The organism is Actinotalea subterranea, from assembly GCF_008364845.1.
Lineage (GTDB): Bacteria > Actinomycetota > Actinomycetes > Actinomycetales > Cellulomonadaceae > Actinotalea > Actinotalea subterranea.
In genome coordinates this window covers 572,514-684,601 of the sequence record NZ_VTTP01000001.1, presented here as the reverse complement: position 1 = coordinate 684,601, position 112,088 = coordinate 572,514, and the positions used below count along the sequence as shown (strand labels likewise).

At 73.6% G+C, this 112,088-nt stretch carries 101 protein-coding genes and 1 pseudogene (1 of these 102 only partly in view); 56 read left to right on the top strand and 46 right to left on the bottom strand.

Features of this window, described 5'->3' with window-relative positions:
- The 8 genes from FZ988_RS03070 to FZ988_RS03035 form a co-directional block, all read right to left on the bottom strand.
- Window positions 1-560: helix-turn-helix domain-containing protein (locus tag FZ988_RS03070; RefSeq protein ID WP_149202491.1), on the bottom strand; the 560-nt coding region annotated here is incomplete at its 3' end.
- Between the two features lie 189 nt (window positions 561-749).
- Window positions 750-1,298 (bottom strand): TetR/AcrR family transcriptional regulator, encoded by a 549-nt coding sequence (locus FZ988_RS03065; RefSeq protein WP_149202490.1) that lies wholly within the window; start codon window positions 1,296-1,298, stop codon window positions 750-752.
- 123 nt (window positions 1,299-1,421) lie between these two features.
- Entirely contained in the window at window positions 1,422-2,414 is a 993-nt protein-coding gene (locus tag FZ988_RS03060) for an NAD-dependent epimerase/dehydratase family protein (protein WP_149202489.1), read from the bottom strand.
- A gap of 161 nt (window positions 2,415-2,575) precedes the next feature.
- Window positions 2,576-3,310, bottom strand: coding sequence for a DinB family protein (locus FZ988_RS03055; protein WP_149202488.1), 735 nt, complete (start codon window positions 3,308-3,310; stop codon window positions 2,576-2,578).
- Between the two features lie 88 nt (window positions 3,311-3,398).
- A complete protein-coding gene (locus tag FZ988_RS03050) occupies window positions 3,399-3,704 on the bottom strand; it encodes a hypothetical protein (RefSeq protein WP_149202487.1) in 306 nt (101 codons plus the stop codon).
- A gap of 185 nt (window positions 3,705-3,889) precedes the next feature.
- On the bottom strand, window positions 3,890-4,564 hold the full coding sequence (locus tag FZ988_RS03045) for a response regulator (protein WP_188078946.1): 675 nt from the start codon (window positions 4,562-4,564) through the stop codon (window positions 3,890-3,892).
- 5 nt (window positions 4,565-4,569) lie between these two features.
- Window positions 4,570-5,847, bottom strand: a complete 1,278-nt coding sequence (locus FZ988_RS03040; RefSeq protein ID WP_149202486.1) for a sensor histidine kinase — start codon at window positions 5,845-5,847, stop codon at window positions 4,570-4,572.
- Between the two features lie 137 nt (window positions 5,848-5,984).
- Window positions 5,985-6,386, bottom strand: a complete 402-nt coding sequence (locus tag FZ988_RS03035; protein ID WP_149202485.1) for a hypothetical protein — start codon at window positions 6,384-6,386, stop codon at window positions 5,985-5,987.
- 297 nt (window positions 6,387-6,683) lie between these two features.
- On the opposite strand from FZ988_RS03035, the gene FZ988_RS03030 reads away from it, so the two are divergent.
- The gene (locus FZ988_RS03030) at window positions 6,684-7,400 is read left to right on the top strand and encodes a GTP pyrophosphokinase (protein WP_149202484.1); all 717 of its coding nucleotides are present in this window, start codon (window positions 6,684-6,686) and stop codon (window positions 7,398-7,400) included.
- Between the two features lie 65 nt (window positions 7,401-7,465).
- On the opposite strand, the gene FZ988_RS03025 is transcribed toward FZ988_RS03030, so the two are convergent.
- Entirely contained in the window at window positions 7,466-7,876 is a 411-nt protein-coding gene (locus FZ988_RS03025) for a cupin domain-containing protein (RefSeq protein WP_342781112.1), read from the bottom strand.
- Between the two features lie 6 nt (window positions 7,877-7,882).
- On the opposite strand from FZ988_RS03025, the gene FZ988_RS18890 reads away from it, so the two are divergent.
- Complete coding sequence (locus FZ988_RS18890) at window positions 7,883-8,182, top strand: hypothetical protein (RefSeq protein WP_246169137.1); 300 nt, start codon at window positions 7,883-7,885, stop codon at window positions 8,180-8,182.
- A 152-nt stretch (window positions 8,183-8,334) separates the two neighbouring features.
- Here FZ988_RS18890 and FZ988_RS03015 read toward each other — a convergent pair whose 3' ends face one another.
- From FZ988_RS03015 to FZ988_RS03005, 3 genes are read right to left on the bottom strand one after another with little or no spacing between them, the layout of a single operon-like run.
- On the bottom strand, window positions 8,335-8,853 hold the full coding sequence (locus FZ988_RS03015; RefSeq protein ID WP_246169133.1) for an HIT family protein: 519 nt from the start codon (window positions 8,851-8,853) through the stop codon (window positions 8,335-8,337).
- A 59-nt stretch (window positions 8,854-8,912) separates the two neighbouring features.
- Window positions 8,913-9,761, bottom strand: a complete 849-nt coding sequence (locus FZ988_RS03010) for a hypothetical protein (protein ID WP_149202483.1) — start codon at window positions 9,759-9,761, stop codon at window positions 8,913-8,915.
- Window positions 9,758-10,276 carry an RNA polymerase sigma factor gene (locus FZ988_RS03005; protein WP_149202482.1) on the bottom strand — a complete coding sequence of 173 codons (519 nt, stop codon included), beginning with the start codon at window positions 10,274-10,276 and terminating at the stop codon, window positions 9,758-9,760. Before FZ988_RS03005 ends, FZ988_RS03010 begins: the two co-directional genes overlap by 4 nt.
- Window positions 10,277-10,378: 102 nt before the next feature.
- On the opposite strand from FZ988_RS03005, the gene FZ988_RS03000 reads away from it, so the two are divergent.
- The 5 genes from FZ988_RS03000 to FZ988_RS02980 all read left to right on the top strand — a co-directional run bounded on the left by FZ988_RS03000 (window position 10,379) and on the right by FZ988_RS02980 (window position 15,315).
- Window positions 10,379-11,188, top strand: a complete 810-nt coding sequence (locus tag FZ988_RS03000; RefSeq protein WP_149202481.1) for a M15 family metallopeptidase — start codon at window positions 10,379-10,381, stop codon at window positions 11,186-11,188.
- A 145-nt stretch (window positions 11,189-11,333) separates the two neighbouring features.
- Window positions 11,334-12,497: an endo-1,4-beta-xylanase gene (locus tag FZ988_RS02995; RefSeq protein WP_149202480.1), complete on the top strand. Its 1,164-nt coding sequence runs from the start codon at window positions 11,334-11,336 to the stop codon at window positions 12,495-12,497.
- Between the two features lie 138 nt (window positions 12,498-12,635).
- Window positions 12,636-13,466: a CPBP family intramembrane glutamic endopeptidase gene (locus FZ988_RS02990; RefSeq protein ID WP_149202479.1), complete on the top strand. Its 831-nt coding sequence runs from the start codon at window positions 12,636-12,638 to the stop codon at window positions 13,464-13,466.
- Window positions 13,467-13,468: 2 nt separating this feature from the next.
- Window positions 13,469-14,656, top strand: a complete 1,188-nt coding sequence (locus tag FZ988_RS02985; protein WP_223145013.1) for a sensor histidine kinase — start codon at window positions 13,469-13,471, stop codon at window positions 14,654-14,656.
- Complete coding sequence (locus tag FZ988_RS02980) at window positions 14,653-15,315, top strand: response regulator (protein ID WP_149202478.1); 663 nt, start codon at window positions 14,653-14,655, stop codon at window positions 15,313-15,315. Before FZ988_RS02985 ends, FZ988_RS02980 begins: the two co-directional genes overlap by 4 nt.
- 4 nt (window positions 15,316-15,319) lie before the next feature.
- On the opposite strand, the gene FZ988_RS02975 is transcribed toward FZ988_RS02980, so the two are convergent.
- A complete protein-coding gene (locus FZ988_RS02975) occupies window positions 15,320-16,033 on the bottom strand; it encodes an HAD family hydrolase (protein ID WP_223145012.1) in 714 nt (237 codons plus the stop codon).
- 108 nt (window positions 16,034-16,141) lie between these two features.
- Between FZ988_RS02975 and FZ988_RS02970 the strand changes: the two genes are divergently transcribed.
- From FZ988_RS02970 to FZ988_RS02960, 3 genes are all read left to right on the top strand, one after another.
- A complete protein-coding gene (locus FZ988_RS02970) occupies window positions 16,142-16,987 on the top strand; it encodes a hypothetical protein (RefSeq protein WP_149202477.1) in 846 nt (281 codons plus the stop codon).
- 151 nt (window positions 16,988-17,138) lie between these two features.
- Entirely contained in the window at window positions 17,139-17,921 is a 783-nt protein-coding gene (heR, locus tag FZ988_RS02965) for a heliorhodopsin HeR (RefSeq protein WP_149202476.1), read from the top strand.
- 126 nt (window positions 17,922-18,047) lie between these two features.
- Window positions 18,048-19,298, top strand: a complete 1,251-nt coding sequence (locus tag FZ988_RS02960) for an acyltransferase family protein (RefSeq protein WP_149202475.1) — start codon at window positions 18,048-18,050, stop codon at window positions 19,296-19,298.
- A 41-nt stretch (window positions 19,299-19,339) separates the two neighbouring features.
- Here the strand turns inward: FZ988_RS02960 and FZ988_RS02955 are convergent, their stop codons facing one another.
- Genes FZ988_RS02955 through FZ988_RS02945 form a run of 3 tightly spaced genes read right to left on the bottom strand, consistent with a single transcriptional unit; the run spans window position 19,340 to window position 21,938 of the window.
- Entirely contained in the window at window positions 19,340-19,843 is a 504-nt protein-coding gene (locus FZ988_RS02955; RefSeq protein WP_223145011.1) for a hypothetical protein, read from the bottom strand.
- Window positions 19,840-21,267, bottom strand: a complete 1,428-nt coding sequence (locus FZ988_RS02950; protein ID WP_223145010.1) for a sensor histidine kinase — start codon at window positions 21,265-21,267, stop codon at window positions 19,840-19,842. The genes FZ988_RS02955 and FZ988_RS02950 overlap by 4 nt, the downstream gene beginning before the upstream one ends.
- Window positions 21,264-21,938, bottom strand: coding sequence for a response regulator transcription factor (locus FZ988_RS02945; RefSeq protein ID WP_149202474.1), 675 nt, complete (start codon window positions 21,936-21,938; stop codon window positions 21,264-21,266). Before FZ988_RS02945 ends, FZ988_RS02950 begins: the two co-directional genes overlap by 4 nt.
- A gap of 112 nt (window positions 21,939-22,050) precedes the next feature.
- Between FZ988_RS02945 and FZ988_RS02940 the strand changes: the two genes are divergently transcribed.
- Genes FZ988_RS02940 through FZ988_RS02930 form a run of 3 tightly spaced genes read left to right on the top strand, consistent with a single transcriptional unit; the run spans window position 22,051 to window position 24,463 of the window.
- Window positions 22,051-22,854 carry an SGNH/GDSL hydrolase family protein gene (locus FZ988_RS02940; RefSeq protein WP_149202473.1) on the top strand — a complete coding sequence of 268 codons (804 nt, stop codon included), beginning with the start codon at window positions 22,051-22,053 and terminating at the stop codon, window positions 22,852-22,854.
- Window positions 22,855-22,877: 23 nt separating this feature from the next.
- Window positions 22,878-24,110, top strand: coding sequence for an SMI1/KNR4 family protein (locus FZ988_RS18410; RefSeq protein ID WP_188078945.1), 1,233 nt, complete (start codon window positions 22,878-22,880; stop codon window positions 24,108-24,110).
- Window positions 24,107-24,463, top strand: coding sequence for a hypothetical protein (locus tag FZ988_RS02930; RefSeq protein ID WP_149202472.1), 357 nt, complete (start codon window positions 24,107-24,109; stop codon window positions 24,461-24,463). Before FZ988_RS18410 ends, FZ988_RS02930 begins: the two co-directional genes overlap by 4 nt.
- A 29-nt stretch (window positions 24,464-24,492) precedes the next feature.
- On the opposite strand, the gene FZ988_RS02925 is transcribed toward FZ988_RS02930, so the two are convergent.
- Window positions 24,493-24,837: an HNH endonuclease gene (locus FZ988_RS02925; protein ID WP_149202471.1), complete on the bottom strand. Its 345-nt coding sequence runs from the start codon at window positions 24,835-24,837 to the stop codon at window positions 24,493-24,495.
- 107 nt (window positions 24,838-24,944) lie between these two features.
- Entirely contained in the window at window positions 24,945-25,985 is a 1,041-nt protein-coding gene (locus FZ988_RS02920; protein WP_149202470.1) for a LacI family DNA-binding transcriptional regulator, read from the bottom strand.
- Window positions 25,986-26,178: 193 nt separating this feature from the next.
- Here FZ988_RS02920 and FZ988_RS02915 point away from each other — a divergent pair, with 193 nt between their 5' ends.
- The 6 genes from FZ988_RS02915 to FZ988_RS02890 all read left to right on the top strand — a co-directional run bounded on the left by FZ988_RS02915 (window position 26,179) and on the right by FZ988_RS02890 (window position 34,760).
- The gene (locus tag FZ988_RS02915; RefSeq protein WP_149202469.1) at window positions 26,179-27,816 is read left to right on the top strand and encodes a GH39 family glycosyl hydrolase; all 1,638 of its coding nucleotides are present in this window, start codon (window positions 26,179-26,181) and stop codon (window positions 27,814-27,816) included.
- Window positions 27,817-27,880: 64 nt separating this feature from the next.
- Window positions 27,881-29,197, top strand: a complete 1,317-nt coding sequence (locus FZ988_RS02910; protein WP_149202468.1) for an ABC transporter substrate-binding protein — start codon at window positions 27,881-27,883, stop codon at window positions 29,195-29,197.
- A gap of 126 nt (window positions 29,198-29,323) precedes the next feature.
- Entirely contained in the window at window positions 29,324-30,544 is a 1,221-nt protein-coding gene (locus FZ988_RS02905; RefSeq protein ID WP_149202467.1) for a carbohydrate ABC transporter permease, read from the top strand.
- Window positions 30,541-31,470, top strand: coding sequence for a carbohydrate ABC transporter permease (locus FZ988_RS02900; protein ID WP_149202466.1), 930 nt, complete (start codon window positions 30,541-30,543; stop codon window positions 31,468-31,470). Before FZ988_RS02905 ends, FZ988_RS02900 begins: the two co-directional genes overlap by 4 nt.
- Before the next feature lie 658 nt (window positions 31,471-32,128).
- Window positions 32,129-34,174 (top strand): DEAD/DEAH box helicase, encoded by a 2,046-nt coding sequence (locus tag FZ988_RS02895; protein WP_246169132.1) that lies wholly within the window; start codon window positions 32,129-32,131, stop codon window positions 34,172-34,174.
- A gap of 208 nt (window positions 34,175-34,382) precedes the next feature.
- Entirely contained in the window at window positions 34,383-34,760 is a 378-nt protein-coding gene (locus FZ988_RS02890; protein WP_149202464.1) for a glyoxalase superfamily protein, read from the top strand.
- A 31-nt stretch (window positions 34,761-34,791) separates the two neighbouring features.
- Here the strand turns inward: FZ988_RS02890 and FZ988_RS02885 are convergent, their stop codons facing one another.
- Entirely contained in the window at window positions 34,792-35,379 is a 588-nt protein-coding gene (locus FZ988_RS02885) for a TetR/AcrR family transcriptional regulator (RefSeq protein WP_149202463.1), read from the bottom strand.
- A gap of 71 nt (window positions 35,380-35,450) precedes the next feature.
- Between FZ988_RS02885 and FZ988_RS02880 the strand changes: the two genes are divergently transcribed.
- Window positions 35,451-36,677: an alpha/beta hydrolase gene (locus tag FZ988_RS02880; RefSeq protein WP_246169129.1), complete on the top strand. Its 1,227-nt coding sequence runs from the start codon at window positions 35,451-35,453 to the stop codon at window positions 36,675-36,677.
- Between the two features lie 46 nt (window positions 36,678-36,723).
- Here the strand turns inward: FZ988_RS02880 and FZ988_RS02875 are convergent, their stop codons facing one another.
- Together FZ988_RS02875 and FZ988_RS02870 are read right to left on the bottom strand one after the other, a co-directional pair.
- Window positions 36,724-37,869, bottom strand: a complete 1,146-nt coding sequence (locus tag FZ988_RS02875; protein WP_149202555.1) for an RNA polymerase sigma factor — start codon at window positions 37,867-37,869, stop codon at window positions 36,724-36,726.
- 68 nt (window positions 37,870-37,937) lie between these two features.
- Window positions 37,938-38,345: a YciI family protein gene (locus FZ988_RS02870; RefSeq protein WP_149202462.1), complete on the bottom strand. Its 408-nt coding sequence runs from the start codon at window positions 38,343-38,345 to the stop codon at window positions 37,938-37,940.
- Between the two features lie 212 nt (window positions 38,346-38,557).
- Here FZ988_RS02870 and FZ988_RS02865 point away from each other — a divergent pair, with 212 nt between their 5' ends.
- A complete protein-coding gene (locus tag FZ988_RS02865) occupies window positions 38,558-38,917 on the top strand; it encodes a hypothetical protein (protein WP_149202461.1) in 360 nt (119 codons plus the stop codon).
- A 172-nt stretch (window positions 38,918-39,089) separates the two neighbouring features.
- Here FZ988_RS02865 and FZ988_RS02860 read toward each other — a convergent pair whose 3' ends face one another.
- The 5 genes from FZ988_RS02860 to FZ988_RS02840 all read right to left on the bottom strand — a co-directional run bounded on the left by FZ988_RS02860 (window position 39,090) and on the right by FZ988_RS02840 (window position 44,227).
- A complete protein-coding gene (locus tag FZ988_RS02860; protein WP_149202460.1) occupies window positions 39,090-40,547 on the bottom strand; it encodes an FAD-dependent oxidoreductase in 1,458 nt (485 codons plus the stop codon).
- A 34-nt stretch (window positions 40,548-40,581) separates the two neighbouring features.
- Entirely contained in the window at window positions 40,582-41,511 is a 930-nt protein-coding gene (locus FZ988_RS02855; RefSeq protein ID WP_149202459.1) for an electron transfer flavoprotein subunit alpha/FixB family protein, read from the bottom strand.
- On the bottom strand, window positions 41,511-42,242 hold the full coding sequence (locus tag FZ988_RS02850; protein WP_149202458.1) for an electron transfer flavoprotein subunit alpha: 732 nt from the start codon (window positions 42,240-42,242) through the stop codon (window positions 41,511-41,513). Before FZ988_RS02850 ends, FZ988_RS02855 begins: the two co-directional genes overlap by 1 nt.
- A 133-nt stretch (window positions 42,243-42,375) precedes the next feature.
- Window positions 42,376-43,038 (bottom strand): response regulator, encoded by a 663-nt coding sequence (locus FZ988_RS02845; RefSeq protein WP_149202457.1) that lies wholly within the window; start codon window positions 43,036-43,038, stop codon window positions 42,376-42,378.
- Between the two features lies 1 nt (window position 43,039).
- Window positions 43,040-44,227, bottom strand: a complete 1,188-nt coding sequence (locus FZ988_RS02840) for a sensor histidine kinase (RefSeq protein WP_149202456.1) — start codon at window positions 44,225-44,227, stop codon at window positions 43,040-43,042.
- A gap of 261 nt (window positions 44,228-44,488) precedes the next feature.
- On the opposite strand from FZ988_RS02840, the gene FZ988_RS02835 reads away from it, so the two are divergent.
- Genes FZ988_RS02835 through FZ988_RS02820 form a run of 4 tightly spaced genes read left to right on the top strand, consistent with a single transcriptional unit; the run spans window position 44,489 to window position 47,813 of the window.
- Window positions 44,489-45,571 carry a cupin domain-containing protein gene (locus tag FZ988_RS02835; protein ID WP_149202554.1) on the top strand — a complete coding sequence of 361 codons (1,083 nt, stop codon included), beginning with the start codon at window positions 44,489-44,491 and terminating at the stop codon, window positions 45,569-45,571.
- Window positions 45,568-46,440: a fumarylacetoacetate hydrolase family protein gene (locus FZ988_RS02830; protein ID WP_149202455.1), complete on the top strand. Its 873-nt coding sequence runs from the start codon at window positions 45,568-45,570 to the stop codon at window positions 46,438-46,440. The genes FZ988_RS02835 and FZ988_RS02830 overlap by 4 nt, the downstream gene beginning before the upstream one ends.
- Before the next feature lies 1 nt (window position 46,441).
- Window positions 46,442-47,203, top strand: coding sequence for a maleylpyruvate isomerase family mycothiol-dependent enzyme (locus FZ988_RS02825; RefSeq protein ID WP_149202454.1), 762 nt, complete (start codon window positions 46,442-46,444; stop codon window positions 47,201-47,203).
- A 40-nt stretch (window positions 47,204-47,243) separates the two neighbouring features.
- Window positions 47,244-47,813 (top strand): MarR family winged helix-turn-helix transcriptional regulator, encoded by a 570-nt coding sequence (locus FZ988_RS02820; protein WP_149202453.1) that lies wholly within the window; start codon window positions 47,244-47,246, stop codon window positions 47,811-47,813.
- Here the strand turns inward: FZ988_RS02820 and FZ988_RS02815 are convergent.
- Genes FZ988_RS02815 through FZ988_RS02800 form a run of 4 tightly spaced genes read right to left on the bottom strand, consistent with a single transcriptional unit; the run spans window position 47,806 to window position 51,365 of the window.
- Entirely contained in the window at window positions 47,806-48,612 is an 807-nt protein-coding gene (locus FZ988_RS02815) for an ABC transporter ATP-binding protein (RefSeq protein WP_149202452.1), read from the bottom strand. The two genes, FZ988_RS02820 and FZ988_RS02815, sit on opposite strands and share 8 nt — an antisense overlap.
- On the bottom strand, window positions 48,605-49,393 hold the full coding sequence (locus FZ988_RS02810; protein ID WP_149202451.1) for an ABC transporter permease: 789 nt from the start codon (window positions 49,391-49,393) through the stop codon (window positions 48,605-48,607). Before FZ988_RS02810 ends, FZ988_RS02815 begins: the two co-directional genes overlap by 8 nt.
- Complete coding sequence (locus FZ988_RS02805; protein WP_246169127.1) at window positions 49,390-50,382, bottom strand: ABC transporter permease; 993 nt, start codon at window positions 50,380-50,382, stop codon at window positions 49,390-49,392. The genes FZ988_RS02810 and FZ988_RS02805 overlap by 4 nt, the downstream gene beginning before the upstream one ends.
- A complete protein-coding gene (locus FZ988_RS02800) occupies window positions 50,379-51,365 on the bottom strand; it encodes an ABC transporter substrate-binding protein (RefSeq protein WP_149202450.1) in 987 nt (328 codons plus the stop codon). The genes FZ988_RS02805 and FZ988_RS02800 overlap by 4 nt, the downstream gene beginning before the upstream one ends.
- A 180-nt stretch (window positions 51,366-51,545) precedes the next feature.
- On the opposite strand from FZ988_RS02800, the gene FZ988_RS02795 reads away from it, so the two are divergent.
- The 6 genes from FZ988_RS02795 (at window position 51,546) to FZ988_RS02765 (ending at window position 57,476) form a co-directional block, all read left to right on the top strand.
- On the top strand, window positions 51,546-52,433 hold the full coding sequence (locus FZ988_RS02795) for a PaaX family transcriptional regulator (RefSeq protein WP_149202449.1): 888 nt from the start codon (window positions 51,546-51,548) through the stop codon (window positions 52,431-52,433).
- A gap of 148 nt (window positions 52,434-52,581) precedes the next feature.
- On the top strand, window positions 52,582-54,408 hold the full coding sequence (locus FZ988_RS02785; protein WP_188078944.1) for an AMP-binding protein: 1,827 nt from the start codon (window positions 52,582-52,584) through the stop codon (window positions 54,406-54,408).
- Window positions 54,405-55,595, top strand: a complete 1,191-nt coding sequence (locus FZ988_RS02780; RefSeq protein ID WP_149202446.1) for a thiolase family protein — start codon at window positions 54,405-54,407, stop codon at window positions 55,593-55,595. Before FZ988_RS02785 ends, FZ988_RS02780 begins: the two co-directional genes overlap by 4 nt.
- Before the next feature lie 67 nt (window positions 55,596-55,662).
- Complete coding sequence (locus FZ988_RS02775) at window positions 55,663-56,160, top strand: MaoC family dehydratase (RefSeq protein ID WP_149202445.1); 498 nt, start codon at window positions 55,663-55,665, stop codon at window positions 56,158-56,160.
- On the top strand, window positions 56,157-57,074 hold the full coding sequence (locus FZ988_RS02770) for an SDR family NAD(P)-dependent oxidoreductase (protein WP_149202444.1): 918 nt from the start codon (window positions 56,157-56,159) through the stop codon (window positions 57,072-57,074). Before FZ988_RS02775 ends, FZ988_RS02770 begins: the two co-directional genes overlap by 4 nt.
- A complete protein-coding gene (locus tag FZ988_RS02765) occupies window positions 57,075-57,476 on the top strand; it encodes an acyl-CoA thioesterase (protein WP_149202443.1) in 402 nt (133 codons plus the stop codon).
- Here FZ988_RS02765 and FZ988_RS02760 read toward each other — a convergent pair.
- Entirely contained in the window at window positions 57,451-58,419 is a 969-nt protein-coding gene (locus FZ988_RS02760; protein WP_246169125.1) for a PaaX family transcriptional regulator, read from the bottom strand. The genes FZ988_RS02765 and FZ988_RS02760 overlap by 26 nt on opposite strands.
- Before the next feature lie 107 nt (window positions 58,420-58,526).
- Between FZ988_RS02760 and FZ988_RS02755 the strand changes: the two genes are divergently transcribed.
- The 3 genes and pseudogenes from FZ988_RS02755 to FZ988_RS02745 all read left to right on the top strand — a co-directional run.
- The gene (locus FZ988_RS02755; RefSeq protein ID WP_149202441.1) at window positions 58,527-59,384 is read left to right on the top strand and encodes a fumarylacetoacetate hydrolase family protein; all 858 of its coding nucleotides are present in this window, start codon (window positions 58,527-58,529) and stop codon (window positions 59,382-59,384) included.
- Window positions 59,381-61,522 (top strand): acetate--CoA ligase family protein, encoded by a 2,142-nt coding sequence (locus FZ988_RS02750; RefSeq protein ID WP_246169124.1) that lies wholly within the window; start codon window positions 59,381-59,383, stop codon window positions 61,520-61,522. Before FZ988_RS02755 ends, FZ988_RS02750 begins: the two co-directional genes overlap by 4 nt.
- A pseudogene (locus tag FZ988_RS02745) lies at window positions 61,504-62,751 on the top strand (FAD-dependent monooxygenase); the annotation flags it as partial. The gene FZ988_RS02750 and the pseudogene FZ988_RS02745, both read left to right, overlap by 19 nt.
- 86 nt (window positions 62,752-62,837) lie before the next feature.
- On the opposite strand, the gene FZ988_RS02740 reads toward FZ988_RS02745, so the two are convergent.
- Window positions 62,838-63,413, bottom strand: coding sequence for a CGNR zinc finger domain-containing protein (locus FZ988_RS02740; RefSeq protein ID WP_149202439.1), 576 nt, complete (start codon window positions 63,411-63,413; stop codon window positions 62,838-62,840).
- A 31-nt stretch (window positions 63,414-63,444) separates the two neighbouring features.
- Between FZ988_RS02740 and FZ988_RS02735 the strand changes: the two genes are divergently transcribed.
- Window positions 63,445-63,846, top strand: coding sequence for a RidA family protein (locus FZ988_RS02735; protein WP_149202438.1), 402 nt, complete (start codon window positions 63,445-63,447; stop codon window positions 63,844-63,846).
- Between the two features lie 62 nt (window positions 63,847-63,908).
- Here FZ988_RS02735 and FZ988_RS02730 read toward each other — a convergent pair whose 3' ends face one another.
- Window positions 63,909-64,376 carry a GNAT family N-acetyltransferase gene (locus FZ988_RS02730; RefSeq protein ID WP_149202437.1) on the bottom strand — a complete coding sequence of 156 codons (468 nt, stop codon included), beginning with the start codon at window positions 64,374-64,376 and terminating at the stop codon, window positions 63,909-63,911.
- Between the two features lie 54 nt (window positions 64,377-64,430).
- Between FZ988_RS02730 and FZ988_RS02725 the strand changes: the two genes are divergently transcribed.
- Both FZ988_RS02725 and FZ988_RS02720 read left to right on the top strand, forming a co-directional pair.
- A complete protein-coding gene (locus FZ988_RS02725; protein WP_149202436.1) occupies window positions 64,431-64,772 on the top strand; it encodes a DUF2200 domain-containing protein in 342 nt (113 codons plus the stop codon).
- Between the two features lie 67 nt (window positions 64,773-64,839).
- Window positions 64,840-65,148 carry a hypothetical protein gene (locus tag FZ988_RS02720; RefSeq protein WP_149202435.1) on the top strand — a complete coding sequence of 103 codons (309 nt, stop codon included), beginning with the start codon at window positions 64,840-64,842 and terminating at the stop codon, window positions 65,146-65,148.
- 69 nt (window positions 65,149-65,217) lie between these two features.
- On the opposite strand, the gene FZ988_RS02715 is transcribed toward FZ988_RS02720, so the two are convergent.
- Window positions 65,218-65,919: a phosphatase PAP2 family protein gene (locus tag FZ988_RS02715; RefSeq protein WP_149202434.1), complete on the bottom strand. Its 702-nt coding sequence runs from the start codon at window positions 65,917-65,919 to the stop codon at window positions 65,218-65,220.
- Between the two features lie 142 nt (window positions 65,920-66,061).
- Here FZ988_RS02715 and FZ988_RS02710 point away from each other — a divergent pair, with 142 nt between their 5' ends.
- From FZ988_RS02710 to FZ988_RS02700, 3 genes are all read left to right on the top strand, one after another.
- On the top strand, window positions 66,062-67,303 hold the full coding sequence (locus tag FZ988_RS02710) for a sensor histidine kinase (RefSeq protein ID WP_149202433.1): 1,242 nt from the start codon (window positions 66,062-66,064) through the stop codon (window positions 67,301-67,303).
- A complete protein-coding gene (locus FZ988_RS02705; RefSeq protein WP_149202551.1) occupies window positions 67,300-67,965 on the top strand; it encodes a response regulator in 666 nt (221 codons plus the stop codon). Before FZ988_RS02710 ends, FZ988_RS02705 begins: the two co-directional genes overlap by 4 nt.
- Before the next feature lie 217 nt (window positions 67,966-68,182).
- On the top strand, window positions 68,183-71,545 hold the full coding sequence (locus tag FZ988_RS02700) for a carbohydrate-binding protein (protein ID WP_149202432.1): 3,363 nt from the start codon (window positions 68,183-68,185) through the stop codon (window positions 71,543-71,545).
- Between the two features lie 129 nt (window positions 71,546-71,674).
- Here FZ988_RS02700 and FZ988_RS02695 read toward each other — a convergent pair whose 3' ends face one another.
- Together FZ988_RS02695 and FZ988_RS02690 are read right to left on the bottom strand one after the other, a co-directional pair.
- The gene (locus tag FZ988_RS02695; RefSeq protein WP_246169120.1) at window positions 71,675-72,649 is read right to left on the bottom strand and encodes a LacI family DNA-binding transcriptional regulator; all 975 of its coding nucleotides are present in this window, start codon (window positions 72,647-72,649) and stop codon (window positions 71,675-71,677) included.
- A gap of 89 nt (window positions 72,650-72,738) precedes the next feature.
- Window positions 72,739-73,635 carry a hypothetical protein gene (locus FZ988_RS02690; RefSeq protein ID WP_149202430.1) on the bottom strand — a complete coding sequence of 299 codons (897 nt, stop codon included), beginning with the start codon at window positions 73,633-73,635 and terminating at the stop codon, window positions 72,739-72,741.
- Between the two features lie 257 nt (window positions 73,636-73,892).
- Here FZ988_RS02690 and FZ988_RS02685 point away from each other — a divergent pair, with 257 nt between their 5' ends.
- A complete protein-coding gene (locus FZ988_RS02685) occupies window positions 73,893-74,453 on the top strand; it encodes a cysteine hydrolase family protein (RefSeq protein ID WP_149202429.1) in 561 nt (186 codons plus the stop codon).
- 65 nt (window positions 74,454-74,518) lie between these two features.
- Window positions 74,519-74,770 carry a hypothetical protein gene (locus FZ988_RS02680; protein ID WP_149202428.1) on the top strand — a complete coding sequence of 84 codons (252 nt, stop codon included), beginning with the start codon at window positions 74,519-74,521 and terminating at the stop codon, window positions 74,768-74,770.
- 64 nt (window positions 74,771-74,834) lie between these two features.
- Here the strand turns inward: FZ988_RS02680 and FZ988_RS02675 are convergent, their stop codons facing one another.
- Window positions 74,835-75,785, bottom strand: a complete 951-nt coding sequence (locus FZ988_RS02675) for a DMT family transporter (RefSeq protein ID WP_149202427.1) — start codon at window positions 75,783-75,785, stop codon at window positions 74,835-74,837.
- Between the two features lie 40 nt (window positions 75,786-75,825).
- Here FZ988_RS02675 and FZ988_RS02670 point away from each other — a divergent pair, with 40 nt between their 5' ends.
- On the top strand, window positions 75,826-76,320 hold the full coding sequence (locus FZ988_RS02670) for a MarR family winged helix-turn-helix transcriptional regulator (RefSeq protein WP_149202426.1): 495 nt from the start codon (window positions 75,826-75,828) through the stop codon (window positions 76,318-76,320).
- 23 nt (window positions 76,321-76,343) lie between these two features.
- Here FZ988_RS02670 and FZ988_RS02665 read toward each other — a convergent pair whose 3' ends face one another.
- The gene (locus tag FZ988_RS02665; protein WP_149202425.1) at window positions 76,344-76,883 is read right to left on the bottom strand and encodes a putative immunity protein; all 540 of its coding nucleotides are present in this window, start codon (window positions 76,881-76,883) and stop codon (window positions 76,344-76,346) included.
- Window positions 76,884-77,019: 136 nt separating this feature from the next.
- On the opposite strand from FZ988_RS02665, the gene FZ988_RS02660 reads away from it, so the two are divergent.
- On the top strand, window positions 77,020-78,162 hold the full coding sequence (locus FZ988_RS02660; RefSeq protein ID WP_149202424.1) for a hypothetical protein: 1,143 nt from the start codon (window positions 77,020-77,022) through the stop codon (window positions 78,160-78,162).
- Here the strand turns inward: FZ988_RS02660 and FZ988_RS18885 are convergent.
- Together FZ988_RS18885 and FZ988_RS18880 are read right to left on the bottom strand one after the other, a co-directional pair.
- A complete protein-coding gene (locus tag FZ988_RS18885; RefSeq protein WP_149202423.1) occupies window positions 78,119-78,346 on the bottom strand; it encodes a helix-turn-helix domain-containing protein in 228 nt (75 codons plus the stop codon). The genes FZ988_RS02660 and FZ988_RS18885 overlap by 44 nt on opposite strands.
- The gene (locus tag FZ988_RS18880; RefSeq protein WP_149202422.1) at window positions 78,343-79,059 is read right to left on the bottom strand and encodes a hypothetical protein; all 717 of its coding nucleotides are present in this window, start codon (window positions 79,057-79,059) and stop codon (window positions 78,343-78,345) included. Before FZ988_RS18880 ends, FZ988_RS18885 begins: the two co-directional genes overlap by 4 nt.
- A 266-nt stretch (window positions 79,060-79,325) precedes the next feature.
- Here FZ988_RS18880 and FZ988_RS02645 point away from each other — a divergent pair, with 266 nt between their 5' ends.
- From FZ988_RS02645 to FZ988_RS02635, 3 genes are all read left to right on the top strand, one after another.
- Window positions 79,326-85,535 carry an Ig-like domain-containing protein gene (locus tag FZ988_RS02645; protein ID WP_149202421.1) on the top strand — a complete coding sequence of 2,070 codons (6,210 nt, stop codon included), beginning with the start codon at window positions 79,326-79,328 and terminating at the stop codon, window positions 85,533-85,535.
- A gap of 2 nt (window positions 85,536-85,537) precedes the next feature.
- Window positions 85,538-89,176 carry a family 43 glycosylhydrolase gene (locus FZ988_RS02640; RefSeq protein ID WP_149202420.1) on the top strand — a complete coding sequence of 1,213 codons (3,639 nt, stop codon included), beginning with the start codon at window positions 85,538-85,540 and terminating at the stop codon, window positions 89,174-89,176.
- A gap of 257 nt (window positions 89,177-89,433) precedes the next feature.
- Window positions 89,434-89,904, top strand: a complete 471-nt coding sequence (locus tag FZ988_RS02635) for a Dps family protein (RefSeq protein ID WP_149202419.1) — start codon at window positions 89,434-89,436, stop codon at window positions 89,902-89,904.
- A 42-nt stretch (window positions 89,905-89,946) separates the two neighbouring features.
- On the opposite strand, the gene FZ988_RS02630 is transcribed toward FZ988_RS02635, so the two are convergent.
- Window positions 89,947-90,339, bottom strand: coding sequence for a hypothetical protein (locus FZ988_RS02630; RefSeq protein WP_149202418.1), 393 nt, complete (start codon window positions 90,337-90,339; stop codon window positions 89,947-89,949).
- Between the two features lie 436 nt (window positions 90,340-90,775).
- Between FZ988_RS02630 and FZ988_RS02625 the strand changes: the two genes are divergently transcribed.
- Window positions 90,776-91,933 carry a PQQ-dependent sugar dehydrogenase gene (locus FZ988_RS02625; protein ID WP_246169118.1) on the top strand — a complete coding sequence of 386 codons (1,158 nt, stop codon included), beginning with the start codon at window positions 90,776-90,778 and terminating at the stop codon, window positions 91,931-91,933.
- A gap of 26 nt (window positions 91,934-91,959) precedes the next feature.
- On the opposite strand, the gene FZ988_RS02620 is transcribed toward FZ988_RS02625, so the two are convergent.
- Window positions 91,960-92,847 carry an alpha/beta fold hydrolase gene (locus tag FZ988_RS02620; RefSeq protein ID WP_149202417.1) on the bottom strand — a complete coding sequence of 296 codons (888 nt, stop codon included), beginning with the start codon at window positions 92,845-92,847 and terminating at the stop codon, window positions 91,960-91,962.
- Between the two features lie 308 nt (window positions 92,848-93,155).
- On the opposite strand from FZ988_RS02620, the gene FZ988_RS18875 reads away from it, so the two are divergent.
- A complete protein-coding gene (locus tag FZ988_RS18875; RefSeq protein WP_246169116.1) occupies window positions 93,156-95,309 on the top strand; it encodes an AfsR/SARP family transcriptional regulator in 2,154 nt (717 codons plus the stop codon).
- Between the two features lie 313 nt (window positions 95,310-95,622).
- On the opposite strand, the gene FZ988_RS02610 is transcribed toward FZ988_RS18875, so the two are convergent.
- Window positions 95,623-96,003, bottom strand: a complete 381-nt coding sequence (locus FZ988_RS02610) for a hypothetical protein (RefSeq protein ID WP_149202415.1) — start codon at window positions 96,001-96,003, stop codon at window positions 95,623-95,625.
- Between the two features lie 574 nt (window positions 96,004-96,577).
- On the opposite strand from FZ988_RS02610, the gene nhaA reads away from it, so the two are divergent.
- Window positions 96,578-98,617 (top strand): Na+/H+ antiporter NhaA, encoded by a 2,040-nt coding sequence (gene nhaA, locus FZ988_RS02605; RefSeq protein WP_149202414.1) that lies wholly within the window; start codon window positions 96,578-96,580, stop codon window positions 98,615-98,617.
- On the opposite strand, the gene FZ988_RS02600 is transcribed toward nhaA, so the two are convergent.
- Window positions 98,614-100,692: a glycogen debranching N-terminal domain-containing protein gene (locus tag FZ988_RS02600; protein ID WP_149202413.1), complete on the bottom strand. Its 2,079-nt coding sequence runs from the start codon at window positions 100,690-100,692 to the stop codon at window positions 98,614-98,616. The genes nhaA and FZ988_RS02600 overlap by 4 nt on opposite strands.
- Window positions 100,693-100,886: 194 nt before the next feature.
- On the opposite strand from FZ988_RS02600, the gene FZ988_RS02595 reads away from it, so the two are divergent.
- The 5 genes from FZ988_RS02595 to FZ988_RS02575 are packed head-to-tail and all read left to right on the top strand — an operon-like array spanning window position 100,887 to window position 109,089.
- Complete coding sequence (locus FZ988_RS02595; protein WP_246169114.1) at window positions 100,887-102,152, top strand: ABC transporter substrate-binding protein; 1,266 nt, start codon at window positions 100,887-100,889, stop codon at window positions 102,150-102,152.
- Between the two features lie 56 nt (window positions 102,153-102,208).
- On the top strand, window positions 102,209-103,171 hold the full coding sequence (locus FZ988_RS02590) for a carbohydrate ABC transporter permease (RefSeq protein WP_149202548.1): 963 nt from the start codon (window positions 102,209-102,211) through the stop codon (window positions 103,169-103,171).
- Entirely contained in the window at window positions 103,168-104,019 is an 852-nt protein-coding gene (locus tag FZ988_RS02585; RefSeq protein ID WP_149202412.1) for a carbohydrate ABC transporter permease, read from the top strand. Before FZ988_RS02590 ends, FZ988_RS02585 begins: the two co-directional genes overlap by 4 nt.
- On the top strand, window positions 104,016-105,068 hold the full coding sequence (locus FZ988_RS02580) for a LacI family DNA-binding transcriptional regulator (protein ID WP_149202411.1): 1,053 nt from the start codon (window positions 104,016-104,018) through the stop codon (window positions 105,066-105,068). Before FZ988_RS02585 ends, FZ988_RS02580 begins: the two co-directional genes overlap by 4 nt.
- Before the next feature lie 43 nt (window positions 105,069-105,111).
- Entirely contained in the window at window positions 105,112-109,089 is a 3,978-nt protein-coding gene (locus FZ988_RS02575; RefSeq protein WP_149202410.1) for a sugar-binding protein, read from the top strand.
- Between the two features lie 99 nt (window positions 109,090-109,188).
- Here FZ988_RS02575 and FZ988_RS02570 read toward each other — a convergent pair whose 3' ends face one another.
- A complete protein-coding gene (locus tag FZ988_RS02570) occupies window positions 109,189-110,496 on the bottom strand; it encodes an endo-1,4-beta-xylanase (protein ID WP_246169111.1) in 1,308 nt (435 codons plus the stop codon).
- A 179-nt stretch (window positions 110,497-110,675) separates the two neighbouring features.
- Complete coding sequence (gene gap, locus FZ988_RS02565; protein ID WP_149202408.1) at window positions 110,676-111,704, bottom strand: type I glyceraldehyde-3-phosphate dehydrogenase; 1,029 nt, start codon at window positions 111,702-111,704, stop codon at window positions 110,676-110,678.
- Between the two features lie 102 nt (window positions 111,705-111,806).
- Here gap and FZ988_RS02560 point away from each other — a divergent pair, with 102 nt between their 5' ends.
- Window positions 111,807-112,088 carry the beginning of a TetR/AcrR family transcriptional regulator gene (locus FZ988_RS02560; protein WP_149202407.1) on the top strand. 291 nt of this gene lie beyond the right edge of the window, so 282 of the gene's 573 nt are visible here — the first part of the coding sequence; the start codon lies at window positions 111,807-111,809; its stop codon lies off the right edge, out of view.

Sequence of the window (112,088 nt, the reverse complement as noted above, 5' to 3'; positions counted from 1 at the left end):
GTGTGCACGAACGCGTAGCCCATCTTCGGGTTGCGGTGGACGTTCTTGGGCTTGTCCGGGGTGGCCGCCCGGTTCCGCTCGCCCTGGGCTCGACCGACGAAGCGCCATCCGCCGCCATCCGGGATGTTGCCGAACTTCTTCACGTCCACGTGCAGCATCGCCCCGGGCCGGTCGTGCTCGTAGCGGCGCACCGGCTCCCCGGTGGCCCGGTCGGCATGGGTCAGCCGGCTCAGCCCGCAGCGGGTCAACACGCGGTGCGCGGTGGAGGGCGCGACCCCGGTCAGCGCGGCCAGCTGCACCGGGCCCAGCCGCTTGCGCAGACGCAGAGACACGATCCGACGCGTCGTCGGTTGGTCGGTCTTGCCCGGCATCCGCCGCGGCCGCGAGGACCGGTCCTGCATCGACTGGCCCGACGCATAGCGATCGGCCCACCGCTTCACCGTCGGCCACGAGCACTGAAACCGAGCCGCGACCTCGGCGATCGGGACCTTCTGATCGACGACCAGACGGGCAACGGTCAGCCGGGCTCGGGGCGTCAGGGCGGCGTTAGCGTGGACCACGAGGGCCTCCTGTGAGCGAAGCGGAAACCTAGGCAGTTCCACTCCACCGCGGGAGGCCCTCCTCGCGCCAGCACTCAGATCAGCGCGTCACACCCACTCGACCAACGTCCCGGGTCAGTACATCTAGCGGGGGTTCAGGCACCCGCGGCAGCGGCCACGGTCCACGGCACGCCGCCGCCCACCGACGCGTCAGTCCGGGAGCCCCAGCAGCCGCCGCCCCGCGCCCGCGACCGCGCGCTCGAGCGTGACGTCGTCGAGCCGCGCGACGTCGGCGTCGACGGCAGGGCCCATGAGGCCCGACAGGAAGATGGCTGCGCGGGTGCGGGAGATGTCGTCGGGCAGCGGACCGGCGAGCGTCTCGCGGAGCCGGCGGAACGTGTCCACGTCACCGGGGGACTGGCGGCGCAGCTCGGCGGCCGTGACGTCCTGCAGGACGACGGCGTACAGGTTCCGGTGGGTGACGGCCTGACGGGCGAGGCCGTCGACGAGCAGGGCGGCGCGCTCGGGCTCGGGGTGGGCGGCGACGTCGTCGAGCAGGGTCGCGAACGTCGCGAACGCCGGCGCGAGGACCGCGCGGACGATCTCGTCCTTGGTGCGGAAGTGGTAGTAGACGGCGGCCTTCGTGACACCGAGAGCGTCGGCGATCATCTGCAGCGACGTGCCTGCCACTCCATGGCGGGAGAACAGGTCGAGCGCGGCGGCGCGGATGCGTTCGGCTGACGCGTCACCTCGGGGCATGCGGACATCCTTCCGTGCCGCCGCGGCAGACGCGCCGGCCGGTGGCGGACGGCGGCAGACGGCGTCATGGCCGGCCCGCGCGGTGTGTGCGGGCCGGCCATGGCCGGGAGGGCGTCGCGGCGGTCAGGGCTGCGGCGTCGCCTCACGCGGGTGCTCGATGCACCAGCGCAGCGTCTCGCGGAGCGCGGCGGGGACGTCGTCCGGCTCGATGCCCAGGACCGCGCTCGCGGCGGGGTCGCTCACGGCGTCGCGCGCCTGGAAGCGGGCGGTGTCGGGCAGGTGGATGCCGTGCTCGACCCCGGACGCGGCCACCTGTGCCTGGGCGGCCTCGTAGCCGGGCAGCACGGCCTCGAGCGGGAGGACGAGGACGTCGCCCGTGTCGCGGCCGACAGCCTCGCAGCACGCCCGGAAGAGCTCGGCGTAGGTGAGGTCGTAGCCGTTGATCGGGTAGCGGCCGCCGTGCTCACCGTGCTCCATGGCCCCGACGGCGGCCTGCGCGACCTGCCGGACGGTGACCGACGACGTCGAGCCGGGCAGCACCGTGACGGGCCCGTCGGCGCCGACCATGTCGAGGAACATCTCCCACAGGGGCCGCTGCCCGGCCACCAGGCCGAAGATGTACGGCAGGCGCAGCACCATCACGTCCATCGCGCCCTCGCCCTCGAGGTGGGCGACCTCCTCCTGCGCCAGACGGGTGCGCGGGTAGCCGTTGCGGGTGCGGTAGCCCAGGTCAGGCCACTGCTCGGCCCACTCGGCCGTGTAGGAGCCGTAGAGCACGAACTTCGCGACGCCGGCCTCGCGGGCCAGGCGTGCCAGGCGCTGGGTCGGCAGCACGTTGGCCTCGTAGAAGAAGCGCGCGGCGGGGGCGGGCGGGACGGTGCGCTCGTCGGCGCCGATGGCGTAGAACACGGCGTGCTTGCCGGCCAGGAGCGCGCGCAGCTCGTCGTCGGACATCGTGGTGACGTCGCCGAAGCGGGCGTCGGCCTGCTCGGGCAGGTGGGCGGTCTCGGTGGTGGGCAGGGAGAGCGTGGTGACGTCGCACCCGTGGGCCAGGAGCTCGAGGGTGGTGTGGAAGCCCAGGAGGCCCGTGCCTCCGAGGACCAGGGTGTCGGTCATGGCTGTCCTTGTGGGTGTCGTGGTGGGTGGCGCCGGGGGAGGGCTGGCGGTGCCTTCGACGCTATGACCGGGCCGGTCCGGGCGGAGGGGTTGAAGGTCCTAGCCGATCGGCTAGGAGGCTGGGCCCCCTCGACCAAGGGAGGCGCCCGCCTCCCCGCGGCTCAGCGCAGCAGCGCGAGGTCCCGCCGCACGTACCGCAGGTGCGCCCACTCCTCCTCGAGGATCACGCGGATGCAGTCGCCGACCGTCGGGTGCCAGTCGTCGCCGCTGCCCCACGGGTTGTCGCGCTCCTGCGCGAGCAGCTCCGGCGTGGCCGTCGCGAGGAAGTCGGTGACGAGCTGCTGCCGCTCGGCGCGCACCTCGAGGATCTCCTCGTACGTCGGCTCGTCCGTGCGGAACATCGACGTGTCGAAGCCCATCTCGGCCGCGCCCGTGAAGATCTGGCCGATCTCGTGGAACGGCTGCTCGATCCGCAGGATGCCGCGGCGGAGCCACGCGTCGGTCGTGAGGACCAGGTGCCGCAGGGTCTGGGTCAGGGACCACTCGTCCTCGACGTGGGCGTCCACGAGCTCGCGCGGGGTGTCCGCGACCGTCGTCGCCCACGCGGCCTGAACGGCGACCCAGCCCTCACGCAGGCCCTCGGGCGTCTGGGACTTCTGCAGCTCGCGCCCCGGGAACTGACGGTTGAGCTCGGCGTCCACGAACGGCACCACGTCCACCCCGTTGACGTAGAGGTGACCGAAGAACAGGTCGTGGCTGTCGATGTCGAGCCCGTCCACGTCGACGGCGCGCATCGTCACGCCGCTGACGTCGGAGAAGCGCAGGGTCGCTCCCTTGAAGCTCGCCTTGACGAAGGTCGCGCCCTCGAACTCGCTGGTGCGGGAGTAGGTCGTCATCGGCCCATCATGACGCCGGGCGCGCCCGATGTGACCGCTTGGGCCGTGATCGGTTCGCGCCGCGGGCGGAACGCTCGTCGTGACCGGCTCAGGCCCCCGGGCCGGCCTGGCCGCACGTCGCGCACCGACCGCGCGACCGGTGCTCGGCCGAGAGGAGGTGCGCGGTCTTGCGCACGACGCCGACCGTCACGTACGTCGCGATGTACAGGCACCCGAGCGTGATGGAGAGGACGCCGACGGCGACCCTGCCCGCCCACGTGCCGGCCGTGGGGGCCGGTGCCCAGGGGCCCGTGCCGGTGCCGGCGTCCTGGTGGTCACGTGCCGCCGCGTCCCCGCGTGGGGTCGGCTCGATGCTCGTCGTGGTCGGTCCGGGGCGGGTCATCGTCGTGGTCATGGGTCTGCCTTCCTACGAGGCGGACGGAGCCTGTGCCACGGTTCGATCGATCCATCCGAGCCCGTGAGCCCTGCTCCGGCTGACCCCTCAAGCGTGCGGGGCCGCCGTCCGAGGGCGGAACCAACCACAGGGGCGTTCTTGGTGAACCCGAGGCGCCACGCGTCCCCCTACCGGGGTACTACGTCTCACTCAGGGGTGCCGGGGCGGACCAGGCCCGTCTCGTACCCGAGGACGACGGCGTGCACGCGGTCGCGCAGCTGAAGCTTGCCCATGACCCGGCTCACGTGGGTCTTCGCGGTCTGCTCCGCGATGAAGAGCTCCCGCCCGATCTCGGAGTTCGAGTAGCCGCGCGCGACGAGCATGAACACCTCGCGCTCGCGCTCGGTCAGGTCGTTGAAGACGGTCGTTGACCCGAGCCTGCTCGGGGCGTTGTCGACGAACGTCTCGATGAGTCGCCTGGTCACGCTCGGTGCCAGCAGTGCGTCACCGGCGGCGACGGTCCGCACCGCACCCGCGATCTCCTCGGGGCCGGAGTCCTTGAGCAGGAACCCGCTCGCGCCCGCGCGCAACGCGTCGTAGATGTAGTCGTCGATGTCGAAGGTCGTGAGCATGATGACCTTCGGCACGGCCCCGCCGCCCGTGGGCTGGGTGAGCTGCTTGGTCGCCTCGATGCCGTTGAGGTTCGGCATCCGCACGTCCATCAGCACGACGTCCGGCTGGAGCGCACGGCACCGCGCGAGGGCGTCCAGGCCGTCCGCGGCCTCGCCGACGACGGTGATGTCGGCCTGGGCGTTCAGGATCGCGCTCACGCCCAGGCGGTACATCGGCTGGTCGTCCACGACGAGGACTCGGATGCTCACGGTCGTCACCTCTCGATCATGCCTGGGCCGGTGGGGGCGACCGCGACCACGGGGATCCGCGCCTCGACGACGAACCCGCCGTCCGGCGTCGGGCCGTACGTCACGGAGCCGCCCAGCAGCTCCACGCGCTCCCGCATGCCGCGCAGGCCCTGGCCGCCGGGGTCGACAGGGGCCTTCGCGGCCGGGCCGGCGAGCCGCGCGGTGGTGTTCTCGACGACGACGAGTGCGTGGTCCGGTCCGGACGTGAGCGTGACCCGCGCCGAGGCGCCCGGGGCGTGGCGGACCACGTTGCTCAGGGCCTCCTGGACCACCCGGTACATCGTCAGCTGGGCCACGGGACTGGCCGCGTGGATGCCCGCGTCGACGTGGACGCCGACCGTCGTCCCTGCCCGCTCGAGGAGCTCGGCGAGGCCGGCGACGTCCGCGACCTGCGGCTGCGGTGCGAGCTCCGCGGTGGCGTCGTCCGGGCGCAGCGCCCCGAGGAGCTGCCGCATCTCACCCAGCGCGCTCCGCGCCGAGCGGGCGATCTCGGTGAACTCCTGCGTCGCCTCCTCGCTGAGGCCCTCGAGCCGGAAGGGCGCCGAGAGCGCCTGCATGTGGACGATCGACATGCTGTGGGCCACCACGTCGTGCAGGTCACGGGCGAGCCGCGCGCGCTCCTCGACGTAGCGGCGCTGCGCCTGCTCGAGCTCCCAGTCCCGACGGGCGGCCAGCAGGTCCGCGCGGATCGCGCGACGTTGGCCGAAGAAGACGGCGGCCGCGAGGACGAGGAGCGTGTAGCTGAAGGTCAGGGTCATGCCCAGGCTCCAGCTCTCGCTGTCCCGCAGCTTGTCCGGCGAGGCCGCGATCACCACGACGAGCGAGAAGATGCTGGTCCACCACGCCGCGAGCGCCATGCCCCAGCGCTCCCGGACGCCGAGCACGGCGAGCAGGGCACCGAGCGCGAGCAGCCCGGGGACGGACAGCGGCCACGGCTCCGCACCGGCGTCCTGGGAGGCGAGCCCGACGACGACCACGGCGAGCAGGTGCAGGCCCGTGGCCGTCGTCGGGAACCGCAGGGCGAGGACGACGGTCGCGCACTGCACGGTGACCGCCGGGAACGCGATCGGCAGCGCGACGTCGTACAAGGCCATGGTCACCGGGACGGACACCCAGAACAGGGCGACGCAGAAGACGGTGACGACCACCCAGACGCGCTTCGCGACCGGTGCCCTCTCGATGCTCTGCGTGATGCCTCCGTCCCGACCCCGTGCCGACGCCGCCAGGACCGCCCGCGCTCTCATGCCACCACCGGCTCCGGACCGGCCGGCCACCACCTCGCGGCGCGGGCCGGCGGGGCCACGATCACAGTGGAGTATGCCGCGCACGGCGCGATCGGCGAGGTCTGCGCCTGCGGGAGGACGTCCACGGGTTCGCGGCGTCACTTCTGGGCGCGGCGCGCCCACCGGCGCAGGCCGCGTCCGACGACCACAGCGAGGGTCATCGCGGCGTAGGCCAGGACGAAGAACACCGCCAGGGCGAGCGTCGCGACCCCGACGGCGACCCCCGTGATCCGGCCACCGACGGTCCGCACGGGTGACCGCGGGACCCTGCCGTCACGAGCGCCGTCGTCCCGGGCGGTGTGACGGTCGTCGTACGCGGAGTCGTGCGTGGTGCCGTACGTGGTGCCCTGACGGTTGCCGTTGCCGGGGTCCTGAGGGGCGTCCTTGCGAGCGTCCTGGCGCAGGTGGTCACGGGCGTCGTAACCGACGTCGTGCGCCGTACCCGGCATGTGCTCGTCCGGCGTGGGAGCGGCGAGGGTGGGAAGCGTGGTGTTCGACATGGTCGTCTCCTTCATCCAGCGGTGAGGCGTGGTACCGAGCTGCTGACCCTCCGTGGTCCGGAGCGGCTGACCTGCTCGATCTGATGCCCCAAGCCTGCGGAGCCGGCACGTGCCTGCGGAACGGACCGGCGTCGCGTTCGGGCTGCACCGCTGGCGGCGGTTGACCCCGTACCGCGGTAGGGGGTCCGGCCGGCCGGATCGAGCACTGAGGGGGACGACGGCGTCTCGCCGGCAGGTCACGGTGGACGGACACGACAGCGCCCGCCGGAACGCGGGCAGGAGGACGGAGGGCACGCGATGTACCTGGACGAGACGGAGACGGCGCTGGCCGGTCTCACGGCCCGGCACCAGACGCGAGGGGTGGTGCTCGACGACGCGTCGGCCGGCGAGGCGGTCACCCGGCTCATGCACGAGTACAGCTTCGGCATCACCGAGATCCGCACGAAGCTCGACATCCTGCGCGCGGAGTTCCTGATGCTCCACGACTACAACCCGATCGAGCACATCTCCTCACGGCTCAAGTCCATGCCGTCGGTCCTGGAGAAGCTCGACCGCAAGGGTCTGCCCGTCGACGAGGAGCACATCCGGGCCGCGGTGACCGACGTCGCGGGCCTGCGCGTGGTGTGCAGCTTCCGCTCGGACGTCTACGCCGTGGCGCAGATGCTCTCGGACCAGGCGGACGTGACCGTGCTCCGGGTGCGCGACTACATCGAGCGGCCGAAGCCGATCGGGTACCGCAGCCTGCACCTGCTGGTCGAGGTCCCCGTCTTCCTGTCCCGCGGTGTGGTCCCGGTGACGGCGGAGATCCAGCTGCGGACCGCCGCGATGGACTTCTGGGCGAGCCTCGAGCACAAGATCATGTACAAGTACCGCGGCGACATCCCCGCCGACGTGCTCGCCGACCTCCATGCGTCGGCGCTCGCGGTCGACCGCCTGGACCGGCAGATGCACGACCTGCACCAGCGGGTCCACGCCGACGGCGAGGTCGGCGTCGCCGCGAGCGCCACAGCCTGACCCGGGCGTGGACGGCCCCGGCCCTGCCGTCGAACGCCGCCCTGCGGCCCTGCCCGGGCGCACCGTCACGGGTGGTGGAGGTGACTCTGCTCGCCGGCGTGCTCGAGGATCGTGAGGATCTCGACCGGGCCGCCGTGCGCGCCGACGACGTGCGGGGTCATGGTCGAGAACTCCGCCGCCTCGCCCTCGGCGACCAGCATCGTCCGGTCGCCCAGGCGCAGCATGGCCGTGCCCGACAGGACGAAGAACCAGTCGCGCCCGGGGTGGACCACCATGTCGTCCACGCTCGTCGGGCGATCCGGGCTGATGCGCATCTTCGCGACCGTCACGCCGTTCGCGGCGCGCTCGCGGGACAGCAGCCACACGGTCAGCGGGCCGTCCGGCGACGCCTGCGGGCGGATCACCACGTCCTCCTCGTCCGCCGACTCGATGAGCTGGTCGAGCGTGGTGCCCAGCGCCTTGAGGACCGCTGCCACGACGCCATGGCGCGCGGCGGGTGGAATGCCCACCCCGACTGGGCGCCGTACCTCGAGGCCGCGGGGCTCACGCTGATCGAGCGGCGGACGTTCACTTACCGCCTGGACCCGGCGCCCGCCGCCGCGCACCGCTACGCCCAGGTGGTGCTCGGCAACGTCCGCGCCGGCCTCGCCGACCTGCTCACCCCCGCGGACCTGACGGCCCTCGACCACCTGCTCGATGCCGACGCACCCAGGTCCCTGCTGCGGCGCGACGACCTCGTCGTCCGCAGCGCACGCACCGTCTGGGCCGCCCGACGCGCGTGACGCGGCCCCCGCCACGCACGTCGCCGTCGACCCGCCCCGCCGGCTCGCTGAACCACACACTGCCCAAGGGCGCGGCGGACTGCGGCGGCAGGACCAGCCGGCCGCTGGACGGACGACGAGCACTCGCCGTCCGTCCAGCAGCCGTGCACCGCTCAGTCGCTCGACGCGATGGCCGCCCTGATCGCCTGCGCCTCCGCGTCCAGGAGCGACCGGTCGCGGGCCACCTCGGGGGGAAGGATCGTCCAGCCGTCGCCCGCGTAGCGCGGGATGACGTGGAGGTGGAAGTGGAAGACCGTCTGGAACGCGACCGCGCCGTCGGACACGAACATGTTGATCCCCTCGGACCGGATGCTCGAGCGGCGCAGGGCCCGCGCCATCTCGTGACCCACCGACCACACGTGGGCGCTCGTCGCGGCATCGATGTCCTCGAGGCCCACCACGTGGCGGCGCGGCACGACGAGGAGATGGCCCGGCACGATGGGGTGCAGGGCCATGAACACCACGGCGGTCTCGTCCTCGTGGACGAGGCTCACCCCGGCGAGGCCGGCGACGATGCCGCAGAAGATGCACCCCTGCTCGGGCGTCGCCATGGTGCCCGGGGCAGGCCCCGGCACCGTGGCCTCCGGACCCTCGACGGACTGGCCTACGACCTGCTCGTTCTCTTCTGACACGGGACCTCCACGGTCTGCCGGCGTTGCCGGTCTGGATGGGTGTGGGCGTGGGTGCAGGGTCACGGGGACGGCGGGCCGTCGGTGCCGTCGGGCGGGACGGTGGCCGTGGGCGAGCCGTCGTCGGACCCGGTGCACGCGAGCCAGCTGATGTCGAAGGTGCCCGCGGGGTCGGCGGTGCTCACGCGTGCCGGCAGGTCGGTCCGGGCATCCATGGCGACGACGACGGACGTGCCGCCGACGTCGACCACGAGCGTGTCGGGTGCGTCGTCGTCGGCCGCTCGCCACGTGCCCGTGCCGTCGACGAGCAGCCGCAGCGCGGCGATGGCCACCTGAAGGTCCGGTCGGTCGGCGACGAGATCCGCAGGCGACTCGAGGTTCCACGCGGTGCCGGTCGTGCTGTCGACCGTGACCCGCCCGCCGTCCTGGGTCCAGGCCCGCTTCCCGTCGGCGTCGTCGAGCACGGTCGGCTCGAGCCTCGCGTCGAGCCCGAGCGCCGTGCGCGGGTCGGCCGCCTGGAGGGTGGCCCGGCACCACGCCGCGGTGCGGAGGGCGTCGCGCGCGCGGTCGACCGCCACCTGCGCGGAGTCGGTCGACGACGTGGCGTCACCGTTCAGGGGATCCGGTGTGGCAACGGCCCCGCCGGCCGGCGGCGTCGAGTCGATGCGGCCCGCCAGGACCTGCGCGCCGGTGGTGAGGCCGAGCGCCAGCGTGGCGACGAGCCCCGCCGCGGCGGCCACGCGCCGGACCCTCGCCGGCCTGGGCGGTCGCGGACCGGTGAGCGGCAGCACCGGGACGTACTCGTGAGCCTTCGCCCGCGCGAGCACGTCGTCCCAGGTCACGTCGAGCTCACCCGACACCGAACCCAGGGCACGCCGAGCGCGCGCCATCTCGTCCTCCATGCCCGTCACCGCCCCTCCACCGCCTCGTACGCACGCGCCAGCCGCTGACGCGCGCGGTGCACCCTGGTCGCCGCAGCCGCCGCCGTGCAGCCGAGGACCGCAGCGACCTCGGCAGTCGTCAGCTCGGCGGCGGCCAGCAGCTCGACGACCTCCCGGTCGGCAGGCCGCAGCCGCGCGAGGGCACGACGCAGCAGGTCGAGCTCGTGGGTCAGCTCGGTCTCGTCGTCGTCCGCCGCGGGGCGACGCCCGGCCAGTCGCCCGACGAGCGCGAGCTGGCGGTCCCGGGCGCGGAACTGGTTGGCCATCACCCGCCGGGCCACGGCCAGCAGCCACGCCGCCGGATGGTCGACCTGCTCCTCGCGTCGACGCCAGGCGATCACGAACACCTCGGCGACCACGTCCTGCGCGTCCGCCTCCGACAGCCGGGCCCGGGCGTACCGGTAGACCACGGGCGCGTACGCGTCGAACAGCTCAGCCACCACGTCGGGGGTCGCCGCCACCGCATCCGTCCCCGTCGGCGCCATCCACCACCCCTCACGTCGTGCCCGTCCATCCCACCCGTCACTGTGAATGGTGTCCGGGACCGCACGTGTCATGACACCCCAGAGCTCGACACTCACCGTCGTGTGAACCACCGATACCCCACGCTGCCCACGGCCGCCCTTGCCACCGCGATCGCCCTGCTCACCGGGTGCGCGTCGCCCGCACTGCCGCCGACCACCCTGCCGACCCCGGCCGCGGAGCCCGTCACGGCCGACGGCTCACCCCCAGCGCCGACGAGCGTGCTGCCGGAGCCGGAGCCGGAGCCGGAGCCGGAGCCGGAGCCGGAGCCGGAGCCGGACCTCGACCTGTCCGCCTTCTCCACCACCGACCCCGCGAGCCCCTGGGTGGTCGTCAACAAGGTCCAGCCGCTCGATCCCATGGACTACGCACCCGACGACCTCGTCGTCGTGCGCGGCTACTACGTCAGCTCGGTCGCCGCCGACGACCTCACGGCGCTGCTCGACGCGGCCGAGGCTGACGGCGTGACCCTCACCGTGCGCAGCGCCTACCGCTCCTACGCCAAGCAGCGCAGCGTCTACGACGGAGTCGTGGCCCGGAACGGACAGCCCTACGCCGACGGCGTGTCCGCCCGGCCCGGGTACAGCGAGCACCAGACCGGGCTGGCCGTCGACGTGGGCAGCTCGACCGACAGCGCGTGCGACTTCGACGCCTGCTTCGCGAGCACCGCGGAAGGCGCCTGGGTGGCCGCCCACGCGCAGCAGTTCGGGTTCCTCGTGCGGTACACCGCTGGCGACGAGGCCGTCACCGGGTACGCACCCGAGCCCTGGCACCTGCGCCACGTCGGCCGGCCCCTGGCGGACGCGATGGCCGCCGCGGGCGTCACCACCCTGGAGGAGATGTTCGACGTCGACGGCGGACCGGACTACCGATGAACGCCCTCGAGCGCGGGGAGTCCGACCGCCTCCGGTTGCCGGTCGGGAGACGGTGAGAAATCGTTATCGACGTCCGTCGCGCGTCGTCGCGGCGTGGCCCGGTGCGCCGTCCGTGGCCGCCGGACCTCAACGGAGAGGAACGACGATGTCCCATCCCACGACCATGAGGCGGGTCGCCGCGATCGCCGCGGCCTCGCTCGTCGCCGTCGCGCTGTCGCTGCCCGCGGCGCAGGCGGGCTCACGCCACCACACCCTGCGCTCGGAGGCCCCGCGGGACCTCGAGGTCGGCAGCGCCGTGTGGGGCCAGCGCGACCTGCTCGGCTACGACCGCAGGCCCCCTACGCAGTTCCAGCGCATCCTCGGGGCCGAGTTCAGCTCGCTGACCCCCGAGAACGACATGAAGTGGGCCGAGGTCCACCCGGAGCCCGACGTCTACGACTTCTCGGGCGCCGACGCCGTCATGGCGTTCGCCAAGGCCAACCGGCAGGAGGTCCGCGGGCACACCCTGCTCTGGCACAGCCAGAACCCGCAGTGGGTGATCGACGCGAGCGCCACCTGGACCTGCGAGGACGCCCGCGACGTCCTCGAGGAGCACATCCGCACCGTCGTCGGGCGTTACGCCGGTGAGATCTACGAGTGGGACGTCGCGAACGAGATCTTCCAGGACGAGTGGGACACCGGCGGGGTGATGCTGCGCACCGAGGCCAACCCGTTCCTCAAGGCGTGCGCCGAAGATCCCGTCGCGCTCATCGGTGACGCCTTCCGGTGGACCCACGAGGCCGACCCGGAGGCCGTGCTCTTCCTCAACGACTACAACGCCGAGGGCATCAACACCAAGACCGACGCGTACTACGCGCTCGCCCAGGAGCTGCTGGCCGACGGCGTCCCGCTGAGCGGCTTCGGTGCGCAGGGCCACCTGAGCCTGCAGTACGGCTTCGACGAGTCGATGCAGGCGAACTTCGAGCGGTTCGCGGCCCTGGGCCTCAAGGTCGCGGTCACCGAGGCCGACGTCCGCATGCCCCTCGACGCGAACGGCGAGCCGACCGCCGAGCAGATCGCCCTCCAGGCCGAGCGGTACGACGCGATGCTCCAGGCTTGCGTGAACGTCGCGGCCTGCACGAGCTTCACGGTGTGGGGCTTCGACGACGCGCGCTCCTGGGTGCCCGGCGTCTTCCCCGAGGGCTACGCGACGATCATGACCGAGGACTTCGTGAAGAAGCCCGCGTACGACGCGCTGCTCGAGACCCTCACCGACGCCACGCCGGGCCGGGCCCCGCGCACCCCGCCGGGGCACCACCACCACCACTGAGCGGGCATGGGCGCTCGCGGGTCCCCCGTGCGAGGGACCCGCGAGTGTCCACCCCGCGGTGACGACTCCCGGGCGCCACCTTCCTAGCGTTCAAGGCAGCCGCAGCACCCATGCCGCGGACCCTCGGAAGGACTCGTCGTGCGTCTCGTGAAGCAGCTCGGAGCAGTACTCGTGGTGGCCGTCCCCAGCAGCATCGCCGTCCAGGCGGTGAAGGGGAGCTGGCCCCTCACTCTCGTCGTCGGCGCCGTCGCTGCCGTCCTGATGGTGCTCATGTACGCGTGGGTGGTGCGCCGCACCGAGCACCGGCCGGCGACGGAGGTGGGCCTCGAGGGCGCCGCCCCGGTCCTGGCGCGCGGCGTCGGGTTCGGTGCCCTCCTGTTCGCGACCGTCATCGGGACCATCGCGCTCGCGGGCGGGTACCGGGTCGAGGGGTGGGGCTCGCCGGCCGTCGCGGTCGGACTCCTGGGCTTCACGGCTGCGGCCGTCGCCGCGGAGGAGCTGGTCTTCCGCGGCGTCGTGCAGCGGATCCTCGAGGAGCGCGTCGGGACCTGGGTCGCGCTCACGGTCACGGCGGCGCTCTTCGGCGCCATGCACCTGGTGAACCCCGAGGCGACCGTCTGGGGCGCGGTCGCAGTCGCCGTCGAGGGGGGCGGGATGCTCGGCGCCGCCTACGTCCTCACGCGCCGGCTGTGGCTGCCGCTCGGGCTGCACTTCGGCTGGAACATCGCCGTCGCCGGCATCTTCGGCACCGACGTGTCCGGCAACGACACCCCGCAGGGCCTGCTCGACGGCGCGACCTCGGGTGCCACCCTGCTGACCGGCGGCGCGTTCGGCCCCGAGGCCAGCATCGTGGCCGTCATCGCTTGCTCGATCGTCACCGCGGCGCTCCTGCGGCTCGCGCACCAGCGGGGCCGCATCGTTCCCCGCCGCCACCGTGAGGCCAGCTCGAGCGTCCCGGTTACGGTGTGACCGTGATCGACCTGCGGGGGGCCACGGCCGCGTGGCAGCGGGCCGACGTCATGGTCCGTGACCTGCCCCTCGCGGTGCTCCTCGCCGCGGCGCCGTGGATCGCGCCCCTCCAGGGGCAGGGGACCCAGCTCGGTGACGTGCCCCACCGACCCCTCGACGCGCTCGCGCTCCTGCCGGTCGCCCTGCAGGCACTGCCGCTCGCGGTTCGACGCCGGTGGCCCGCCGCAGCCCTCGCGCTCGTCGCGGCGGGGTTCGCGATCGACCAGCTCAGCGGGTTCCAGACCGCGGCGGGCATCGCGCTTCCGATCGTGCTCGTGAGCGCCGGCGCGCACCTGTCCCATCACCGGCGCGCGGTCGCCGTCGTCGCCTCGGCCGGCTTCGTCGCACTCGCGGTTGCGCTCGACCTGGAGGGTGCGGGGGACGCGCCGTCGGACTACGCCGTCTTCTACCTGGCGCTCGTCGCGGCGTGGGGCGTCGGCGTGTGGCTGCGGCAGTCACGGGCCGCCGAGGCGGAGCGGCGCCACCACCTCGCCCAGACCACCCGGCTCACGGAGCGCACCCGCATCGCCCGCGACCTGCACGATGTCGTGACGCACCACGTCACCGCGATGGTCGTGCAGGCCGAGGCGGCCCGGTACCTGACCGCGCAGCCCGACCGCCTCGACCAGGCCCTCGCGGCTGTGAGCGACACCGGGCGTCGCGCGATCTCCGACCTGCGGCACGTGCTCGACCTCCTCGACCCGGAGACGCTCGGGCCCGAGCGGTCTCCCGCGGGCCGCGACCTGCGCGAGCTCGTGGAGCAGACCCGGCGCTCGGGGCAGGCGGTCGAGCACGTCGAGGAGGGCACGCCCCGCGAGACCCCGGGGAGCGCCGAGCTGGCCGCCTACCGCGTCGTCCAGGAGGGGCTGACCAATGCGCTCAAGCACGCCCGCGGGAGCCGGACCACGGTGCACGTGAGGTACGGGACCGACGCCGTCGTCGTCGAGGTCGGCACCGACGGCACCGACGCCAGCGGCGGCAGCGGCGGCCACGCACCGGGTGCGGCGGCGTCGCCGCCTGGCGACGGACGCGGCCTCGCCGGGCTGAAGGAGCGCGTCGGCGTGCTGGGCGGCGAGGTCAGCGCCGGGCACGACGAGGACGGCGGCGCGTTCGTCCTGCGGGCGCGGATCCCCCTCGACGGCGCGACGTGAGCGCGCCTGTCCGCGTGCTGGTCTGCGACGACCAGGCGCTCATCCGCGCGGGCTTCGCGACGATCATCGACGCCCAGCCCGACCTCGAGGTCGTGGGGGAGTGCGGCGACGGGCGCGCCGCCGTCGACCTGGCCCGCAGGCTCGAGCCCGACGTCGTCGTCATGGACGTCCGGATGCCCGTGCTCGACGGCATCGAGGCGACCCGGCAGCTCGCCGGCGCCGGCGTCGTGCATCCCGTCAAGGTGCTCGTGGTCACCACGTTCAACCTCGACGCGTACGTGTACGAGGCGCTGCGCGCCGGTGCCAGCGGGTTTCTGCTCAAGGACGCACCGCCCGCGCAGCTCCTGGCGGGCATCCGGACGGTCGCGAGCGGGGCGGCCCTGCTCGCCCCGGAGGTCACCCGTCAGCTCGTCGGTCGGTACGCCGACCGCATACGCCCCCAGCGCGGCGCCGGTGCCGACGACCTGCCGCTGACCCCGCGCGAGCTCGAGGTGCTGCTGCTCATCGCGAGCGGCCTGTCGAACGCCGAGATCGCCGCGACGCTCGTCCTCAGCCACGAGACGGTCAAGACCTACGTGTCCCGGATCCTGGCCAAGCTCGACCTGCGCGACCGCGTGCAGGCCGTCGTCTTCGCCTACCAGCGGGGGCTCGCGACCTGACGGGTCAGGCGCCTTCGCCGCGCGAGCGGCCGGGCAGGACAAGGTCCAGCACCCGGTGCAGCCGCGCGTCATCGACGCTCGTGAGGGGTGGGAGAACCAGCGTGGTGATCCCGAGCGCGGCCGCGCCGCCGTCCCACGCACCCCGGTCGCCCACCATCAGGACCTCCTCCGGGCCCAGCCCCAGGCGGTCGAGTGCGAAACGGAAGATCGCCGGGTCGGGCTTGGCGACGCCGAGCTCGTACGACAGCGCCCACACGTCGACCATGTCCGCCCACGTCCTGCCGTCGTCGGCTGAGTGCTGTGCGAAGGCGGGCCGCAGATCGACGTGGATGTCGCTGACGACGCCGACCAGCACGCCCGACGACGTCAGGGCGAGCAAGAGGTCGCCCACGTCGACGGCGAAGGGGTTGAGGCCCGGCTCGGACTCCACGGCGTACAGCGACTCGGCCAGCTCGTCGTCCACGCCGGCCGACGCGAACCACTCCATGTAGGCGGCCCGGTGCTCGACGACGTCGGTGTCGATCTGCGGGGAGTCCACGCGTGAGGTGTCTGCTCCGCGCAACCGACCGAGCACGCCCTCGATCGCCTCCGGCGACGCGTCCCGGCCCAGCCTTCCGAGCGCGATCTCCACCAGCCACGGGTACGTGGGCGCCACGACCAAGGTGCCTCGCCAGTCGAGGAGCACCCCACGGAAGCTGGGCGCGGTCCGTGCGTGCACACCGCGAGGTTAACGGTCCACGGCGTGCCGGTGATCGTGTCGGCTCCGCACCTGGCCCGCACCAGTACGCTCCCCACGGAGCGCACCCACCAGGAGACGAGGCCCCCTGTGGATGGTCAGAGCAGCCGCCGGTGGGCGTGGGTGCGGGAGACGGACGGAAGCCCCAGCTCGAAGCTCTTCGAAGCGATCGTCGCGGGTGTCGCCGTCGTCGGGCTCGTGCTCTCGATCATCTCGCTCGTGCTGGTACGGGGGACCCCGGAGTCAGAGGGCCCACCGGTCACCAGCGTGACCAACAACTACTACACGCAGGACGGCGCCCCTGGTGAGGCGAGCCCGGCCGCCAGTCGCAGCTGTGGCGATCCGGACAGCGGCGTCGTGGGCGGGTGGGGGCCGGACCGGCCGGTCTTCCTCATGGCCTACCCGCCGACGTACACGACCTTCAACTCGATCCGGGACAACCCGAACCTCGGCGACGAGCGGGGCTTCATGCGGGTCCGCGACGTCTCCGATGGTGTGACCAGCACGTTCGACTACCAGGTCGAGGTGGAGGACGGGCACACCTACCGCGTCAGCATCTACGTGGAGAACTCCGCGCTGGACGACGTGGGGGGCCTGGCGGCGACTGACACCGTCCTGAAAATCAACCTCCCGACCTGCGACGGTCATCGGATCGCCGCCAACGCCTTCCTCTCGTCTCCCACCGCATTCCCCGGTGAGGTCTGGGGCGGCATCACCTTCACGTCCGAGCGCGAGTTCACGCTGGCCTACGTGGCCGGATCCGCGAAGATCGAGAGCAATGCCTGGCCCGGGCCTGACGGGTATGCGATAGGCGCGGAGGACGACCTGTTCACGTCCACGGGTGTGCCCTTGGGGTACACCGAGATGGACGGTGTCGTGCCGACCGGCTACGAGTACGCGATGTACATCTCGTTCGAGGTGAAGCCTCAGTTCTGAGCGCCGGACCGAGAGCTCCCGGGCCCGAGGCCGACGAGATCCCGTCCTACCCGTCCCGGGCACCCCCGTCTGCGAGGATGGGAGCAGGGAGCACCGGTGCTCCCCGGGCGCCGCCGCCCACCCCGTGCCGACGGCGCATGGAGGGGTCCACATGGCTGCGAGCACCAGGCTGGAGATACCCGTCGAGCGGCTGCGGTCGCTGCGGCGCTACAACATCGGGGCCGGGGTGCTGCACCTCGTGCAGGCGATCGCCGTCGTCGCCCTGGCCAGCACCTTCGCCCTGCCCGTGACCGCGTCGTACATCCAGGGCCCGCCCGGCTCGACGAGCTACGAGACCGTGACGCTCTTCGAGGTCCCGCTCGCCTGGGGCGTGGCGCTGTTCTTCGCGCTCAGCGCCCTGGCCCACGCGTGGGTCGCCTCGCCGGTGGGCTTCGCCCGCTACGCCGACGACCTGGCCCAGCAGCGCAACTACGCGCGGTGGGTCGAGTACTCGCTGTCGTCGTCGGTGATGATCTGGCTCATCGCGCAGATCTGCTCGGTCACGGACCTGTTCACCCTGGTCGCGCTGTTCGCCGTCAACGCCTCGATGATCCTGTTCGGCTGGCTCCAGGAGAAGTACGAGGTGCCCGGCTCGGGCGGCATGCTGCCGTTCTGGTTCGGCTGCTTCGCCGGCGCGATCCCGTGGCTGGTGATCGTGCTCCTGCTCATCCAGCCCGGCTCGACCACCGACGTCGCGACGCCCGGCTTCGTCTACGGGATCGTGATCTCCCTGTTCGTGTTCTTCAACGTCTTCGCGCTCGTCCAGTACGTGCAGTACAAGCAGGTGGGCCGGTGGAAGGACTACCTGAACGGCGAACGCACCTACATCACCCTCAGCCTGGTCGCGAAGTCGCTGCTCGCCTGGCAGGTGTTCGCGGGGACGCTCGCCGGGTAGGCGACGCGCCTGGCCGCGCCGCGGTGACTCGGGACACCGTCATCGCCACACCGCCGGCGCCCGCTGCGACACATCTGCGACGTCACCCGGACGGGACCCCGACCTGCGGGCGGCACCGTCGAGGCCATGACGGGACCCGCGCTGGACGCCGAGCAGCTTCACACCTCGCGCGGGCGGGCGCACGTGCCCGCGCTCGACGGGTTGCGCGGCGTCGCGATCCTCGGGGTGCTCTTGTTCCACACCGGGCACCTGCCCGGCGGGTTCCTCGGCGTCGACCTGTTCTTCGTTCTCTCGGGATACCTGATCACCGACCTCCTGGTCCGCGAGGTGCGGACCACCGGCCGGGTCGCGCTGATCGCCTTCTGGGGGAAGCGGGTGCGGCGGCTGGCGCCCGCACTGCTGACGATGGTCACGGCCGTCACGCTTCTTGCCTGGGCCGCGGCGCCCCCGGACCTCGTGCGTACGACGCTCGCGGACGGTCCGTGGGTGCAGGCGGACCTCGTGAACTGGCACCTCGTCGCCGAGTCCGCGGGCTACTGGGACCGGTTCGGCCAGCGCCGGGTGTTCGAGCACCTGTGGAGCATCGCGGTCGAGGAGCAGTTCTACGCCGTGTGGCCGGTGGTCGTGGTGCTCGTCGCGACGGCCGCCCGCCGCCCCGGCCGCCGCCCGGACCGGTCGGTCGCCGTCGTTGCCGCCCTGCTCGCCGCGGCGTCGCTCGTCGCGATGATCGTGCTGGTCACCCCTGGAGACCCGACGCGGGTCTACATCGGCACGGACACCCGCGCGTTCTCGCTCCTCCTCGGCGCCCTGGTCACGACCCTGCCGCTCCGGGCGGCCTGCGCGTGGCTCGCCCGCCGCTCACCCGGTCGGGTGGCGACGGTCATGGCGTGCACGACGGTGCTGCTCGCCGCGGCGATGGGTGTCACGTGGGCGGTGGTCGACGGGCTCGACGCGCCCTGGCTGTTCAAGGGAGGGCTCTTCGCCCACTCCCTGCTCTCCGCGGCGCTCATCGGGCTCTGCGTCCACGCGCCGTCGAACCCGGTCGCCCGCGCCCTCACCTGGCAGCCGCTGCGCCGGCTCGGCCGCATCTCCTACAGCCTGTACCTGTGGCACTGGCCGGTGATCGTCCTGCTGCCGACGCTCGTGCCCTGGGCGGCGGCAGGGTGGGCGAGCACAGCGCTCGTGTGCGTGGTGTCCGTCGGCCTGGCGGTCCTCTCCACGCGCCTGGTCGAGGACCCGGTCCGGTTCCGGGCGGTGTGGGCGCGGGGGCGCGTCGGGGCCGTCGTGCTCCTCGTCGTCATGCTCGCGCTCGCGGCGATGTGGGTCGCGCTCCCCGGTCCGGAGGCACCCGTGATCGACGTCAGCCACCTGCGCTGACGGGCACGCCCGGCGCGGAGACCGGGCGCCGCCTCGCGGTGTCAGCCGATCAGCGGGCAGGTCCGGTCCACGTCGGACTCCGGGGTGAGCTGGACGAACTCGATCCGGACCGTGGTGCGGGTCGACCCGCCGCCCTGCACGTGCACGCCGAGGGCCGTGCACACCACCTGGTCGATCCCCGCCGGGGTCACGTCGTCGACGGTCAGGGGCATGCGCAGAGCGATGGAGCTGTCGGTCGTGGTCACCTCGACCCGCGTGACCTCGGTCTCACGGATCTCGGTGTGGACGTCCCCGCTCCCGGGACCGGGGCCGATCAGCAGCAACGTCAACGCCTCGGGGATCGTCCCCAGCCGGCCCGTCTCGCGCACCTCGGGTCGCAGCGCGCCGTCGGCGTCCACGAAGTAGAGGGTCGGACCGGGCGCGACGCCCGTCGGTGCGTCCGCCGCGTCCACGACGCCCGAGGGCTGGACGCCGCATCCCACCGCCAGCACGGCCGGGAGCACCAGCGCGGGCAGTGCTCGCAGGGGTGAGGGCATCCGGCTCATGAGCGCTCCAGGTCTCGACGGGCCGTGCCGCGGGGCAGACGCAGGACGAACCGTGCGCCACCTCCGGCGACGTCGTCGGCGGTCAGGTCACCGCCGTGCAACCGGGCGTTCTCCCGGGCGATCGCCAGGCCGAGCCCGCTCCCCGGTGTGCGGACGCGGGCCGCGTCGGCCTTGAAGAAGCGGTCGAAGACGTGGGGGAGGACCTCCGGCGGCAGGCCCGGACCGTGGTCGGTCACCTCGACGGTGACCTCGGCGTCGGTGGCCGAGACCTCGACCAGCACGGGCGGGGCGCCGTGGCGCAGCGCGTTGGCGACGAGGTTCGCGACGACGACGTCGAGGCGACGCGGGTCCACGAGCGCGCCCACGTCCTCGCCCGTCACGAGGTCGACCTCGTCGAGCCACCCGCGCGCGGCCAGGGAGTCCCGGACGGCCCGCGGGACGTCGGTCTGCTCCAGGCGCAGCGGGGCGCTGCCGGCGTCGAACCGCGAGACCTCCATGAGGTCCTCCACGAGCCGGACGAGCCGGCGGGTCTCGGTGATCGCCAGCTCGGCGGACTCGCGCGCGTCGGGCTCCATGTCTGCGCTCGTGTCGGCCAGCACCTCCATGACCGCGGTCAGCGTGCTCAGGGGCGTGCGCAGCTCGTGGGACACGTCGGCGACGAACCTCCTCGCGTCGGACTGCATCCCGTGCATCGCCGTCATCGACGTCTGCACCGCCTGCGCCATCTCGTTGATCGTGACCGTCAGCTGGGCCAGTTCGTCCACGCCGCGCGGAGGTGTGCGGGCGCCGAGGTCGCCGGCCGCCAGGCGACGTGCCGTGTCACGCAGGTCCCGTACGGGACGCAGCACCGTCCTGGCGGCAAGGAGGGCCAGCACGATCGCCAGCGGCAGCGCGAAGGCCGCGGTCGCGAGCGCGGACCGGGCGAGGCGGTCGACCTGCTCCTGCACGACCGTGAGGTCCCGGACCGTGTAGACCTCCACGCCCGACGGCGTCCGGGTACCGTCGGGCGCCGTGAGCACGACCGGCGTGCCGATCACGAGCCAGGGTGTCCCCGCGTCGAGGACGCGCTGGGTCACGAGCCGGTCACCCTCACGTACCGCGCCACGGAGCTCGGCGGAGACCAGGTCCGGACCCGGGCCCGCTGCGGACCGTGCGCTGCCGTAGGTGACGACCGTGCCGGCGCCCAGCGCCGTCCGCAGCCGATCGAGCGTCGCCTGGTCGGGTGGGTAGCTCAGGGTCGGCGCGACGGCCCTGACCTGGTCGGCGAACGACGTCGTCACCTGGTGCTCGTGCGCCTCGACCAGCGCCGCGCGGGCCGAACCCGCGCCGGACCACGCGGCCGCGCCCGCGCCCGCCATGGTGACGAGCGCGAAGGCGGCCAGCAGGCGGGCGCGCAGGCCACGTGACCAGGACCACCGGGTCACAACGGCCCGAACCTGTAGCCGAAGCCTCGGACGGTCTGGACGTGCTCGGGGGCCGCCGGGTCGGTCTCGATCTTGGTACGCAGCCGCTGCACGCAGTTGTCGACGAGTCGCGAGTCGCCGAGGTACCCGTGCTCCCACACCTCCTCGAGCAGCTGCTGCCGGCCGAAGACGCGGTTCGGGGCGCGGGAGATCGTCAACAGCAGCCGGAGCTCGGTCGGGGTGAGGGCCACGGGCTCGCCCCGGACCGACACCGTCAGCGCACCCGTGTCGATGCGTAGGTCCCCGTGGACCCGGATGCCCTCGGTCTCGCCCGCGGTGCGCCGCAGCACGGCGCGGACGCGCGCGTCGAGCACGCTCGGCCGCGCCGGCTTGACCACGTAGTCGTCCGCGCCCGCCTCGAGGCCGGCGACGACGTCGAAGTCGTCGCCCCTCGCGGTGAGCATGATCACCGGGACCTCGCCCGTCGCGCGGACGCGTCGGCACACCTCGAACCCGTCGATGCCGGGAAGCATGAGGTCCAGGATCACGAGATCGGGCGGCGCTGCGGCGAGCTGGCGCAGACCGTCCTCGCCCGTCCCGGCGGTGCGGACCTGGTGGCCGTGCCTGGTCAGGGCGAGCTCGAGCCCTCGGCGGACGAGCGGGTCGTCCTCGATGAGCAGCAGGGACGCCATCGGCCCAGTATGGCGACGGTTGACCGGCGTTCCCGGGCGCCCGGACCGGCTGCGACACAACCGCGACACAGCGCCGGCCGTCCGGCGACACGCGGTGACCAGGCTCGGTGCCATGACAACGACACGAGTTCTCGCCCCGGCGCTGGCCGGGCTCCTGCTGCTCCTCACCTCCGCGTGCTCCGGCACGCCTGGCGGGCCCGAGGGCCCCGATGCCTCCGCCGTGTCCTCGGACCGGACCGCTCCGACGGAGCTGCCCGAGCCCGGGCCGGGCCTGTCCCGGATGATCCTCGTCGGTGACTCCGTGGCCGCGGGCCAGGCGCTCCCGCTCGGCGCCGCCCTCGGGGCCAGCGACGTCGAGTTCCACTCCATGGCGTCCGACGGCGGCGGCACCGTCGTCGGCCCCGTGTCCGAGGAGCTGTGGGACGTCCTGCCGGACCGCATCGCGACCGCCAAGCCGAGCACGGTCGTCTATCAGCTCACCACCTACGACTGGGGCAGCGAGCAGGAGCAGCAGGCTGCCTATGAGCGGCTGCTCAGCACAGTGACCTCGGCTGGCGCCACGCTCGTCTTCGTCACCATGCCGCCGATCGAGCCCGACGACTTCTACGCCCCGCACATGGACGAGCTGGCCCACGCCGCGAGCGCCGCCCGGACCGTCGCGGATGCGTCCGGCGGCGCCGCTGTGCTGCTCGACGCGAGCGAGGTATGGGGTGACACCTACGAGCAGACCCGTGACGGCGTGGCCGACCGCAGCTCGGACGGGATCCACACCTGCCCGCAGGGCGCGGCGCGCTTCACCACCTGGCTCCTGGACGAGCTCAGCACGATCTACCCCGACTACACGCCCCCGGCGCCGCAGGAGTGGGCCAACACCGGCTGGGCCGCGGATGACCGGTTCGTCGGCTGCGCGGAGTGAGGCTCGGCTGCCAGACTCGCCGGATGGGTGACATGCCGATGGCTGAGCTCGCGCACCGGTGGAGCGAGCTCCTGCTCAGGGACGTGGGGGTGGCCGGGTCCTGGCAACCGACCCAGGCGGTGGCGAGCTCCGGCAGCCTGCTGCGGCCGCCCGCGTCGCAGGAGCAGGTCGCGGCGGTCGAGCGCCGCCTGGGCCGCGAGCTGCCCCCGTCCTACCGGGAGTTCCTCCTCGTCAGCGACGGGGCGTTCGGAGATCTCTACGGCGTGACGATGCGGGACCTCGACGGGGGCGTGGAGCCGGCCGGGCCTCAGTCGGACGTGGCTGGAGTGGCCTTCCTCCCCGCGGCCGACCTGCGGTGGCTGCGCGACGATATGCCATGGTTCGCCGAGCTGTGCGAGGAGGAAGCGGAGGACGACGGCGACGGCCGCGCGACGCGGGACGGGCAGGAGGTGTGGCCCTGGGCGCCGTTCGCCCGGGGCCTGGTGATCGCGACGGACAAGGGCCCGGGCACGACGTGCCTGGTGCCGTTCGACGACGCCGGCGAGTGGCAGGTCTGGAACATCCACAAGGAGACCTCCGAGGCATACCTGTCCTTCCGTTCGTTGTTGGAGCACATGGTCGCGGCGCGGGAGCCCGTCGAGACCGTCGACGTCGCGGAGCGGGTGATCGCCCACGCCCTCGCCGGGGAGTCGTGGGCGTGGCAACGGATGTCCCGGATCGCCGCCCCTGACGCGGCCCCGCTGCTCGTCGCGCTCGTGGAGCAGGGCACGCTGGTGGCGCAAGCCGCTCAGGGCCTCGGCCGGATCGGCACCGACGAGGCCGTGGGAGCCCTCGAGCGGTTGCGGCCGGTCGGGGCCGAGCAGGCTCTCGTCCGCGCCGGCACCGATCGCGCTCGCGACGTCCTCGCCGCCTGGGAGCTCTTCACCGGGCTCGACCTCCTGGGCGACCCGCGCGCGCCCGAGATCGCGGCGCGCCGCCTCGCCCACCCGGCCGAGGAACCGCCGACCTTGGTGGCGGCCGCCGCCGGCGTGCTGGGCAGGTCCGGTGACGCCTCCTACGTGCCGCTCCTGCGCACCCTGACCGACGCTGCTGATCCCTTCGTCGTCGTGAGTACCGCCTACGCACTCGTTCAGCTGGGGGAGCAGGAGGGACGGCAGATCCTTGCCGACCACGCTGCTCGCGAGGAGGGCGCGTTCCGGTACGCGCGAGGACTCCTCGAACGCATCGACGCAGCGGCGCGGGGAGGGCTCGCGTGAGCCGTCGGCACGGGCACCGCCTCGAGCGGCGCTGGCTTGCGGAGGTCCTGGTGCCTCGCGGCTGGGTGGAGGCGACGCTCGGCGACTTCGGGGTGGAGGGCGGCCTCTGGTACTGGTGGCCGTCCGCGGTCGATGTGCAGGCCCTTGACCATCTCGGGAACGACGCCGAGCAGGTGACGCAGCTCGGTGTGAGGGCTGACCCGAGCGGGGAGGTCGCGTTCTTTCACCTCTGCCTGGCAGGCCAGCGAGAGGGCGACGGTGACGTCCTCGGCCGCGAGGCGCTGCTCGCGCGGCTCGACGAGATCGAGGCGTACCGCCTCGGTCACTCGCAGAGGACCACGGGACACGGCTGATCGGGACCGCCGAGCTCCCGCCGTCGCCGTCAGCCGGCTGAGAGCAGGTCCCGGACCTCGAGGAGCCGGCCGAGGAACGCGCGCTCGTCGAGGCGCTTGCGGCGCAGCCAGGCGGTGACCTCGTCGTTGCACTTGCTGGCGTTGCACGGGCCGCACGCGGGCACCACGTTGTCGACCGTGTAGCGGCCGCCGCGGGAGATGGGCAGGACGCAGTCGCGCTGAAGGGGCCTGCCGGTGGCCCCGCAGTAGGCGCACCCGCCCCATGCGGCCTTGATCGCCGTCCACTGCTCGTCGGTCAGGTCGTTCACGACGCGCGACATGCGGCGCTTGCGCTTGCGGGCGGCCCTCGCCCTGATGCTCCGACTGACCGGCACGGCGCCAGACTACGGCGCCGCGCCAGCGTCACGGCGTCTACTCGGCCGTCCGGCGTGCGCGCGTCGGGCCGCCCTGCGGACCCCGTCCGGGCGGCGGGCGCGGTCGCTCAGCGTGGGACCGGGCCGCTGCTCTCGCGCACGCTCAGCGACGTCGCCAGCTCGACGTGCCGGGACGCCGGGCGGCGCCCCTCCGCCATCGCGAGGACCGTCTCGACCGCCATCCGGCCCATGCCGCCCAGGTGCTGATGGACCGTCGTCAGGGGCGGCGTCGTCCACGCGGCCTGGGGCGTGTCGTCGAAGCCGACGACGCTGAGCTGGTCCGGCACCCGGATGCCGAGCGCGTACGCCGTGGTCAGCACACCCAGTGCGATCTCGTCGTCGGCGGCCATGATCGCGGTGGGCGGGCTCGGCAGGGTCAGGAGCTCGCGTGCGTGGCGCGCGCCCTGGGCGACGTCGAACTGGTCGGACCGGACGAGCGCCGGGTCCACGTCGAGGCCCGCGGCGTCGAGCGCCGCCTGGTACCCGTAGAGGCGGTCGCGGGCGGCATCCGACGCCTCCGGCCCGCCGATCCACGCGATGCGCGTGTGCCCGAGCCCGATGAGGTGCTCCGCCGCGGTCCGTGCGCCGGCCCAGTTGCTCGACCCGACGCTCACCATGCGCCGGTGGCGCGTGTCCACCGGGTCGACCATGACGAAGGGGAGGGCGGCGTCGCTCGCGGCGTGGATGAGCGCGTCCGGCGCGGACAGCGTGAGCCCGATGATGCCGACGACGCCGACTGCGCGTTGGTCCGTGACCCACTCGCGCGCGACGGCCCGTTGCGTCCGTGAGGCGCGCTCGGGTGCGAGCCGTGTGAGCAGGTCGACGTGCGCGTCCGTCGCCGAGGCCAGCACGCCCTCGAGCACCCCGAGGATGTACGGCGACGCGGGGATGTCGAAGACGACGGCCAGGGCCCGGCGGGAGGCGGAGGGTGCGCGGGCCGTGGTGGGCCGGTATCCGAGCTCCGCGACTGTGGCGAGCACGCGTTCGCGGGTCTCCGGCGCGACGTCCTCGCGGCCGTTGAGGGCCTTCGAGACGGTCGCCCGGGAGACGTTGGCCGCGGCGGCGACGTCCGCCAGGGTGGCGCGTCGTCGGGCCGGCTCCTGTGCCATCGCGACTCCTTCATCGACGAAACAGTTTCGAGTTTACGCAGGAATGGTGCTGGTTCGGACGGTAGATCACGTGATCCCGTAGCCAGCAAGTGTGCCCGCGCCCTACGATCGGCTCCACGATACACGCTCCGAAACAATTTCGGAATATGCGGGCGGCGCTGGTGCCGCCCACGCTGACCAACGGAGGTCATGGATGACTGTCGACGCGCCGCCGTCAACGCTGCTGATCGACGGCCGGCCCTCGGCCGACCGGGCGCTGCGGCACGTCTGGAACGAGTGCCTCGGCGCCGGCCGGGCCAACGAGGCGCTGCGCGTCGACTGGCAGAACCACTTCCGTGAGGCCGTCCAGGTGCTCGGGGCCCGCTACGTGCGGTTCCACGGCGTGTTCCACGACGACATGTTCGTCTACCGCGCGTCCAACGGCGGCGGGTTCGGCCCGCCCACCCCGCTCGAGACGCCCGTCCACACCTACGCCTACGTCGACAAGGTGTTCGACGCGATCCTGGACGCCGGCGCCCGCCCCTTCGTCGAGCTCGGGTTCATGCCCCGCGAGCTCGCGACGCAGACGGAGACCCTGTTCTGGTGGAAGGCGCACTGCAGCCCGCCCACGGACATGGCCGCCTGGGTCGAGCTCGTCACCACGACGGTGCGCCACTGGATCGAGCGCTACGGCCTCGACGAGGTCCTCACCTGGCCGTTCGAGGTCTGGAACGAGCCCAACCTCGTGCCCCACTTCTGGACCGGCACCAGGACCGAGTACTTCGAGCTCTACGAGGCCACCGCGCGAGCCATCAAGGGGATCGACCCGCGCCTCAAGGTCGGCGGGCCCTCGTCGTCCGTGTTCGTGCCCGACGCGCGCTACGACGGCGAGCAGCACGACAGGTCCGTCGAGGCCGCGACGGCCGAGGCGCCGGACCCCGACGCGCTGCCGTGGAAGCCCGTGTGGATCAACGAGCTCATCGAGTACTGCGCCGAGCGCGACCTGCCGATCGACTTCCTCTCCACGCACCTCTACCCGACGGACTACGCGTTCGACACCCAGGGCGTCGGCCGCCCCATCAGCCGCGGCCGCGACGCGACCCGGAACGACCTCCTCGCCCTGCGCGCGATCATCGCCGAGAGCCCGTACCCGGACGCCGAGGTCCACATCACCGAGTGGTCGACGTCGCCCTCGAGCCGCGACCACATGCACGACACGGTGTTCGCCGCCACGTACATCGCCCGCGCGCTGCTCCAGTGCCACGACCTGGCCGAGTCGATCTCCTACTGGACGTTCACCGACGTCTTCGAGGAGGGCGGCGGCGGGATCGGCCCGTTCCACGGCGGGTTCGGCTTCGTCAACGAGCAGGGCATCCACAAGCCCACGTTCCACGCGATGGCGATGCTCAACCGCCTGGGCCCCACGCTCGCGCTGCAGACCGAGCACGGCGTCCTCACCCGGACCGCGGAGGGCGGTGTCGCGGCCGTGCTCTTCAACTACCCGGACTCGATGGGCACGGCGTCGGTCGGAGGCGCGACGAGCTACGCCGACGCGCGGCGCCACGCCGACCAGGGGCCCGCCCGCCGCCTCACGCACACCGTCGAGGGGCTGACCGCAGGGGACGTGTACGACGTCGAGATCCTCGACCAGGAGCACGGCAACGTCGCGGAGGCGTGGCACCGGATGGGCGAGCCGCTCAACCTCTCCCGGCAGGACGTCGCCACCCTCACCCGGGTCGCCGACGACCTCGACCGCCGCACCCTCACGGTCGACGCCGCGGGCGTCCTGACCATCGACCTCGAGCTGGCCCCCTGGGCGGTCGCCTCGATCGCACGCCGCACCACGCACTGAACCCCACCACGCACCAAAGCCCCACCACGCACGGAACCCTCCAAGGAAACCCGAAAGGACCTCGATGATGAGGATCACCAAGAAGTTCGCCGGAGCAGCAGCCTTCTGCGCCGTGGCGTCCCTGACCCTCGCCGCCTGCGGGGGCGGCGGCGACGGTGGCACCGCGCAGGAGCCCAGCGAGGACAACAAGCCCGAGCAGCTCACCGTCGCCGCGTGGATGGACTTCCCGCAGGAGCTGCTCGACGCGTTCGAGGAGGAGCACGGCATCGAGGTCGTCGTGAACTCGTTCCCCGACGGCGCAGCGGCGCAGACCGTCCTGCGCAACGGGCTCTCCGCCGACGGCGCCGGGCTGTCCGACGTCCACCTCGTCGAGCTCGACTGGTGGACCGAGATGATGGCCATCCCCGAGGACTGGGTCGAGCTCCCCGAGATCCCCGACCGCTGGGTCGACTGGAAGGTCACCCAGGGCTCGGTCGACGGGCGCATCACGGGCTACGGGACGGACATCGGCCCGCTCGGCATCGCCTTCAACCAGAACATGACCACGGCTGCCGGCGTCGCCACGGACCCCGAGTCCCTCGGCGAGTTCGTCGGCGGCGACGACGCGACCTGGCAGTCGTTCCTCGACGCGGGCCGCGAGTACGTCGCCGCCAACGACAACTACTTCATCGACTCCCTGACCAACGCGTTCCAGGCTGCGATCAACCTGCTCCCCGCGGCCTTCGAGGACCCGGAGTCCGGCCTGCCCTACGACCTGGCGGAGAACGCCGAGGTCAAGGAGCTCTTCATGATGTTCGCGGACGCGGCCGAGGACGGCGTCTCCGCGGGCATCGCCATCGGCCACGCCGACTGGGGCGCCGGGTTCCAGAACGAGCAGTGGGCCACCGTCGTGACCCCCGCGTGGATGACCGGGATCATCGCCGAGAACGCCGACGGCATCGACGGCTGGCGCATCGCGAGCACGTTCCCCGACGGCGGCGGCAACTGGGGCGGGTCCTTCTTCGCCGTCCCCGCCACCGGCGAGAACACCGAGTGGGCCGTCACGCTCGCGGACTACCTGACCTCGCCCGACGCGGCGATCGACTGGTTCAACACGACCGGCCAGTTCCCGTCGCAGCTCGACGCGATGGAGAGCCCGGAGATCTCCGAGGCGGAGAACGAGTTCTACGGCGGCCAGCGTGTCGGCCAGATCTACGGCGAGCTCGCCGCGGCCGCCGGCGACTCCGCCGCGGGTGGGTTCCGTGGCGAGAACTTCGCGGGCATCCAGACGCTCGTCACCGACGGCATCCGTCTGGTCGAGTCGGGCGGCGCGACGCCCGAGGAGGCCTGGGCGTCCGTGGTCGCCGACTTCGAGGCGCTGGGCTTCGAGACCGCCGGCTGACCCCGACGCGGCCGGCCCACGGAACGAGTCCGAGGGCCGGCCGCCACCGGGCCCACGAGCGGCGGACCACGCCGGTCGCCGGCCCGGTACGCGTCAACCCGACCGACCTCACGGAAGGCGCCTCACATGGCATCCAACTCAGCGGCACCGCGTGGAGCGCGCCGCGTGGGGTGGGGGCAGCGGCTGTCCCGGTGGGACATCAAGGTCTCGCCCTACCTGTACATCTCCCCGTTCTTCATCCTGTTCGCGATCTTCGGGGCGTTCCCGCTCCTGTTCAACGTCGTCGTCGCGCTGCACGACTGGCACCGCCGCGCCGGCATGGGCGACTACGTGGGCCTCGACAACTTCACGTGGGTGCTCCAGCAGCCGCTGTTCTGGCGCTCGCTCGAGAACACCTTCTCGATCTTCCTGTGGGGCGGGATCCCGCAGCTCGTCCTCGCGCTGCTCATCGCCGCGGTCCTCGACCAGAACCTGCGGGCCAGGACGTTCTGGCGCATGAGCGTGCTCGTGCCGTTCGTCGTCATGCCGGTCGCCACGTCGATGATCTTCGGCCAGGTGTTCGGCCAGTTCGGGCTCCTGGTGCCCAACCTCCAGGACCTCGGGCTGCTGACCCACGTCGAGTCGCCGTTCTTCCAGGACCGCCTGCTGTCGCACGCCGCGATCGGCTCGATGGTCGTGTTCCGCTGGACGGGCTACAACTCCCTGATCCTCCTGGCCGCCATGCAGGCGGTGCCGCGTGAGCTCTACGAGGCGTCCACGGTCGACGGCGCGAGCCGCGTCCGCCAGTTCTTCTCCGTGACGATCCCGAGCATCCGCCCGACCATGATCTTCGTCATCCTGACCATGACCATCGGCGGCCTCCAGATCTTCGACGAGGTCCGCATGTTCGACGGCGGCGGGACCGGCGGCGGCAAGGGTGGCGCCGACAACCAGTGGACCACCGTGGTCCTGTACCTCTACAACCTCGGCTTCGGCGACTGGCAGGACCGCCTCGGCCAGGCCGCGGCCGTCGGGTGGATCTTCGCTGCCGTCATCGCCGTGTTCTCCCTGGTCAACTTCCTGCTCACGCGCTCGATCTCCTCGTCGTCGGCCAGGACCACGCGTGTGTCGAAGGCCCAGCGCGCCGCCGCCATCGCGAAGGCCCGCGCCGTGGCGGCGGACTCCGAGCGCCGGGCGCGCGAGGCCGGCGTCGCCACGCTCCTGGGCCGCACCACGCCGTACGACGACCAGCGCGCGCCCGACGACGGAGGACCGTCCGACGACGGAGGACCGTCCGACGACCGAGGACCGTCCGACGACGGCGACGTCGCGCAACCCGACGCACCCAAGGAAGGAGCGCACCGATGAGCACCGGATTCATCGAGAACACCGCCGGCCCGGGCGCAGCCAGGTACGCGCAGAAGCGTGCCGCGAAGGGCCGGCCCGTCCAGGCGCACAACCCGTCGACCCGCAGGCCCGGGTGGCTCACGTACGCGCTGCTCGTCGTCGTGTTCGTGGTGTCCGTCTTCCCCCTGTACGCGTCGGCGATGTACGGCTCGTCGACCACGCAGGAGATCTCCCGCTCCGTCGGGAGCCTGCCGACGTGGTTCCCGACGCTCACGCTCCTCGACAACTTCGGCGAGGTGCTCTCGGCGTCCCAGTTCAACTTCTGGATGGCGTTCGCCAACTCGGTCCTCGTGGCCGTTGCGGTCAGCGCGTCGACGGTGTTCTTCTCGACGCTCGCCGGTTTCAGCTTCGCCAAGCTCACCTTCCGGGGCCGCCAGGCGCTCTACCTCACGGTCATCGCGACCCTGGCGATCCCCGCCCAGGTCGGCACCATCCCGATGTTCGTGATGATGAACGACTTCGGTTGGATCGACTCGCTCCTGGCCCTGACGGTCCCGGGCCTGGTCGGCGCCTTCGGCGTGTTCTGGATGACGCAGTACCTCCAGGAGGCGCTGCCGTTCGAGCTCGTCGAGGCCGCACGCGTCGACGGGGCGTCGATGTTCCGCACCTTCTGGTCGATCGCGCTGCCCGCCGCGCGCCCCGCCGCCGCGACGCTCGCCCTGTTCACCTTCGTCGGCTCGTGGAACAGCTTCTTCTGGCCCGCGGTCGTCATGCGGTCCCAGCTGACGATGCCGCTGGTCATCCCGCAGCTCCGGGGCGCGTTCACGACGGACACCGGACTGGTCATGTCCGGGGTGTTCCTCGTCGCCGCACCCCTGCTCATCGTGTTCGCCTTCGCGGGCAAGCAGCTGGTCTCCGGTGTCATGGCGGGCGCGGTCAAGGGCTGACGGGGGCGCGGCGGGGGCCCGGTGCGCAGGCCTGTGCGGCAGGATCGGGCGATGCCAGCCGTCCCGGCCGTGATCCGCCCCGCCGCACCCGACGCCGCACGGCACGTCGACGAGGGGCTGGGCCTCGTGGAGGTCCGCCACGTCCGCTGAGCCTCATCTCACCCGATCGGGCGCGGGTGTCCGCTTGGCGCACGGCCCGCGGAACGGGAGACTGGGTCGACGTACCCGGCTGTAGGCTCCAGGTGCTCCGGCGAACACGCAGGGTCACGGTCGTGCCCCCGCGGTGGTTCGTGACGACGCCCGACGGCGTCGTCACGTCGTCGTGAGCGCAGGCCCACGGGCGGCGCAGGTGGGGCAGCGCGCCGGTGACCCGGACGCCCGACATGGGCGTCAGGCGCACCTGCCGGCAGCGCCGACCTGACGGCCGACGTGCCGGACGGCCCGTCATGAGGCCGTGCGCCGTACCCGCGGCGTGCACGGCCCTGAAGGAGGAGATGTGGCTCGAGCAGGCCAGCGCGGGTCAGGTCGCGCCCGCACCGACTCCGGTGCTCAGCGCACCGGCTCCGGGGGCCAGCGCTCCGCCTCGGGGGGGCAGCGCTCCGGCTCCGGGGGGCAGCGTCGCCGAGCGACGCGTCCGTCCGAGCAGGGGATCATCCCCGTGCTCGCCGACGTCGCCCGCGAGGTCGAGAACGCGGTCCAGAAGCAGCCGACGCGGCCGGGCACCCGTGCGAAGTTCCAGGTGGTGGCCCTCCTCGTGCGTGAGGAGCGGACCCGCGTGCGGGCCGACGCCGGGCTGAGCGAGTCGCGCCGCACCCAGGAGCTCAAGCGGCTCGACGGCGTCGCGACGCTGCTCGCCAAGATCGCCGCCCGGGACACGTCCCTGCTCGCGCTGCTCGCCGAGGACGCCCGCGTGTCCGACGCGGCACGCGCCCTCAAGGCGGACCTCATGCGCGCCGGCGGGCTGGAGCCGCCCGAGGAGCCCGAGCCCGAGCCGCCCGTCGCGGCCACGCCCGCGCCCGAGAACCGCGTGGTGCCCCGCTCGGTGATCTCACGCCAGCTCGCCAACCCGTTCCTCGCCCCCGACTTCGAGGCCGCTGCCGAGCGGACCGCGGCGCGCGCCCGCCGGCTCGCGGGTTGGGAGCTCCTCGAGCCGCTCTTCCGGTCCTTCGAGTACGCCGCGACCGGTGCGCCCGCGTGCATGACGCTGCCCGACGGGCGCCTCGTCTCCGCGCCTCCCGGTCGCCAGCTCATGCCCCACCAGGCGCAGGTCGTCGCTGCCGCAGCCCGCGGTCACCGCACGTTCCTCCTGGCGGACGAGCCGGGCCTCGGCAAGACGGCGCAGGCCCTGCTCGCCGCGCAGGCGGCCGACGCGTTCCCGCTGCTCGTCGTCGTGCCCAACGTCGTCAAGACGAACTGGGCGCACGAGGTCGGCCTGTGGACGCCGCAGCGCCGGTCCACCGTCGTCCACGGGGACGGCGACAAGGTCGACGCGTTCGCGGACGTCGTGATCGTGAACTACGAGCTCCTGGACCGGCACATCGGCTGGCTCGGCGACCTCGGGTTCCGCGGCATGGTCGTCGACGAGGCCCACTTCATCAAGAACAAGACCTCGCAGCGCTCGCAGCACGTCCTGACCGTCTCCGACCGGATCCGCGAGCGCACCGCCAAGCCGCTCATGATGGCCCTCACCGGGACACCGCTGATCAACGACATCGAGGACTTCCGGGCCATCTGGCAGTTCCTCGGCTGGATCGACGACGAGAAGCCGCTCGGCGCGCTCATGACCGCGCTCGAGGACACGGGCCTCACGCCCGCCGACCCGGGCTTCTACGCGGCGGCGCGCGCCAGCGTGATCGACATGGGCATCGTGCGTCGGCGCAAGGTCGACGTCGCCGCGGACATCCCGGCGCGCCGGGTCGCGGACCTCCCGGTCGAGCTCGACGGCGCCGTCGGGCGCTCCATCCGCGCCGCGGAGGCCACGCTCGCGCGTCGGCTCGTCGGCCGTTACAGGGCGGCGCTCGAGGCGCGTGGTGAGGGCGCTGTGGTCGACGCGATCGACCTCGACCTCGCCCGTCGGGTCGCCGCCGGGGAGCTCAAGGACTCGAGCGACCGCTCGGGTGGCGAGAACGTGTTCACGATGGTCAGGCGGATCGGCCAGGCCAAGGCCGGCCTGGCCGCCGACTACGCCGCTCAGCTCGCCCGCAACGTCGGCAAGGTCGTGTTCTTCGCGAAGCACGTGGACGTCATGGACCAGGCCGAGCAGACCTTCGCCGACCGGGGCATCCGCTACGCGTCCATCCGCGGCGACCAGACGCCCAAGGCCCGTGAAAAGGCCATCGCAGCGTTCACGAACGACCCCGACGTGTCGATCGTCGTCTGCTCCCTCATGGCGGCGGGCGTGGGGCTCAACCTCCAGGTGGCGTCCAACCTTGTGCTCGCGGAGCTGTCCTGGACCGACGCCGAGCAGACGCAGGCCATCGACCGCATCCACCGCATCGGCCAGGCCGAGCCCGTGACCGCGTGGCGCATCATCGCCGCGCAGACCATCGACTCGAAGATCGCCGAGCTCATCGACGCGAAGTCGGGGCTCGCCGCGCGCGCGCTCGACGGGGCGGGCGAGGTCGACGCGTCGTCCACGGACGTGCAGCTCGAGGCGCTCGTCGCGCTGCTCACCGACGCGCTCGCCGCGGAGGGCGTGGCCTGACGGCGGGGGCCCGACCCCAACCGATCCGCGAGGTCGCACATCGCCACCGAGACCGCACATGCGCGAGTGCGAACTCGCTGGGGATGTGCGACCTCGACCGACGGTGCGGCGTGGACCGGCCAGATGGCCGGGGCAGGTGCAGCTCTGTCGGAGGCCGCGTCTACGTTGGGGTGACCCGTCAGGCATCCCGTCGTGCGAAGGAGCAGACATGGTCGACTACCGGATCGAGCTGGTGAGCGTGCCCGTCGCGGACGCCGAGCGGTCGAGGGAGTTCTACGGCGACACGCTCGGGTGGCCCGTCGACCACGACGTCCGGGTCCACGAGGGCCTGCGGTTCATCCAGGTCACGCCGCCCGGCTCGGCGTGCTCGATCGCCTTCGGTGAGGGCATCAGCGACATGGAGGCGGGGTCGTTGCGGGCGTTGCAGGTCGTGGTGTCGTCCGCCGACGAGGCATACGAGGACCTCGTGAGCCGTGGCGTCGAGGTCACGCCCGTCGAGGACCTGGCGTGGGGCAGGTTCGTCCACTTCGCCGACCCGGACGGCAACACGTGGGCCGTGCAGGAGCTGCCCCAGCGCTCGGGGTAGCCGGCTCCGGCTGCTGCCGGGTGCGCGACGGTCACCCGGTGTGCGGTCCCTGTGCACCGACGCCGGCGAGGACCATCCCTGCGAGCCCGCTGACGTCCGGGTCCGAGCCGTCGTCGGACAGGCCGCGGGTCACCGCTGCGAACAGGACACCGTCGAGCAGGACGAGGACGTCGCGGGCTGCCGCGAGCGGGTCCGGCGCCCCCAGGCGCTCGGTGAGGGCGGCGAACCTGGTCCGCAGAGCCTGCTCGCCGCGATCGAGTGCCGGTCGCAGCTCCGGCCGCCACGTCGCCTCGAGTGCCAGCGCGTAGCGGGCGAGCAGCCGGTCCCGCCCGGGCCCGAGCGCCGCTCGGATGGCCTCCTCGAGACCGGCGACCGCGTCCGCGAACCCGTCACCCGGCCCGCTCGGCGCCGCCGGGATGAGCCGCGCGTCCAGCTCGGCCAGCCGCTCCACCGCGGCCATCACGAGGGCGTCCCGCGTCCGGAAGTAGTACGAGGTCGACCCCTGCGCCAAGCCTGCCTGCCGGTCGACAGCCCGATGGGTGAGGCCCCGGCTGCCCTCCCGCGCCAGGGTCGTGATCGCCGCGTCCGCGATGGCCTCACGCCTGCTGGTGGCCGTCACTGCTCTCCCTTGACTCGATCCTCTACTGACGTAGAGTAGCGGGCCTATACAGATGTAGAGGGAGTGGTGACGTGTCGCTCAACTACCTGATCACGATGGCTCTCATCGCGGTGTGCACCGCCCTCGCGCTCCGGCCGATCACCCGGACGCGAGGCCTGGGGATCGCGAGCTTCGCCCTCGGCCAGCTGGTGAACGAACTGCCCCAGCTCGCGGCCGTCCTGCTGCTGGGCTCGACCGCGATCGTCGCCGTCGAGGGCGAGCTCGACCTCAGCAGCACGGGCGGGCTGCTGCTCGCGGCAGCCGTCGCGATGATCCTCGTCGGTCTCGTCGAGGTCGCGCGACGCGCTCTGGGTGCGGCCCCCGTCCTGCGCCACGCGCTCGACGTCGGGCTCGGCCTCGGCCCCGACGGGCGTGCGCGCGCAGGGGTGCGGCCCCGGGTGCACCCGGTACGAGGCCTGGTCGGCTTCCTGCCCGTGCGTCCGAGGTCCGTGATCAGGCTCGCGGACGTGCCCTACGGGCCGCATCGTCGCCAGCGGCTCGACGTCTACCACCGCCGGGACAGGAGACCAGGTGCGCCCGTGCTCGTCTACTGGCACGGCGGCGGCTACTTCAGCGGAGGCAAGCACCGCGAGGCGAGGGCCCTGCTGCACCGGCTGGCCCAGCGCGGCTGGGTGTGCGTCGACGCGAACTACCGGCTGCGGCCCGAGGCGGACCTCGTCGACCACCTCGACGACGCGCGGGCAGCCGTCGAGTGGGCCCGTGCGCACGCCGGCGAGTGGGGCGGTGACCCGGAGGTCGTGACCCTGGCCGGAAGCTCTGCCGGAGCACACCTGGCGACGCTGCTGGGGCTCGGGCACTCGGAGGCCGCCTGCGCACGGGTGGCGGCCGACGACGCACGCGCGAGTCGCGTCGCCGTGCTCGACGCCGGGCCGATCGCGGCCGTCATCGGCCTCTACGGGTACTACGGCTCGTACTACGGGCAGTCGGACGACGGCGCCGTGCCCTCGACACCGCTCCTCCTCGACGGCCGCGGAGCCCCCGCGCTCATGATCATCGACGCGGGGCTCGACAGCTACGTCGGGACGGATGGCGGTGCGGCGCTCGCGCGGCACGTCGCCGCCGCGTCGCCCCGGCCCGTGGTCCGTGCCGTCCTGCCCGGCGCCCAGCACGCGTTCGACGTCTACCGGTCGTTCCGCTTCGAGGCGGTCGTCGACGCCTGCGTGGCGTTCCTGGAGGCGACGACCGCTTCCGGTGTCGAACGCGCGACGGAGCCGGTCCAGGGTTCCCGGCACGGCTGACGGGCCCAGCCCAGGCCGGCCGTGCCTGCCGTGACCGGCGCCTGGCTCAGGGCCTGCGCGCCGCGTTCAGTCGCGCGGCCTGCCGCGTCAGGTGGTCACGCTCCGCGAGGTTGGGCGCCGCGCGGGCCGCGGCCTCGTACAGCCGGGCGGCGCGCTCGACGTCGCCGGCACGCTCGGTCAGGTGGGCGGCCACGGCGTCGTGACGGGGGAGCGACGGGTCCAGGCCCGCCAAGGCCGCCAGCCCCGCGTGCGGACCGTCGGCCTCGCCGACCGCGACGGCGCGGTTGAGCCTGGCGACCGGGCTGTCGGTCAGCCGCACCAGCTCGTCGTACCACTCGACCACCTGCACCCAGTCGGTGTCCTGCGCGGTGGGGGCGTCCGCGTGCAGAGCGGCGATCGCGGCCTGCGCCTGGTACTCACCGAGCCGGTCCCGGGCCAACGCCGCCTGCAGGATGTCGACGCCTTCGCGGATGAGGTCCGTGTCCCATCGCGTGCGGTCCTGCTCGGCGAGCGGGACGAGAGCGCCGTCGGGCGTCGTGCGGGCGGCCCGCCGGGCGTGGTGGAGCAGCATCAGCGCGAGCAGCCCGGACACCTCGGGGTGCTCGACGGCCTCCGCGAGCTGCCGGGTGAGCCGGATCGCCTCGGCAGCCAGGTCGACGTCGCCCGAGTACCCCTCGTTGAACACGAGGTACAGCACGCGCAGGACGGTCGCGACGTCGCCGGGACGGTCGAGGCGGACGTCCGCCACGGTGCGCTTCGCCCGGCTGATGCGTTGCGCCATCGTCGCCTCGGGAACCAGGTACGCCTGCGCGACCTGGCGGGTGGTGAGCCCGCCCAGGGCGCGCAGCGTGAGCGCGACCGCCGACGCCGGTGTCAGCGAGGGGTGTGCGCACAGGAAGTACAGCCAGAGCGTGTCGTCGCCGCCGGTGACCGGGCCGAGCGGTGGCTCCGCCGCGACCTCCGCCTCCCGACGTCGGCGCGCGGCGTCGGCCCGGGTCGCGTCGAGGAACCGCCGCCACGCGACCGCGACGAGCCACCCGGCCGGGTCCCGCGGTGGGGACGCCGGCCAGGTGCGGACGGCTTCGACGAGCGACTCCTGCACGGCGTCCTCGGCCGCCGCGAAGTCGGCACCGCGTCGGACGAGGGCCCCGAGCACCCGCGGCACGAGCCCGCGGAGCACTGCCTCGTCCACGGCAGGGGTGCCCGCGGTGAGCCCTGTGCCGGACCCGGCGTCGTCCACGTCGAAGCCGTCCGCGGGTGTCACTCGGTGATCGTCGGCGGCGCCGCCAGGAACGGGCGCACCTCGAGCCACTCGTGGATCGGCTTCCCGCCCGCTCCGGGTGCCGCGGACAGCTCGCCGGCCAGCTCGACCGCACGGGCCTCGCTCTCGACGTCGATGATCATCCAGCCGGCGATGAGGTCCTTGGTCTCGGCGAACGGACCGTCCGTGACCGGCGGCCGTCCCTCGCCGTCGTACCGGACCCAGAGGCCGTCCGGGGCGAGGGCCTGGCCGTCGACGAACTCACCGTTCGCCTCGAGCCGTGCGGCGAAGTCGCCCATGTACTGGATGTGCGCGGTGACCTCCTGCGGCGTCCAGTGGTCCATGGGCACGTCGTTCACAGCCGCCGGTGCGCCGCGGTAGTGCTTGAGCAGCAGGTACTTCGCCATCGTGGTTCTCCTCCCAGGTGCGCCCCTTGGTGGGCGCGGTCGCCCAGGGGACGGAGCCGGGTGCCGGATCTCGACATGGTGGCGCCGCGCCGACCATCGTCGGTGCGGTCGCGCGGGCATGTCCAGCCTCGTACCGGTGCCGCAGGGCTGGTGCGCGGCCACGGGCACGGGGCTCGGGATGCGGCCGGGACGGCCGTGGCTATGGTCGAACCATGCCCACCTACTCCGTGAACGACGCGGCGGTCCGGCAGGCCCGCCGCCTCATCGACGACGGCACGTACGACACGACGACCGAGTGGTCCGACGCCGCCCCGGGCGCCGACGACGAGAACCGCGTCGTCGAGGCGGAGGGGTACGACGGCTTCGGTGCGTGGCACCTGGCCGTCGACCCGGACGCCTCACCGGAGACGAAGTCGCGGTACGCCTTCCCGTACGGGGACTTCACGCGCGTCAACCGGGCGGCGCTCATCCACGCCAAGCAGCGCGCGGCCCAGAACGACCACCCCGAGGTCGAGGCCGCCGCCGACCGCCTGCTCGAGCACCTCGACGAGGTCGCCTCCTCCGCGTCCTGAGCGTCAGTCCCCGGCCCCGACCCCGGCCCCGGCCCGGCCTCGCCCCGCCGAGGTCGCACATCCGCACCGAGGCCGCACATGCGCGAGTACGACTTGGGTGCGGATGTGCGACCTCGGCGGTTGGCGCGGGGGTGGAGGCCAGGGGCCCGCCGCCTCCGCCCCCGCGCGGCGGTCAGACGGTCGCCAACTCCTTGATCATCTGGGTGGCGTGGTCTGCTGCGAGCCAGCCCGACGTCAGGGCGAACCCGTTGGCCGAGCCGGGGACCGTGAGGATGTACGAGTCGCCGAACAGGCCGCCGGCGTCGCAGCCCACGGAGTACAGGCCGGGGATGGGCGCACCGGCCTGGTCGATGACGCGCATCTGGTCGTCGATCTTGATGCCGCCCATCGTGACCATGATCCCGGGCTCCATCTTGATGGCGAAGTACGGGCCCGTCTCGACGGGGACGAGGTACTTCTCCTTGTGGAACCGGGTGTCCTTGCCGTCGTGGCACATGCGGTTGTACTCGGCGACCTCGGCCTCGAGCACCTCCGGCGACACCCCGATGCCCGCGGCGAGCTCCGCGAGCGTCTCGCCCCGGAACACGGTGCCTGCCTCGACGTCCGCGGCGAGCTCCATCGGGAGGTTCGTGAGCTTCTCGCCCGTGCGGACGTACACGCCGAGCCCGACCTCGCAGCCGTCCTGCACCAGGTGGTCCACCTGGGCCTGGTCGATGACCGCCCAGTAGAAGCTGCCCGGCAGGTTGGCGACGACGTCGCCCGCGTTGCCGAAGTTGAGGCCGCAGATCTCGTTGGTGCAGCGGCGCCCGTCGCGGTCCACCCACAGGTAGGGCTGGAAGCCCGCCGTGTTGGTGTGGGACATGACGGTCTTGCCGCGCATGAACGGGAAGAGCAGGAGCGTGCCGATCGACGACCACTCCTTGGCGCCGACGTCGAACATCATCTGCAGGCCGTCGCCCTCGTTGCCCTCGCCGCCCACGTTGATCATCTGGGCGCCGCAGTCCCACGCGGAGAACTTGTTGAGCATCTCCGGGTTCTTCGCGAACCCGCCGGTGCCGACCACGACGGCCTTGGCGCCGATGCGCACGTCCTCGCCGTCGGAGTCGGTCGCGACCACCCCGGCCACGCGCCCGTCGGCCTTGAGGATCTCCTTGGCGGGGGTCGACAGGTAGATCTCGACGCCCAGCTCGCGTGCCCTGGCCTCCATGAGCTCGAGCACCCGGGCGACCTCACCCTGCGGGATGTGCCAGGTCACGAGCTCGCCGGGCTGGTCCTCCGCGGTCACGATGACCTCCTCGTAGACCGCACCCAGGTCACGCATCTTCACGATGGTCGTGGCCGCGTTCTCCACGAACCGGGAGACGATCGTCGAGTCCGCGTGCCAGTGGCTGTAGTCCATGTAAGCGCGGAACGCCTCGTCCTTGGACACGTCGATCCCGCGCTTGACCTGCTCGTCGGACTCGAAGGCCGCGTGGCCCTCCGCGAACGCCGAGCTGCCGCCGAGCTGCGGCATCTTCTCGAGCACGGCCACGCTGAGCCCGTTCTGGGCGGCCTGCACGGCGCACGACAGCCCTGACCCGCCACCCCCGACGACGACCAGGTCGTACTCGACGTCGAACTGTTCTGACATCTGTCTCACTCCTTCGTGTTGCGTGACCCCTGCGTCACGAGCTCAGTGCCGCGACGAGCGCGGGGACGACGTCGTACAGGTCGCCGACGATCCCGTAGTCCGCCGTCCGGAAGATCGCCGCCGCGGGGTCGTTGTTCACGGCGACGACGACCTTGGCCTCGCGCACGCCCTCCATGTGCTGCGGCGTCCCGGAGATGCCGAGGGCCACGTAGAGGCGCGGGGAGATGTGCTGGCCGGACCGGCCCACGTACCTCTCCTTGGCGACCCAGCCGAGGTCCTCGGCCACGGGCATCGAGCACGCGACCTCCGCCCCGAGCGTCGACGCGAGGCTCTCGACGAGCGCCAGGTCCGCCTTCGCCTTCAGGCCGCGGCCCACCGACACCACGCGCTCCGCGTCCCGCACACCGGCGGACCGCCCGCTCGCGGCGCGCCCGACGACGCGCAGGTCGGCGGGGGCCGTCCCGTCGTCGAGCACCCGGACGGGCGCCGAGGGCGCCGCCGCAGCGGTGACGTCGTCGTCGCCCGCGAACAGGGCGGCGAGCGGGCCGGGGCAGGCGAGCGTCGCGATGGCGGCGCCGCCGGCGGCGGAGCACTCGACGACGACGCCCTCGCCCTCGGTGCGCAGGCTCAGCACGCCCGGCACGACTGCGGCGCCCAGGCGGACGGCGGCGGCGCCGAGCAGCGCGCGCGCACCGGGCTCGACGGTCGCGAGGAGCGTCCGGGGCGCGGCGTCCGCGGCCGCGGCGGCCACGTGGGCGGCGTGGGCCTCGACCGGCTCTGCGCCCGCGGGCTCGAGCCACAGCACGCCGTCGGGGCCGGCCGCCGACGCCGCGTCCGCGAGCGCGCGCGGGCCGACGGCCACGACGGTGACGGTGCCACCGAGCGCGCGGGCCGCGCGCACCATCGCCGCGAGCCGCTTCTCCTCCGTCGCGATCACCCACGCGCCGGTTGCGGTAGCGCTCATCACAGGACTCCCTCGTTGCGCAGTGCCGCGACCAGCTGCCGGGTGGCCTCGCCGGGCTCGCCGTCGAACACCCGGGTGGGGGCCGTCGCCGGTAGGCGCGTGCCGCGGGCCACGAGGGTGTCAGGGACGTCGACGCCGAGCTCGGCGAGGGTCGTGCGCGTCACCGGGCGCTTGCGCGCGGCGAGCAGCTCCTTCATGCCCGGGACGCGGGTCTCGGCGGACCTCGCGGCCACGGCGACCACCACGGGCGGCGCGAGCGAGAGCGTCTCCTCGAGGTCTCCGACGGTGCGGACCACCTCGACGCGCCCGTCCCGCGCGGCGGCGGTCGTCACACCGACCACGGCAGGCCAGCCCAGGTGCGCGGCCAGGGCCACGGGTACACCGGGGTGCTCCTCGCTGTCGCCGACGAGCACGACGTCGACCGCCCCGATCGACCGCACGCCCGCGGCGAGGACGGCCGCCGTCGCCGCGTCGTCGTCGTGCGGTGTCGCGTCGGTGACGTGCACGGCCTGCTCGACGCCGCGGGCCAGCGCCCAGCTCGCGTCGCCGTTGCCGCAGGTCAGGCCTACGAGGGTGCCGCCGTCGGTGGTGAGGGCGAGCCCTGCCGCGAGCGCCGCGTGGTCGTCCTCGCCCGGCGACATCTTGTCCTTGCGCCACTCGACGGTCCCGTCCTGACGGACCGCGGCGTCCGCGACGTCCCGTGCCCACGTGTAGGCGACCACTGCCCTCATCCGGCGACCCTTCGCTGCGACCCGTACGGGCGCCTGCGCCGTGGCGCAGCCCCGTCTCCTTCGAGTCAAGCCGCGCGGGCCGCTGCCGGGCCAGCCCCCTTCGGGTACACCGGGGTAGCCGATCGGCTACCTCTCAGCCGACGATCCCCTCGCGCACGCCGAGCACCGCGACCTGGACACGGTTACGCACGTGGAGCTTGGTCATGATGCTGCCGAGGTGCTTCTTGACCGTGGCCTCGCTGAGGAAGAGCTCCTGGCCGATCTGCTCGTTCGACAGCCCGTCGACGAGCAGGCGCAGCACGTCACGCTCGCGCTGGGAGAGCCGCTCACGCGCGGGCGGGACGAGGTGGTGGGTCGCCTGGCCCGGCCGGCCGAACTCGGCGAGCACCATCGCCGCGATCGTCGACGACAGCGCGGTCTCGCCGCGCATCAGGCCGGCGAGGGCGGCGTGCAGCCGCTCGGAGGGCTCGTCCTTGCTGAGGTAGCCGTGCGCGCCGTTGCGCAGCGCCTGGAACACGTCCTCGCCGAGGCTCGACATGGTGAGCATCGCGACGCGCACGTCCGGGTCGGCGGCCGTGATCTGCCGCGTGGCCTCGACGCCCCCGACGCCCGCCATGCGCACGTCCATGAGGATCAGCTGCGGCCGCAGGGTCGCGGCGAGCCGGACCGCCTCCGCGCCGTCGGCGGCGCTGCCGATGACCGTGAAGTCGTCCCAGCGGCTGATCAGCGCCATGAGGCCGTCGCGGAACAGCGCGTGGTCGTCGACCACGAGGACGGTCGTCGGACCGGTGCCCACGTCAGGCACCCGTCCCTGCGGGGATCGCGCGCCCGTGACGGGCCGGGTGCAGCGGGGCCTCGGCCGTGACGAGCGTGCCGCCCGCCGCGCCCCGTCCGAAGTGCACGACGCCGTCCACCTGCTGCATGCGCTCGGTCATGATGGCCACGCCGAGGCGGGAGTCGGGGACGCTCGTGGGGTCGAACCCGTTGCCGTCGTCCTCGACCTCGAGGCGGATCCGGGTGTGCGACGGCAGCACCCGCACCGTGACGGTCGCCGCCCGGGCGTGCAGGTGCACGTTCGCGAGCGCCTCCTGGAGCACGCGGATGAGCTGGGCGGCGACGGGCAGCGGCACCTCGTCACCGGTGCAGCCGCCCGGGCACTCGACCGTCACGGGGATGCCGATCTGGCGCCGGAAGTTCTCGACGTGCACGCGCACCTGGTCGACGAACGTGCCGCCGACCATCTCCCCGTCGGCGCGCAGGCCGAGCATCTGGTGACGCAGGCTGCGGCCGAGGACGCCGACGAGCTCGTCGAGCCGGTCCAGGTCCTGCGCGAGGCGGGCGGTGTCACCCGCGACCGCGTCGAGCCGCATCACCCCGGCGTGCAGCCCCACGGCCGCGACCTGCTGGGACAGGTCCACGTGGAGCTCGTCGCTCAGCCGGCGGCGCTCCTCGAGCGCACCGAGCTCGCGCTCGCGGCTGCCGACCTGCCAGCGGTACACGGCGTTGCCGAGGATGCGGCCGGCGGCGGCGAGGAACTCCTTGCGCTCCTGGGTGAGCGTGAACGGTCCGTCGAAGCACAGCAGCACCGCGCCGAGGTGGCGTCCGTCGGCGTGGATGGAGACGACGACGCCGGACTCGCCGAACCAGGCCCGGAAGTCGGCCGGAAGGCTCGTCCACGCCTCATGGTCCAGGTGGTCGGCCGCGGAGACGGGCCACTCCTGCGGGTTGATCCACGGCTCGCGCACGTGCTCGTGCGCAGGCATGGTCGCGAAGCCCTCGCCGAGGACGGCGCGCTGCTCGTCGTCTGTGACGAGGACGAGCAGGTTCCCCGCCTCGTCGAGCAGGTAGGTGGGTGCGAGCCGCGCGCCCATGAGGTCGCGGACGACAGCGACGGCTGCGATGAGCGAGTCCGTCCGGTCGTGGGACCAGATCAGGGTGTCGTTGATCCGGACGAGCTCGGCGAGGTAGGACCCGGCGGGTGCCATGGCGTGATCGTAGGTCTGCGCCTCGGGCACCGGCTGGGACCTGAGGTCTGGGCTGCGGAGCCCCCCCACACCCACCCCCCATCCGCCCCCGCGCCGTGCCGAGATCGCACGTCCGCACCGAGGTCGCACATGCGCGAGTGCGGGTTCGGCGCAGAAGTGCGGTCTCGGCGATCGGGCCTCTTCCCAGGAGAGGCGCGGACACATATCGTTGGTGTACCAACGACTGGCGACGACGCCATCGAGGAGGACACCGTGCAGCAGATGGACGGCCACGCCGACACCCCCGAGCTCCAGCAGCTCTACACCGACTTCGCGGCCCAGAACCTCTCTCCCCTCTGGACCCAGCGCGACGACCTCATGCCCTTCGCGCCCGCGCCCAAGGCGCTGCCGCACGTGTGGAAGTGGTCGACCCTCTACGGGCTCGCGGAACGCTCCGGCGAGCTCGTCCCCGTCGGCCGCGGCGGCGAGCGTCGCGCCCTCGGCCTGGCCAACCCCGGCCTGCCGGGAACCGCCTACGCGACCCCGACCCTCTGGTGCGCCATCCAGTACCTCGGCGGCCACGAGACCGCCCCGGAGCACCGGCACAGCCAGAACGCCTTCCGCTTCGTCGTCGAGGGCGAGGGCGTCTGGACCGTCGTCAACGGCGACCCCGTCGCGATGCGCCGCGGCGACCTGCTGCTCACGCCGGGCTGGAACTTCCACGGCCACCACAACGACACCGACCAGCCGATGGCCTGGATCGACGGCCTGGACGTGCCGTTCTCGCACTACACCGACGTCGGGTTCTTCGAGTTCGGCTCGGAGCGCGTGACCGACGAGGCGTCGCCGGACGTGTCGCGCTCCGAGCGGCTCTGGGCCCACCCCGGCCTGCGCCCCCTGTCCGCCCTCGAGGACCAGCCCAGCTCGCCGCTCGCGGCCTACCGCTGGGAGCACACCGACCGTGCGCTGCGCGAGCAGCTCGCGCTCGAGGACGCCGGCCATCCCGCCACGGTCGAGCAGGGCCACGCCGCGATCCGGTACGTCAACCCCACGACCGGCGGGGACGTGATGCCCACCCTGCGGTGCGAGTTCCACCGGCTGCGCAGCGGCGCCGAGACGGCGCCCCGCCACGAGGTCGGCTCCTCGGTGTGGCAGGTGTTCGAGGGCGAGGGCACCGTCGTCCTCGGCGGGACCGAGCACCGCCTCGAGACCGGCGACCTGTTCGCCGTCCCGAGCTGGGTGCCGTGGTCGCTGCACGCCGACACGCAGCTCGACCTCTTCCGGTTCACCGACGGGCCGATCATCGACCGCCTCCACTTCACGCGCACCTACGTGCCCGGCCAGCGCAACGAGGACCTCGCATGAGGCTCGGCACCCTGCGGCTGCGCGGAGGCGCTGCGGACGACGGCGCGTCGCCGGACGCGACGGTGGCGGTCCGGGTGGACGACGACGCGGCGGTCGAGATCCCGGGGTTCGCCGACGTCGGCGCACTGCTCGGCACCGGCGACTGGCGCGAGCGGGCCGCGACAGCCGACGGTACGCGCCACGCGCTCGCCGAGATCGGGCCGACCGCGTGGGCGCCGCCCGTGCTGCGCCCCTCGAAGATCGTGTGCGTCGGCCTCAACTACCGCGCGCACATCCTCGAGATGGGACGCGAGCTGCCCACCCACCCCACGCTGTTCGCGAAGTACCCGGAGGCGTTGATCGGCCCCTACGACCCGATCGTGCTCCCCGCGCACGCCGCCGACGCCGTGGACTGGGAGGGCGAGGTCGCCGTCGTCGTCGGTGCAACCGCACGGCGGCTCGACGAGGCGGCGGCCCAGGCGACCATCGCGGGCTACGCCGTGCTCAACGACGTCACGATGCGGGACCACCAGTACCGCACCCCCCAGTGGCTCCAGGGCAAGACCTTCGAGGCGACCACGCCGTTCGGCCCGTGGATCACGGTCGAGGACGGCGGCTCCCACGTGCTCACGGGCGAGCTCGCCACGTCGGTCGACGGCGAGCGGGTGCAGCACACCGCGGTGGACGACATGGTCTTCGGCCCCGCCGCGCTCGTCGCCTACGTGTCGCAGATCCTGACCCTGCGGCCCGGCGACGTCATCGCGACGGGCACCCCCGGCGGCGTCGGCCACGCGCGGACGCCCCCGCGTTACCTGGCCCCCGGGCAGACGCTGACCACGACCGTCAGCGGGCTCGGCGAGCTGCGCAACGCGATCGTGGCGGAGGCCTGACATGCCCGCCCGGACCGACCGGACCACCGACCCCGAGCTGCTCGCCGCGCTGCTGCTCGCCCGGCGCGGGCAGGCGTACTTCTCGCGCGCGCTCAACGAGCTCCGCACCAGCGAGCTGGGCGCCCCGTCCCTCGTGCCGGGCTGGCTGCGCCGCCACGTGGTCGCGCACGTCGGGCTCAACGCGCGCGCCCTCACGCGCCTCACCCAGTGGGCCGCCACCGGGGTCGAGACCCCGATGTACGCCTCGCCCGAGGAGCGGGACGCCGAGATCGAGCTCGGCGCGACCCTGCCCGCGCGGGCCCTGCGCAACCTGTCCGCGCACGCCGCGGTCCACCTCGACGTCGAGTGGCGTGACCTGGCCGACGACGCCTGGCACGCCCAGGTCCGGACCGCGCAGGGCCGCGTCGTGCCCGCGAGCGAGACCGTCTGGATGCGCACGCGCGAGGTGTGGATCCACGCGGTCGACCTCGACCACGGCGCGTCGTTCCGGCACTTCCCGCCCGAGCTCGTCGACCTGCTGCTCGCAGACGTGGTCCGCGTGTGGGGCAGCAGGCAGGACGCCCCGCCCGAGGCCCGGACGGCGCTCGGCGCGGCGGGCGGGGCGGGGCTCCGGGCACTCGACCGGGTCCCCGCGCCGGGTGGTCCCGTGACCGTGCGCGGCCGCGCGGCCGACCTGGCGCGCTGGGCGACCGGGCGCGGCGGAGCTCACCTGCTCACGACGGCGGACGGCTCACCCGTCCCGGAGCCGCCGCGCTGGCTGTGACGTCCGCCGGGAAGCGGCCGCGCCCGAGGATGATGGCCCGGTGACCGACGGGAACCTGACGCACGACGGCGCGGTGCGGGACGGCGCGGTGCGGGACGGCGCGGTGCCCGACGGCGTGCCGGACGACGTGCCCGACGACCTGCCCCTCGACCTCGCGCACCACACCGGGTTCCTCCTGCGCCGTGCGCAGCAGGCCCACCTGGTCGCGTGGGCGCAGCAGGTGGGCGCCAGGCTCACGAACGTCCAGTTCGGTGTGCTCAACGTGCTCCACCGCCTCGGCGAGGCGAGCCAACGGGAGCTCTGCGACGCCCTGGACCTCGACCGCTCGACCGTCGCCGGCCTCGTCGGCCGCCTCGAGGCGCGTGGCCTCGTCGCCCGCGCACGCGCCGATGCGGACCGGCGCCGCAACGTCGTGCGCCTCACCCGGGCGGGCCGGGAGGTGCTGCGCGACGTCGCGCCGTCGGCGTCGCGGGTCGACGCCGTCCTGACCTCCGCGCTCACGCGCGAGGAGCGGGACGTCCTCCAGCGGCTCCTGACCACGGTCCTGCGCGGCGTGCACGGCGCCGACGGCGCGGCCCCCGCCGACGGCGACCCGGCCCCGCTCACCTGACGGCAGGCACGGCCTCCCCGCGCTTGGCGCGCTGGATCTGCCCGTACACGTGGGTCCGCAGCTCGGTGAACCGGGGGAGCGCGCGCGTGGTGAGCTGGTCCCGCTCGGCCGGCAGGTCGATCGCGAGGTCCTCCTGCACCACGGTCGGCGAGCTCGAGAGCACGAGCACCCGGCCCCCGAGGTAGACGGACTCGTCGATGTCGTGCGTCACGAAGAGCACGGTCACCCCGAGGTCCTTCCAGACGCGGCGGACGAGGTCCTCGAGGTCTGCCCGGGTCTGCGCGTCGACCGCCGCGAACGGCTCGTCCATGACGAGCACCTCCGGCTGGTAGGCCACGGCCCGCGCGATCGCCACGCGCTGCTGCATGCCGCCGGACAGCTGCCACGGGTAGGTGTCCAGCGCGTGGGCGAGGCCGACCTCCTCGACGGCCCGCTCGACCGCGGCCAGCCGCTCCGCGCGGGGGACGCCGCGGGCCTTGAGGGGCAGCGCCACGTTGTCCCGCACCGTGAGCCACGGGTACAGGCTCCGGCCGTACTCCTGGAAGACGAGCGCCATCTTCTTCGGTGGTGCGCTCACCTCCGCGCCGTCGAGCATGACCGAGCCCGACGTCGGGGGCAGCAGGCCCGCGAGGCACTTGAGGAGCGTCGTCTTGCCGCAGCCCGACGGCCCGACGATGCACACCAGCTCACCGGGGTGCACGTCGAAGCTGATCGAGCCGATCGCCTCGACCGGCCCGTTCGCGCCCGGGTACGTCTTGCTCAGCTCCCGGACGGACAGCAGGGGGGTGTTCTCAGCCACGTGCGACCTCTCTCGAGCCGTGGTACCAGTGCAGGACCCGTCGTTCGACGAGCTGGAAGACCGCGGCCACGACCACGCCGACGAGACCGAGCAGCAGGATGCCGCTCCACATCTCGGCGACCATGTACTGCCGCTGGAAGTAGACGATCTGGTAGCCCAGCCCCGACGACGAGGCGAACATCTCCGAGATCACCATGAGGATCAGGCCGATGGACAGGCAGAGCCTGATGCCGGCCATGATCTGCGGGCTCGCGGCCGGCAGCACGAAGTAGCGGTAGGCCAGCGCCCCACGGACCCGGTAGGACCGGGACGTGTCCGTGAGCACGGGATCCATCGCCCGGACGCCCTCGATCGTGTTGAGCAGGACGGGCCAGACGCTGCCCGAGACGATCACGGCGAGCTTCATCGTGTCGTCGATGCCGAGCAGGAGCATGAGGACGGGCACCAGGACCACGGGTGGGATGGCCCGGAAGAACTCGAGCATGGGCTCGAGCAGGGCCCGGAGCCACGGCGTCGCGCCGATGGCCGTCCCCGCGACCACGCCGATGACGATGGACAGGAGCACGCCGATGCCGAAGCGGGCGAGGCTGGGCAGGACGTCGCCCGTGATCGTCTCCGGGGCGAGCCACGTGCGCGTGAAGGCCTGCGCGACCCGTGCGGGCGAGGGGAAGTAGAGGCTCGTCGTGCCCTGGGTGGCCAGCGCCCACGCGGCCACGAGGAGCGCGGGCAGGCCGGCGGCGAAGCCGACGGAGACGAGCGCGCGGCGGGCGGTGGTCCTCACGCGGCACCCTCCTTGCGGACCGACGGGTGCCAGTGCAGGACCCGTCGCTCGACGGCCCGGGTGCCGAGGTTGACGAGGAGCCCGAGGGCGCCGGTCACGAGCACCAGGGCGTAGAGGCCGGGCGCGTCGGGGGCGGACCGGTACACGTCGATCTGCCGGCCGATCCCGGGGTTGCCGATCACGAGCTCGGCGGTGATGGTCAGCACGAGGGCGATCGAGGCGGCGAGGCGGAAACCGGTGATGACGTAGGGCAGGGCGGTCGGGAGCACCACGTGATGCAGCCTGCGCAGCCAGCCGAGCCCGAAGCTGCGGGCCGTGTCCTGTGCCACCGTGTCGACGTCCGCGACGCCGTAGAGCACCTGGATGAGCACCTGCCAGAACGGCGCGTAGACGACGACGACGAGCGCCGCCTCGCGCGAGAGGCCGGCGATCAGCACGGCGAGCGGGATGATCGCGACCGACGGGATCGGCCGCAGGAACTCGACCGTGGAGCGGGTGGCCCGCCGCAGGAACGGGACGAGGCCGATGACGGTCCCGGCGACGAGGGCGGCCACGACGGCGATCGCGAGGCCGAGCGCCCACGTGACGACGGTGTCGCCCAGGGCGGACCAGAACCGGGGCGTGCCGAGCTCGGTGACCAGGCGCGCCGCCGTCGTCGTGAAGCGCGGCAGGTACGCGGGGTTGACCACCTCTGCGAGGGCGACGACCTCCCAGGTCAGGACGCAGCCGACGACGCCGAGGGCGCCCAGCGCCGCGGACCCGCCGGCCCGGGCCGGCCCCGGACGGCCGGTGCGACGACGGCCAGCGGCCGGGCCGGCGCTGCGCCCACCGGGGCGCGGGGCACGGGGGGTGACGTCGGCCGGTGCGCCGGGTGCCGCGCCGGCCGGTGCGTCGGGGCGGCCCGCGCCCGGCCCGACGGGGACGGCCCGCGTCCCGGGGCTGCCGCCGCCAGGACGCGAGCCGTTCACCATGTCGGTCTGCTGGGTCACTCGGAGATGAGGGTGTCGAGGTCGGGGGCCTGCTCGAAGAACTCGTGCTCGACCGCGAGGTCGGCCAGGCTCTGGAGCACGTCGCGGTCGATCGGCGTGGTGAAGTGCGGGAGCGGCAGCGACTGCGCGGCGGCCTCGGGCAGCGACATCTCGTCGACGAGTGACTGGCGCAGCGCCTCGTCGTTCTCCTGCGCCCACGTGAACGCGTCCGCGAACGCGTCGCGCACGGCCTGGACGAGCTCCGGGTCGTCGGTGACCGTCGCGCCCGTGGTCTGCACGACGAGCGTCGGCAGGCCGGGCAGCACCGCCTGGTAGGGGTCGACGACGCGTGAGCCACCCGCGCCGACGATCATCGAGACGAACGGCTCGGGCACCCACGCGGCGTCGATGTTGCCCGACTCGAGCTGGGCCTGGGCATCCGGGAAGGCGACCTCGACGAACTCGATGGTGCTCGGGTCGCCGCCGTCCGCCTCGACCGCCGCCATGATCGTCAGGTCGCCCGCGGCGCCCAGGGAGTTGACCGAGACGCGCTTGCCCGCGAGGTCGGCCGGTCGGCTGATCCCGCTGTCGGCGCCGGTCACGACCGAGTTGATGTCGTCGCCCTCGGTGTAGCTCTCCGCGTAGTTCGAGATCACCCGCACGTCGAGGCCCTGGAGGCTCGCGCGCATGGCGCCGAACGGCTGGCCGATCGAGAAGTCGACGTCGCCGTTGAGGAGGGCCGGCATGGCCTGCGCGCCGCCCTGGATCGGCTGGACCGTGACGTCGAGCCCGTGCTCGGCGAAGACGCCGGCCTCGACCGCCGCCCACAGGGGCGCGGTCTCGCTGATGCTCAGCGCGCCGATCGTGATGGCCCGCGGGGACTCGGCCCCGACCGCGGCGGAGGTGCCCGGCTCCTCGGGCGTGGTCTCGCCGGACGAGCACGCGGCAAGTCCCAGCGACAACGACGCGACGAGTGCCGCCAGGAGGGCGGGACGTCGGTTCATGGGGGCCTCAATTCTCCGTTGAATCTCGGGTGTCGAGCGGGGGAGTGCCGTGCGCCGTCGACGCTGACGTGTGATGCATGACACTTGTGCGGCCATCGTGCAACTGGATGTCACGCATGTCAATCGTCTTGCGGCATCGGTCGCGGCCCGTGGCCGGGCGGGCGTGCCATACTCCCGCGCATGCCGAAGCCCTCCGCGGACCTCGCCGGTCCGGGTCCGGAGGCGGTCAGGCGCCGCCCCGAGCAGCTGCTGCTGGCGTTCATGGGCGAGCTCGTCGTGGATCGCGACGTCGGCCCGCTGCCCACCGCCGAGCTCATCGCCCTGCTGGCCGAGCTCGGCGTCGGGGAGGCGGCGACGCGCGCGACCCTCAACCGGATGGCCGCGCGGGGCCTGCTCGCCCCGATCCGCGTCGGGCGCACCGTCTCGCACGTGCTCACTCCTGAGAGCGAGCGGGTGCTGCGCGAGGCCAAGGGGCGCGTGTTCGCCGACGACCCCTTCGCGCCGCTCGGGACGGGCTGGACCCTGGTGACCTTCTCCGTGCCCGAGAGCCGGCGGGACATGCGGCACCGGGTGCGTGCCCAGCTCGCGTGGGCCGGCTTCGGCCTGCTGCGCGACGGCCTGTGGATCGCGCCCGGCGAGGTGGACGTCGCCGAGGCGCTCGGCGGCGTGCACGACGGGCGTCCCGACGACGACGCGCCCGGTGGGGGAGCGCTCGACGGCGGCCCCGCCGACGCGATGGAGCTCGTGGCGTTCCGCGCGCACGAGGTCCCCGGGTTCTCGGCCGCCCGCAGCGTGCGCACGGCCTGGCGGCTCGACGAGATGCGGGTGCGGCACGAGGAGTTCCGGCGCCGGTGGGCCGGCCGGGCGCCCGGCGGCGGGCCGGCCGCGCTGGCGGACCTGACGGCGCTGGTCGCCGATTGGCTCGACCTGCTGCGGGCCGTGCCGCGCCTGCCGGCCGAGCACCTCGCGGACGACTGGCCGGCAGCGCTCTCGGTCGCGACGTTCCGAGGCCTGCACGCCGCGCTCGTCGAGCCGGCGCGGGGGGAGCTCGAGCGCAGGCTCGGCTGACGGCGCAGGGCCTCGTCATTCGACGTCTTGGTGACGATCGTCACGAGAGTGCTTGACGTTTCGGGCTGCGAGCAGGCAGCATCGGCACGTCAGCACCCGCCGCGTCCCCGACGCGGTGTCGCCCACGAGGATGTGAGCAGAGGCAGACGTGACCCCGCACCCCAGCCCGCCCCGACCCGCCGCGACGCCACCCGAGGACCGGGCGCCCGGCGGGGTCCCCGACGTGAACCCCGGCCCCGTCCCCGACGGCGCGCCGGCACCGGTCGGCCTCGACCGCGCCAACTACGCCACCATCTGGGACGCCGTGGCACGCGCCGTCCCCGACCGGCCGGCGGTCGTCGCCGGCGGGCGGACGGTGACCTACGCCGAGTTCGAGGAGACCGCCGCCCGCCTCGCGGCGACCTTCGTCGAGCACGGCCTGGGGGTCGACTCGACCGTCGCGATCTTCATGTACAACCGCGCCGAGTACCTCACGACCCTCTACGCGGCGTACAAGATCGGCGCGATCCCGGTCAACATCAACTTCCGCTACCACGGCGGTGAGCTCGCCTACCTGCTCGAGGTCGCGCGGCCCGCAGCCCTCGTCTTCCCCACGAGCCTCGCGGAGGCCGTCCGGGACGCCGCCGACCGGGTCGGGCTGCCCGGGCTCGTCCTGCACGTGCCCGACGGCGACGCGCCCGCAGGTCCCGGCGGCCGCGGGCCGGTGCCCGACGACGCCCCCGAACCCGTCCCCGGCGTCCCGTTCGCCTCCGCGCTCGGACGCCCACCGCTCGCACCCCGGCCGCTCGGCCCCGAGCACAAGATCTTCATGTTCACCGGTGGCACGACCGGCCGGCCCAAGGCCGTCGTGTGGACCCACGGCAACCTCTTCGACAGCCAGCAGTTCTCGATCTACGCGTCCCTGCCCGTCGAGCCGCCGACGACGCTCGACGACGTCACACGGATCGCGGCGCGCGCGGACCTGCCCCGCACCGTGTGCCTCCCGCTGCCGCCGATGATGCACGCGACGGCCCTGTTCAACGTCATGAACGCGATGGTGCTGGGCGGGACCGTGGTGTTCCTGCCCACGGCGCGGTTCGACCCGCGCGCGGCCCTGCGCGCCATCGAGGAGCACGGCGTGACGCGCCTGATCGTCGCGGGCAACGCCGTCGTCGGGCCGCTCGTGGACGTCCTGGACGCCGCCGACGGTCCCGTCGCGGACATCTCGAGCCTCGGCACGGTCCTCAGCTCCGGCATGGTCTGGTCCGACGAGCTCAAGCGACGGCTGATCGCGCACGCGCCGGGCGCGACCCTCATCGACATCATCGGCTCGAGCGAGGGCGGCCCCTTCGCCTACGGGGTCGTGCGCGGGCCGCAGGACCTGCCGTGCCGCCCGCGCCTCGCACCGGGGGCCGTCGTGCTCTCGCCGGAGCGCACCGAGGTCCAGGACGTCGTCGGTGCGATCGGCACGCTCGCGTACCGGGGCGCGATGCCCCTGGGCTACCACGACGACCCCGAGCGCACCGCCCAGACGTACCCCGTGATCGACGGCGTGCGGTACGTCATGCCCGGCGACTACGTCCAGGTGCTCGGCGACGGGTACGTCGAGATGCTCGGCCGCGGCTCGGCCGTCGTCAACACGGGCGGGGAGAAGGTGTACCCCGGTGAGGTCGAGGAGGCCCTCCTGGCCGTCCCGGACGTCGTCGACGCCGTCGTCTTCGGCCTCCCGGACCCGCGCTGGGGCGAGGTCGTCACGGCCATGGTCGTCACCGCGCCGGGCTCCCCGATCACCGCGCAGCAGATCCAGGACGCGGTCGGCGAGCGGCTCGCCGGCTACAAGAAGCCCCGCAGGTTGTACCTGGTGGACGAGCTCGAGCGAAGCCCGAGCGGCAAGGTCGACATGCGCGCTCTGCGCCGTCGCGTGACCGAGCTGGGCGAACGCCCCGCCCTCGTCGACCCGATCGTCGCCCCCGACCCCGGTGAGAGGAACCGATGAAGTTCTCCGATGCCCACATCCCGTTCGGGATGAGCTGGACCTCCCCCTTCGCCAAGTGGCAGGGCCCGCTCGCCGAGCTCAACAGCCTCGACATGGCCGTCGACGTGACGGGCCGTGCCCTCGCCGACCGCGGCCTGCCGCCCGAGGAGATCACCGAGTGGACCCTGGGCTGCACCGTCCCGCAGCAGCACGCGTTCTACGGCGTCACGGGCATCTCGCGGCGCCTCGGCGCCGGTGACCACGGCGGGCCGTGGATCGCCCGGGCCTGCGCGACGTCGGCCGCCGTCATCGAGCACCTCGCGACGCAGGTCGAGCTCGGGGCGCACTCGACCACGATCGGTGTCGTGACCGACCGGACCAGCAACGGCCCGCTCATGCTGTGGAGCAGCGCCCAGGCGGCGGGCGGCGCCCCCGTGAGCGAGCACTGGGTGCTGGACCCCATGAAGCTCGACCCCACGACCGGCCAGAGCATGAACGACACGGCCGAGAACACGGCGCGGGACGCCGGCTACACGCGCGAGCAGCTCGACGAGGTCGCGCTCATGCGCTACGAGCAGTACCTGACGGCGCTCGCGGACGACAGGGCCGTGCAGCGCGAGTACATGGTGCCCGTGCGGATCCCGCGGCGCCGCGGCGAGGGCTGGCTCGAGGCGGACCACGGGGTGTTCCCGACGACAGCGGAGGGCCTCGCGGCGCTCCGACCCGTGGCGCCCGACGGCGTCGTGACGTTCGGTGCGCAGACGCACCCCGCGGACGGGTGCGCGGGCGTCGTCGTCGCGTCCGCCGCGCGGGCCCGCGAGCTAGGACGGGGCGGCGTCACCGCACAGATCCTGGCGACCGGGTTCAGCCGCGCCGCCCCCGCCTACATGCCCAAGGCGCCCGTGCCCGCCGCGCTGCGCGCGCTCGCCGACGCAGGCGTCGAGGTGGCGGACCTGGACGTGGTCACCACGCACAACCCGTTCGCGGTCAACGACCTGTGGTTCTCCGAGCAGACGGGGTACCCGCTCGAGCGCATGAACCCGTACGGGTCCTCGCTCGTGTACGGCCACCCCCAGGGCCCGACGGGCGCGCGGGCCGTGACCGAGCTCGTGCACGCCCTGCACGCCCGCGGCGGCGGGCTGGGCCTCTTCACGGGCTGCGCGGCGGGCGACTCGGCGGGCGCCGTCGTCGTCCGCGTCGACGGGTGAACCGGACCGCCGCCCCCCTGACCGAAGCCCTGCCCGACCCGCCGACCACCACGAGAGCGAGCGCACCATGACCGCAGAGCACGCAGCCCCCGGGGCCACGGCCGCACCGGCCGGCCCCGCCGCAGTTCCCCTCGCCGACCTGCCCGCCGCCGTCGGCCGCACGTTCGGCCCCTCGTCCTGGCGCACCGTGACGCAGGACGAGGTCGACCGGTTCGCCGACCTCACGGGCGACCACAACCCGATCCACCTGGACCAGGAGTACGCGGCCCGCACGCCGTTCGGCGGCACGATCGTCCACGGCTACTTCACCCTGGCCCTCGTCGTCCCGCTCATGGCCGAGCTCGTGGACGTCACCGGCGTCGCCACGGGCGTCAACTACGGGCTCGACCGGCTCCGCTTCCCCGCACCCGTGCGGGTCGGCTCACGCATCCGTGTGACGTCGACGCTCACGGAGGTCACCGAGGTGCCGGGCGGCTACCAGGCCGTCTTCGAGAACACCTTCGAGGTCGAGGGGCAGGCCAAGCCCGCCGCCGTCGCCGTGATGATCGTGAGGTACTACGCATGAGCACGGACCTCACGGGCAAGGCGGCCGTCGTCACGGGCAGCGGTCAGGGCCTCGGCAGGGCCTACGCCCGCGCATTGGCGGCGGCCGGCGCCAGCGTCGTGGTCAACGACGTCGACGCGGGCTCCGCGCAGCAGACGGTCGACGCGATCACGGCCGACGGCGGGTCCGCGGTCGCCGTCGTCGCACCCGTCGGGCCGACCGAGACGGCCGACCTCCTCGTGGCCGCCGCGGTCGAGGCGTTCGGCGGGCTCGACGTGCTCGTGGCGAACGCGGGCGTGCTGCGGGACCGCATGCTGTGGAAGACGACCGACGAGGACTTCGACCTCGTCGTCCAGACGCACCTGCGTGGGGCGTTCACGACCGCCCGGGCGGCGGCCGTGCACATGCGGGATCGGGGCGAGGGTGGCCGGATCGTGCTCGTCGGCTCGCCCGCGGGGCAGCACGGCAACATCGGCCAGACGAGCTACGCGGCCGCGAAGGCGGGCGTCGTCGCGATGGCCCGGACGTGGTCCCTCGAGCTCGCGCGCGCAGGGGTCATGGTCAACGCGATCGTGCCGACGGCGATCACCGCCATGACGGCGACGATCCCCGTGTACGCCGACGTCGCCGCCGCGTACGACCGTGGCGAGCCGCTGCCGCGCGTCGTGCGGCGCGACCACGCGCTCGGCGGGCCCGAGGACGTCGCGCCACTGGTCGTGTGGCTCGCGTCCGACGCGTCCGCCGGGGTGACCGGCCAGGCGATCGGCATCGGCGGGGACAAGCTCTCGGTGTACTCGGTGCCGCAGGAGCTCGCCGTCACCTACCGCGAGGGCGGCTGGACCGCCGACGCGATCGCCGCGCAGTGGCCGACGACGTTCGCGGCGCACGCGCAGCCGAGCGGGATCACCCTGCCGCCGCTGGACCTGGGGGACTGAGTGCGCACGCACAGCGAACCCGTGCGCGTGGAGTTCGTGGACACCGACGCGGGCGGCCGGATCCACCACACGGCCGCGCTGCGCTGGGCCGAGCGGGCCGAGCACCAGCTGCTGCGCGCGGCGGGCGCGGTCGACCTCACGAGCTACCCGCGCCGGCACGTGGTCGTGGACTTCCTCGCGCCCCTGAGGTTCGGGGACGAGGTGCAGGTCGAGGTGCGGGCCACCAACCTCGGGCGCACGTCGATCACCTACGGCTGGCGGGTCGTGCGGGACGGCGCGGTGTGCGTGCAGGGCTCGACGACCTGCGTCCACGTCGACGCGCACGACCAGCCGGCCGAGCTCCCGCCGGCGCTGCGCGCGGGCCTCGGGGCCGTGGTCAGCGAGCCGACGCCGCCGGGCTGAGCGCGACGTCAGGGGCCCGGGGGCCCGGGTGGTCCGCGGCGACGGAGAACTGGACGACGCGCGTCGCGAGCTCGGGGGCGTAGGCGCCGATCACCTGGCGCACGCGGACCGACGCGGGGGCGCCGAGCTTCTCGTACGTGTCGAGGAACAGGTCGCGCGCGGCGTCCCGCGGCCAGTCGACGGGCAGCAGCCGCCGCGGCAGGTCGGGGTCCAGGCCCGGGAACGCGCGCCAGGCGTCCATGAGCTCGGTCCTGCGGGTGAGGGCGTCGACCGGGGAGATGGTCCCCTTGCCGAGGGCCGAGTGCGTGGGCTTCCACTCCGCGACGAACGCCCGGTACAGGTCGGCGAGCCCCTCGAGGTCCCATGCGCTCTGGGGGGCCAGCGTCGTCGCCGGCAGCTCGGGCGACGTCGCGACGAACGCGGTCGCGCTGGTCACCCCGAGGTCGCCGAGCTCGGCGAGCGCCTGGTCGTGGCGCGGGTGCGGGGAGATCCACAGGGCGTCGTAGAGCGGGGCGAACCCCAGCCAGCGCAGCCGGGTCCGCAGGGCCTCGCGGGCGGAGCGGTTGGCCTCCGGCACCGAGAACGCCACGAGGCTCCACCGGCCGTCCCACTCGGCGCCGTCGCCCCTGCCGAAGGCGACGATCCGGACGGCGCCCTCGCGCATGACCGCCTGCGCGCGCGGGGTCATCGCGTAGAACGTGTTGCGCCCGTTGCGCGTCGAGACGAGCAGCCCGTGCTTGACCATGCGGCTGAGCGCCGCGCGCGCGGCGACGTCGCTGACGCCGAAGTCCGCGAGCAGGTCGACGAGCGCGGCCGACGGCAGCGGCTCCTCCTGCCCCCACCAGTAGTCGCCCAGCAGGGTCAGGAGCAGGCTCGGCGGGGAGCCCTGGCGGGTGCGCGGTGCGCGTGGCCCGTCCGCGTCGGTCCGGCTCACGTGTGCCACGGCAGCCCCTCTCGTCCTGTCGCCCGCAGCCCGAGCGATGCTTGACATATCCTACGCCGCTCGCCGATAGTCATGTCACATTCCAGCCAGTCCGGGAGCCACTGACGATGAGGTTAGCCAGCACCCTCGACGCGCGCCTGCACGCCCTCCTGGGCGACCGGGCCGTCGATCTCACCGACGCCCTCGACCTCGTGCCGGGCGCCGGCGGCCCGCTCCTGTCGTTCCTCGAGCGGGGCGGCACGCTCGACGAGCTCCGGTCGCTCGACCTCGACACGCTGCCGGCCCGCGCTGCCGGCGCGCTGCGGCTCGCGGCCCCCCTCGCGCGTCCCGGCAAGGTGGTCGGTGCACCCGTGAACTACCTCGACCACAAGGCCGAGATGGGCGAGCAGCGGACCATCGCCGACTACGGCGTCTTCCTCAAGGCGAGCTCGTCGGTCATCGGCCACGGCGGGCTGATCCGGCTCCCGTACACCGACGTGCGCACCGACCACGAGGGAGAGCTCGGCGTGGTCATCGGCCGCGAGGCGAGCCGCGTACCCGCGGAACGGGCCCTCGAGCACGTCTTCGGGTACGTGCCGCTCCTGGACATCACGGTGCGGTCCGGCGAGGACCGCTCGACCCGCAAGTCCTTCGACACGTTCACGCCGATCGGACCCTGGGTGACCACGGCCGACGAGGTGCCCGACCCGGGCTCGCTCGAGCTGAGGTGCTGGGTCGGGGCAGAGCTGCGTCAGCGCGCCTCGACCGCCGACCTCATCTACGGCGTCGCCGAGCTCATCGCCTACACGAGCCACGTGATGACCCTCCACCCCGGGGACGTCATCGCCACCGGCACGCCCGCCGGCGTGGGACCCGTCGCGGCCGGCGACCAGGTCGCCGTCGAGATCGAGGGCCTCGGACGGCTCGAGGTCGGCGTGAGCGACGAGCGCGCGATCGCGTACGCCACCCGCCCGGGGCAGCGGTGACAGCCGTCCGCCCGACCACCGAGCAGGTGGACGCGGCGCGCGGCCCGTCGTACGCCGGTCAGCACCCGCTCGAGCCGATGTTCCGCCCCGCCGCCGTCGCGGTCGTCGGCGCGTCCGCGCAGCCCGGGAAGGCCGGCCACGCGATGGTGCAGGCGCTGCGGCACTTCCCCGGCGCCCTGCACCCTGTCAACCCGCGCGGCGGGGAGGTGCTCGGGCGGCCGGTGATCGGCAGCCTCCGGGAGTGCACCGGCGTGGACCTTGCGGTCCTCGTGGTCCCGCCCGAGGCCGTCCCCGGAGCGCTCGAGGACGCCGGCGCGGCAGGCGTCCGCGCCGCCGTCGTGTGCGCCGGCGGCTTCGCCGAGAGCGGCCCCGAGGGCGCGCGCCTCCAGCAGCGGGTCGCGCGCACGGCGCAGGACGCGGGCATCCGCCTCCTCGGGCCCAACACGTCCGGGTTCATGAACCCGGTCGACGCCACGACGGCAAACTTCATGCCGGCCGTGGCCGAGCTCGCGGCGGGCTCGGTGAGCGTCGTCGCGCAGTCGGGCGGCGTGAACCTGACCATCGCGTTCATGCTGGCGCGTGCGGGCGTGGGCCTGCGGCTCGGTGCCGGGCTCGGCAACGCGGTCGACGTCGACTTCCCGGAGCTCCTGGACTTCCTCGCGCAGGACGACGCGACGACCGCCGTCGGCCTGCACATCGAGGGTGTCGCCGACGGCCGGGCGCTCGTCGCGGCGCTGCGCCGGGTCACCGCGCGTAAGCCCGTGGTCGCGTTCGTGGTGGGACGCTCGGACGTGTCGGACTTCGCGCGGTCGCACACCGGTGCGATGACGGGCTCGTACGCGCTGACCCGTGCCGCGCTTCAGCAGGCCGGCGCCGTCGTCGTCGGGAGCCTCGAGGAGATGGTCTCCTCGCTCGCGGCGCTGCGCGTGCTCAGGCTCACGGCGGGCTCGCGGGCCGGCGTCGGGCTCGTCACGGGGCAGGCAGGGCCGGGCCTGGTCGTCGCCGACGCGCTCGGCGCACGCGGCATCGACCTCCCGGCCCTCGGCGGCGCGACCCAGCGGCGCATCGCCGAGCTGCTCCCGCCCCTCACGTTCCAGCGCAACCCCGTGGACACCGGCCGGCCGGCCGCGGGCTTCGGCGACGTCGTCGCGGCGGTCGTCGCCGACCCCGCCGTCGACGTCGTCGGCGTGTTCGCGCTCGACGAGCCCGGAGCGCTCGACCCCGTCACCGCCCTGCGGCCCGTCGCGGGCCGCGTGCTCTTCGCGAGCGGGGGACCCGAGGCTGCGATGGTCGAGCGCCGTCGGGAGCTGGACCTCGCGGGCGTGCCGATGCTCGCCGGGCCGGGGGAGCTCGCGACTGCCCTGACGGCGGTCGTCACCGATGCCCGCCTGCGCGGCGTCCGGGACGCCGAGCCGGTGACGCCCACGCGCGGCGTCGGGCGCACGCTCGACGAGCACGAGGGCAAGACGCTCCTCGAGTCCTACGGCGTGCGTGCGCCGGTACGCCGCCCGGCGGCCGACCGGTCGCAGGCCCACGCGGCGTTCGACGACCTCGCGCGGCCCGGGCGGCCCGTCGTCGTCAAGGTCCTCGACGCGGACGTGCTCCACAAGTCCGACGTCGGCGGGGTGCACGTCGGCCTGACCGACCGGGCCGCGCTCGACCGGGCGCTCGACGCGATCGACGCGATCGAGCACGAGGCGTCCCACGCGTCGGCCGACAGCCCGCGCGCCGCCACCCGGCGGTACCTCGTCGAGGTGATGGCCGAGCCCGGGACGGACCTCATCGTGGGTGCCGTGCGTGACCGCGTCTTCGGCCCCGTCGTGCTCCTCGGGCTGGGCGGCGTCGCCGCGGAGCTCGGCCGCGACCCGGTGCTGAGGCTCGCCCCGCTGTCCCCGGCGCGCGCACAGGAGATGGTCCGCGCGCTGCCCCGGGCCGTGCTCGACGGCTTCCGGGGCGGGCCCGGGGTCGACGTCGCGGCCCTGGCCCACGTGCTGCGCGCGGTGGGCGACCTGATCAGTGAGCACCACGACATCGCCGAGGTCGACCTGAACCCGGTCCGGCTCACGGCCGATGGCCCCGTCGCCCTCGACGCCCTGGTCGTGGCGGCACCCCCGAGAGGAGAACCATGTCCAGCGTGAGCGCACAGAGCCCGGACGGCACGGCCCGCGGGGTGATCGTGGTCGGGGCGGGGCCGGTCGGCCTCACGGCCGCCCTCGCGCTGCGTGCCTACGGCGTCCCGGTGACCGTGCTCGAGGCCGGGCCCGAGGGCCGGCAACGGCCCGGCAGCCGGGCCATCTTCACGCACAGCCAGACGCTGCAGATCCTCGACCGGATCAGCCCCGGGCTCGGTGCGGAGCTCTCCCGCCACGGGGTGTACTGGAACACCCAGCGCACCTTCTACGAGGGCCGCGAGGTGTACGCGAAGACGTACCCGTCGCCGCCCGAGGGCGTGTACCCGCACTTCACGAGCCTGCCGCAGGTCCGCATCGAGGCGTACCTCCAGGCGCGCGCCGTGGTCGCCGGCGTCGAGCTCGTGTGGGACCAGGAGATCGCCGGCGTGAGCGCGGACGACGCCGGCGTGACGCTCACGACGTCGTCCGGGCGGCGGTGGACGGCCGAGTACGTCGTCGGGGCCGACGGCTCCCGCTCGGTCGTGCGCAAGCAGGTCGGGGCCCGGATGGAGGGTGGCAAGGACGACGGCTGGTACGTCGTCGTCGACGTCGACGAGATCGAGCAGCCCACGCTGCCCCGCGAGCGGCACTTCCACTACGCGCACCCCGCGGTCGACGGGCGCAACGTCCTCGTGGTCCCCTTCGCGGGCGGGTACCGCGTGGACCTCCAGCTCGTGGACGGCGACGACCCGGAGGGGCTCGCCTCGCCGGACGGCGTGCGTGCGTGGCTGGACGCGGTGCTCCCACCCGGCTACGCGGACCGCACGTCCTGGGTGTCGACGTACCAGTTCCTCCAGCTCGTGGCGCACGACTTCGCGGACCCGAGCCGGCGCGTACTGCTGGTGGGCGAGGCGGCGCACCTGTTCGCGCCGTTCGGGGCGCGGGGGCTGAACTCGGGGGTGCCCGACGCTGAGGCCGCGGCCGTCGCGATCGCGGCGGCGCTCCGGGCGACCAACCGCGCCGCCGCGCGCACACCCGTGGAGGCGTTCGCCCTCGCGCGCAGGTCGGCCGCGCTGTTCAACCGCGACGCCGCGGGCGAGGCCCTGGCGCACCTGCGCCCGGGGCCCGAGACGGCGGCGGCCGTACGTGCCGCCGCCGCCCGTGCGCCGCAGGACGCCGAGGCGTCGGCGTGGCTCGAGAAGGCGCCGTACGGTCCCCGCGGCGTGCACCGGGCGGAGACGGTCTACCGGTACTGAGCCGGCGGGGCGCGTCGCGTGCCGCAGTGGTCGCGGCCCCGCGATCGCAGCGCCGAGACCCGCCCCGTCGCTCCTGGCTGGTACAGCTAGGCGTCCGCGCGGTGCGCCCTGACCTTGGCGCGGTTGCCGCAGACCTCCATCGAGCACCAGCGCCGTTGGTTCGCCCGGCTGGTGTCGACCAGCAGGAGCCCGCAGTTCTCGGCCGCGCACACACGGATGCGCTGCGCCAGGGGGCTGCCGAAGAGGTCGATGGCGTCGCGCGCGAGCGTGGACAGGGCCGCGGTCGCGGTCGGCGCGACGACGGTGGCTACGCCGTCGGGCAGCAGCGCGGGCGTGAGGGGCGGGAGGGCTGCCGCTGCGTTGATCGCCGCGACGTCGCCCGGCCGCGGGCGCTCGACCGTGACCGGCGGCGTGCCCTCGGCGAGGCCGTACGCGATGCGGGTCACCGCGCCGCGCAGCACGCGCAGAGCCGCGAGGTCGCGCTCGTCCGCGGGCGGCGCCGGGATGTCGAGGAGGCGGGCGAGCAGACGGCCGACGTCGTCCGGGCCGTGCACGATCTCCCACCGCGCGAGCTCGTCCTCGCCGCCCGTGTGTGCCAGGTCGAGGCAGGGGCGGCCCGTCCGGAAGCGGCGGCGCAGGTCCGGCTCGGAGCTCTGTTGCATGTAACCACCTTAACTGGTTACATCTCGTCGCATGACATCCATCACGCACATCAACCCGCCGAGCCTGCACTCGAGCCCCGCCTTCACCTGGACGGTGCGGGTGCCCGCCGGCGCCGACACCGTCTACGTCGGCGGCATGAACGGGGTGGGGCCCGACGGCGCCGTGGTCGGGCCCGGCACGGCGGAGCAGTTCCGTCAGGCGCTCGCCAACCTCCGCACGTGCCTCGAGGCGGCCGGCGCCCAGGTCGCCGACGTCGTGAAGTGGACGATCTTCCACACCGACGGCGCGGACGTGCAGGAGGCCGTCGCGGCCTTCGCCGAGTTCTGGCCGCACGACGCCGCCCCGCCGGTCATCACCGTGGTCACCGTGCTCGACGTGGGCCCGCCCGGGGCGGTCCTCGAGATCGACGCCGTGGCGGCCGTGCTGCGCTGACGACGGACGCGCAGCTCAGCGTCCCGGTGGGGGTGTGTCCCGGCACGCCTCGAGGCGCGGGCTCACAGCCCCCGCAGGTACAGCAGCATGCGGTAGTCCTGACCCGGCTCGACGTTCGTGAACCCGTGGCGCTCGTAGAACCGGCGCGTGTCGACGTCGACCTCGTCGACCCCGATGTGCATCTCGGCGCTGCCGCGGGCCCGGACCGCGTCGACGGCCGCGAGCAGCAGCGCCGTGCCGAGCCCCCGGTCCCGCAGGTGCGGGCGCACGTAGAGCTCCTCGAGCTGGGCGAGCGGGCCGTCGTGGTACGGCGTCGGTCGCAGCGTGAGGAACGCGAAGCCCGTCGGGTCGTCCGCCGGGCCCGTGAGCAGGACGATCACGTCCTCCCGGCCGAGCAGGCGCGCGAACCCGCGGCCCAGGGCGTCGGCATCCGGTGACTCGGTGTCGAACTCCCGGTTGAAGTCGAGCAGGAGCCGGCCCAGCACTGCGGCGTGCTCCCTCGTGGCGGCGACGACGTCGACGGCGTCCACGTGCCCCTCCCTGCCGTGCCGGCTCGGTGACCGGTCGAGTCCTACCCTGGCGGCATGAGCCGGATCTTCGCCACCGCCTTCAGCTCGGTCTACCCCCTCTACGTGACGAAGGTCGAGCGCAAGGGCCGCACGAAGGCGGAGCTCGACCAGGTCATCGAGTGGCTCACGGGCTTCGACGAGACCGCACTGGCGGCCCACCTCGCGGCGGGCACGACGTTCGAGGACTTCTTCGCAGACGCCCGGCTCAACCCGGATGCCGCCCTGATCACGGGCGTCGTCTGCGGGGTGCGGGTCGAGGAGGTCGCCGACCCCCTGATGCAGAAGATCCGCTACCTCGACAAGCTCGTCGACGAGCTCGCGCGGGGGAAGGCCATGGAGAAGGTGCTCCGGGGCTGAACGGCGACCTCACCGGAACGCTCGTGCGGCTCTGGTTCGGCGTCTGGCGCCGCGCTACGGTCCGGGGGTGATGATGCCTGCGACGTACGACGTCATGTGGATGCTGACCCTCTTCGTCCCCCTCGTGCTGGTCGCGGTCGGCGCCTTCGCCCTGTACTGGGTGGTGCGGCGCGCGGTCAGGGACGGCATCGTGGACGCTCGGCAGGCCGAGGGCAGGGTCCTCGCGCCGCAGCAGCCGGGCTGGCCGACGGCGGCTCCCCAGGCTGGCGTGCCGGGCGGCCCGCCGGCACCGGGCCCCCAGACGCCCGCCCCGCAGGCACCCGCCCCGCAGCAGCCGCGGCCGGACACGCAGGGCCCGGACGTCATCGGCGACTGAGTCGGCGGGGCGCGTCGCGTACCGCTCTGTCGTTGCGCCTGGACGTCGTCGCCCGCGTGCTGACCGGCGTCACGGTGCACCGTGCCGCGAGGAGGTCGACGCGTCGCCGGGCGTCGAGCCGGCAGCCGTCGCGGCACCGGCCCTCCGGTGCAGGACGGCGCTCGCGGCGAGGACCGCGACGGCGACGGTCAGGGTCCCGAGCGCGAGACCCGCGACGACGTCGTGGACGTAGTGCACCCCAGCGCCGACGCGGGAGGACGCGACCAGGAGCGCCGCAGGGGCTCCGAGCCAGAGGGATCGTGGCAGCGCGAGGGCGCACGCCGTCGCGAAGGCCGCAGCCAGCGTGGCGTGGTTCGAGGGCCACGACCAGTCGCCGCTCTCCGGGCACGCCAGGAGCGTGGCGATGTCGAGGCCGCGGCACGGACGCTCCTCGGTGACGAGGAGCTTGATGCCCTCGCTCAGCGTGTAGGCGGCGACCACGCCGACGCCCGCGACGAGGAGGGTTCGGAAGGCGCCCCGATCGCCACGGATGCTCCAGGCCGCGATCGACGCGGTCATCGCCACGAGGACGAGCAGGCCGGCCTTCGCGACGAGCGACACGGCCGGGGCGAGTGCTGACCCCTCGGCCGCACCCGCGACCGCGAGGAAGAGCGGCTCCCGGATGGGGACGCCGGCCGCCGCGATGACGGTGAGGGCCGAGCCGACGATGACGGCGACGCGGGAGTGCCGCCGGGTGGTGTCCACGCGGGACGGGTGGGTGAGGGTGCTCATGGCCTCCACGCTCGCCCCGGCGGGCCGTCCGGCACCTCCCGCTGCGGTCAGCAGCACCTACCTCTCTGGGCAGAGTGAGGACGACCGGGCGTGGGCCCCTGGTCGGATGTGCCACCGGGTCGAGGGACGCCACAGTCGGGGCATGAGCGGCGTGCGGCTGTCCGAGGCGGACGAGGCGCCTCCGGGGCCGCCGGAGCGGCGCGGGCTGCGCGCCGTCGGCGACGGCGTCGCCTCGCTCGCCCTGGCTGTGCTCGCGATGCTCCCGCGGCCGGGCGTCGGCGTCCCCGGCGCGATCCTCGTACTAGCCCTGGGCGTCGGCTGGGGTCGGCGCGGCCTGCTCCGGGGCGCGCTCGTGGGTGCGGCGATGCTCGCGATCCATGTCGGCATGCCCCTGGCCGCGACCGTGACCGGGCATGAGGCGCCGACCGGCGAGCTCCCGTTCGCGCTCATGCGGGCCGGGGTTCCCTGGCTGGTCGCGGTCGCCTGGTACCAGCGTCGGCAGATCCAGCGGGACGCACGTGACCTGGCCGCGCAGAGCAGGCTCAGGGACGAGGTCGTCGCGGACAACGAGCGGGCCACGGAGAGGCTGGTGCTCGCGGAGGGCCTGCACGACGACCTCGGCCACGCCCTGAGCCTCGTCGCGCTGAACCTCGGGGCGCTCGAGGTGCGGCGCGACCTCGCGCCGGACGTCCACGCGCGGATCACCCGGGCGCGGGAGGAGCTCGCGGCCGCCGTCGAACGGCTCGGCGCCTCGGTCGCGGCGCTGCGCGCAGGCGCCGACGACCGGGCGTCGACCCCCGACGGGGCGTTGCCGGCCCGAGACCGACAGCCGCCGGCCCTCGACCCGGCGGAGGTCGTCGCCCGCGCGCGACGTTCCGGGATGCGGGTGCGGGTCACCGGCCATGAAGGGGCGGCCCCGGGCCGTGGGCTCGACGGTGAGCTCCTTCCGCGCGTCCTGCAGGAGGCGCTGACCAACGCGGCGAAGCACGCCCCGGGCGCGGACGTCCGGGTCGAGCTCGTCGAGGCGGCGGATGCCCTGCACGTCGTCGTCCGGAACCCGACGCCGCGCGACGGCGAGCGCACCGGGGCGCCCGGCCGTGCGGGTGGCACGGGCCTCGCCGCGCTCGGATGGAGCCTGCGGGTGGCCGGCGGGCAGCTCTCCTGGCACACCACCGCGGGGGAGTTCGTCCTCGCCGCGCGGGTCCCGGTGAACGGTCGTGAGCGCGTGGCCGCGTCGTGCCTGGAGGCCTCGCGCGAGACGCCCGCGGCGTTCGCGATCGCGACGGCGGCGCACCGCAAGGGCGCGCTCGTGCTTGCGGGCGCCGCCCTCGTCATCGTCGTGGCCCTCGCCGTCGTCGAGCTCTCGACGAAGGGGCCGTGGTGACGGCGGCGGTCTCGACGATCAGGGTCCTGATCGCGGACGACGAGGCCCTGGTGCGCGCCGGGATCGCCGCCATCCTCGGTGCGGACCCGGACATCGAGGTCGCCGCCGAGGCGGGCAACGGTGCGGACGCCCTCACGATCGCCCGCACGACCCGGCTCGACGCGCTCGTCCTCGACATCCGCATGCCCGGCATGTCCGGGCTGGACGTGCTCCGGACGCTGCGCAGCGAGCGGTGCGAGACACCGTGCCTGTTCCTCACGACCTTCGGCGAGGACGCGTACGTCGCCGAGGCGCTCGACGTCGACGCCGACGGATTCGTCCTGAAGTCCGGTGACCCGCGTGAGCTCATCTTCGGCGTCCGCGCGGTCGTCGGTGGCGGCGCATTCTTCTCCCCGGCGATCGCGCGACGCATCCTGCCCCGGCACCTCGGCGCCAGCACCTCGCGCACCCTCGACGCGAAGCAGGCCTTCGCCTCGCTCAGCCCGCGGGAGCAGGACATCCTGCGGCTGGTCGGGCGGGGGCTCTCGAACGCCGAGATCGCGGCCGACCTCTTCCTCGCCCAGGGCACCGTGAAGACGCACGTCTCCTCGATCCTGCGTCGCACCGCGGCGCGCAACCGTGTCGAGGCTGCGCTCATCGCCGTCCACGCGCACGAGGCCTGACGGCGCCCGAGCGAGGAACGCCGGGGCCGCGGGCTCGACGGCCCCGGCCTTGACGCGGCACGCCTCACGCGCCAAGGTGTGACTCGGCAGGTGACACGAGTCACCTGCGCCTGTGACAGCCAGGCCGCTCACCCCTCGACGTGGAGGAGGCACCCGGACACCTCGCGCCGTCACCACCAGCACCGACCCGTCGGTCCCCTCAATCCTTGGAGTGCGGATGCATGCGCACGTAGGTATCTCGAGATCCCGAGCACCACGAGCCCGGCTCGACCGGAGGCTGCTCGCCGGCCTCACCGTCGCCGCGACGCTCGCCGTGGGGCTCACCCAGGCCACCGTGCTGGCGCCCGAGGCGGCCGCGGCCGTCCCGGTCGGCGACGGCAGCTATGCCGAGGGCACGCCCCCCGGCGGCGGCGTCCCGACCGAGTGCAACAACACCCCGGTGACGAACCCGCGGGCGCACACGACCGCGAACTTCCCGGCCGGCGCGAGCCCGACCAACGACTGGTGGACGTCGCTGCTGTGGCGCAAGTTCAACTGCGACGCGGTCTCCGAGAACCTCATGGCGCACCCGCTCGCCCTCCACGCCTTCACCAACGGCCTCGGCGTCAGCTACCCGACGACAGTGCAGATCTCCGGCACCGCGACGGGCGTGGGCGAGTACCACTACCCCTACTCGGAGGACCTGCGCATCGGGCTCGCGGGCCTCGACGCCGACGGCAAGGTCGACGACTACTCCGACTGGACCGTGAGCACCCTGTGGCAGAACGGCTCCACGAGCCTGCGCACGACCTTCGGCCACGGCCTGCCGTTCGTGTACGCCACGCGCACGGGCTCGGCCGACGCGACGCTCACGACGACGGGCACCCCGCGCGTGTGGTCGTCGTCGGGCGGCACCCTCGGCTTCACCGCCAACGGGCACGACTACGCGGCGTTCGCGCCGACGGGCGCGTCATGGAGCGTCTCGGGAACGACCGTCCGCTCCTCGCTCGCGGGCGGCTCCTACTTCTCCGTCGCGGTGCTGCCGACGACGGCGCAGTCCACCGACGCGCAGCGCGCCGCGGCCCTCGCGGCGTACGCGCCCTACGCGCACAACCACGTGACCGGGACGACGGTCTCCTGGGCGTACGACGAGGCGTCGGCGAACATGACCGCGACCTACGCGTTCGAGACGACGGCCCGCCAGGGCAACGGCACCGGCACGGTGTTCGCGCTCTACCCGCACCAGCGGGACATGCTCACGGGCGTCACCCCGAGCGCGTACAGCTACCACTCGCCACGCGGTCCGATGAGCGTCGTCGTCGGCGCGTCCCAGTTCCGCACGCAGACCGAGTTCAACGGCGTGATGCCGCAGCTCGCGAACACCGCGTTCCAGGCCGGCTCGGCCGACGCCGCGCAGCTCGCCGGCTACGTGAACGACGTCGCGGGGCAGGACCCCTTCGCCGGTTTCGGGGAGGACACCTACTGGACGGGCAAGGCGCTGGGCCGCGCCGCGCAGGTCGCGAACATCGCCGACCTCACCGGCAACGCGACGGCACGCGACCGGCTGGTCGCCGCGATGCGCACCCGGCTGACCGACTGGTTCACGGCGTCGCCCGGGGAGACGGGCCGGGCGTTCTGGTACAACCAGGCCTGGGGCACCCTCATCGGCTACCCGGCGTCCTACGGGTCGGACGTCGACCTCAACGACCACCACTTCCACTACGGGTACTACGTCGTGGGCGCGGCGACCGTCGCGCAGCACGACCCCTCGTGGGCGCAGCGGTACGCGGGCATGGTCCAGACGGTCGTCAAGGACGCCGCCAACTGGGACCGCGGCGACTCCCGCTTCCCGTTCCTGCGTGACTTCGACATCTACGCCGGCCACGACTGGGCCGCGGGCCACGGGGCGTTCGGCGCGGGCAACAACCAGGAGTCGTCCTCCGAGGGCATGAACTTCGCCAGCGGGCTCATCCAGTGGGGCGAGGCCACGGGCGACACGCAGATGCGCGACCTGGGCATCTACCTCTACACGACGCAGGCGTCGGCCATCGAGAACTACTGGTTCGACACCGACGACGAGGCCTTCCCGGCCGCGTTCGGGCACTCGACCGTGGGCATGGTGTGGGGCGACGGCGGGGCGTACTCGACGTGGTTCAGCGCGGAGCCCGAGATGATCCAGGGCATCAACCTGCTGCCCAGCACCGCGGGGCACCTCTACCTCGGGTACGACCCGGCGTACGTGCGCCGCAACGTCGCCGAGCTCGAGCGCAACAACGGCGGGCCGGCGACCGTGTGGCAGGACATCATCTGGGAGTTCGAGGCGCTCGCGGACGGACCTGCGGCGCTCGCCGACTTCCGGTCGCAGGCCGGCTCGTACACCGTCGAGGAGGGCGAGTCGCGGGCGCACACGTTCTACTGGCTGGCCTCGCTCGCGGGGCTCGGTCACGTGGACCGGTCGGTCACGGCCGACACGCCGCTGCACGCCGTGTTCCTCAAGGACGGTGTGCGCACCTACCAGGCGGCGAACATGGGGCAGCAGGCACAGACCGTGACGTTCTCCGACGGCGTGCGCCTGACCGTCCCGGCACGCTCGGTCGCGAGCTCGACCGGCGGCGACCCGACGGACCCCACGGATCCGACGGATCCGACGGATCCGACGGACCCGACGGACCCGACCGATCCGACGGACCCGACGGACCCGACCGATCCGGGCGCGATCCCGGCGACGTCGCGCATCGAGGCGGAGTCGTTCTCGGCGGCGTCGGGCGTCTTCGTGGAGCCGACGTCGGACGTCGACGGCGGGAAGAACCTGGGCGCGCTCGCGAACGGTGACTTCGTGCGGTTCGACGACGTCGACTTCGGCACGACGCCGAAGACCACGTGGCTCTCCCGGGTCGCCTCGGGCGCCGCAGGCGGGGTCAGCGGGCTCGTCAACGTCCGGCTCGACTCGCGCACGGGCCCGTCGATCGGCAGCTTCGCGATCGGCAGCACCGGCGGGTGGCAGTCCTGGCGCAGCGTCCCCGCGGACATCGCGGCGACGACAGGCGTCCACGACGTCTACGTGACGTTCGACTCCGGCCAGCCGGCGGACTTCGTCAACCTCAACTGGCTGACGTTCGGCCCGTCGGGCTCGACGACGCCGACCGACCCGACGCCGACGGACCCGAGCGACCCGTCGACGCCCGCCCCGGTCCTCGCGACCTCGACGATCCAGGCCGAGGCGTACGCGTCGGCGTCGGGCGTCATGAAGGAGGCGACGTCGGACACGGGCGGCGGCGAGAACCTCGGCGCCCTCGCGAACGGTGACTGGATCGCGTTCGAGGACGTCGACTTCGGGTCCACGCCGCTGACGACGTTCACGGGGCGGGTCGCCTCGGGCGCGGCCGGTGGTGTGAGCGGCCTCGTGAACGTGCGGCTCGACTCACGGACCGGTCCGTCGATCGGGAGCTTCGCGATCGCGAGCACCGGCGGCTGGCAGGCGTGGCGCTCCGTCCCCGCGGCGATCGCCGGGACGACGGGCGTGCACGACGTGTACGTGACGTTCGACTCCGGCCAGCCGGCGGACTTCGTCAACCTCAACTGGCTGACGTTCAGCCGCTGACCTCGACCGGCCGGCCCCCGGCCGTGCCGCAGGCGAGGTGATCCCCGGCCCGTGCGCTCCGCGGAGCGCACGGGCCGGGTGCTGTCCGGCGCCGGGACCGGGCCGTGCGCCGGCGCAGGTCAGGTCGGGTCAGGTCGATGCGCGCGTGACCACGTGGAAGAGGTCGTCGGGCCGGGCGGGGAGGGCGGTGCCGTCGAGGGTCGCGACGACGCTCGCCGCGAGGTGGGCGGCCTGCGCGTCGACCGCCTGCCACACCGTGGACAGCGGGGGTGCGGCAAGGCGCGCGGCAGGCGTGTCGTCGACGCCGAGGACCGCGACGTCGTCGGGCACGCGCAGACCCTCGGCCCGGGCCGCGGCGAGGACGGCGATCGCGACGTCGTCGTTGTACGCGGCGACCGCGGTCACCGGGTGGGGGCCGGTGCGCCACGCGCGCAGGGCCGCGACGGCCGCGTCGACGTCCAGCGGCACGGTTGCCACCTGTGGCTCGGGCAGGCCACGCTCGGCGCACTCGAGCCGGGCGCCTGCGACGCGCCGGTCCGTGAAGGCCGCGAGGCGCGGGTCGTCGGGAGCGGCGTAGGCCAGGTGCGTGTGCCCGCGGTCGGCGAGGTGCGTGACCTGGAGCCGGCCGATCTGCGTCTGCGGGACGGCGAAGACCCCACGGTCGGCGTCCTCGTCGAGCGTGGTGCCGACCACCTTGATCCCGGCCTGCACCATGGCGCGAACGTCGTCGTCGTCGAACCGGCTCAGCCCCACGACGGCGAGCGGGGTGACCTGCCGCCACAGCTCCGCGAGGGGCTCCGGGCCGCGGTCGTGGTGGACCAGGATCGTCAGCCCGCGGCCGGCGAGCGCGGTGGCCAGGTCGTCGAGGAGGGTGTCGATGATGGGACCCACGGGCCAGTCGGGCAGCACGCACAGGACGATGTCGTTGCGGCCGCGACGTAGCGTGCGGGCCGCGGCCGAGGGGGAGTAGCCGAGGCTCCGGGCGGCCTCGCGCACGCGCTCGCGGGTCGCCTCGGAGATCTTGGCGCCCGCGGTCCCGTTGAGCACGTAGCTGACGGTCGTGCGGGAGACGCCGCTCGCGCGGGCGACGTCGGCACTCGTCACGCTCGGCACGGCTCCTCCTCGACCTCGGGGGCGGTCACGTGCACGCTACCCGCGCGGGTCGAGGGAGCCCGTGCGACGCCCCCGGGGCGCTAGCAGGAGGCGGTCAGGGTGCTGCTCACGACCACAGCGTGCGTGTCGAGCGCGGGGCACAGGTCGCTGTCCGCGATCGACGTCACCGTGAAGCCCGCGAAGTCGCCGATGTTCTCCCGGTAGGACTGCACGTACGGCGTGCGGTCCGGGTTCGCGGCGTCGTACTCCTCGGGCCAGCCGTCGCCCGTCTCGAGGTAGTAGCTGAGGTAGGTGTCGATCGTCAGCGTGTCGCCGGGCGCGATCTGGGGCAGCCGACGCATCTCGATCGTCTCGCCGGCGACCTCCGCCGAGACGTCCTCGAAGGCCTGCGACACGTCGATGACCGACGTCTCGAGGTAGCAGTAGGGGTCCTCGGGCGCCTGGCCCGTGAACGAGTGCGAGATGGTCCAGCAGAGCTCCGAGCCGCCCTCGTAGAAGAGCTTGACCGTCAGGTCCTGGGTGTAGTCGTAGTGCGTGAAGACGGGCTCGCTCCCCGTGTTCGTGAACGCGAGGGTGACGTCGGTGGGGAACTCCTCCGCGGTCTCCATCTGCACCGCCGCCGCAGGGTCGAAGGGGATGACCGTCACGGTCAGCTCGATGTCCTCGTTCTCGTACCAGCGCAGCATGCCCGTCGCGGTCGTGGCGGCGTCCCCGCCGGCGGCCCCGGCGTCCGACCCTGCGTCCGTGCCCGTCTCCGTCCCCGAGGGTGCCGTGGACGTCGTGCCCGACGCTGCCCTGTCCTCCTTGGGTGACGTGCCCTCGTCTGCGCCTGACGCGCACCCGGACGCGAGGATCGCGATCGCTGCCGCTGCGGCTCCGACCCGCGCGACGAGCGGCCTCGCCGTGCCGCTCGTCCGTGCAGGGCGGAGGGCCTGGCTCGTCGGGCCCGGCCGGACGTCCCGTGCCCGCGCGTGCATGCGTGCCTCCGGCGTGGTCGAGGGGAGTGGGTCGGGCGCCGGGCGGGGGCGCGGCAACACGAGACGGCCAGGCTAGTGACGGGGCAGGGCGCGGCCGGCGCGCCTGGGCGTCCGAGGGCGTTCGGGGGTGTTCGGGCATCCCGTGGGGGCCGGTGCGCTCGCCCATGTTCCGGAAGTGGAGTGTCCGGAACCGCCGCTACGGTCGGCGATGCAGCGCCCGGCGCGGCGCGCCCGCCGACCAGCGACGAAGGAGAACCATGACCACCCTGGAGAACCGGCCAGCGACCGCACTGCTCGTCATCGACGTCCAGAACGGGGTCGTCGCCGGCGCGCACGCCCGTGACGAGGTCGTGGCGAACATCGCGAGCCTCGTGGAACGGGCCCGGACCGAGGACGTCCCCGTGGTGTGGGTCCAGCACTCCGACGAGGACCTCGCCCTCGGCAGCGAGGAGTGGCGCATCGTGCCTGAGCTCGACCCCCGTGAGGACGAGCCCCTCGTGAAGAAGACGTACGGGGACTCCTTCGAGGCGACGGACCTCGAGAGCGTGCTCGCGGGCCTCGGCGTCGGCCGGCTCCTCGTGGTCGGTGCGCAGACGGACGCGTGCATCCGCTCCACGCTGCACGGGGCCCTCGTGCGTGGCTACGACACGACCCTCGTGAGCGACGCGCACACGACGGAGGACCTGACGGAGTGGGGCGCGCCGCCGCCGGACCAGGTGGTCGCGCACACCAACCTGTACTGGTCGTTCCAGAAGGCGCCCGGTCGGACGGCGGGGACGGTGAAGACCGCCGACGTGGAGCTCGCGCCGGTCGTCTGAAGGAGCCCTGTCGCGGCACCGGATGTGGAAGGGTTCTCACACCGATCCGGTCGAGGAGGTCTGGTGTGAACCGTGGTGTCGCCGCAGCTGGCGGAGTGCTCGTGCTGGGAGGTCTGGTGCTGGGCGCGATGCCTGCGCCCCTCGCGGACTTCGGCTGTCGGCCGGCGTTCGACGTCCAAGCTCCCCTCGACCAGACGATCGAGGTCGAGGTGGCGTGTGCGAGCCTCCGTGCTGACCGGCAGAACGCCGCCGTCGGCCTGCTCGCGCTGGGCCTCGCGGGTGGCGCCGGGGCGGTGCTGCGCGACAGGCGCTCCTGACCCGGGCGCCGCTCCGGGCGATGCGGCAGCACGCCGTCGGGCACGGCGCGCGTAGTTGCGGTGGTCAGCGTGCGGGCACGCGGATCTCGACCGGGGGCGTCGTGTCGATCATCGGCGGCAGGCTGTCGGGGATCAGGGCGGGGGCGGCCGACCGGCCACGGAACCAGCGCGCCGCCTGCGGCTGGCCGAGCACGATGCCGACGAGCACGAGGGCCATGCCGCCGGCCTGGAGGACGCTGAGCCGCTCGGCGGCGACGAGGGTGCCGAGGAGCACGCCGGTCACCGGGTTGAGGAGGCCGATGAGGCCGACGGCGCCGGCGTCCAGGTGCGCGAGCCCGGAGAACCACGCCCAGTAGGCGAGCGCCGTCGCGACGAGGGACAGGAACGCGAACGCCCCGAGCTGGGTCGCGTCCAGTCGCGGTGGCGCGCCCTCGAGGACGAGGGCGACGGGGAGCACGACGAGGCCGCCGGACACGAGCTGCCACGACGCGAGCGGCAGGGGTCCCACCTCGCCCGCCCACCGCTTGGACAGGACGAAGCCGAGCGAGGACATGACCATCGCGGTCACGGACGCGAGGACGCCCCACGGGTCGGTGCGCTGAGCGCCCGTGAGCAGCATCGCGCACACGCCCAGGAAGCCGAGTGCGGCACCGGCCACGGAGAGCACACGTGGCCGCTCGGCGAGCAGCGGCCAGGCCAGCAGCAGCATCACGGCGGGCGAGAAGGCCATGAGCATGGACGCGATGCTCGAGGGCAGCAGCTGCGCGGCGACGTAGACGAGCACGAAGAACGCGCCGATGTTCAGGGTTCCGAGCAGTGGTGCGCGCCACCACCAGGCTCCCGTGGGCAAGGTGCGCGTGATCGCGAGGAGCAGCAGCCCGGCGGGCAGTGCGCGGATCACGGCTCCCCACAGGGCGTCGTCGGCCGGGAGGAACTGCCTGGTCACGAGGTAGCTCGCGCCCCACGTGAGCGGTGCGATGGCCGTGACGAGCGCCCAGCGAAGATTGCCTTCCATGGAAGAGAAGATATCTTCCGCGGAAGGTAGAGTCAACGCCATGCCGTACGACGACCACGTGGCACGCATCCAGCAGGCGTGGGCCACCGAGAGGCCCGACCTCGACGTGACCCCGCAGGGCATCATCGGCCGCCTCCACCGGCTCGCGGCGGTGCTGCGCGACGAGCTGCTCGTCGTCTACGGCGAGCACGGCCTGGGCGAGGGGGAGTTCGACGTCCTCGCGACCCTGCGCCGTGCGGGCGCGCCCTACGAGCGGGCACCCGGCGAGCTCGCCGAGCACACCATGGTCACGACCGGCGCCATGACCAAGCGCGTGGACCGGCTCGTCGAGGCGGGCCTGGTCACCCGCCGGCGCAGCGACGTCGACGGGCGGGGCCGCGTGGTCGCGCTCACCCCGCAGGGCCTCGACCTCATCGACCGGGCCATGACGGCCCACATGGCCAACGAGCACCGGCTGCTCGAGCCGCTGACCGCGCAGCAGCAGCGCGACCTCGAGCGGCTGCTCGTGACCTGGCTCGGCGCGCACGGGGGCTGAGGGTCTGCGCCCGACGGCGCACGTCAGCGCACGGCTGCGTCGAGCTGTCGGACGAGCTCGCCGACGCGCCCACCGCCCTCCGGCGCACGTGGGTAGCGACGCAGGACGTCGACCACGCCCGGCCCGGCCAGGGCGCGGCACCGTGCGAGGTGCTCGGCGCCGACCGCGGGGTCGCCGCCGGCGTCGAGCTCGAGGGCCCGCGCGGCGTGGGCCGCCGAGCCGAGGATGTGCTTGACCTGGGTGGCCTTCGGCAGGGGGTGCAAGAACGCCGCGCCCGCGGCTGCGAGCGCTGCGCGCGCGGCCTCAGCAGCCGGGGCGTGACCGGCATCGAGCGCGTCCCTGGCGGCGCGCTGAGCCGCCCAGGCCGTGTCCCGCAGCGCCTTGGTCCGGTCCCCGCCGGCCGCGAACGTGCGCGCGGCCTCGACCGCGGCGCGGGGGCGGACGTCGTCGGGCCGGTCGCGCTCGACGAGAGCGAGCGCGGGCTCGGCGCAGGCGACCGCGTAGGACGCGACGGCGCGCAGCTCGGGCAGGGTGAGGTCGATGGTCGAGGGGTCGTCCGCCATGGGGCGATCCTCCCCGCTGAGCGGGCGACGCTCAACGACGTCGCCGTCAGCGGCGCGGGCGCGGAGGTGCGACTCGCCGGGTACCTGGGCCCTCGGGCACCCTCGGGGTGCGTCGGCGCGGTCTACAGTCGCCCGCGTGCCGTCGCAGCCCCCGGTCCTCGAGTCCCCGGACATCGACTCCCCGGTCCTCCCGTCCCCGGCCCCCGCGTCCCCGTCCCGGTCTCCGCTCACGCTGACCGCCCTCGACCGCGGCCCGGACGAGCTGCCCGTGCACGTCGTCGAGACGGACGACCTCCGCCTCGCGTTCCTGCCGACCGTCGGCGGGCGGCTCGTCTCGCTGGTCTGCGGCGGCGCAGAGCTGCTGTGGCGCAACCCCGAGTACCTCGACGACGCGCTGCGGACGGTGCGGCCCCGGTCCGGGTGGGCGCCGCTCGACGGGACGATGGCCTCCTGGGCGAACGTGGGCGGCGCCAAGACGTGGCCCGCCCCGCAGGGCTGGTCCGGTCCGCACGAGTGGCCCGGCCCGCCGGACGCCGTGCTCGACGCGGGGGAGTTCGCCGTCGACTCCCGCTGGGACGAGGACGCTCGGGAGCTCGTCGTGACGCTGACCGGCCGCGACGACGCCCGCACCGGCCTGCGTGTGACACGTGAGCTGAGCGTCCCCGAGCGCGGCGCGACGTTCAGTCAGCGCACCACCTTCACGAACGTCACCGACCGGGCCGTGCGATGGTCCGTCTGGGAGGTGGCCCAGGTGGACACGTCCGCGTTCGCGGCGTGCGGTCAGGACGCCGTGCCCGACGGCGCGGGCCCCGACGACGCGGGCCCCGACGACGCGGGCCCCGACGGCGCCGGCCTGTGGGTCGGGGTGACGGGTGCTGCCGAGCCCGTGGGCCTGGTCGAGGAGTTCGGTCGCCTGCGCGTGGGCCGGCCGCACGCCGGGCGCCGGGCCGTGGTCGTCGAGGACGTCGTCGGGAAGGTGGGCTTCACGGACGCCGACGGCACCCTGGCGCTGCGCCGGCCGGACGGCGCGGGGATCGAGTGGCGTGTCGCCATGGACGACGGCGAGTACCCCGACGGCGGCTGCCGTGTCGAGCTCTGGATGCAGTACCCGACGGCCGAGCCGCTCGGTGTCGGCGACCTGCACCCCACCGCGCACCTCGTCGAGCTCGAGGCCCTCACGCCGCTCACCACGCTCGAGCCGGGCACGTCCGTCGAGCAGCGGATCACCTGGACGGTCAGCCCGCCGCGACACCCAGCAGGTCACCCGGCTGACAGCTGAGGGCGTCGCAGATCGCCGTGAGCGTTGAGAAGCGGATCGCCTTGGCGCGCCCGTTCTTCAGGACGCTCAGGTTCACCACCGTGATGCCCGTCGCCGCGGCGAGCTGGACGAGCGTCATGCCGCGCTCGTCCAGCAGGCGCCCGAGGTCGCACGTCACGCGGTGGGTGGCGTCGTCGGCGTTCACACGAGCCCGTCGGTCTCCGCCGCGAGGCGCTCCCCGCGTCTGCTCGCAACAGCCAGCCCCGCGAGCAGCAGCACGATGAGCCCGGGCCACCAGGCGGCACGCAGGTGCGGGGCGACCCAGCCGTCCGGGACCGGTGGCCCGCTGTAGAGGTGGTCGGCGAGGACCGCGGACGCGGCGTGGAACGGCAGCACCGACGCGCAGACCCAGGCGACCAGCGCGATCGCCGCCGCGATGCCGAGGCGCCGTGCGGTGCCGGGTGCGAACGGCTCCGCGGCGGCGTAGGAGCGGACGACAGGGACGAGGGTCAGCAGGATCGCTCCCGCCCCGACCAGGCCGGCCCACCAGGGCGCATCCGCCTCGAGCGAGGTCAGCGCGTCCGCCTCGAAGACCTCCATGACCAGGCTGCCCGTGTTCCGGACGGGGAACGGCGTGCCGCCGACCCACTCGGACGGCGACAGGCCGTGGCCCGAGGAGATCGCCCCCGTGGGGTCCTCGTACCCCTCGACCTCCGGGATCACGCCCGGCTCCGTCCATGTCGCCTCGCCCGCCATCCGCACGGGCACGGTCTGGGCCCGGTAGACGCCGACCGCCGACTGCGCCGCGTACACCAGCCCGAGCGCCACGGCGGCGACACCGAGGAGGGCGACGACGGCCACCACGATGCCCGCACCGACGGTCTGCCGGGGTGGGGCCTCGCTCTGCATCGCCGGCATGGTCGCTCCTCGTCCTGGACGGGTCATGGCATGCATATCGACAGTCGATGGGTCGGGCTTGAGCTGCCGATGCGGTCCCCCTCTCCGAGGGGTCTGGGACCGCTCCGCCCGAACCCGCCGAATACGGACGGGACCGAAAACACCGAAACCCCTTGCGGCCCGCTCAGGGCCGTGCCAAGGTCGGCTTCGCCCCCGCATTCTCACCGTAGAGAGGCTCCGCTGACGTGGCTCACCTGGGCGTGTTTCCTGCGCGGTTTCGGCGGATCTTGATCCCCACCGCGGCACTTTCCCTCCTCGCGGCGGGCATGGTCACGCCGCTCGCGGCCCATGCCGTCCCCGGGGCCGAGGTGCCGCAGAGCACGCTCGGGTACCCGGAGTTCCACGGCTCCGACACCCCGGTCCCGGAGGTCGCCGCGCCGTACAGCCCGGCGTCGTCGTACCTCGCGACCGTCTTCGAGGAGGACCTGGCGGCAGGTGCGGGCTCGGCGCCCGGCCAGGACTTCTGGGTCGACCGGATGCTCGCGCGCAGCGGGCCCATGTTCGACGCGACGGAGAACCTGGTCGCCTTCACGCGCGGCCGCGCGGTGTTCATGAAGACCCACCAGCCCACCCAGCTCGGCTGGGCCGGCGACGTCGCCTACTGGGAGTCCCTCGGCGGCGGCGGTGCCTTCACGTACTCCGTCTCGGTCGACGGCGCGCCGGTCACGCTCACCGAGCAGGCCTCGCAGCGCCGCCAGACGCCCAGCTACTTCACGAGCGTCTTCACGGGCGCCGGCCTCACGCTCACGCAGACCAAGTTCATCACCCACGAGAACGTCATGGTCGCGAACGTCCAGGTCACCGACACCTCCGGGGCCGGCCGGACCGTCCGTCTCACGGCGACGTCACCCCAGGTCCAGCAGGCCGAGGGCGACGAGCTCACGGGCGCCGTCCAGGCCTTCAACGCGCTGACCACGGTCTTCCCCCGCCTGTCCGGCGACGGGTTCACGGCGCAGGGCACCACGCTCGTCACCGACCTGGCCGTCCCGGCGTCGGGCAGCGCCACCACCAAGCTCCAGCTCGGCATGACCACGCGTGAGCTCCCCGGCTCCGAGGCCGAGTACGCCGCGGTGCGCACCGCGAGCCCGGCCGAGGCGTTCACCACGCACGTCACCACGTACAACCGGTGGTGGGTCGAGAACATCCCGTACCTGGACACCCCGGTGGATGACATCGACAAGACGCTCTTCTACCGCTGGTGGCTCATGCGGTTCAACTTCCTCGACGCCGACATCCCGGGCAACGACTTCCAGTTCCCGACCTCGGTCGAGGGGGCGCTCGGGTACAACAACGCGATCGTGCTCACCGTGGGGATGTTCCTCGACGACCTGAAGTACGTGCGCGACCCCGCGTACGCGTACGGCACCGCGATCTCCGTCGGCGAGACGTCCGAGAGCGGCAAGTTCACCGACAACCCGGGCGACCCCGCGAACTGGTCGAACTCCTACACGCAGTACATCACCGAGGCCGCGTGGCGGGCGTACGAGCTGCACGGCGGCCCCGGCGCGATCGGTGGCCTCCTCGGCCAGCACGCCATGGACGACGTCGAGGGCCTGCTCGACGCGTACGACTCCAACGGCAACGACCTCATCGAGTACAGCTGGGGCGCGATGACCGGGAACGACGCCGACGCCGTCTCCTTCCACTGGCCAGGCCACGGCGCGAACATGGACCGCACCGAGAGCGCGTACCTGTACTCGAACTCGCTGGCCGCCGCGGAGTTCTTCCGCGTCGCGGGAGAGGACGAGAAGGCCGCGCACATGGACGCCCTCGCGCAGCGCATCAAGACGGCCGTGCTCGAGAACCTGTGGGAGCCCGCGCAGGCGACGCCCGACCAGGTGGGCCTGTACGGGAACCTGCTCAAGCACCGCATGACACAGGACGGCACGCTCAACCCGTACAAGGAGACCAACAACTACTACCCGTTCACCGTGGGCCTCATGCCCAAGCAGGGTGACCCGGACTACGACCCGGCCTACGTCGAGGCGCTGCGCCTCTTCGCGGACGCCGAGCAGTACCCCGTGTTCCCCTTCTACACGGCCAACCAGGTCGACAAGGCGGACTCCCCGGAGGAGGGCTCCAACAACTTCTCCGTCATCAACTCCACCGTGCTGTTCCGGATGCTCTCGAGCGTGCTGCGCGACTACCCGTCGGACTACGTGACGCCCGAGACGTACAAGCAGCTCCTCTACTGGAACGCATGGGCCCACTACCAGGGCGACGGCGACAACCGCCTGCCCAACCAGAACGAGTTCTGGTCCAACGGCTCGGCGCAGGACGGCGGCTCGATCGGCTACCGCTCCTGGATCCACCACACGATCCTCGGCGCGACGAACTTCACGATGATCGAGGACGCGATGGGTCTGCGCAGCCGCGCGGACGCGAAGGTCGAGCTCGACCCCGTCGACATCGACTGGCCGTACTTCACGGCCAACAACATCCGCTACCACGACCGCGACCTCACCGTCGTGTGGGACGAGACGGGCGAGCACTACGGCGCCGACGTCCCGGCCGGGTACTCCGTGTACCTCGACGGCGCGCTCGCGTTCACCGTCTCCGACCTCGCGCACGTCGTGTACGACCCGGCGACGGGCACGGTCGAGGTCGTCGAGGGCGACGCCGAGGTCGTCACCGCCACGACGGCTCCGCTCGCGTCGGCCGCGGAGGTCACGTTCGCCGCGGACGACCGCGTCGTCGACGTGCTCGCCAAGGCCGGCACCGACGTGGCACCCGCCTCGACGGGATCCGTGAACCTCGCCGAGGGGCGACCGGTCACGGCGACCTACTCGAGCAGCGGCCGCGCACCCGAGGGCGCCGTCGACGGCACCACCGTCAACGAGCCGTTCTGGGGCACCCTGTCCTCGCCGAACGCGACGGACTCCATCGAGGTCGAGCTCGACGGCATGCAGGCGGTCGACGACGTGCGCGTCTACTTCTACCGCTCGTCGTCCACGGCGACCGTCCAGGGCTACGCCGCACCCGAGCTGTTCACGCTCGAGTACCACGACGGCGACGGCTGGCACACGGCACCCGACCAGGCGCGCACCCCCGTCTACCCGACGGCGAACTACAACCGCGTCCAGCTCCCCGAGGTGCGGGCCGACCGGCTGCGCGTCACCGTGACGCACGCCTCCGGGTTCCGCACGGGCGTCAAGGAGATCCAGGCGTTCGCCACGGGCGTCCCCGCACCCGCGGCGACCAACGCCGCACCCGACGTGTCGGTCGTCCGGGACCTGGCGTTCGACCAGCCCGGCCAGGTGCGGCTCGTCGGCACGGTTCGTGACGACGCCTTGCCCGCCGGCACGCTCGCGTCCCGCTGGGCCGTCGTCTCGACGCCCGAGGGCGCGGACGCGGTGATCGGGAGCCCCGGCTCCGCGACCACCGTGGTGCGCGTCGACACGTCGGGCCGGTACCTGCTGCGCCTGACGGCCGACGACGGCGAGCTGAGCACATCGCGTGACGTCGTCCTCGACGTCGAGGTCAGCGGCACCGCCAAGACGAACGTCGCACCGGGCGCCTCCGCGACCGCGTCCGCCGTGACGAGCTGGAACCGCGTCGCCGCGATCAACGACGGCAACGCCGCGTTCCCCATCGCCGCCGAGAGCGACGCCTGGGCCACGTGGGGCACCACCCCCGGCGCGGGCGGCACGTGGACCGCAACCCTCACGTGGGGCGCTCCCGTGCGGGTCGACGAGTCACGGATCCTCTTCCACGACAACGGCGACCCGGGCGGCATCCTCACGCCCTCGTCGTGGTCCCTCGAGTACCGCACCGCGGAAGGCACCTGGCAGCCGGTCCCGTCGCCGAGCGAGTACCCGACGGCCAGGGGTGAGCTCAACGCCGTGACGCACGCCTCGGTCACGACGACGGCGCTGCGCGCGACGCTCGTCCGGCAGGGCGCGTCCTACCCGGGCATCGTCGAGTGGCAGGCGCTCGCCGAGGAGCCGGTCGCGATCGAGAAGGTCGCGGTCCGCACCCTCGTGGGCGTGGCCCCGGTGCTGCCGGGGACCGTCGAGGTGCTCTACGCCGACGGCAGTCGCGCCGAGCGCGCGGTGACCTGGCAGGACGTCCCCGCGGAGGCCTACGCCGAGCAGGGCAGCGTCACCGTCCCCGGCTTCGTCGAGGGCACCGCCGGCCTGGCCCGCGCCACGGTCTGGGTGCGCCCGACAGACGCCGTCCAGGTCAACACGTTCACGCAGGTCGCGGTGAGCACCGTGGCCGGCACTGCACCCTCCCTGCCCGCCCGCGTGGTCGCCGTGTACAACGACGGCTCCGAGGCGTCGCTGCCCGTCACGTGGGACGCGGTGGACCCCGCCGGGTACGCCGAGCCCGGTGAGCTCACGGTGCAGGGCACGGTCGCGGGGACCGACAAGCGGCCGACGGCCGTCGTCACGGTCACCGAGGGGGCCGCGCAGGCGCCCGTCGTCGCGTTGTCCACCGAGCCCGCCGTCCCGGCGAGCGGCTGGTTCACCGGACCCGTCGCGGTCACGGTGAGCGCCACTGACGACTCCGACCCGGCCCCCGCGGTCGAGGTACGCGTGGACGATGGCGCGTGGACGCCCTACGACGGACCGGTCACGGTCGCGTCCGACGGCAGGCACGCGGTCCGCGCCCGGGCGACCGACTCCGGCGGCCTGGTGTCCGCCGTCCAGACCCTCGCGGTCGACGTCGACACGACGGCCCCCGCCGTCCAGGCCGCGTTCGACGAGGGCACGCGCAGGCTCACGCTGACCACCACGGAGACCGGCTCAGGCGTCGCCTCGGTCGAGTACCGCGTCGACGGCGGCAGCTGGACCACGTACGGCTCGGGCGCGACGATCGCCCAGCAGGCGGTGGTCGAGCACCGCGCGACGGACCGTGCAGGGAACGTCAGCCAGATCGGGTCCCTCGACGTCCCGGCACCCGACCCCGACGCACCCGTGAACGTGGCGCCCAACGCCGCCGTCACCGTGTCGGCGTCGACGTCCTGGAACCGCGCCGCGGGCATCGTCGACGGCAACGCGACGGTCCCCGTGACCTCCCAGGCCGCCGCATGGGGCACCTGGAACATCGCCGGCGACACCCAGTGGGCGCGGCTCGACTGGCCCGAGCCGGTCACCACGAGCACGAGCCGGCTGCTGTTCTTCGACGACGGCGGCGGGATGCGCGTGCCGTCCGCGTGGACGCTCGAGTACCTGCTCGAGGACGGTGTCACGTGGGCGACCGTGCCGGAGCCCTCGGGCTTCACCACGACCGCCGGTGCCTTCGACACCGTGACGCACGCACCGGTCACGACGACGGCGCTGCGCGCGACGCTCACCAAGCCGGCCACCGGCTGGGTCGGCATCGTCGAGTGGGAGGTCCTCAGCGCACCACGGGCACCCATGGTCCTCGAGGTCCCCGCCGAGGTCGCGGCAGGTCAGTCGTTCACCGCGACGCTCACGGGCGGCGAGCCCGGCGCGTCGTACGCCGTGACCCTCGAGCCCGGTGGCACCGGGCTCGGGACGCTCACGACCGACGCGACCGGCGCCGGTGCGCTCACCACCGCGGCGCTGCCCGCAGGCCTGGACGCGGGCGCCTACACGGTGCGCGCCGTCGCAGGCGAGTCCGTCGTCGAGGCGGGCCTGACCGTGACGGCCGGCCCGGAGGACCTCGTCGTCGTGCCGGGCACCGTCGAGGTGGCTGGCGTGCCGACCGTCGGCCAGGTGCTGCTCGCGCGCGCCGAGGGCTGGGCGCCGGACGGCGTCACCCTCGCCTACCAGTGGTTCGTCGACGGACGCGCCGTCCGTGACGCGACGGGCAGCGAGTACACGCCCGTGCGGCGCGACCTCGGCAAGACCGTGACGGTCGAGGTCACCGGGTACCTCGAGGGTTACGAGGGTGCCTCGGCGACGTCCGAGCCCACGGCGGCCGTCGCGCTGCCGGCGGTCCAGGCGGGGACGGTCGCCGTCAGCGGCGACGCCCGGGTCGGGTCCCGGCAGCACGCCACGGCCGCGGGCTGGGCCCAGGACGTGCGGCTGAGCTACCGGTGGACGGTCGACGGCGAGGAGGTGCGCGGCGGGCGCGGCGCGACCTACACGCCGCGACCGTCGGACGTCGGCAAGGCGCTCGCGGTGCAGGTGCGCGGTGAGGCCTCCGGGCACACCGCGTCGTCCTGGGTCGCGTCGCCGCCGGTCACCGTCCAGCCCGGGCAGATCGACGCGGACGACGTGCGGATCCTGGGCCGGGCGCAACCACGCTGGCCCCTGCTCGCGTGGACCGACCCCTGGGGTCCCTTCCCGGTGAGCCTGACGTACCAGTGGTACGCCGACGGCGAGCCGATCGACGGCGCGACGTCGCCGTTCTACCAGGTGCGCACCGCCGACCGCGGCGCCGAGCTGACCGTCCAGGTCACCGGCACCCGTGACGGCTACGCACCTGCCACCCGCACCTCCGACGCCGTGAAGGTGGGACGTTGATCATGAGTGCTCGTACGAGGACACGTCTCGGGACCCGCACCGCCGCCGGCGCGCTCGCGGGGGCGATCGTCGCGACCCTGCTCGTCGCCCTCCCGGCGTCGGCCGAGACGGCGCCGACCCGCACCGTCACGACCGAGGGCAACCCGATCGTCGGGGACGGCAGCTACTACTCCGCCGACGCCGCGCCGCTCGTCGTCGGCGACACCCTGTACGTCTACACGGGGCACGACGAGGCCGAGCCGCAGCAGGCCGGGTTCGAGATGCACGACTACGGCGTGCTCACGACGACCGACGTCGCCTCGGGCGAGTGGCAGCACTACGAGCGCAACCTCGTCCCGGACGAGGTGTTCACGTGGGCGACCGGCGACAACGCGTACGCCGGCCACGTGACGACAGGCGCCGACGGACGGTTCTACTGGTACGCGCCCGTGCAGTGGGAGCGCACGGACGTGCCCAACCGGATGGCGATCGGCGTGGCCGTGGCGGACAGCCCCGTCGGCCCCTGGCAGGACGCGATCGGGGAGCCGCTGCTGACCTGGACCGACGTGTTCGGCACGAGCACCTCGGGCCAGGAGGTCATCGACCCGCACGTCTTCACCGACGTCGACGGCACCGTGTACCTGTACTGGGGCTCGTGGGGCGTGGCGCGCGTCGTCGAGCTCGAGCCGACCATGACGGCGCTGCGCGGCGACATCACGACGCTGAGCGGCCTCGACGACTTCTACGAGGCGCCGTGGGTCTTCGAGCGTGAAGGCACCTACTACCTCGCGTACGACTGGAAGCGCGGCGGCAGCGACTGCACGCCGTCCAACTACCAGGCGTGCGTCGCGTACGCGACCGCCGACAACCCGAAGGGGCCGTGGCAGTACCAGGGCATCATCCTCGGCGGGACGTCAGCGACGACCATGCACCCCTCGCTCGTCGAGCTCGACGGCGCCTGGTACCTGACGTACCACACGAAGGACGCCGTCGGCGGCGGCCACTTCCGCCGGTCGGTCGCGATCGACCGGGTCGAGTGGGACGGCGACCGCATCCTGCCCGTCCGGCAGACGCGCGCCGACGACCCCGCGTACCGGCTCACCGAGAACCTCGCGGTCGACGCCGAGGTGTCGGCGTCGTTCACCGAGACACCGCCCATGCGCGTGGGAGCCCTCAACGACGGCCGTGCGCTGACCGCGCTGCTGCCGCCCGACCAGTGGGGCAACTACCGCGGGACCGCGAGCACCGTGGCGTCCGACTGGCTGATGTACGCGTGGGACGTGCCCGTGCGCACCGACGGCGTCGGCATCCAGTTCCACCGCGACGCGAACTGGATCCGCCCGCCCGCGTCGTGGCAGGTCGAGTACCGCGACGCGGCCGGTGAGTGGCAGCCCGTCGAGGCGGCGACCTACCCCACGGGGACGGACGCGTGGCACGACGTCGCGTTCGAGCCGGTCACGACCACGGCCCTGCGGCTCACCGTGAACGGTGAGGAGGCCGGGCAGTACGTGCACTCGGTGTCCGTCTCCGAGTGGGAGGTCCACGGCGTCCAGGCCGACGAGCTCGCCGGGGTCGCGCTCGCGACACCCGTCGGGCAGCTCCCCGACCTGCCGCCCGCCGTGCGCCTGCCCTTCGGCGGGACGACGCAGTGGGTGCCCGTGACCTGGCGTGACGTCGCGGCCGAGGACGTCGCCACCGCCGGGACGATCACCGTCGAGGGGCGTGCCGCCGGCCAGGCAGGCGGGTACGTGACCGCGACGGTCGAGGTCGGCGGCACCGTCGACCCGGGCGGCGAGGACACGACCGCACCCGTGGTCACCGCGTCGGCGTCGGGCACCACCGGCACGGACGGCTGGTTCTCCTCACCCGTGACCGTACGCGTCGCGGCCGACGACGAGACCGACTACCTCACGACCGTCGAGACGCGCGTCGGCGACGGCGCCTGGACCGCAACCGAGGCCGTGCGGCACGTGGACGTCGCGGTCACCGGCGAGGGCGAGACGACAGTGACCGGCCGGGCGACCGACTCCGCGGGCAACACGTCCGACGAGGTGGCGCGCACCGTGAAGGTCGACACCACGGCCCCCGAGGTCGCAGGGGCTCTCGACGCGGCGACGCGCGGCGTCACGGTGTCGGCGTCGGACGCCCTGTCCGGGCTCGCCGCCGTCGAGCACCGGTTCGACGGCGTCGGCGCCTGGGTGCCGGCCGAGCCCGGCGACGTGGTCGAGGCGCCCGACGCGCTGCCCCACGAGCTCGCGATCCGGGCCCGTGACCTGGCCGGCAACGTCGCCACGGCGACCATCCAGGTCCCGCTCGCCGACGGTGCACAGCTCACGGGCAACGTGGCGCCGTACGCGACGCCGACGGCCTCGTTCACGTCCGGATGGGAGACCGTCGCGGGCCTCAACGACGGCACCAACGGCGTCCTCGAGGACGACGCGTCCAAGTACGGCGCGAGCTGGGGCACGTGGGACCGGGTCGGTGAGCAGTGGGCGCGCCTCACCTGGGACTTCGACGTGACCGTGGACCAGGTGGGCGTCTGGTGGTACCAGAACGTCGAGGACACGGCGAACGAGGGCCTCATCGCGCCGCGCAGCTGGGTGCTCCAGCACCTGGACGCGGACGGGGAGACGTGGCACGACGTCACGCTGACCGAGGGCAGCACGTACGGCCGCACGAGCGACGGGTTCGCCCCCGTCTCGTTCGAGCCCGTCACGACGAGGGCGCTGCGCGTCGTCGCGCAGTCCTGGGGCGAGCAGGCCGGGCAGGGCTCGGTCGGCATCCGCGAGTGGCAGGTCATGGCCGCAGGCGGGGCCGACGACGCCGTCACACCCGCCGCGCCTGTGTTCGAGCCCGCGCTGACCTGCACTGACGGCGAGCCCGACCCGGCGCGCGTCATCGTGCCGACCACTCTGGGCGTCGTCTACCGGATCGACGGCGGGGTCGTCAGCGGGACCGTCGAGGTCGCGGCGGACGCGACCGTCACGGTCACGGCCGAGGCAGCGGATGGGTACGTGCTCGACGACGCCGCGACCATCGAGTGGGCGACGACGTTCACGCCGCCGCAGTGCCCCGCCGTGGACGTGCCCGTCACCCCGACCGCGCCGGTGCTCACCGCGCCCACGTGCGTCGCCGGCGAGCCCGGCCCGGCCTTGGTGGCCGTGCCCGGCGTCGAGGGCGTGACGTGGACGGTCGACGGCGAGGCCGTCCAGGGCACCGTCGAGATCGCGCTCGGCGCGACGGTCACGCTCCTCGCGACCCCGGCCGACGGGTTCACGTTCGCCGACGGGCCGCAGGCCGTGTCCTGGGCGTTCCGCGCCGACCCCACCGACTGCACGCCGGCGACCACCGTCGTGCCCGGTGAGGTCACCGTCGCCGGCTCCGCGAAGGTCGGGCGCACCCTGCGTGCCGTGACCGACGGCTGGGCGCCGCAGGACGTGCGGTACGCGTACGCCTGGTACGCCGACGGCGTGCCGCTCGCCGGTGCCGACGGGCGCGAGCTCGAGCTGACCGACGCTCACGAGGGGGCGCGGATCACCGTCCGGGTCACGGGGTACGGCCCCGGCCTCGTCGCCGCGGCGGCGACCTCCGAGCCGACCGACGAGGTGCGGCCCAAGAAGAGCTGGTCGTGGTGGGACCACGTGGGGTCGTGGTTCGACTGAAGGGACGGCCGGCCTGACGGCGGCGCCCGGTCCGCTCCTCCGGACCGGGCGCCGCCGCGTCCGGGCAGCGCCGTGGACGGTGAGGCCGGGCCGCGTGCCGGACGGGTGGCGTGGGTCGGTCGTGCGGCGTGGGTCGGCCAGGCGGCGCGGGTCGGCCAGGCGGGTCGGCGGAGCACTGCCTCGCCTGCGCGAGGATGGCTAGGGTCGGCGTGGGACCTGCCGCCACGTGGCGGGACCGGAGACCGGGAGGATCCACCATGATCACAGGCACCACGAGCCCGCTCGACGAGGCCGCCAAGGCCGCCACGGGCGCGGCCCTCAACCGCGTGCTCGCGGACCTCGTCGACCTGAGCCTCGTCGCGAAGCAGGCGCACTGGAACCTCGTCGGTCGCGGGTTCCGCAGCCTGCACCTGCAGCTCGACGAGGTCGTCGACGCCGTCCGGCTCTTCGCCGACGACGTCGCCGAGCGCGCCGTGACCATCGGCGTCGTCCCGGACGGGCGTGCCGCGACGGTCGCCCGCGACTCGGCACTGCCCGAGCACCCGGCGGGTCTCGTCAAGGACGTCGACACCGTGCCGTACTTCGTCGAGGCGCTGCTCGCGGCGATCGGGCGGCTCCGCGACGCGGTCGCGGAGACCGCGGACACCGACGTCATCAGCCAGGACCTCCTCATCGGCATCACCGCAGCCCTCGAGAAGCACCTCTGGATGTTCCAGGCCGAGCGCTGACGGCCCTGGCCCCGCGTCTGCCTCCTCGCGCAGGCCATCGCCTCAGGGCCTGGCGCGGACCTCGAACGCGGGGGCGCTGAGCGCGCCGGGCCGCACGCGCCTCGATCGCCAGGCGAGGATCTGGCCGTGCGCCAGGGCGCGGGCGGAGCCTGCGACGACGCCGCCGGCGACGAACCAGATCAGGGCTGCTGCGCCGAGCAGCACCACGACCAGGAGGAACCCGGCGACCGCACCGACGCCCGCGAACACGAGCGACGCCGTCGTCCGCGACACCTGCGGCGGCAGCGCCACGCAGATGCCCACGCCGAGCGGGTACCCGACGACGACGAGTGCCGCCATGTGCACCGCCCACACCAGGACGCCGACGCTCGGCTCGGCCGTGTAGGGCGTGACCCACGCGACGCCCCAGGCGAGGACGACCAGCGACGTCAGCATCCAGAGGCAGTGCAGGTTGACGATCAACGCCTCGAACGCCGCGCGTCGGACGGGGCGGTCCGGAGACGCCGACGGCCACGGCGGGCTTGCGGGGCCGTGCGGGCTTGCGGGGCCGTGCGGGCTTGCGGGGCCGTGCGGGCCTGCCGGGCGGTGCGTGACTGCCGGGCCTTCGGGCCCCGCGGGTCGTCCGGTGCCTGCGGGGCTGGGGTACGTCTCGCTCACGGTGTCCTCTCGTCCGCCCCGACCCTCCCAGGCACCGCAGTCGCGCGGGGCGCACGAGACGGGCGACACGCGGCACGCGTCGGCGCGCTCACCCGGACGGGGGACGCCTGACGCTCGGGTGCGCCGGACGCCCGTCGGCCGCGCGGTCACAGCCACCCGGGCGTACGGTCGGCAGGACCACGTCAAGCCCGACCAGCACGGGACGGAGCGCCGTGTGAGCAGCCGCGTCGCCAGGGGCGCAGGACGAGCGGGCAGGGCCCCGGCCGTCGCAGCGCTGCTCGTCCTCACGCTCGCCGCCTGCGCCGACGCCGGCCCTCCGACGGCCCCCTCCGCCTCGGCGCAGACCACCGGCTCGGGCGCGACGGGGCCCGACGAGCCGGCTCCCGCGACGAGCGCACCTCCCGCCCGGCTGCCCGTGGGGGAGCCGGTGGACGTCACCACGGGCCTCACCACGCCCTGGTCGGTCGCGTTCCTCGATGGCACGCCGCTCGTCAGCGAGCGCGACACGGGACGCGTCCTCGAGGTCCTCGACGACGGGACGGTGCGCGAGGTGGGCGTGGTCGACGGCGTCGTCGCGCGGGGCGAGGGCGGTCTGCTCGGCCTGGCCGTCGACGAGCGGGGCCGGCTGTTCTCCTACTCCACGGGCGCCGACGGCAACCGGATCCTGCGGCACGACCTCACAGGATCCGCGGGGGCGCTGGCGCTCGGCGCCGCGGAGGTGGTCGTCGAGGGGCTGCCGTCCGCCGGGAACCACAACGGTGGCCGGATCGCGTTCGGCCCCGACGGCATGCTCTACGCGGGCACGGGCGACGCGGGGGTCCCCGGCGACGCCCAGGACGTCGGGTCGCTCGCCGGGAAGATCCTGCGCATGACGCCGGACGGCGAGGTCCCCGCCGACAACCCCGTGGCCGGGTCGCTCGTCTTCAGCTGGGGCCACCGCAACGTCCAGGGCCTGGCCTGGGCGGACGACGGGACGATGCTCGCGAGCGAGCTCGGGCAGGACACCTGGGACGAGCTCAACGTCGTCGTCGCGGGCGGCAACTACGGGTGGCCCGTCGTCGAGGGGATGGCGGGCGACGCGCGCTTCGTCGACCCCGTCCAGCAGTGGCCGCCCTCCTCGGCGAGCCCGAGCGGCATCGCCGTCGTCGGCGGCACCGTCTACGTCGCCAACCTGCGCGGCCAGGTGCTGCGTGCCGTGCCGACGGTCGACCTCGGCACCGCGACGGACCTGTACGCGGGCCGCTACGGACGCCTGCGGGACGTGACCCTCGCACCCGACGGGACGCTCTGGTTCGTCACCCAGAACACTGACGGGCGTGCCGCCCCGAAGGCCGGCGACGACCGCGTGCTGCGGGTGCCGCTCGAGCCCTGACGCCTCCGGGGCGGCCGCGCGGCGGGTCAGCGTCGCAGCAGGTCGCGGATCGCGGACGTGATCTCCGCCGGGGCCTCCTCGGCCATGAAGTGCCCTGCCCGCGTCGTCAGGTGCGTGAGGTCCGGTGCCCATCGTCCCCAGATCGCCGCGGCGTCGAACCCGAGTGCCGAGCCCCAGTCCTGCTGGACCACGGTCACGGGCATCTGGAGGCGTCGGCCCGCGTCGAGGTCCGCCTGGTCGTGCACCACGTCGATGCCCGCGGACGCGCGGTAGTCGGCCACGATCGACGGGACGGCGGCGGCGCTGGCCCGCAGGTAGGCGTCCCGGTGATCGGCCGGGATGGCGTCCGGTGACGCGGTCCACGCGTCGAGGAAGTGGCCGAAGAACGCGTCCGCGCTGCTCGCGATCATCGCCTCCGGCAGGCCCGGGGGCTGTGCCATGAGGTACAGGTGGAAGCCGACCGCCGCGGACGTCCCGTGCATCACGTCCCACATGTCCAGGGTCGGCAGCACGTCCAGGCTCGCGAGGTGCGTCACGGTCCCGGGGTGGTCCATCGCCGTCCGGAACGCGACCAGTGCGCCCCGGTCGTGCCCGACGAGCGCGAACGTCTCGTGACCGAGCGCGGCGGCGAGTGCGACGACGTCGTCGCCCATCGTGCGCTTGGAGTACACGTCGTCCGTCGTCGCCGCGGGCTTGTCGCTGTCGCCGTACCCGCGCAGGTCCGGGCACACGACGGTGTGGTCGGTGCTCAGGGCGGCCGCGACGTGACGCCACATCAGGTGGGTCTGGGGGAAGCCGTGGAGCAGCACGACGGCGGGGCCAGAGCCGCCGACTGCGACGTTGAGCCGGACGTCGTCGGCCACCTGCACCATGCGGTGGTCGAAGCCGGGGATCGTGGGGGTCGAGCGGGTCATCGGGAGGTCCTCCTGTGTGCGGGGTGGTCCGACCAGGCTCGCAGCGGTCGATCAGCATCCGGTCAGTGCCCGCGCTGCCCGCGCTGCCCGCGCTGCCCGCACTGCCCGCGCTGCCCGGGCCGCCCGCGCTGCCCGGGTGCCGGGGTGCCCGGGGTACCCCGGCCGCCCGGCTGCCCTGGACGTCGGACGTCCGCGGAGGCCCGGCCCGTCCGAGCGCACCCGCGCCGGGTGCCGGAGCCAGGCGCCGACCCGCGCCGTAGGCTGGCGCGACACTCTCGGGAGGGGACGGCCGGACGGTGCAGCTCGGTGTGCTTGGCCCCGTCGCGGCGTGGGACACCACCGGTGCGGCGGTCCCGCTGCGTGGCCCCCGCCACCGGGCGGTGCTGGCGCGGCTCGTCGTCGCACGCGGCCGGACCGTCCCCGTCGCGGCGCTCGTCGACGACCTGTGGGACGAGCCGCCGCCTGGCGCCGTCGGTGCCCTCCGCACCTTCGTGGGCGACCTGCGACGAGCCCTCGAGCCCGACCGGGCGCCGCGGCAACCGCCACGGCTGCTCGTGACCGACGGCGCCGGGTACGCCCTGCGGGTCACCCCTGAGGCGGTCGACGCCCTGCGGTTCGAGCGCGCGGTGCTCGACAGCCCCGCCCACGCACCGGCGGCACGCCTCACGGCGCTCGACGACGCGCTCGCGCTGTGGCGCGGCCCGGCGTACGCCGAGCTCGGCGAGCACCCGTGGGCGGAGTCCGAGCGGGCGCGGCTGAGCGACCTGCGCCTGCACGCCGTCGAGCTGCGCGCCGGCGCCCTCCTCGTGCTCGGGCGTGCGCCGCAGGTCGCTGCGGAGGTCGCAGGCCACGTCGCCGCGCACCCGTGGCGTGAGGAGGGGTGGCGGCTGCTCGCGCTCGCGCTCTACCGGTCGGGCCGCCAGGGTGAGGCGCTCGACGTGCTCCGGCGTGCTCGGACGCTGCTGCGCGACGAGCTCGGCCTGGACCCCGGCCGGGCACTCACGGCGCTCGAGACGGACATCCTGCGCCAGGCTCCGTCCCTGGACGTCGTCGCAGCGGCGGGCGCGCCGGGTGCCGGGCAGGGCTCGGGTGCCGGGGAGGGCTCGGGACCGGACGAGGCGCCGGGTGCCCGGGAGGGCTCGGGACCGCGCGAGGCGCCGGGTGCGGTGCAGGGCCCGGGACCGGACGAGGCACCGGGTGCTGGGCGGGGCCCGGGGCGCGGACCGGAGGCAGGGGACGACCCTGCCGGACGCGTGTGGGCGCAGGTCACCGCCCGGTACGACCAGGCCGTCGGCCCCGGCTCCTGGCTGCGGCTGCGCTCGTCCGTCGACCTGCTGCGCACACTGGCCGTCACCGGGGGTGGCGGGCTCGAGACCGCGCGCGACCAACGGCTCGCCGCGGTCCTGGCGGCGGGTGAGCTCGCCGACCCGGAGCTCGCGGCGCGCGTCATCGGCGGCTACGACGTGCCCGCGATCTGGACGCGGTCGGACGACCCCGAGCAGGCGGCGCTCGTCGTCGCTGCCGCGCGACGCGCGCTCCATCGGCTGCCCGACGACGCGGGCGACCGTGTGCGCGCCCGCCTGCTGGCGACGGTCGCCGTCGAGTCGCGGGGGACGGCCGACCCCGACGCCATGGCCGCAGCGCGGGAGGCCGAGCGGCTCGCGCGACACCTCGACGACCCGGCGCTCCTCGCCTTCGCGCTCAACGGTGTGCTCATCCAGAGCTTCCACCGGGCCGGCCTCGCGGCCGAGCGGGACGTGCTCGGCGCCGAGCTGGTCGACGTCGCTGCACGCCACGAGCTCGCGACGCACGAGATCCTCGGCCACCTGGTGCGCATGCAGGCGTGCGCAGCGCTCGGGGACGTCGCCGGTGCGGACAGGCACGCGGCTGCGGCCGACGCGCTCGCCGCCCGGCACGGGTCGCCGCTCGTCGGCGTCTTCACCGCCTGGTACGGCGCGCTGCGCCTCGCGCTCCACCGGCGGCCGGTCGACGAGGTGGCCGACGCCTACCGTGCGGCGTCGGCATCCTTGGGCGGGGCCGGGATGCCGGGCCTCGACCGTGGCCTGCCGGCCCTCGCGCAGCTCGCGCTCCGCGTCGAGCGGGGCCTGCCCGCGCCGCTCGACGACCTCGACTGGGGACCGTACGAGCCCTGGGCGCGCCCCCTGGTGCTCCTGGCCCGCGGCGAGCGCGATGCCGCGGCCGGCGCGCTCCGCGGCGTGCCCGACCCGCCGCACGACCATCTCCTCGAGGCCCTGTGGTGCCTCGCCGCGCGGGCCGCGATCGACGTCGGCGGCAGCACATCGGTCCCTGTGATGCGCCGGGCGCTCGAGGCGCTCGCCCCCGCCTCGGGCGAGCTCGCAGGTGCCGGCAGCGGCCTGATGACGCTCGGCCCGGTGTCGGGGTTCTTGTCGGACCTCCGCGCCGCGCTGGCAGCGACGCCGCCCGGGCCGTCCTCGGATTGAGGACCCCGGCGCGGGCCCACGCCGCACGCCTCGCAGCCGCGTGATCAGCACTCGTCGCGGCGGCACCTGTCCCCACCGCGACCGCGTTCAGGGCGCGGCCTCACCGGCTGTGGCGCCCCCGCCCCGCCCCGCGACACTGACGTCGACACGTCGTGCTTAGGCCGACAGTCCGGCGTGTCGACCTCAGCACGGCGTGTCGACCTCGACGGAGTCCCGGGGCCGCATCCGGGCGGTCGGGCGGTCCGGGCGGTCGGGTGATCGGGCAGTCCGGTGGGTACGTGGCCGGTCGGTGGGCGGCGTGCCGGCGCGGGGCTCAGGGCACGGCGCGCAGGGTGGCGGTGCCGACGGTCACGAGCCTGAACTGGAGAGAGCGCAGCGCCGTGATCGCCTCCTCGTCGCTCAGACCCGTCACGGTCGACCACTCGACGCCGGCGCCCCACTCGTCGCTGATGAACGCCAGCTCGGTCGAGCGCAGCGCGCGACGCCAGTCGGCGGGGGTGAGCGGCTCACCCCGGTCGAGGCGGTCACGGATCTCGAGGCACCCGTTCATGAGGTCGTCGACGTCGTGGAAGCCGATGAGCTGCGCCACCTGGTCGGTCGGCCCGGCCGCACCTCCCCACTCACCCAGCCCCGCCCGGAGGACGTCCCGCTCGAGGGGCGTCAGAGTGATGTCCAGCGTGGTTCGACGGCTCATGCCGCTCATCCTGCCCGTCCTGGCGCCGCCGCGAGCGGCCCGCGGCCCACCTGTGGACAGCCGCGCGCCCGCGGAGCGCCGACGTCCCCGAAGCGCCGACGTCGGTCCCTCCTGCCGAGGTCGCCCCGTCCGCGGGCCGACCTCAGCGCCACGGCCCGACCTCGGCACCACGGGCCGACCTCGGCGCCACGGGCCGACCTCGGCGGTCGGGGTGACGCCGAGGGGGGCGGGGTGGCGGCGGGGTGGCGCCGAGGGGGGCGGGGTGTGCGCCGAGGTCGGTCCCTCCTGCCGAGGTCGCCCCGTCCGCGGGCCGACCTCGGCACCACGGGCCGACCTCGGCCGCTGCTGGGCGCCCACGCGGGGAGGTGGCGTGGGTGCGGGGCGTCGCGGGCGGCGGATACGCCGCCCGCGAACGGGCAGCGACACACCCTGGTCAGCGGGCGCCACCGGGGTGATGATGGAGCCCGCCCGGCGCACGCGTCGGGCTCGACAACGACCGTCGGTGTGCGGAGCGCCGCCACGGCGCCCGCGAGGGACACCCGCGTCCCGGCACCGCCGCAGGACGGGAGCCGCGATGACCATCGACCAGGACGTCAGGCGCACCGACGACCGCGCACGGCCGGGCCTCACAGTGATCGAGCACTCCCTGGACCCCGAGACCCACGAGACGGACCCGGCCCACCCCTCCCTCACGGAGCGGCTGACCTCGCTCGGCCGGAGCCGGACCAGTGCGCTCCTCCTCGCCGCCGCGAGCCTCGTCGCGGTCCTGTGGGCCAACGTGTCCCACGGCACCTACGCGTCGTTCTGGGAGACGCACCTGCTGTTCGGTCTCGCGGACCTCAGGTTCGAGTTCACGCTCCACGCCCTCGTCAACGACGCGCTCATGGCCGTCTTCTTCTTCACGGTCGGGCTCGAGGTCCGCAAGGAGTTCGCGATCGGCGAGCTCACGAGCCGGTCGCGGGCCGTGGTTCCGGTCGTGGCCGCGCTCGCGGGTCTCGTGATCCCCGCCCTGCTGTACGTGCTCGTCAGCGCCGGGTCCGGGTACGAGCGTGCCTGGGGGGTGGTCATCTCGACCGACACGGCGTTCCTCGTCGGCGCCCTCGCGCTGATCGGGCCGCGTGCGCCCGGCAGGCTCCGCATGTTCCTGCTGGCGCTGGCCGTGGTCGACGACATCGGTGCGCTGAGCATCATCGCCCTCGTCTACACGGAGAACTTCAGCGCCGGGCCGCTCCTGGTCGCTGCCGTCGGGCTGCTCGGCGTGTACCTGACGCGGTACCTGCGCGGCGGTCGCGGGCCCGTGTACGGGACCCTCGCGGTCATCGTCTGGTTCGCGTTCCTCGCCTCCGGTGTGCACCCGACGCTCGCCGGCGTCGCGATCGCCCTCCTCGTGCCCGTCTACCGGCCGAACAGGCGCGATGTCGAGCACGCCCTCGAGCTCGCGCGCACGTTCCGCCAGTCGCCCACCACCGAGTACGCGCGGGCCGCGGCGAACAGCCTCCGGGAGTCCATCTCGATCAACGAGCGGCTCCAGTCCGCGTACGCGCCCTACGTCGCCTACGTCGTGCTCCCGCTGTTCGCGCTCGCCAACGCGGGCGTCCGGATCAGCCCGGACATCCTGGCCGGGGCGGCCCGCTCACCCGTGACCTGGGGCGTCGTCGTCGGCCTCGTGGCGGGCAAGGTCCTCGGCGTGCTCGGCTCGACCGCGCTCATGCGCGTCGCGAAGGTCGGCGACTTCGGTCCCGGCCTGACGCTCGACCGGATCGCCGGCGGCGCCGCGCTGTCCGGCATCGGGTTCACGATCTCGCTGTTCATCGTCGACCTCGCGATCGACGACCCCGCCGTGCAGAACGAGGCCCGCGTGGGTGTCCTCGCCGCGTCCGTCCTCGCGTTCGTGCTCGCCGCGGTCGTCTTCCGTGCGGCCGAGCGGCTCCGGCCCACGCAGGGCCTAGCCCGGACCCTCGTCCGCCCCGTCGACCCGGAGCGCGACCACCTCTTCGGTGCCGTGGACGCGCCGTTCACGATCGTCGAGTACGGCGACTTCCAGTGCGAGTTCTGCCTCAAGGCCTCGGGGTCCATCCAGGAGGTGCACCGCGAGCTCGGTGACCAGCTCAGCTACGTCTGGCGGCACGCGCCGCTGACCAGGTACCACCCCAACGCCCTCGCGGCGGCGGAGGCGTCCGAGGCGGCAGCGCTCCAGGGCAAGTTCTTCGAGATGGAGCGCAGCCTCTTCGCCGACCAGGAGAACCAGCGCCCGTCGGACATCATCCGGCGCGCCCGGGAGCTGGGCCTCGACGTCGACCGGTTCGAGCGGGACCTCACGTCGCCCGAGGTCGCCGCGCGCGTCCGCGACGACATGCTCGACGCCGAGGCGATGGACATCACCGTGGTGCCGACCCTCTTCGTCAACGGCCGGCGCCACACCGGGCCCTACGACGCGCAGTCCCTGATCCGGGCGCTCGCGGAGACGTCCGGCCCCGCGGAGACGGCCGGCCCGGTGGAGACGGCCGGCCCCGCGGAGACGTCCGGCCCGGTGGAGGCGGGCCCGGCGCAGGCTGCCGACCCGGCGGATCCGCCGGTTCCTGCGGCGGGCGACGACGGCGCCGGGTCCCGCTAGGTCACGACGGTGACGCCTGCGGGGGCGGCCAGGACCGTCACGGCGCCGTCGTCGTCGACGCTCACGTCGAGCGGCCCGCCCGGGAGGCGGATCCCCCGCAGGGTGAACGGGCCCAGGATCGAGGGCCGCGGCGGGGCGATCCACACGCGCCCGTCGGGGATGTCGGCGCGGATGCCGAGCGCCGCAGTGACGACGGCGACCGCCGACGCCGCGGACCACGCCTGCGGGCTGCAGGCCGTCGGGTAGGGGAGCGGTCGGGCGAGCGTGCCACCCGGGCCCGACGTGGTCGAGACCCCGCTCCAGAGCTCGGGGAGGCGGTAGTCGAAGTGCTCGCCGGCGGCGATGAGGCCGTGGGCGAGTGCGGCGGCGACCGCGCTGTGCCCGGTGGACGCGAGCCCGCTGACGGCGATCGCCGTGTCGTGCGGCCAGACCGAGCCGTTGTGGTACGAGATCGGGTTGTAGCGAGGCGAGTGCGCCGACAGGGTGCGCAGGCCGAAGCCGGAGTCCAGGTCGCTGCCCGCGAGCCGGTCCGCGATGGCGGCGGACTCGTCCGCGTCGACGATGCCCGTGCCGAGGAGGTGACCCATGTTCGAGGTCACGGCGTCCGCGCGCCGGGTGCGGTCGACCATCGCAACGGCCGGGTACGGGCCACCGGCGCCGCGCGTCCAGAAGTGGGCCGTGAACCGGCGCCGGAGGTCCTGCGCCCACTGCCGCCACTGCGCGGCGCCGGGCTGGTCGAACGCGTCGAGCAGGTCGGCTGCGCCGAGCGCCGCCTGGTGGGCGTACGCCTGCACCTCTGCCAGCGCCACCGTTCCCGGGTGCTCATCCCCGGCTGCGTCGTGGATCGCGTCGCGTGAGTCCTTCCAGCCCTGGTTCGAGAGCCCGGCCGGGTCGGGCCGGTAGTCGACGAAGCCGTCGTGATCCGAGTCGGCGTGCTCCTCGAGCCAGCCGAGGGCCGCGCGCAGGTGGGGCAGCAGCTGCCTCACCGCAGCCTCGTCGGCCCCCCAGCGCCAGGTCTCGGCGAGCAGGACGATCCACAGGCTCGTCGCGTCGGCGGTGCCGAAGTACTTCTCGGGCAGCAGGCGTGCGACGCGCGCCCGGCGGAGCTCGTGGAGGATCTTGCCGGGCTGCTCGGCGGTCACCGGGTCGTGCCGCGTGCCTTGGTGGCGGGCCAGGGCGCGGAGAGTGCCCAGGGCGAGACCGGTGTCGAAGGGCAGGAGCATCCGCGCGGACCAGAGGGAGTCGCGGCCGAACAGGGTCAGGTACCACGGCGCCCCCGCGGAGACGTAGCGGTCCTCCGGGTGGCCGACGTCGGTGCGGACCAGCGCGTAGGCGTCGGCGAGCGAACGTGCGAAGAGCCGGGTGACCGGCTCCGCCGCCTCGAGCGTCACGTGCGGAGGCGCGACGCATGCCGGTGCCGCCAGCTCGCCGACGGCAACCGTCCGGGCCGTGAGCACGCAGGTCGAGCCGGGGGCGAGCTCGACGTCCCAGTCCGCCGCGACGAGGCCGTCGGAGCGAACCGTGAGCGCGGCAGGTGCCGGCTCGAACGAGGTGCGCGCCTGCGCGTCCTCGAGCGGCCAGACGACGTCGCCGCGCTCGGTGACGGAGGGCGTGATCCGGGCGTCCGCCTCACCGGAGCGGGCGGTGGACACCGTGGTGCCGTCGCTGCCGAGGGTCAGGGCCACGGTCGTGCTCATGGGGGTGGTCGAGGCGGAGCGGAGCTCGATGTGCTCGAGGAGCCCGTCGGCGTCGAGGGTTCGCCTCCGGGTCACCGAGAGCTGGGGGTCCCCGTCGAGACCGAAGTCGGCGGCGGAGGTGGCGATCCCGGCGACGACCGACGTGAACTCCGCCGAGCCGGGGCCCGTGTACGCGGTCGCGAGGTGCTCGGGTCGTTGCCCTCCCACGGTCAGCGTCGCGGACGAGAGGACGCGGCGGTCGTCGAGGAAGTAGCCCTCGATCGCCGTGACACCGACGTCGCCTCCCTGGTCGGAGAGCACGGTGCCGGGTGCGTTGACGAGTGTGGCGAGGGTGGACAGGCGGGGCTGCCGGCCCGGTGCGGACGGCGACTCTGGCATCGGGACACCCTTGCTCTCGGCGGGCCACGGCTCCCGTGGCGGTCGGCGCGATATTACCGCTCAAATCCACGTTGCCCAGGGCTTGTGTTTGACCGCTCAAATCCCTACGGTTCAGATCTGTCACCGCAGCAGGCGGTCGTCCACCACGAGCGGTGGCCGCCCGCGACCCACCTCGGACCCAATGGAGTGTCTTCGTGAAGCACACACGGAAGTTCGCCGTCGGCGCGGTTCTCGCAGCCGCCGTCGGCATGGTCGCCGGCTGTTCCGGCGACGCGGAGCAGGCGCCGGCCGAAGGGTCGGAGGGGTCGGGCCGCGGACCGATCACCTTCGCCCAGGGCAAGGACACCACCGGCAAGCTCCAGACCGTCATCGACGGCTGGAACGCCGACCACCCCGACGAGGAGGTCACGTTCATCGAGCTGGCTGAGGCGGCGGACGAGCAGCGCACCGCCCTGGTCCAGGACTTCCAGGCCGGTGCCGGGACCTACGACGTCGCAGGGCTCGACGTGGTGTGGACAGCCGAGTTCGCGGCGCGGGACTGGCTGGTCCCGCTCGACGACATCGACACGACCGGGCTGTTCGAGTCGACCGTCGACTCCGGCACCTACGACGGCACGCTCTACGCCGCGCCGTACAACACGAACGCCGGCTTCCTGTACTACCGCACGGACCTGGTCGAGACCCCGCCCACCACCTGGGCCGAGCTCGAGGACGCCTGCGACATCGCCGTCGCGAACGAGATCGACTGCTACGCCGGGCAGTTCGCGCAGTACGAGGGACTCACCGTCAACTTCTCCGAGGCCGTGAACTCCGCGGGCGGCTCCGTGATCGACGAGAACGGCGAGGTCACGGTCGACACGCCTGAGGCGAAGGCCGGCCTCCAGTTCCTCGTGGACGGCTTCGAGTCGGGAACGATCCCGGCGGAGGCCATCACCTACCAGGAGGAGGAGGGCCGCCGGGCGTTCCAGGCGGGGAACCTGCTGTTCCTGCGCAACTGGCCCTACGTGCACGGTCTCGCCACCCAGGAGGGTGCGGACTCCGTCGTGCAGGACACGATCGGCATCGCCCCGCTCCCGGGCGCCGACGGTCTCGGCGCATCGACCCTCGGCGGCTACAACCTGGCGATCTCGAAGGCGTCGGAGAACCAGCAGACGGCCAAGGACTTCATCACCTACCTCGAGTCCGAGGAGGTCCAGCGCACGCTCCTGACCGAGCTCTCGTTGCCCCCGGTGCGCAGCTCCCTGTACGACGACGCGGCGCTCCAGGCGGACGTGCCGTACCTGGCGACCCTCAAGTCCGCCCTCGAGAACGCCGTCGCCCGCCCGAAGGCGGTCGCCTACAGCGAGCTGAGCACGCTGATCTCGACCGAGGTCTACGAGGCTCTCCAGGGTTCGGTCACCGTCGACGAGGCGCTGTCCGGCCTGCAGGAGGACCTCCAGGACGTCGTCGACGCATCGTGAGGACGAGGGTGAAGGCAGGGCGAGCCGTGCTCGACGACGTGGTGAGGCACCCGGACATGACGCTCGAAGGAGCACCTGACCCACGGACGCGCACGCAGGCCGCACCGGACGGGGCACGCGCCGGGGGAGCGCGTCGACGGCCGGGCCGCTCACGAGAAGGACGGTTCGCGTTCTGGCTCGTCCTGCCCACCCTGATCGTCCTCGCCGGGGTCATCGGCTACCCGGTGGTGCGAGCCGTCGTCCGGTCGCTCTACGACGACCCGGTCGGCCGGACGCCGGAGTTCATCGGTCTCGGCAACTACGCCGAGGCGGTCGTCGGGTCCGGCGCGGAGGACTTCTGGGCGGCGCTGAGCACCACGATGTTCTTCACGGGCACGACGGTGGTCCTCGAGCTGGTCATCGGCATGGCGATGGCCCTGGTGATGAACCGCGCCTTCCGCGGACGCTCCATCGTCCGGGCGGTCGTCCTGGTGCCCTGGGCGATCCCGACGGCGGTCTGCGCCGTGCTGTGGAGGTGGACGTTCGACGCCAACGGCATCGTCAACCACCTCATCGGGCAGCAGGTCCTGTGGACCGGCTCCGAGTGGCCGGCGAAGTGGGCGATCGTCTTCGCGGACACGTGGAAGACGGCACCGTTCATCGCGCTTCTCGTCCTCGCCGGGCTCCAGACGATCTCGCAGGAGATCTACGAGGCGGCGCGGGTCGACGGCGCCGGCCCGGTCCGCCGGTTCGTGAGCATCACGCTCCCGCTGGTCCGCCCGGCGATCGTGGTCGCGGTGCTCTTCCGCATGCTCGACGTGCTGCGCATCTACGACCTGCCGCAGATCTTCACGCACGGCGCGAACGACACGCGGACCCTGTCGATGCTCGTCGTCGAGGAGTCGATCGGGAACCTGAAGGCGGGCATGGGCAGCGCGCTGTCGACCCTGACCTTCCTGATCGTGTTCCTGGTCGCCCTGGTCTACATCCGGGTGCTCGGCGCACGTGTGCTGAACGGACGCGACGGAGGTGCGGCATGAGCGGGACATGGACGTCGAGGGTGCGGCGGTGGGCCGCCTCGGCCTCGTTCGCCGTGGGTGTGGCCCTGCTCGTGGTGTTCTGCCTGGCGCCCTTCTACTGGATGCTCGTCTCGGGCCTGAAGAGCCCGACCGCGATCTTCAACAACGACCTGCTCCCGACGACCGCGTCGCTCGAGAACTTCGCCGCGGTCTTCTCGGGCCGCAACCAGTTCTCGCGGGCCCTGCTGAACTCCGTGGTCGTCGCGGGCGTGACGACTCTCACCGCGATGATCGTGGGGGTGTCGACGGCGTACGCCCTGACGAGGCTCGTATTCCCGGGCCGGACGGTCATCCTCGCGCTCATCCTGGCCGCGTCCATGTTCCCCGGTGTCGCGATCCTGACGCCCCTCTACGAGCTGTTCGCCGACCTCGGGTGGATCAACACGTACCAGGCGATGGTCGTGCCCGACATCTCCTTCGCGCTGCCGCTGGCGATCTGGACGCTGACCGCGTTCTTCCGCGAGATGCCGTGGGAGCTCGAGCAGGCCGCCAAGGTGGACGGGGCCAACCCGTTCCAGGCGTTCCGGCTCATCATCCTGCCGCTTGCCGCGCCCGGCGTGTTCACGACGACCATCCTGGTGTTCATCGCCGCCTGGAACGAGTACCTCATCGCCTCGAACGTCTCGATCGACGCGTCCACGTCCCCTGTCACGGTGGCCATCGCCAAGTTCACCGGCTCCTCGCAGTTCGAGCAGCCGTTCGGCACGCAGATGGCCGCCGGCGTGGTCGCGACGATCCCGTTGGTGATCATGGTGCTGCTGTTCCAACGCCGGATCGTCGAAGGACTCACCGCGGGAGGTCTCAAATGAGCACGCCGGGCAAGACGGTGCCGGAGCGTCGACCCACGCTCCAGTCGATCGCCGCGATGGCAGGGGTCTCGCACCAGACCGTCTCCAACGTGCTCAACGCGCCGGACAGGGTGGCCGAGCACACCCGCGCGCGCGTCCTCGACGTCATCGAGCAGCTGAACTACCGGCCCAACGAGACGGCCCGCTCGCTCGCTCGCCGCTCGACCCGCCTGATCTCCTTCCACATCGGCGCGGGGCACCACAACGAGGCGTCCATGCTCGACCCGTTCATGCGCGAGCTCGCCAAGGTGGGCGCCGAGCACGCCTATCGCGTGGTCCTCGACATCGCCGGCGACGAGGACGAGGACCAGATCGCCTCGTACGAGGAGCTGCACGCGCGGCGCTCGGTCGACGGGGTCGTGATCCCCGAGACCCACGTCGGTGACACGCGGCCCGCCTGGCTCGTCGAGCACGGCATGCCGACCGTGGCCTTCGGCCGCCCGTGGGCCGACCCGGACCCACGGCACTCGTGGGTCGACGTCGACGGCGGCCACGGCATGCGCCTCGTCGCCGAGCACCTCCTGCAGACCGGGCACGAGCGGATCGCGTACGTCGGCCCGCCCCGGAACCGCGGCATGGAGGACGACCGGCTCGACGGGCTGCTCGCCGGCCTCGTCGACTCGGGTGTCGAGCCGGACCCGGCGCTCCACCTCGTCGTCGAGTCGCCCTCCGGTCTGCGGCAGGCGCTCCCGGCCCTGCTCGCCGACCACCGGCCGACCGCGCTGGCGTGCCGTGACGACGCGTTCGCGTTCGAGGCGATCCAGGTGCTCGACGAGCTCGGGCTGCGCCCGGGGGAGGACGTCGCGGTCACCGGCTTCGACGACTCCGACCTCGCGCGGATCTGCCGCCCGCAGATCACCTCCGTCGCGCAGCCCATCCGCGAGGTCGCGGAGCTCATCTGGGAGTCCCTCCTCGCACAGCTCGCAGGCACTGCCGAAGCCCCCCTGCGACGGCTCACCCTGCCTCGGCTCGTGACCCGTGACTCCACGACGACGTGGAGCCCTGCCTAGCGTCTTGCCCGCCCCGACCAGGCATCGTTCAAAGGAGAACAGCATGAAGAGGACCGGCGCGTGGGTGTTCGTGTCCGCGCTCGTGGTGGGCGCGCTCGCGCTGCCACCCGTCGCCTACGGGTCCCCGGCCCCGGCCGCGGCCGCCGTCGACCCGTCACCGCTCGTGGTCGAGACCGCCGCCCTGCCTTCCGGGGCGGGCGCGGCAGGGGCCCTGGACCTGACCGCCGTCGGTGGGGTCGACTGGGTCCACGTCACGGGGAGCGGCACGGAGCGCAAGGCGGCGACGCCGTCGATCGAGATCACCAACCTCGCCCCGGACAGCCCGATCGGCACCCTGACGGACAGCCCGTACCGGTACGAGTGGTCCGACGGGACGCCGACGACGACGGCCACCGGTCTCACGACCGGCGGCGTGTTCGGCGACGGCCGGACGACGACAGGGCCCGTGGACCTCGACGCGGGCTACCGGGTCGCCGTCCCCGCCGCGGACACGGTCCGCCGTCTGGTCGTCGTCGGCGGCATCTGGCAGGCGGGTGCCACCGTCTCGGTCGCGCCGACGGGCATCTCCGCACCGGTCTACGAGACGCAGGTCACCGCGTCCGACGAGGCGAAGGTGCGCACGTACACGGTCACGCTGCGCCCGGGCGAGGGTGCGGTGCTCACCGCGCGCCTGACGGAGAAGCTCCATGCGGACGGGAACGTCTCGTTCGCGGCGGCGACGCTCCAGGCCGTCGACCCGAGCGCGGCCGGCATGTCGCTCGCGTCCGAGGCGCCGCCGCAGACGATGGACCTCACGTCCGCGGGCAGTATCGACTGGCTGCACCTCGCCGGCCCCACGATCAACCGTTCTGCGACCGGCAGCGGAGCGCTCGCGGTCGCCAACCGTGCGGCGGGCACGGCGATCCGTACCCAGAGCGACAACCCGGTGGTCTACCGCTGGACCAACGGCACGCCTCTCGCCGAGCAGGCGGGGACCCGTACCGGTGGCGTGTTCCTCGCCGACAGCACGGACTTCACCCGACCGTACGGGTGGGACCTCACCGTCGAGGCGGACGACCGCGAGCGGACGCTCCAGCTCGTCACGGGCGTCTGGCAGGCGTCGGCGGTGATCTCGGTCTACCGCAACGGTGAGAGCACCCCCGAGGTCGTGAGCGCACCGATGTCCGCCGCGGGGACCCCGGTCTCCCAGCTGCTCACCCTCACGCTCCCCGCGGGCGACAGCGCGCTCATCACGGGCCAGCTGACCGGGCGGACGAACAGCAACGGGAACATCACGCTGGCGGGCGTCACCCTGGACGAGTCACCGGCGCCCGCCGAGGCGCTCCGGCTGCTCCTGGACGAGGTCGCCGGCACCGACCTCGTCGAGGCCGACGCGGCAGGGATCGCCCAGCTCGAGCGCGAGGTCGCGGCCGCCGAGGCGTTGCTCGCTGACGGTGGCGCCGACGTCGCTGCGCTCCGGCTGCAGCACGTCTTCCTCGAGGCCGCGTTCCGCGAGGTCCTCGGCTCGGTCACCCGCCCGGAGTACGCCTTCCAGTCGAGCCCGGAGCTGGTCTCCTCCTTCGGGTGGGAGGGGGACCGCCATGCACCGATCGCGTACATCGACGGCAGCTACCGCCTGCGGGACCGCGGGGACCTGATGGTGACCTTCGGCGTGCCGTCGATCCCCGGGAAGATCGAGTGGCGCAACGCCGAGGGCTACCTCCCGGCGTTCATCAGCGAGTACAGCAAGCGCGGCCTGGACGTCCGGGTCCAGAGCTTCGCCGACGAGGTGACGATCGACGGCAACCGCTTCGAGATCGCCTACTCCCGGATGACGACCACGAACACGACCGCGAGCGAGATGCGCCTCCCGGTCGTCTCCGAGGAGCTGGTCCCGCTCGACGACGCCGCGTCGCGCACCGTGGTCGGGCCGGGAGAGACAGTCGTGCGCGACTTCGCGATCGCCGCCGACCGGTTCAACGGCACCTACGCGTGGCCCACGGGCGCACAGGTCGCGGCGCTCGGCGGCTATGACGAGCACTACGCGCACATGCGCGACTACTGGAACACCAGGCTCGCTGCCATCGCCGACATCACGGCGCTGCCGAACCCGGAGCTCATCGACGCGTACAAGGCCGGCTACATCTACACGCTGCTCATCCGTGACGACATCGACGGGAACAAGCAGCTGCACGTCGGTGAGAACGGGTACGACATCATGTTCGACCACGACACGATCGGCATCGTCGCGACGCTGCTGACGATCGGCGACTTCACGTACGCGAAGGACTACCTCGCGACGTTGCCGGCCCAGCTGCAGTACGACGACGCGAAGTGGAAGTACAGCTGGCCGTTCGCGCTGTACCTGCAGCGCACCGGGGACGTCGACTTCATCCGGTCGCAGTTCGAGAACATCAAGAAGCAGACGCACATGGTCGAGACGGACCGCATCGACGGCGGCACCGGGATCATGAAGCAGACCAACGCCATCGACAGCCTGGGCTACTGGACGATCGACAACTGGTCGGCCCTGGCGGGCCTGACGACGTACCGCTACCTGGCGGAGAGCCTCGGCGAGACCGAGGAGGCGGCGTGGGCGCAGGCCGAGTACGACGACCTCCTCGGTGTCGCCACCGGCAGGCTCCAGCAGACGATCGACGAGTTCGGGCTGGACTACATCCCGATCTCGATGGTCGAGCCCAACGAGACCGGCCCGCGCAGCGACCCGCGGGACGCGAACTGGGCGTCCATGTTCCTGTTCGGCCGGTGGGCGTGGGACGGGTACCTGTTCGGTGCCGACCAGTCGGGTCTGATGCTGGACTGGATCGACCAGACCTACGCGCACGGCTTCGAGCGACGTGCGGAGGTCTCGGACACGATCCACAACTTCGGCGGGTATCCCCACGGGTTCTACTCGAGTGCGTACAACGCCGGCTACGGCAGCTCGGCGCTGCGCGGGGAGCAGTTCCGCGACTCCGGCATCAGGGCCTACGAGTTCATGATCGACAAGGCGCAGAGCGGTCCCTTCGGCTGGTGGGAGGGCGTCGACTACCCGGCCGCGAGCTCACCCTGGAGCATCGACCACGCTGCGGGCGGTGGAGGCTCCAACCAGCACATGTGGGGCCAGTCCACCGCCACGAAGGTGCTCTTCGACTCCCTGATCGCGCAGCGGTCGGACGGGACCGTGATCATCGGCCGCGGGATCCCGCAGGACTGGCTCACCACCGGCTCCACGGTGGCGCTCGACCGCTACCCGGTCCTCGACGACGGGCGCGTCGGCTTCTCGATGAGCTCGACCGGGACGGACCTCACCGTCGACCTCACGGGCGACGTCGGCGCCGTGGAGGCCTTCAGCATCGAGCTCATCGGCCTCAAGGACAACATCGCACGCGTCTCCACCCCCGGGGCGAGCGTCGACGAGGCCGCGGGCGTCGTCCGGGTCCCTGCCGACGCGGGCACCGTGACGATCAGCATGCGGCACGAGGTCGGCGCGGAGGGGGAGCCGCTCGCGGCGAGCATCGAGGGGACCGCGAAGGTCGGCGAGACGCTCCACGCGCGTGTCACGGACGGCTGGACGCCGGCCTCGTACCAGTGGACCCGTGACGGTGAGCCCCTCACCTCGGCGACCGGGGCGGACTACCGCCTCGACGCGGCCGACGCCGGCGCGATGATCGGCGTCCGCGTCGAGGCGAGCCGACCGGGGTGGTCGGACGCCGAGGCGGAGGCGACCGCCGTCGGGCCTGTCGCGCCGTCGCTCCACGTGACCGTCGGGGCGGACGCGCGATGCGTGGGCTGGACCGTGTGGCTGGGGGTGACCGTGACCAACGCGGACACCACCCGCGTCGACGCTCGAGTCTCGACCGAGTACGGCACGAAGACGCTGCGCAACGTGCGACCCGGCAGGAGCGTCTCGCGCGTCTTCCCGACGTGGCAGCGGTGGGTGCCCGGCGGCTCGGTCCGGGTGGAGGTGAAGCCGGCGTTCGGCGGCCACGGCGCCGGGCAGGCCATGACCGCCAGGTACCCCGCCGTGTCCTGCCGGTGACGGCACGCGAGCGGTGAGGCCGGCGTCCGCGCGGCCGGCGGCCCGAGCGGTCGCCGGCCGCGCGGACCGCCGGGACCCGCTCGGGCCGGCCTCGGACCGTCAGACGGGCGAGACCTCGACGGCCCGCGGGCCCTGGGCCCCGAGCTCGAACGCTGCCGAGCGGCCGCCGACCTCGACCCGGTACGTCCCCGCGAACCCCTCGACGCGCACGCGTCCGGCGTCGTCGGTGCGCACGGTCGTGGGCGCGAGCCACCAGTCCTCCTTGACCAGCCGGCGCAGCGCGTCGTACGCGGGCTTGGGTGTCCCGTCGGTCCGCACGAGGCCCGCCGGGGCGCCGAGCCAGGCGCCGTCGTCGGAGATGCCCCAGTAGGTGAACGCCTCGACGGACGGGTGGGCCATGAGCGTCGTGCAGTGCCGCACGAGCTCGTCGGCCTGGCGGGCCTCGCCGTCGGGCGTCGAAGGCCAGGAGGGCACCTGGTAGTCGTTGAGGTCCACGATCTCCGGCGGCATGAGGTCGCCCGAGACGAGCGTGGTCTCGGTCAGGTGCAGGGGCAGGCCGAAGCGCGCGAACCGCTCGAGGACGGCCTGCGTCTTCTCCTCGCCCCAGTAGCCCTGGTGCATGTGGCTCTGCAGGCCGAGGGCGTCGATCCGCACGCCCGCCTCGAGGCACTCCTCGACGAGCTGCTCGTACGCGGGCGACAGGTTGAAGTCGTTGAGCAGGAGCGTCACCGACGGGTCGGCAGCGCGCGCCGTGTCGAACGCGAGCCGCACGATGCCGACGCGGCCGAGCCGCTGGGCGAGCGGCGTGACGGCGTTCTCCTCCGCGGTGAACACCGGCATGATCACGACCTCGTTGATCGCGTCCCACACCGTGACGGCCCCCGCCATGTCCGTCACGTCGCGCGTGATGCGGTCGCGGACTGCCCGCTCGACCTCGTCGGTCGGCAGGCCGAGCAGCCACGACGGGGCGAGCGTGTGCCACACGAGCGGGTGGCCCTTGACCGTGACGCCGCGCTCGGCGAACCACTGGGCGGCGCGGCGCAGGCGGACCGTGTCGGGGCGGCCGCGCTCCGGCTCGAAGGCGCGCCAGTAGAAGGGCAGCGTGGCCATGTTGAACACGTCGAGCCACAGCTCGGCGAGGTGCTCGGCCTGCTCGGGGGCGGCGCTGCCGACCTCGTGGTGCATCGCGGCGTCGTCGTCACCTGCACCTGCGGGCCGTCCCGTCTCGCCGTTGGCGAGGCCGATGAGGTCGAACCCGATGTTGCCGAAGCCGAAGGCGTGCCGCACCTGCTCGACCCGCACCTCCTGGTCGGCGAGCGGCCGGCCGTCGGGCCCGACGAGCGTGACGTCGGTTCCGACCACGCGGTGCGCGAGGGCTGACGGGACGGGGGTGGTGACGGTCTGCACAGTGGTCCTCTCGGCGGCGAGCAGTGGCGAGCGGTGGCGGGCCGTGCGCGTCGGGCCTCGCCCGCCGCGCACCGGGTTCCCCGAGGAATCGTCCACCATCCGGCGTGCGGCCGGGTGGCGACGCGGCGGGGTGGGCGAGGAGCGTGCGCTCGCCCACCCCGCCCGTCACGGGAGCGCCGTCACCGGCTCGCGATGAGCTCCGCCGTGTCGAGGAGACGGTTGGTGAAGCCCCACTCGTTGTCGTACCAGCCGAGGACCTTGACCGTCCGGCCGACGACCGTGGTCAGCGGGGCGTCGATGATCGCGCTCGCGGGGTTGCCGACGATGTCGCTCGAGACGATCGGGTCCTCGTTGTACGCGAGCACGCCGGCGAGGGGCCCGCCCGCGGCCGCCCGGAACGCGGCGTTGACCTCCTCGACCGTGACGTCGCGGGACGCGGTGACGGTGAGGTCCGTGACGGATCCCGTGAGCACCGGTACGCGGAGCGCGAAGCCGGACAGTCGACCGTCGAGCTCGGGCAGCACCTTGCCGATGGCCTTGGCGGCGCCGCTGCTCGTGGGGACGATGTTGTTCGCGGCCGCGCGGGCCCGGCGCAGGTCGCGGTGCGGGCCGTCCTGGAGGTTCTGGTCGGCGGTGAACGCGTGCACGGTCGTCATGACGCCGCTCTCGATGCCCACGGCGTCGTCGAGCACCTTGGCCATGGGGGCGAGGCAGTTGGTGGTGCATGACGCGTTCGACACCACGTGGTGCAGCGCGGGGTCGTAGAGGTGGTCGTTGATGCCCATGACGATCGTGAGGTCGTCACCGCTGGCGGGGGCGCTGACGAGGACCTTGCGGGCGCCGGCTGCGAGGTGCGCGGCGGCTGCGGCGCGGGTCGTGAACCTGCCGGTGGACTCCACCACGAGGTCGACGCCGCGGTCGCCCCAGGCGAGGGCGGCGGGGTCGCGCTCCGCCGTCACCTGGACCCTGCGACCGCCGACGACGAGCGCGTCCCCGTCGACCTCGACCTCGACGCCGAGCCGGCCGTAGGCGGTGTCGTAGCGGAGCAGGTGGGCGAGGGTGGCTGCGTCGGTGAGGTCGTTGACCGCGACGATCTCCAGGTCGCTGCCCCTGGTCAGGGCGGCGCGGACGAGGCTGCGTCCGATGCGGCCGAAGCCGTTGATGCCGATGCGCACGATGAGTCCGATCTCCTCGTGGGGCGGCGTCATCGCGGGGGCTCGGCCGCCCGGTGAAATGGAACCGATCGGTTCCGCATGGCAGACGGTACCGATCGTTTCCGTCTGGGGCAAGGGGCTCGTACCCTGGGGACCGTGGCGACCCATGCGCGCGAACGCCTCCTCGACACCGCCGAGGACCTCTTCTACGCGCAAGGCGTCCGCGCGACCGGCATCGAGCAGATCCTCGCGACCAGCGGGGTCGGACGGGCGTCCTTCTACCGGCACTTCGCGAGCAAGGACGACCTGGTCGTCGCCGTGCTGCGCCGACGGCGGGAGCGCTGGGCGACCGTCTCGGAGCCGCGCATGAGGGCGCTCGGCGGCCACCCCCTCGTGCTGTTCGACGTGCTCGCCGAGCGCCTCGAGGAGACCGGCTAC

Coding starts and splice junctions, on each gene's coding strand:
- FZ988_RS03065 (WP_149202490.1), bottom strand. CDS start 1,298: ATGCCCCGAGGTGACGCGTCAGCCGAACGCATCCGCGCCGCCGCGCTC.
- FZ988_RS03060 (WP_149202489.1), bottom strand. CDS start 2,414: ATGACCGACACCCTGGTCCTCGGAGGCACGGGCCTCCTGGGCTTCCAC.
- FZ988_RS03055 (WP_149202488.1), bottom strand. CDS start 3,310: ATGACGACCTACTCCCGCACCAGCGAGTTCGAGGGCGCGACCTTCGTC.
- FZ988_RS03050 (WP_149202487.1), bottom strand. CDS start 3,704: ATGACCACGACGATGACCCGCCCCGGACCGACCACGACGAGCATCGAG.
- FZ988_RS03040 (WP_149202486.1), bottom strand. CDS start 5,847: ATGAGAGCGCGGGCGGTCCTGGCGGCGTCGGCACGGGGTCGGGACGGA.
- FZ988_RS03035 (WP_149202485.1), bottom strand. CDS start 6,386: ATGTCGAACACCACGCTTCCCACCCTCGCCGCTCCCACGCCGGACGAG.
- FZ988_RS03030 (WP_149202484.1), top strand. CDS start 6,684: ATGTACCTGGACGAGACGGAGACGGCGCTGGCCGGTCTCACGGCCCGG.
- FZ988_RS18890 (WP_246169137.1), top strand. CDS start 7,883: ATGGCGCGCGGCGGGTGGAATGCCCACCCCGACTGGGCGCCGTACCTC.
- FZ988_RS03005 (WP_149202482.1), bottom strand. CDS start 10,276: ATGGCGCCGACGGGGACGGATGCGGTGGCGGCGACCCCCGACGTGGTG.
- FZ988_RS02995 (WP_149202480.1), top strand. CDS start 11,334: ATGTCCCATCCCACGACCATGAGGCGGGTCGCCGCGATCGCCGCGGCC.
- heR (WP_149202476.1), top strand. CDS start 17,139: ATGGCTGCGAGCACCAGGCTGGAGATACCCGTCGAGCGGCTGCGGTCG.
- FZ988_RS02960 (WP_149202475.1), top strand. CDS start 18,048: ATGACGGGACCCGCGCTGGACGCCGAGCAGCTTCACACCTCGCGCGGG.
- FZ988_RS02955 (WP_223145011.1), bottom strand. CDS start 19,843: ATGAGCCGGATGCCCTCACCCCTGCGAGCACTGCCCGCGCTGGTGCTC.
- FZ988_RS02945 (WP_149202474.1), bottom strand. CDS start 21,938: ATGGCGTCCCTGCTGCTCATCGAGGACGACCCGCTCGTCCGCCGAGGG.
- FZ988_RS02940 (WP_149202473.1), top strand. CDS start 22,051: ATGACAACGACACGAGTTCTCGCCCCGGCGCTGGCCGGGCTCCTGCTG.
- FZ988_RS18410 (WP_188078945.1), top strand. CDS start 22,878: ATGGGTGACATGCCGATGGCTGAGCTCGCGCACCGGTGGAGCGAGCTC.
- FZ988_RS02920 (WP_149202470.1), bottom strand. CDS start 25,985: ATGGCACAGGAGCCGGCCCGACGACGCGCCACCCTGGCGGACGTCGCC.
- FZ988_RS02915 (WP_149202469.1), top strand. CDS start 26,179: ATGACTGTCGACGCGCCGCCGTCAACGCTGCTGATCGACGGCCGGCCC.
- FZ988_RS02910 (WP_149202468.1), top strand. CDS start 27,881: ATGATGAGGATCACCAAGAAGTTCGCCGGAGCAGCAGCCTTCTGCGCC.
- FZ988_RS02905 (WP_149202467.1), top strand. CDS start 29,324: ATGGCATCCAACTCAGCGGCACCGCGTGGAGCGCGCCGCGTGGGGTGG.
- FZ988_RS02900 (WP_149202466.1), top strand. CDS start 30,541: ATGAGCACCGGATTCATCGAGAACACCGCCGGCCCGGGCGCAGCCAGG.
- FZ988_RS02890 (WP_149202464.1), top strand. CDS start 34,383: ATGGTCGACTACCGGATCGAGCTGGTGAGCGTGCCCGTCGCGGACGCC.
- FZ988_RS02870 (WP_149202462.1), bottom strand. CDS start 38,345: ATGGCGAAGTACCTGCTGCTCAAGCACTACCGCGGCGCACCGGCGGCT.
- FZ988_RS02865 (WP_149202461.1), top strand. CDS start 38,558: ATGCCCACCTACTCCGTGAACGACGCGGCGGTCCGGCAGGCCCGCCGC.
- FZ988_RS02860 (WP_149202460.1), bottom strand. CDS start 40,547: ATGTCAGAACAGTTCGACGTCGAGTACGACCTGGTCGTCGTCGGGGGT.
- FZ988_RS02855 (WP_149202459.1), bottom strand. CDS start 41,511: ATGAGCGCTACCGCAACCGGCGCGTGGGTGATCGCGACGGAGGAGAAG.
- FZ988_RS02850 (WP_149202458.1), bottom strand. CDS start 42,242: ATGAGGGCAGTGGTCGCCTACACGTGGGCACGGGACGTCGCGGACGCC.
- FZ988_RS02840 (WP_149202456.1), bottom strand. CDS start 44,227: ATGGCACCCGCCGGGTCCTACCTCGCCGAGCTCGTCCGGATCAACGAC.
- FZ988_RS02835 (WP_149202554.1), top strand. CDS start 44,489: ATGGACGGCCACGCCGACACCCCCGAGCTCCAGCAGCTCTACACCGAC.
- FZ988_RS02830 (WP_149202455.1), top strand. CDS start 45,568: ATGAGGCTCGGCACCCTGCGGCTGCGCGGAGGCGCTGCGGACGACGGC.
- FZ988_RS02825 (WP_149202454.1), top strand. CDS start 46,442: ATGCCCGCCCGGACCGACCGGACCACCGACCCCGAGCTGCTCGCCGCG.
- FZ988_RS02800 (WP_149202450.1), bottom strand. CDS start 51,365: ATGAACCGACGTCCCGCCCTCCTGGCGGCACTCGTCGCGTCGTTGTCG.
- FZ988_RS02795 (WP_149202449.1), top strand. CDS start 51,546: ATGCCGAAGCCCTCCGCGGACCTCGCCGGTCCGGGTCCGGAGGCGGTC.
- FZ988_RS02780 (WP_149202446.1), top strand. CDS start 54,405: ATGAAGTTCTCCGATGCCCACATCCCGTTCGGGATGAGCTGGACCTCC.
- FZ988_RS02775 (WP_149202445.1), top strand. CDS start 55,663: ATGACCGCAGAGCACGCAGCCCCCGGGGCCACGGCCGCACCGGCCGGC.
- FZ988_RS02770 (WP_149202444.1), top strand. CDS start 56,157: ATGAGCACGGACCTCACGGGCAAGGCGGCCGTCGTCACGGGCAGCGGT.
- FZ988_RS02755 (WP_149202441.1), top strand. CDS start 58,527: ATGAGGTTAGCCAGCACCCTCGACGCGCGCCTGCACGCCCTCCTGGGC.
- FZ988_RS02740 (WP_149202439.1), bottom strand. CDS start 63,413: ATGCAACAGAGCTCCGAGCCGGACCTGCGCCGCCGCTTCCGGACGGGC.
- FZ988_RS02735 (WP_149202438.1), top strand. CDS start 63,445: ATGACATCCATCACGCACATCAACCCGCCGAGCCTGCACTCGAGCCCC.
- FZ988_RS02725 (WP_149202436.1), top strand. CDS start 64,431: ATGAGCCGGATCTTCGCCACCGCCTTCAGCTCGGTCTACCCCCTCTAC.
- FZ988_RS02715 (WP_149202434.1), bottom strand. CDS start 65,919: ATGAGCACCCTCACCCACCCGTCCCGCGTGGACACCACCCGGCGGCAC.
- FZ988_RS02710 (WP_149202433.1), top strand. CDS start 66,062: ATGAGCGGCGTGCGGCTGTCCGAGGCGGACGAGGCGCCTCCGGGGCCG.
- FZ988_RS02700 (WP_149202432.1), top strand. CDS start 68,183: ATGCATGCGCACGTAGGTATCTCGAGATCCCGAGCACCACGAGCCCGG.
- FZ988_RS02690 (WP_149202430.1), bottom strand. CDS start 73,635: ATGCACGCGCGGGCACGGGACGTCCGGCCGGGCCCGACGAGCCAGGCC.
- FZ988_RS02685 (WP_149202429.1), top strand. CDS start 73,893: ATGACCACCCTGGAGAACCGGCCAGCGACCGCACTGCTCGTCATCGAC.
- FZ988_RS02675 (WP_149202427.1), bottom strand. CDS start 75,785: ATGGAAGGCAATCTTCGCTGGGCGCTCGTCACGGCCATCGCACCGCTC.
- FZ988_RS02670 (WP_149202426.1), top strand. CDS start 75,826: ATGCCGTACGACGACCACGTGGCACGCATCCAGCAGGCGTGGGCCACC.
- FZ988_RS02665 (WP_149202425.1), bottom strand. CDS start 76,883: ATGGCGGACGACCCCTCGACCATCGACCTCACCCTGCCCGAGCTGCGC.
- FZ988_RS18880 (WP_149202422.1), bottom strand. CDS start 79,059: ATGCCGGCGATGCAGAGCGAGGCCCCACCCCGGCAGACCGTCGGTGCG.
- FZ988_RS02640 (WP_149202420.1), top strand. CDS start 85,538: ATGAGTGCTCGTACGAGGACACGTCTCGGGACCCGCACCGCCGCCGGC.
- FZ988_RS02635 (WP_149202419.1), top strand. CDS start 89,434: ATGATCACAGGCACCACGAGCCCGCTCGACGAGGCCGCCAAGGCCGCC.
- FZ988_RS02630 (WP_149202418.1), bottom strand. CDS start 90,339: ATGCTGACGTCGCTGGTCGTCCTCGCCTGGGGCGTCGCGTGGGTCACG.
- FZ988_RS02620 (WP_149202417.1), bottom strand. CDS start 92,847: ATGACCCGCTCGACCCCCACGATCCCCGGCTTCGACCACCGCATGGTG.
- FZ988_RS02610 (WP_149202415.1), bottom strand. CDS start 96,003: ATGAGCCGTCGAACCACGCTGGACATCACTCTGACGCCCCTCGAGCGG.
- nhaA (WP_149202414.1), top strand. CDS start 96,578: ATGACCATCGACCAGGACGTCAGGCGCACCGACGACCGCGCACGGCCG.
- FZ988_RS02600 (WP_149202413.1), bottom strand. CDS start 100,692: ATGCCAGAGTCGCCGTCCGCACCGGGCCGGCAGCCCCGCCTGTCCACC.
- FZ988_RS02590 (WP_149202548.1), top strand. CDS start 102,209: ATGACGCTCGAAGGAGCACCTGACCCACGGACGCGCACGCAGGCCGCA.
- FZ988_RS02585 (WP_149202412.1), top strand. CDS start 103,168: ATGAGCGGGACATGGACGTCGAGGGTGCGGCGGTGGGCCGCCTCGGCC.
- FZ988_RS02580 (WP_149202411.1), top strand. CDS start 104,016: ATGAGCACGCCGGGCAAGACGGTGCCGGAGCGTCGACCCACGCTCCAG.
- FZ988_RS02575 (WP_149202410.1), top strand. CDS start 105,112: ATGAAGAGGACCGGCGCGTGGGTGTTCGTGTCCGCGCTCGTGGTGGGC.
- gap (WP_149202408.1), bottom strand. CDS start 111,704: ATGACGCCGCCCCACGAGGAGATCGGACTCATCGTGCGCATCGGCATC.